Source organism: Methylobacterium sp. CB376 (assembly GCF_029714205.1).
Classification (GTDB): domain Bacteria; phylum Pseudomonadota; class Alphaproteobacteria; order Rhizobiales; family Beijerinckiaceae; genus Methylobacterium.
Window position 1 is genome coordinate 1,587,395 of the sequence record NZ_CP121648.1, and the last position, 115,343, is coordinate 1,702,737.

Below are 115,343 nucleotides of genomic sequence, written 5' to 3' on the forward strand. Positions count from 1 at the left end.
CCCGCCCGCCGGGCCGCGGCGGCTCAGGCCGCGCCGCGCAGGGCCGCGTCGAGATCCGCGAACAGGTCCTCGGGGTCCTCGATGCCGGTCGAGAGGCGCAGCAGGTCGGCGGGGCAGGGGGTCCCGGGCCCCTCCACCGAGGCGCGGTGCTCGATCAGGCTCTCGACCCCGCCGAGGGAGGTGGCGCGCTTCCACAGGGAGACGCGGGCGGCGGTGGCGATCGCCGCCGCCTCGCCGCCGGCGACGCGGATCGACAGCATCGTGCCGAAGCCGCCCTCCATCTGCCGCGCCGCGACCGCGTGGCCGGGATGATCGGCCAGGCCGGGATAGAGCACGGCATGGACCCGCGGGTGGGCCGTGAAGCGATCGGCCAGCGCGGCGGCGCCCCTCATCTGCGCGGCGATGCGCAGGTGCAGGGTGCGCAGGCCGCGCAGCAGCAGGAAGGCCTCGAAGGGGCCGAGGATGGCGCCCTGGCTCGCGCGGATGCCCTTGATCCGGCCCCAGAACGCGTCCTCCCGCGCCCCCGCCAGCACGCCCGCGATCACGTCCGAGTGGCCGTTCAGCACCTTGGTGGCCGAGTGCATGACCACGTCGGCCCCGAGCGCGAGCGGGCGGGTGACCACCGGCGAGGCGGCGGTGGAATCGACGGCCAGCCGCGCGCCGGCCGCGTGCGCGATCTCGGCCGCGGCCGCGATGTCGGTGATGGTCCAGAGCGGGTTCGAGGGCGTCTCGAGCCAGACCAGCTTCGTGCGGCCCGGCACCACCGCCGCCCGCAGGGCGTCGAGGTCGTCGGTGGCGACGAGGTCGACCTTGAGGCCCCAGCGGGTCGCCTCCTGCAGCAGCCAGCGGCGCAGGGCCCAGTACATCACGCTCGGCGCCACCACGTGGTCGCCGGGATCGAGCGCCCCGAACACCGCCGTCGCCGCCGCCATGCCGGAGCCGAACAGCAGCGCGCCCGCCGGCGCCTCCTCCAGCATGGCGAGGACGGCCTCGGCCTCGCGCACCGTGGCATTGTCCGGCCGGCCGTAGCAGTAGCCGGAACTGTACTGGTTGTCGGGGTCGCGCAGATAGGTCGAGGTGAGGTGGATGGGCGGCACCACCGCCTTGGTCACCGGATCGACGTGGCCCATCGCCTGAACGGCGAGGCTGCGCTTGGACCAGGGGGAGGGGGTTTCGCGGCTCATCTGCAACTCCTGCGGCACCGCTTCGCCCTTGCAGAACGGGGGCCCGAGCGCAAGTCAGGGCAGTCATCCCCTGGAACTGCCATGACGCTCGCCGCCACCCGCCTCGCCGTCCCGTCCCCCGCCCTGCGCCTCGCCCTCGCCGTGCTGCCGGTGCTCGCCACGGCGCTCACCGGCCCGCTCTTCACCACGCCCAACATCCCGACCTGGTACGCGGGCCTCGCCAAGCCGGGTTTCACGCCGCCGAACTGGATGTTCCCGGTCGCGTGGTCGATGCTCTACGCGATGATCGCGCTCGCCTGCTGGCGCGTCCTCGGCACGGCCCCGGCGAGCGCGGACCTGCGCCGGGGCCGGAGCGTGGCGCTCGCCGCCTACGCGGTCCAGCTCGCCCTCAACGCGATCTGGACGCCGGTCTTCTTCGCCGCCCATTCCCTGCTCGGCGGGCTGGTGGTGATCGTCGCGCTCCTCGTGATGATCCTCTGGACGATCCGGCTGTTCTGGCCCCTCGACCGCGCCGCGGCCCTGCTGCTGGTGCCCTATGCGGGCTGGGTCGCCTACGCGACCGCCGTGAACGCGGCGGTGTGGCGGATGAACTGATCGGCCGGCGCCTCGGCCGGCCCCGCGGGTCTCGCCCCGCCCCGCCGGGGGGACCGGAACCGGCCGGGTGCGGCGGGTCCCCGCGCAAACTGTCACATCCCGGCCGCAGAATGGGCCGGGCCCGCCCGTTCCCGGCGGGCCGGACGGAGACGCGCGATGGAAGACGATCTGAAGGCCGCCCGGGTCGAGGCCGTGCGCGAGGAGGTGGCGGACAGCCTCGACGAGGAGATGGAACTCGAACTCGACGAGGCGTTCCTCGAACGCGTCGCCGACGGCGTCGAGCCCCCGAACCGCGCCCCGACCCTGCCGCGGGCGGTGTATTTCCGCGAATTGCTGCGCCTGCAGCAGGAACTGGTGCGGCTGCAGGATTACGTGCAGGTCCACAGGAAGCGGGTCGTGGTGCTCTTCGAGGGGCGCGACGCGGCCGGCAAGGGCGGGGTGATCAAGCGCATCACCCAGCGGCTGAACCCGCGCGTCTGCCGCATCGCCGCGCTGCCGGCCCCGAGCGAGCGCGAGCGCACGCAATGGTACTTCCAGCGCTACGTCGCCCACCTGCCGGCCGGCGGCGAGATCGTGCTGTTCGACCGCTCCTGGTACAACCGCGCCGGCGTCGAGCGCGTGATGGGCTTCTGCACCGACGACGAGTACGAGGAGTTCTTCCGCTCGGTGCCGGAATTCGAGCGGATGCTGGTGCGCTCGGGCATCATCCTGGTGAAGTACTGGTTCTCGATCACCGACGAGGAGCAGGAATTCCGCTTCCGGATGCGGATCAACGACCCGCTCAAGCAGTGGAAGCTGAGCCCGATGGACGTGCAGTCGCGGGCCCGCTGGGAACTCTACACGAGGGCCAAGGAGACGATGCTGGAGCGCACCCACATCCCCGAAGCGCCCTGGTGGGTGGTCGAGGCGGTCGACAAGAAGCGGGCGCGCCTCAACTGCATCGCTCACCTCCTGGAGCAGGTGCCCTACGGCGCCGTCGAGCGCCCCCCCGTGGACCTGCCCGAGCGGGTGCGCCACCCGGATTACGAGCGCCACCCGGTTCCCGCCGAGATGCACGTCCCGGCCCGCTACTGAGCGGGTGCCCGCTCCTCGCAGCCCCGGCGAGCCAGCGCCGCCGCGGAGGCGGCGCCGATCCCCGGCGAGGCGCCGGTGACGAGCGCCGTGCCGCGCTGCGACTCCATCGGCTCCTCCTCATGCGCCGGAGAGCCTGACGTTGGAGAGCGGCAGCGCGCGGACGCGCTGGCCGGTGAGCGCCGCCACCGCGTTGGCGACCGCGGGCGGCACGCCGGGCAGGCCCGGCTCGCCGACCCCACCCATCGGGGCGCCGCTCTCGACGATGCGCACGTGGACCGCCGGCATGTGCTCGCGCCGCAGGATCGGATAGGCGTCGAAGTTGCGCGCCTGCCGCTGCCCGTCCCGATAGAGCATCTGCTCGACGAGCGTCGCCGAGAGGCCGAGCGCCGCGGCCGATTCGACCTGGGCCTTCACGATCGCCGGGTTGACCACGCTGCCCGGGTCGAACGCGATCCAGAGCGTGTGCACCCGCGCCTCGCCGCCCTCGACCGAGACTTCCGCCACGGTCGCGGTCTCGGAGCCGAAGGGCGAGGCCATGGCGAGGCCGCGGGCGCGCCGCCCGCCCTCGGCCTCGTAGGGGCCCCGCTTCCAGCCGCCGGAGAGGTCCGCGACCTCCTCCAGCAGCCGCCGGTGGCGCGGGCTGCCCGCCACCAGCGCCATCCGCAGGGCGAAGGGGTCCTGCCCGCCCGCCTGCGCGATCTCGTCGAGGAAGCTCTCGTAGAAATAGTCGTTCATCGAGTGCCCGACCGAGCGCCAGAACGCGATCGTGACCGGGTGCGCCCGCTTCACGAAGGTCATGCGGCGGTTCGGGATGGCGTAGGGCTTCCGGACCAGCCCCTCGACGGCGGAAGGGTCGACCGGCCCCTGGACCATCGCCCCGAACCAGCGGCCGATCGGCCCCTCGCCGACCGTGCGCACCTCGAGCGCGATCGGCCGGCCCGCCGCGTCGAGGGCGGCGCGGAAGCGGCTCGCCGAGAGGGGCCGCAGGGCGTCGCTGCCGAACTCCTCCTCCCGCGACCACAGCACCCGCACGGGCCGGCCCGTCGCCCTGGCGAGCAGGATCGCCTGCGGGTAGGGGTTCGCCGGCCCATAGGCGAAGTGGCGCCCGAAGAAGCCGCCGAGCATCGGCGAGTGGATGCGCACCCTGTCCGGGGCGAGGCCCGCCGCCTGCGCGGAGAGGGCCTGGAACAGCTCCGGCATCTGGTTGGGCGTCCAGACGTCGAGCGTGCCGTCCGGGTTGAAGCGGGCGATGGCGGAGGGCGGCTCCAGCTGGGCGTGGGCGAGGTAGGGCGCCTCGTAGGCGGCCTCGATCACCCTGGCGGCGCTCGCGAAGGCGCCGCCCGCGTCGCCCTCCGCCTCCGCCACCTGCGCCTCCCCCACCTGAGCCTCTCCGGGCGCGTCCGCGAGCGCGGCCCGCATCGCCTCCGACGAGAAGGTCGCCGAGACGGTCGCGATGCCCTCCGGCTCGGGCGCCGACCAGCGCACGCGGAGCGCCTCCACGGCCTTGCGGGCGCGCCACCAGCTGTCCGCCGCCACCGCGACGGCGCCGGGGAGTCGGTGGACCGAGTGGACGCCCGGCATCCGCCGGACCTCGTCCTCGTTGGCGAGGGACAGGGGCTCGGTGCCGAGATGCGGCGCGTGCTGGACCGCCGCGTGGAGCATCCCCTCGACCGTCTGGTCGATCGCGTAGACCGCCCGGCCCGTCGCCTTGTCCCGCACGTCGAGGCGGGGCACCGGCCGGCGGATGTAGCGGAACGAGGCCGGGTCGCGCAGGGGCACGCCGTCGCGGGGCTTGAGGGCGAGCGCCTCCCCGGCGAGGTCGCCGTACGGGAGGGTGCGGCCGGAGGCGGGGTGCACCACGGCGCCGTCGCGGGTGGCGAGGCTTCCCGCCTCCACCTTGAGCCGGGCGGCGGCGGCGCGGATCAGCATGTCGCGGGCGGTGGCGCCGAGCTGGCGCATCAGCGCGTAGCTGGAGCGGGTGGAGAAGCTGCCGCCGGTCATCCGCAGGCCGTTGACCACGGCGTAGTCCGGGCCGGGCGGGGCGCACTCGACCAGGAAGCGGGCGGGATCGACGTCGAGTTCCTCGCCGACGATCTGGGCCATGCCGGTGGCGATGCCCTGGCCGCCCTCCACGAAGGGGCTGAGCAGGCGGACGCGCCCGTCCGGGCGGATCTCCAGGAAGGCCGGAACGCGGGTGCCGGGCTGGGGCGCGATGGCGCCGGCGCCCTCGGCCGGGCCCTGCGCCTCGGCGCGGCCCCGGGCCGGGAGCGCGATGCCGAGCACCAGCGCGCCCGCGGCGCGGCCGAGGAAGCGGCGGCGGGAGAGGTTGGCGACGCCCTCCGGCGCGACGGCCGGCAGGGAGGGGAGGGGGGACCGCGCGGGCCGCGTCATCGCCACCTCCCTCAGGCCGCGGCCTGCCGCACGGCGGCGGCGATGCGGTTGTAGGTGCCGCAGCGGCACAGGTTGGTCATCGCGGCGGCGATGTCCTCGTCGGTGGGCTTCGGGTTCTGCGTGAGGAGGGCGGTGGCCGCCATGACCTGCCCGGACTGGCAGTAGCCGCATTGCGGCACCTGCTCGGCCACCCAGGCCTCCACGACCCTGCGGCCGACCGGATCCTGCTCGATCGCCTCGATGGTCCGGACGCGGGCGGCGCCGACGCTCTCGATCGGCACCTGGCAGGAGCGCGTGGCCTGCCCGTCGATCAGCACCGTGCAGGCGCCGCACTGGGCGATGCCGCAGCCGTACTTCGTGCCCGTCATGCCGAGCGTGTCGCGCAGGACGAAGAGGAGCGGGGTGTCGGGCTCGACCTCGACCTGATGGTCGCGGCCGTTGATCGTGAGGTGGAACATCGCGGGTCCTCGGGGGGCGGACGCTGAGCCAGGACCCTATGACCGCCATGCTTCCCGAGAAATGTCGTAAATCCGACTTTTTCGGACATCGGCTCCGCGCGATCGATCAGGTCTCGCCCGCAAAGCGGCGCAGGGCGTTGCGCGATTGCTGATCGATCTGGGACGGGGGCATCACGGAGGCAGCGGGGGCCATCACCTCCGGCCGCACGGGCCGCACCGCGAGGCGGGACCGAGCCGGGCCGGTCGGTCGCGGATGGCGCGCGTCCCGGATTCCGCCCCGGCCACGCGGATCCCCGCTCAGCGATCGACCCAGCGCCGCACCGCGTAGGGGAAGCAGCGCCCGTGCACGTCGGTCAGGTCGCCGTCCGAGCCGGCGCACCACACCACCTCGTCGGCGGCGGCCGGGAAGGCGGTCAGCGTCAGGCCCCGCACCACCCGCACCTCGCCCGGATCGATCTCGGCGCAGCCGACGCAGGCCTCCTCCTCGATCACCCGGTCGATGTCGGCCCCGTCGGGCAGGCAGGCGTAGAGCACGTCGGCGAAGGCGAGCGTGTAGGTGCGCATGAATCCCCTCCCGTCATCGATGCGGTGAGGGGCAGGAACGCCCCGAGGTGCCGGCCGGTTGCGGATTCAGCCGAACGTCTCCGGGTCGGGGCCGATGCGCCCGTCCGCCGCGTCGAGCGCGGCGATCGCCGCCTGGTCCTCGGGATCGAGCGCGAAGCCGAAGATGTCGGCATTCTCGCGGATGCGCGCCGGCGTCTCCGATTTCGGGATGACCGCGCTGCCGCTCTCGATGTGCCAGCGCAGGATCACCTGGGCGGGGGTGCGCCCGTGCTTCTCGGCGATGCCCCGGATCACCGGATCCGCCAGGGCCGCGCCCCGGCCGAGCGGGCTCCAGGCCTGCGTGACGATCCCGGCCCGCGCGTGGAAGTCCCGCAGCGCCCGCTGCTGGAAGCGCGGATGCAGCTCGATCTGGTTGACCGAGGGCGTCGAGCCGGTCTCGTCGATGACCCGCTTCAGCTGCGCGACCGTGAAGTTCGACACGCCGATCGAGCGCGCCCGTCCGTCCTCGCGCAGGCGCATCATCGCCCGCCAGGTCTGCACGTAGAGGTCGCGCTGCGGCAGCGGCCAGTGCACGAGGTAGAGGTCGACGTGGTCGAGGCCGAGCCGCTCCAGGGAGGCGTCGCAGGCCCGCAGCACCTCGTCGCTGCCGTGGGAATCGTTCCAGAGCTTCGTGGTGACGAAGATCTCCTCGCGCGCGAGGCCCGAGGCCGCGATGGCCCGGCCGACCCCGGCCTCGTTGCCGTAGACCGCCGCCGTGTCGATCGCCCGGTAGCCGGCCTCGAGGGCGAGGCCGACGATCTCGGGCGCCTTCTCGTCGGCGAGCTTCCAGACGCCGAAGCCGAGCTGCGGCACGCGCTTCCCGTCGTTGAGCGTCAGGGTCGGCTGCGTCATGGAAGGCTCCTCCGCGGGGGCGGTGCCGGGGCGGCACCCTCCTCGAAGTGGAGCCCGCGCGCCGTCTGTCGAGGCGGCGCCTACTTCGCGAGCGGGCAGCCGCCCTCGCTCATGGGCCGGAAGGCCTTGTCGCCCGGCACCGTCGCGAGGAGCTTGTAGTAGTCGTACGGCCCCTTCGACTCGGCGGGGGTCTTGACCTCGAACAGGAAGAGGTCGTGGACCGCCCGCCCGTCCTGCCGGATCGTGACCGGGCCGAAGAGCGGGTCGTCGATCGGCGTCTCGCGCAGGGCCGCCAGCACCTTCTCGCCCTCGACGGTGGCGGCGGCGCGCACGCCGCGCAGGTAGGCCAGCGTCGCCGAGTAGACCCCGGCGTGGTTCTCGGTCGGCATGCGGCCGTTCATGCGCTCGGCGAAGCGCTTGGCGAAGGCGCGGGTGCCGTCCGTGCGGTCCCAGTAGAAGGCGCTGGCGAATTGCAGGCCCTGGGCCGCCTTGAGGCCGAGCGCGTGGACGTCCGAGATCTGGATGAACAGGGCCGCAACCCGCATGTCGGGCATCAGGCCGAATTCCGCCGCCTGCTTGACCACGTTGATCATGTCGGCGCCGGTATTGGCGAGCGCCAGCACCTGTGCGCCCGAGCCCTGGGCGGCCAGCAGCGGCGAGGCGAAGTCGCCGGCATTGAGCGGGTGCTTGGTCGAGCCCTTGACGCTGCCGCCCATGCCCTTGAGGGCCGCCGTGGCGTCGCGCTCCAGCGCTTGGCCGAGGGCGTAATCGACCGTGAGGAAGTACCAGGACTTGAAGCCGCGCTCGGCGATGGCGCGCGCGGTGGCGGAGCCCTGCGCCCAGGTGTCGGAGACCCACTGCACGGTGGTCGGCGCGCAGGCCTTGCCGGTGAGGTCGGAGGTCATCGCGCTCGACGCCAGGGCGACGCGGTGGCGCTCGCGCATCAGGTTGGCGACGGCGAGCGCCACGGCGGAGTTCGGCAGGTCGACGATGGTCGAGACGCTCTCCTGGTCGAGCCACTTGCGGGCGATGGCAAGGCCGATATCGGGCTTGTTCTGGTGGTCGGCCGAGACGACCTCGACCCTGATGTCGGGGGTCTCCTTGGCGAAATCCTCGGCCGCGAGCTGGGCGGCGACGACCGAGCCGGTGCCGGCCTGATCCGCGAAGGGGCCGCTCATGTCGCTGAGCACGCCGACCTTCACGGGGGGAACCGCCTCCTGCGCGGCGGCCGAGACGGAGAGCAGGGCTGCGAAACCGGCCGCGAGGACCTGGCGCAACGAACGGGGCGACATCGCGAAACTCCAGAGGCGGAACCGCGCGGGGCGGTGGTGCACCGTATGTCAGGATGGCGGGGCCGAGTCGATGGATGCGCGCGGTCGCGCGCCGATCCGGCCACCCCGCGCCGGGCCCGCGCGCCGGGGCGGCCCGCCGGCGCCGCTACGGGCTCCCTCTCCGGGTCGGCTCGGCGTTCGGCACCTTCGCCGGCTCGTCCGCGGCGCGTGGCTTCAGCCGGTCGACCAGTTCCCGCACCCTGAAATCCCCGACAGGCTGCAGAGCGGCGATGATCTCATTGAAATTTCCGCGAAGATTGTGCTTCGCGACAAGGTTCTTCGGGAGGTCGTTGCTGGCGATCAGGCCCTGCAAGGTCAGAAGCGATTTCTCGAGCGCGCCCACCACCGCACCGAAATCCTGCTGTGCCGGCGCGGCTTCCGTGCGGGAATCCGGCAGGTCCTGGCGGTCGCGCGGCGCGTCGGGAGGACCGAATTGCCGGGCGGCCGGATCCGCGCTCGATCGCAGGGGAGGGCTCCCCGAGGCCGGCCGGCCGGGGGAGGAGGTGAGGGCCGGCGGAGGCGACGACGCGATCCCCCACCACGACACGGCGCCCAGGCCGATCGCGCTCGCGCCCGCGAGGGCGAGCAGGCCGGCCTGATTGCGCCGGGTGGCGAGCCGCAGCGCGGCGTCGAGCGCGTCGATCCGCCTCTCCACGGCGCCGAACTGACGCTGCCAGGCCTGCTGCACCTCCGCGAGGCCGCTCGGCGCACGCCCGGCCTCCGCGCGCGGCGAGGGCAGGGCCTGCGGCGGGGGCAGCCTGGCGAGGTCCGGCGACGGGGCGGACGGGCTTCGCCAGCCGGACCAGATCGAGCCGCGCTCGCGCTCCTCGCCGGCGGCCCCGCGGGCGCGCGCGTCGAGGCGCGGTCCCGGTGCCCGGACGCCGCGCATGGCGGCGGCGTCGCGCGCGATCAGGACCTTGGCGTAGGGCTCGAAGAGGCCGTCCCGCTGGGCCCGCGTCAGCGCGTCGGGCAGCGCCGCGGAATCCGCCTCCCGCGAGAGGTCGATGACGGCGGGCGTGCCCAGGAGGGTGAAGGAGAGCCCCTGCCGTGGCCGGTTGCTCCGCTGCGCCCGCTCGGCGTCGTGGAGCTTGGAGACGTCGCCCTCGAGATCCTCCAGGCGCAACGCGCCCGTGTCCCTGATCAGCCCCGAGGACAGCAGGGACTCGATCCTGCCGATGATCGCTTCCAGCAGCGCGACCGCCTCGCCGCCGTCCAGGTGCGTCCCGAACAGCCAGAGGCCGCAGCCGAAATACCCGCCGGAACGCCCGACGACGCCCTGCGGCAGCGGCTTGTAGCAACCGATCCAGGTGGCCTCGATCTCCGGGTTGCGCCGGGCGACGACATAGTACCCGGCCGTGTCGTGACGCATGATCGCGTCGTCGTTCGACAGGACCATGATCGCCTGAAGCGCGTCGACGTGGTGGCTGACCTCACCTTTCACGTCGATGTAATGCGCCGAGAAGCCCCCGATCGTGTCGAACACCGCCACGGCAGCCAGCATGTCAGCGCTCTCGGAACAGCTTCGAGAAGACCGAGAGGATCATCACCCTCGTCAGCGTCTCGTAGGGCCCGGCCTCCTCGACCGGGCTCGGGACGACGTCCGCGTACAGGATCTCCCGCGCGCCGCCGCCATGCGGCAGAGCGGCCGTCGCGTTGCCGTAGAGCCAGTTCCACAGCGTCCGATTGAATCTCCTGAACACCGGCGCGTAGATCGGACTGTGGGTGATGCGCCGATCCGGCTGCACCCAGGCCGCGCTGTACGGCATCAGCGCCTTGGAATGCGCGGGAAACCCGGTCATCGCGGCGAATTTCGGCCAAGCGACCCGCCATCTCGCGATCCTGTCGAGCACGGTCGACGCCGTCGCGTCCGAGAAGCCGCTGCCGTTCACGCCCGGAGGGCAGCACGCGTCCCACTTCGAGATCAGGAGGAGCAGGTTGTCGCGGTTCTTGTTGCCCCGCAGCCGGTCGACCTGATGCATGGCGTTGCTCAGGCACTCGTGCGAGCTCGCGGCCGATTCCCCATCCGGCCCCGCGACCGTCGGAGCGACGAAGATGAGCGACATGCCGAGTTCGTAGTGCTGCAGGATCTCCTTGAGGAGGTTCCTGAATGGCAGGAAGGGCGGCATCCGCGAGGCGTCGGCGGCCTGGCCGGCCGCCGGTTTCTGCTGCTCGAACCATTCTCCCATGCCCTCCAGGAAGGCGAACTTCACAGTTCGTCTTTCGTGAACGATGTTGACCGGGATGAAGTACGGCGTTTCTCTCTGCGTCCGCGGCGCCGCGTAGCCTCGCCCGAAGGCCGCCACCTGGTTCTCGAAGAAGGCGCGCGCCGCCTCCTCGATGGGCGCGAAGTACCCGTGCCGACGCGGCCAGATCGGCGCCCTGAGCTGGACATCGACGACGGCGTCATCTGACGATTTGATATAGTCGATCAGCGAGAGAAGCATCATGGTTTTCCCGGATGAATTCGTACCGAAAATCATGACCGGGTGAATGTCGTTGTTTCTCAGATGACTCATGATCTCGCGAGCCAGCAGAGGCGACTCGAAATCCGCGTGCTCGATGTCGTCGTCGTCGAAAGCCTGATCGCTGGAGAAATTGTGCCCGTTCGCATCGTTCATAATGCTGAGCCCCACTTTCCTTGACGTCTCGCCTTCCGGGACGAGGGCCGGCTCCGGTCGTCGCCTCAGCCCAACTCGATGGGAGACCAGATGTAGGTGACGCCGCTTTCCCGGAGCGTGCGGTCCCTGTTCAGGCGCCGCCGCCTCGCCTCGCGCTCCCGATCCACCCGCACCGCGTTGACGACCAGGAACACCGCCAGGAAATCGATCGCGAATGGAACCATGATGTAGATGTAAGTCGTCGGCCTGTTCGATCGTTCGATCAAAACGTTAACGAGCTGCACCAGGGAGGTGACGGACTCGTAGGCATTGTTTGCGAGATAGCTTTTCAACTTGAATTTCTCAAGATTTGAAAAACCCGACAATTTGTTGTAAAGCTTGATGTACTCGGCATTCGCCTGAGTGATGGTCGGGACGATCGCTTCGAAGAGAGTTTGGTCAAAAAGGAAATTGTTAACGCCAATCAGCGCTTTCTCCTTCTCGTTGAGCCGCGCGACCTCCTGGTCGACGGTCAGCCTGATCTCGCGGCTCAGGGATGCCCTCTCGGCCATCTGTCGCGAGGGCTGCGCGAGGTACTCGCCGAGGGCCTTGTCGATCATGCTGCCGTAGGCCCTCGCCACCGCCTCGACCGTCGCGCGATCCTTGCAGTCGAGACCCCGTCCGGTTCCGGTGAGGATCTCGACGCCGGGCAGGACGGCCTTGATCCCGTCGATGGCCCTGCGCGCGCCCGGCCCGATCCCGCACGCGACGGGGTTCCTGATCTCGGTGTCGAGGTTCTTCGCGAGGCTTCTCACCCGCGAGGCGAGGGCGTCGACCTCGGGGCGTGCCAGGATCGTCGCCGATTCCGCCTGGATCCGAAGCAGGGCCTCCCGCGTGGTCGCGATGCTCTCGCGCAGGATCGTCGGCCCTTCCAGCAGGAGCATGCAGGCGGCCAACACCCCGTACCCGCTCGTGAGGACGAGGATCAGGAGGGACCCGCCCTTCAGGAGCCGTCGCCGCCACGGGCTCGCCCCGGAGACCTCGACCAGGGCGCGCCCCGCGATCACCAAGAAGCCGTAGATCAGCAACGCGACGACGGCGACGATCCCTCTGATCTGCCAGACCCCCCAATCCGGGTAGGAGGTTTTGAAGCTGAAATAATAGCCCTGACCAACATAAAACATGAATGCGACGATCAACGGCGGAAACAAGAAATAGATCACTATCTTCCAAAAATGGAAAAATGGCGACATTGCTATCTCCGCAGATTCGAAGGCAGCATACATGTTAATGGAACCTTAACAAGTGATTTCTTGAAGAATTTTCGACGACATCAATCGGACGACGCCTCGGCGCGCCACATCATCTCGTGCGTATTTGATGAACTTCGGTTCGAGCAATCATGGCCACCCGCGGCCGCATCGATCATGCCGCAGAGACATCGACAGGATGTCGACGGCCCACTTATGCTGAAGGATTTCTAAGTTGAGCGTCGCTTCCGGCCCGGGCGCAGGCCGGTCCTCGTGGTTTTGCGGCATTGTCCGCCGCGCTCATCCGCATGTTTCCGCGAGGGCGCCGCGAAGCCCTCGCGCCCGCGGGCTTCCTTCCGCGGGAGGGAAGCCGTTCGGACCGCCCGGATTCAGCCCGCCCCCGCGCCGGGCCGCATCCGGCGCATCGTCAGGGGCGGGGCGCCCCGTCCGACATCCGGCCGATCATCCGGCGCCCGGGCCGCGCGCCGGGAGACCGGATCATACCAAATCCGCTTGATCCCTTCGGGATGGCGGATTTGGGCTTCGCTCAGGCGCCGCGCAGGCTCGCGATCCAGGATCCGCTTCGATCAAGCGGATCCCGTCTCACTCCTTCGGCTCGAAGCTCAGCGCGGCGCCGTTCATGCAGAAGCGCAGGCCGGTCGGGGCCGGGCCGTCCTCGAAGACGTGGCCGAGATGGCCCTTGCAGCGCTGGCAATGCACCTCGGTGCGGGTCATGAAGAAGGAGCGGTCGACCTGCGTCTCCACCGCGCCCTCGATCGGCGCGAAGAAGCTCGGCCAGCCGGAGCCCGATTCGTACTTGGTGTCGCTCTCGAAGAGCGGCTGGCCGCAGCCGGCGCACTGGAAGGTGCCGGCCCGCTTCTCGTGGTTGAGGGGACTGGTGCCCGCCCGCTCGGTGCCGTGGCCGCGCATCACCCGGTACTGCTCCGGCGTCAGGCGCTGGCGCCACTCCTCCTCGCTGAGAGCCGCCTCGTCGCGCACCCCGTCGACCACGCCCATCGGTTCCTCCCTCGGCCGTCCCGTCATCCGGCCCCTAGATAGGGGCCGGCGCGGGGCGCGGGGAGGGCGTCACGCCGGCGCGCCCACCGTGTCGGCCATGCGGGCGCGGCGGGTGCCGAGCGGGGCGGGCGCGCCCTCGGTCGTGTCGCGGATCGTCTGGTGCTCCAGTTCGGCGTTGATCTCGCCGCCGAGCAGCACGATCGTCGCCGAGATCCAGATCCAGGTCATGAAGCCGACGGCGGCCCCGAGCGACCCGTACGTCTCGTTGTAGCTGCCGAAATGGGCGACGTACCAGGAGAAGGCGATCGAGCCGATGATCCAGACCACTCCGGCGATCAGGCTGCCGGGCGTCACCCAGCGCCATTGCGGCTTGTCCCGGCTCGGGCCGTAGCGGTAGAGCACCGCCAGCGCCAGGAGCAGCACCGCGAGCAGGATCGGCCAGCGCAGCAGCGCGATGTACCACGCCTTCGGGCTGATCGAGATGCCGAACGTCCCCACGAAGTTCAGGATCACCGGCAGCACCACGATCCCGGTCAGGGCGAACACCACGAAGAGCAGGCCGCCCAGGGTGAAGGCCAGCGATTGCAGGTTCAGCCGGATGAAGCTGCGCTTCTCCTCCTCCTCGTAGACGATGTTGAGCGCGTCGAAGATCGCCTTGACGCCCGCATTCGCGCTCCAGAGCGAGATCGCGAGGCTGGTGAAGAAGGTGAGTCCGAGGGTAGTGCCGCCCTTGGCGGTGATGCGCTTGACCTGGTCGCCGATGATGTCGAGGGCCCCCGAGGGCAGCACGCCCTGCAGCAGCGACAGGTGGTCGTTGATCGTCGCCGGATCGGTGAACAGGCCGTAGAGGGAGACCAGCGCCGCGATGGCCGGGAATATCGCCAGCAGCGTGTAGAAGGTCACGCCCGCCGCGACCGACAGCACCCGGTCCTTCTGGAATTCGACGTAGACCCGGTAGAGAATGTCCTTCCAGCCCTTGGCCGGGATCTCGGTCGGGGTCTCGGCGTGGCGGCCGCGATCCGGCTCGGTGTCGGCCACCCGCTGGGCGGGGCGGCCCGAATAGGATTTCGCGCCCGGGCCGAGATGCCGGGTCGGGTCGGAGGGCTCGGCGATGTCGGGCGCGCGCCGGGCCGTCACGAGGCGCACCAGCGCGAGGCCGAGGAAGACGGTCCAGAGGGTCGAGGTCACGCCGCCGGGCGAGGCGGGACCGGGTTCGGGATTCGGCGTCATCGGGCGACCGTTCGCGAGCAGAAACCCGCCGGGGCGGGCAGTTCCGTCACAACGTGACGCCGCGGCCGGGTGTTCCGCCACGCCTCGGGGTGAGCTTGGATCATCGCGCGCTCTACGCGCGATTCATTGGCCGCCCGCCGCCGCTCCACTTGCGGGCCCGGACGGTGCGCCTCGCGGCGTTCCCCCGCCCGTCAGGTGACCCTGCCCGTCACTTGACCCTGCCGCTGCGCCGGGCGGCCACGCGGGCGAGGGCGGCGAGGTCCTTGTCGCCGTCGCCGTGCGCGATCGCCTCGATCAGCCCGTCGCGCAGGAGGCTCGCGAGCGGCATCGGCACGCGCGCGGCCTCCCCGGCGGCGAGGGCGAGGCGGATGTCCTTGGCGCCCAGCGACAGGCCGAAGCCCGGCGGCTCGTAGCGGCCCGCCGCGATCGAGGCGCCGTAACCCTTGTAGACCGGGCTCGCGAAGATCGTGTTCGTCATCAGGTCGAGGAGGTCGGCGCCCGGCACCCCGTGGGCCTCCACCAGCGCCGCCGCCTCGCCCATCGCCGCGACCGCATTGACGAGGAGGAAGTTGCCGGCGAGCTTGACCGCGTTGGCGCGGGCCGGCTCCGTCCCGAAGGGCCACGTCCTCGCCCCCATCGCGTCGAGCAGCGGTTGCGCGCGGGCGATCGCCTCCTCCGGCCCCGCCGCCACGATGGTGAGCTTGCCCGCCTCCGCCACGTCCGGCCGGCCGAAGACCGGGGCGGACAGGTAGGCGACCCCCGCCCGCGCGTGCAGGGCGGCGAGGTCGCGGGCGAGCGCGACCGAGATCGTGCTCATGCCGACGTGGATGGCGGGCCGCTGGCCCTGGTCGAGCACGCCACCCTCGACGATGACGCTGCGCAGGGCCGCGTCGTCGGCCAGCATGGTGACGGCGACGTCGCCCCGGAACGCCTCGGCCGGGCTCTCCACCGGCTCGGCGCCCGCCTCGCGCAGCGAGGTCGCGGCCTCGCGGGTGCGGTTCCAGACCCGGACCCGGTGCCCGGCCCGGACGAGGTTGAGCGCCATCGGCCGGCCCATCCGGCCGAGCCCGAGAAATCCCACATCCATGGCCGGCGGCTCCCGCATCGCCGGGGCTCGCGCGGCCCCGGCCCGCCTCCACCTATGGCGCGGGCCCGCCCCGCCCAGAGGAGCGGCGAGGGAGCGGCTCAGGCGGAGAGGAGCGCCGCCTTGTCGACGCCGAGCGCCTCGGCGACCTCGTCCAGCACCTTGTGCTCCAGTTCGCTGATCCCGCCCTGATCGGCGACGTCGGCGGCGATCAGGAAGACGTCCTGGCGCTGGTCGAGGGGCCGGTCGGCGATGGCCGAGAGGAAGCGCAGGTTCTCGATCCGGCCGGCCCGGCTCTTCGCGCGGGCGATCGCCTCGTGCAGTTCCTGCTCCAGCTTCAGGACGCCGTAGGATTTCTGCAGGATCGGGTTGGCGGCGAGATTCGTGAGGGCGGTCTCGATCTCCTCCTCGTCGATCTCCCGGTCGGCCAGGATGACGTTGGCCGCGCCCGAAGCCGCCGCGTGCAGGAAGGCGGTATCGCCCGCATACGACATGACCACCCGGCCGATCCGGGTGAAAGCATCCTGAAACAGCCCCATCGTCTCATCCTCGGCGCGGCCATCGGCGGCGCGGGTCAACCCGCTTGTTCGCCAGCCTGCGCGAATCGATGCACAGCCTTGCGCGTACAGGCAAGCACATCCGCACCACAGCGGCGTGCCGAACGCACGCGCATCGCCGCGATGCCAGTGTGCATCGCCGCGATGCGGGCGCGCATCGCCGCGATCACACCGCCTCGACCGGGAAGACCCGGCTCGGCGCCACGAACTCGTCCTGCGCGGCCACGGTCAGGATCTCGCGCGCGCCCTCCTCGGCGGTGCGCCGCAGGAGGCCGAAGACCGAGGCCGCCATGGCGCCGAGCGCCTCGGCCGCCGAGCCGGAGCGGGCGTAGTGGACGAAGAACAGGGCGGCGCTCGCGTCCCCGGCCCCGTTGACCGAGATGGCGAGCTTCGGGGTGCGCAGGCGCCAGACCTCCCCGGCCTCGCCGGCCAGCAGGTCGATCGAATCCTCGGGCGTCTCGGCGGTGTGCAGCGAGGTGACGAGGACGACCCGCGGGCCGCGCGCCTGCACGGCCGCCACCGCGCGCTTGGCCTCGGCCAGGGTGCGGCTCGGCAGGCCCGAGAGGTGATCGAGTTCGAACTGGTTCGGCGTGACGATGTCGGCGGCCGGCACCGCGTGGTCGCGCATGAAGTCGGGCACGCCCGGGCGCACGAAGACGCCGCGGCCGACATCGCCAATCACCGGGTCGCAGCAATAGAGCGCTCTCGGATTGGCGGCCCGCACCCGCGCCACGGCCCCGAGGATCGCCTCGCCGATCTCGGCCGAGCCCATGTAGCCGGAGAGCACCCCGTCGCAGGCGCCGAGCACCCCGCGCTCGGCGATGCCCTCGACGAGCTCGCCGATCGAGGGCCCGTCGTAGACCCGGCCCCGCCACGCCCCGTAGCCGGTGTGGTTGGAGAACTGCACCGTGTGGATCGGCCAGACCTCGACCCCGAGCCGCTGCATCGGGAAGACCGCCGAGGCGTTGCCGACATGCCCGTAGGCGACGTGGGACTGGATCGACAGGATGTTCATGCAGGACCCTCGGGCCTCGAACCCCGGTGGTAGCCCGCCGCTCGGGGCGGCTCAACACGCGCGATCGCCCCGGATTGCATTCCGGCGGGGAAGCCCCACCATCGCCCCGGGCAGAGACGGTCAAGGTTCATGGATTTCGAGACGATCCGCATCGCCACGCTCGACTTCGTGCGCGCGCACCATGCCTGGGCGCCGCTCATCGCCGGCCTCGTCGCCTTCTGCGAGTCGCTCGCGGTGCTCTCGCTGCTGGTGCCCGCCACCGTGATCCTGCTCGGCATGGGGGCCCTGCTCGGGGCGGGCGGCATCCCGTTCCTGCCGGTGATGGTCGGGGCCGGGATCGGGGCGATCCTGGGCGATTGGGCCTCCTACGAGTTCGGCCGCTACTACAAGGAGGGGGCGAAGCGGATCTGGCCGCTCACCCGCTATCCCGAGATGATGGAGACGGGCGAGACCTTCTGCCGGCGCTGGGGCGCCTGGGGAATCTTCCTCGGCCGCTTCGTCGGGCCGGCGCGGGCGGTGGTGCCGCTCATCGCCGGGATCTTCGTGGTCGGGCGCATCCCGTTCCAGATCGCCAACGTCACCTCGGGCTTCGTCTGGGCCTTCGTCTGGCTCGCGCCGGGGGCGGGGCTGTTCGGCTGGATGGAGGGGTGAGGGGCAGGCCGATCCCCCGGCTCCCCCGAAACCGCCTTGCGCGAGGCAGGCCTGCTTCGCCGCCGAACCGGTGATCCGGGATCCGCTCGATCGAAGCCGATCCCGTATCCCAAGCCCGTGCGGCGCCTGAGCGACGCCGCCATCCGCATGGCCGACATGGGAGATGGCGACGCCATCAACCGGATGGCGGATGACCCCTCCGGCGAAGGACGCTCAGCCCATCGCCTTGCGGATGAAGCGGTCCTCCAGCGTCGCCGCGAGGTCGATCTTGGCGCCCTGCAGCTCCGGATCGAGGGTGCGCACGAGGTCGAGCACGCTCGCCATGCCTTCCTGCGAGGGGATGCCGGTGCGGGAATAGCTCTCGAGCGAGTTCTTCACCGCCTGCACGTAGAGCGGCCGGTCGCCGAAATGGTAGGCGGGCGGCACCGTGTCGGCGACCTCCTCGGGAGTGGCGGCGGCGAGCCACTTCAGCGATTTCGCGAAGGCGTTGACCACCTTCTGGGTCGCGGCGGCGTGGCGCTCGATCCACTCCTGCTTGGTGTAGACCACCGCCGCCGGGTTCGGCCCGCCGAACAGCGCCCGGGTCCCGGCCTCCGTGCGGGTGTCGATCATCACGGCGATGTCGCCGTCCGCCTCCAGCTTGGCGATGACCGGGTCGAGGTGGGAGATCGCGTCGATCTCGCCCTTCTTCATCGCCGCGATGGCGCCCGCCCCGCCGCCGACGCCGATGAGCGGCGCGTCCGTGGCCTTCAGCCCCGCCTTGATCATCGCGTACTGCACCGCGAGCGCCGTCGAGGAGCCGGGCGCCGTCACGCCGATCTTGCGGCCCTTGAGATCGCCCGGGCCCCGCACCGTCCCGGCGAGGTCCTTGCGCACCGCGATCACGATCGCCGGGTAGCGGCCGAGTTCGCACACCGCCCGCACGTCCTGTCCCTTGGCCTGCATGCGGATCGTGTGCTCGTAGGCCCCCGTCACCACGTCGACCGAGCCGCCGATCAGCGCCTGGAGCGAGCGGGCGCCGCCGCCGAAATCGTTGATCTCGGCCTCCACCCCCTCCTCGACGAAGTAGCCCTTCTTCTCCGCGATGGTGAGCGGCAGGTAGTACAGGAGCGGCTTGCCGCCGACGCCGATGCGGACCTTGACGGTCTCGGCGCGGGCGGGCGCGGCGAGGCCGAGCGCGGTGGCGCCGGCCAGGAAGCTGCGGCGGTCCATGAGATGTCCTCCGGTGAGATCAGGCCCGAGCATCATGCGCCGAAGAGGTCCCCGGTTCGGCGGCACACATGATGCGGCACCAGGAATCCAAGCAGACGTGCGTGGGGCAGTTCCGCTTGAGGTATTGTCCGACGATGCGGATGCCGGTTCGTCGAGGACGATGCGGCACCATCCAAGGCCGGGAGCAGCGTCCGACCGCCCCATGATCGGGCGCCGCTCTAGCCGCCGGCCGGGCCGGGGCGCCAGACCAGCAGCCGCCGCTCGATCAGCGTGACGGCGGCGTCGATGACGATGACGAAGACGGTCAGGATCAGCATCCCGGCGAAGACGCCGGTGACGTCGAACACGCTCTCGGCCTCGTGGATCTTGTAGCCGAGCCCGGCCGAGGAGCCGAGATACTCCCCCACCACCGCGCCGACGAGCGCGAAGCCCACCGCCGTGTGCAGCGAGGAGAACATCCAGGTCAAGGCCGAGGGCCAGTAGACGTGCCGCAGCAGGCCGCGCTCGTTGAGACCGAGCATGCGGGCGTTGGCGAGCACGACCGGGCTGACCTCACGCACGCCCTGGTAGACGTTGAAGAACACGATGAAGAACACGAGGGTGAAGCCGAGCGCCACCTTCGACCAGATGCCGAGCCCGAACCAGAGGGCGAAGATCGGCGCCAGCACCACGCGCGGCAGCGCGTTCGCGGCCTTGATGTAGGGGTCGAAGACCGCGGCCAGGAGCGCGTTGCGGGCGAACAGGAAGCCGAAGGCGATGCCCCCCAGCGCCCCGAAGGCGAAGGCCAGCACCGTCTCCTGCAGGGTGATCCAGAGATGGCCCCAGATCTCGGGATTGCTCATCTCCGCCCAGGTCCGCTTCAGCACGTCGACCGGCGTCGAGAAGAAGAACTGCAGCTGCCTGGGCTGGCCCAGCAGCGGATACACCGTGAGCACGTGCCAGACCGCCAGGATGGCGAGGCCGACGAGGATCTGGAGGGCGAGGAGGCCGAGACGGTTCACGGGGCGGAGGCTCCGGGGCGAATGGCGAAAGGTTCTGGCGGGTCCCGGCGGCGTCAAACCGCTCTCCGTGCCGGCCTCATGCCGGCCCGCCCGCATAGGCGCGCGAGACCTCGACCCGCAGCCGCGCCCAGATCTCCTTGTAGAGGGCGTGGAATTGCGGTTCGAGGCGGATCTCGCTGGTGTCGCGCGGCCGCGGCAGGGCGACGGGGAAGTCGCCGACGATGCGGGCGGCGGGGCCGGCCGAGAGCACCACGACCCGGTCCGAGAGGGCGATCGCCTCCTCCAGGTCGTGGGTGACGAAGATCACGGCCTTGCGGTTGGCGGCCCAGAGGTCGAGCAGGAGGTTGCCCATGATCTGCCGGGTCTGCGCGTCGAGCGGCCCGAACGGCTCGTCCATCAGCAGGATCTCGGGGTCGCGGATCAGCATCTGGGCGAGCGCCACGCGCTTGCGCTGGCCGCCCGAGAGCATGTGCGGGTAGCGGTCCGTGAAGCCGGCGAGGCCCACCCGCCCGAGCCAGTCGCGCGCCCGCGCGAGCGCCTCGGCCCGCGGCACCTTCTGCGGCTCCAGCGCCACCGCGACGTTGTCGAGGGCGGTCTTCCAGGGCATCAGGGCATCGGCCTGGAAGAGGTAGCCGGCCCGGGCGTTGAGGCCGGTGAGCGGGCCGTCGAAGATGCTGACGAGGCCGGCCACCGGCTTGAGCAGGCCCGCCGCGGCGTTGAGGAGGGTCGACTTGCCCGATCCGGTCGGGCCGACCACCGCCACGAACTCGCCGGGGGAGACGGTGAGGTCGATCCCGTCCACGGCCACGTAGCGCTTGCCGCCCTTCAGCGTGAAGGCGATCGAGACGGCGTCGAGGCGCACCGCGCTGGCGCTGCGGGCGACCGCCGTGCCGCCCACCAGCCGCACGCCCGCCCGGCCGCTCCGTCGTCCCTCGGCCACGCCGTTCTGGCTCATGCCGTTCCCTCCCGCGGCGATGCCTCCCGCCGTCGCGGGCGACATTCGGCGAGCGGCGGCGCGAGATCAACCGCTTCGTGCACGCCCGAGCGCCCGCGCGCCATGCCACAGGATCAGGACGAGCGGCAGGGACAGGCCGAGCCAGGCCAGGACCGGGCCGATCTCCTCGATCAGCAGCGCGCCGAGGAGTCCCGCGGCCGAGGCCCCGCCGACGAGGAGCGGGATGCGGAAGACCGGGCGGGGCGGCCTCACGCGCGGCCGCTCCGGGCCGGGACGGGGGCGGGAGGCGGAGCCGCCCCGCCCGCGCGCCGCTTGGCGAGCCACAGGGCGAGCCCGCTGCCCAGGACCGCGACGCTGACGAGGTCGAGCAGCGCCCAGATCAGCTTCAGCGGCAGGCCGCCGTAATCGCCGAAATGCAGCGGCTGCGAGACCAGGAGGGCGGTCAGGTACCAGGGCAGCCGCCGCGTCGCGGCCACCGCGCCGGTCTCGGCGTCGAGGAGCACCGGCCGCAGCAGCCGCGAGGTCAGGACCGTGTCGCCGCGCAGGAACACGCCGAAGTGCCGGCCGGTGCTGAAGGCCGTGCCGGGAAACGCGATGAAGGAGGGCGTCATGCCCGGCGCCGCCGCGACCGCCCGCGCCACCACCGCGTCGAGCGACAGGCGCGGCGTCGCCGGGGCTCCGCCCCGGCCCGCATGCATGGCGGCGAGGTCCGTCGCCTTCCAGCGGCCGATCATCGGTTCGGACAGGGTGTTGATCACGCCGGTCGCCCCCACGGTCGTCAGCCACGCCACCGTGACGATGCCCATCAGGTTGTGCAGGTCGAGCCAGAGAATGCGCCGCGCCCGCCCGGCCCGGATCGTCCCGAAGGCCATGCGCCGCATGAGCGGGCCGTAGAGCACGACCCCCGAGACGATCGCCGCCACCAGGAGCGCGCCCATCGCCCCGAGGAAGAGCTTGCCCGGCAGCCCCGCGTAGAGGTCGACGTGGAGCCGCAGCATCACCTGCATGAAGGCGCTGCGCGGCGGGCCGAGGCGGGCGCCCGTCGCCGCGTCGTAGAGCGTCGTCACGGACGCGTTCGGATGGGCGTCGGCCGCCTTGTTCAGGATCGCGAAGACCGCCCGCGGCGCGTCCTCGTCGTGGCCGAGATATTGCAGCACCTGCCCCGGATGGTCGGCGAGGGCGATCTGCGCCACGCGGTCGAGGGAGAGCGGCGCCTGCCCGCTGGCGAGCGGCGCCGGCCCCGCGCCGAACCAGCCGTCGATCTCCCGGTGGAAGATCAGCGGCAATCCGGTCAGGCAGAGGAGCAGCAGGAACAGGGTGGCGATCAGGCTCGTCCAGGTGTGGACGCGCCGCCACGCGCGCAGCCGCGCCGCGTTCATGGCGGACCTCCTCACCAGCGGTAGCTGACGCTGGCGACGATCCGGCGCTGCTCGCCGTAGAAGCAGGCGGTCGCGCTGGAGCAGGAGGAGACGAAGCGCCGGTCGGCGGCGTTCTGGATGTTCACGGCGGCCCGCCAGCCGTCGCGCTCGTAGTGGATTGCGGCGTCGAGGAGCACGGAATCCGGCACCCGCAGGGTGTTGGCCACGTCCGCGTAGGAGCGCCCGACGGAGCGCAGGCCGCCGCCGAACCCGAAGCCCTTCCAGTCGCCCGAGGGGATCGTGTAGTCGAGCCAGAGCGACCCGAAGGTCTCCGGGATGCCGACCGGCACCCTGCCGAGGTCGAGCACGGTGCCCTTGACCGTGCGCAGGTCGTAGGTCGTGAAGGCGCCGACGAGGTTCAGGCCCTCGGCGAGGCTCGCCACCACCGAGGCCTCGATGCCGCGCGAGCGCACCGCACCGATCTGCAGGTTGTTGAAGGGATTGCTCGGGTCCGGCGTCAGCACGTTGGCGCGCTGGAGGTCGAAGGCCGCCAGCGTGAACAGGGTGTTCCAGCCCGGCGGCTCGAACTTGGCGCCGACCTCGATCTGGTCGCCGCGGTCCGGCCGGTAGGGCGCACCGGTCTGGCCGTTGGCGCCCGGCGTCGGATTGAAGGATGTGCCCCAGGTCACGTAGGGCGCGAAGCCGTTGTCGAAATTGTAGATCAGGCCGAGCCGGCCGGTGAAGGCCCGGTCGTCGCCGCGCACCGAGGCGGAGGGCGTGAGCCGGTTCGTCAGGTCGCTCGTCACGACGTCCTGCCGCCCGCCGACCAGGAAGGTCAGGCGCTCGGTGAGCCGGATCTGGTCCTGCGCGTAGAGGCCGACCTGCTGCAGCAGCTGGTTCGCGACCAGGTAGGGCACCGGCTGGCCGGCGAGCTGGCCGTAGCGCGGCGCCAGGATGGCGAGCGTGGGCGCCGGGAAGGCGGAGGCCTGGTAATCATTGAGGTCGTAGCGCTTGTAGTCGATGCCGAGCAGCAGGTCGTGGGCGAAGAGCCCGTCCGCGAAACGGGCCTCGGCCTGCGTATCCACCGTGACGAGGCCGGCCTTCGGCGTCGTCAGGAAGCCGTAGCGGGACAGCTGCGTCTGCGTGGCGTCGCCGGCCTCGTAGCCGTTGCCGACGTAGCGCTGGTCGCGGACGTCGGTGAGCGAGTAGCGGAAATTCTGCCGCACGGTCCAGACGTCGTCGATCCGGTGCTCGAACAGGTAGCCGAGATTGGCCTGATTGCGGGTGTAGCCGTCGATCAGCGGGTCGCTGACATTGAGCGGGCGGGGGATGCGCAGGCCCAGAGCCTGGGGGCGCACGGTGCCCAGATAGGGCAGGAACTGGCCCGCCCCGCCGGTCACGTCGCGCTGGACGCTCGTCAGCAGCGTGAAGGTCGTGGCCCCGTCCGGTTTGTAGGTGAGGGCGGGCGCGAGGAAGACCCGGTCCTCCGGCGCGAAGCGGACGGGCGCGTCGCTGTTCTGCAGGCGCCCGGTGAGCCGGTAGAACCAGTGCCCCTCCGCATCGGCCGGCCCGCCGAGGTCGAAGGCCGCGTAGGCCTGGTTGAAGGAGCCCCCGCCGAATTCGAGTGAGTGCAGCGGGTCGAGCGGCGGGCGCTTCGACACGACGTTGATGAGGCCGCCCACCGGACTGCCGCCGAACAGGGTCGCGGCCGGCCCGCGCAGCACCTCGATCCGCTCGGCGCCGAAGGGGTCGATGCGGTAATTGGCGAAGGAGGTCTGGAAGAGCTGGAGCCCGTCGCGGAACAGGCCGCTCTCGGTGGCCGAGAAGCCCCGCAGGATGAACCAGTCGAGGCGGGTATCCGGCCCGAACGGGTTGGCGAAGACGCCCGGCGCGTAGCGCACGGCCTCCGACAGGGTCTGGGCCTTCTGGGCCTGGAGCTGCGCGGCGCCGATCACCGAGATCGATTGCGGCGTGCGGATGAGCGGCGTGTCCGTCTTGGTGGCGGTGGCGCTGCGGGTCGCCACGTAGCCCTCGACCGGGCCGGTGGCGGTCTCGGGCCGGCGCGCCCCCGGGAGGCCCGCCCCGGCCGCCCCCTGTCCCTCCACGCTGATCGTGTCGAGCGCGATCGTGCCCTCCTGCGCCCGCGCCGCCCCGGCGAGCAGGAGCGTCGAGGCCCCTGCCAGGACCGTCGAGGCCCCTGCCAGGACCATCGAGGCCCCTGCCAGGACCATCGGGCCCGCCAGGACCACCTTGCCGATCAGACTCGCGCCCACGCTCCGCCGCATCACCCGGACCCTCTCACGCGCGCAGCACGACGGGCTCGCCGAAGCGGCGAGTCGCGCGGGGCGGCGCTGTTTTGAATTGTAATAAAATACTGATTTTTCAGAGTTTTTCCATGCGGCGGTGCTACCCGCTGAGCAACCTGCTGGCAAGCTCGCCGGCAACGACACCTTGAGCGTGTGGCTCGCGCGTCACCGGGCGTGATCCGCGCCGCGCCACGGCGGCGCCGCGCGGGGGAGCTGCGACACAGGCGGCGGTGACAACCAGCGCGCGACCTGCTGGGATGCGTCCTCCGATTCGCCAGGATCCCGGTTCCCCTCGTGTCCGCCGCCCTCTCGCTCCCCGTCGACCGCCGCCAGTCGCCGATCGCGCTGGAGGTGCGGCGCGGGGTGCGCCGGCTCTTCGCCGAACTCGGCCACGTCACGATCCCGGAATTCACCCTGGCGAACGGCCGGCGGGCGGACCTGATCGCGCTCGGGCCGTCGGGCCAGCTCACCATCATCGAGATCAAGTCGGGCCTGCCCGACTTCCGCGCCGACCGGAAATGGCCGGACTACCGGGATTTCTGCGACCGCTTCTACTTCGCGGTGCCGGAGGAGATGCCGATTGCCGTGCTGCCGGAGGAGACCGGCCTCATCGTGGCGGATGCGTTCGGGGCCGCGATCCTGCGCGAGCCGCCCGACCATCCCCTGGCGGGCGCCCGCCGGAAGGCCGTGACCCTGCGCTTCGCCCGCGCGGCGGCGGGCCTGCTCCACGCGCTCGCCGATCCGGGCGCGGTGCGCGAGGGGAGCCTCTGAAGGAGCGCATCCCGGCGCAACCCTGGCCGGCGCCGGCGGCGTTGGACAGCCGCGCCAGCCCCGCCCCATGATCCGGCCCGACCGACGCGCCGCGCAGCGCGTCCGGCAGGGAGGATCGAGCATGAGGCTTCGGGGCAAGGTCGCGATCGTCACGGGCGCGGGCGGCGGGTTCGGCGAGGGCATCGCCCGGCGCTTCGCGCAGGAGGGTGCGCGGGTCGCGGTGGTCGACCTGCGCGGGGAGGAGGCCGAGCGGGTCGCCGCCGCGATCGGCCGGGACGCGATCGCGGTCACGGCCGATGTCGGGGCGAAGGAGGACGTGGCGCGCGCCGTGGCCCGCACCGCCGAGGCCTTCGGCACGCCCCACATCCTCGTCAACAATGCCGGCATGACCCACCGCAACCAGCCGCTGATGGAGGTCGACGAGGACACGTTCGACCGCGTGTTCCGGGTCAACGTGAAGTCGATCTTCCACTTCGTGCGGGCGGTGGCGCCGGCCATGCGCGACAACGGCGGCGGGGTGATCCTCAACGTCGGCTCGACGGCGGGGATCCGGCCGCGGCCGGGCCTGACCTGGTACAACGCCTCGAAGGGCGCCGTGAACCTGATGTCGAAGTCGCTGGCGGTCGAACTCGCGCCCTGGAAGATCCGGGTCAACGCGCTCTGCCCGGTGATGGGCGAGACCGGGCTGCTCGAAGCCTTCATGGGCGTGCCGGACACGCCCGAGAACCGCGCCAAGTTCATCGCCACCATCCCCCTCGGCCGCCTGTCGCGCCCGGAGGACATCGCCGCCACCGCGCTGTTCCTCGCCTCCGACGAGGCGGAATTCCTGACCGGGATCGAGATGCCGATCGACGGCGGGCGGACCGTCTAGCTTTCGGACGGCTCCTCGGCGGCCAGGGCCGCCTCGACGAACAGCTCCGGATCGTCGCAGAACTCGCGGTAGAGGCGGAAATGCGCCGTGTCCCCGAGCCGCACCGGCGCGAGGCCGGCGCGCGTGACCGCCATCAGGGCGGCGCCCGGATAGGCCATCAGGATCGGCGAGTGGGTCGCGATGATGACCTGGGCGGCCCGCATCCGCTCCATCTCCCGCAGCAGCGCCAGGAAGGTGACCTGGCGCCGCGGCGACAGGGCCGCCTCCGGCTCGTCGAACAGGAAGACGCCCTGGCGCAGGCAGCGCTCGCGGAAGACCCGCAGGACGCCCTCGCCGTGGGACCGCGACAGGTAATCGGGCGCCTGCGCGCCGTTCACCGCGTCGAGGGAGCGCGCCACCGAGAAGACGCTCTCGGCCCGGAAGAACCAGCCGCCCGCGACCTTCGGCAGCCAGGCGGCCCGCAGGGCGGGCGCGAGCGCGTCGCCGTCCGTGGCGAGCGCCTCCGCGTGGTCGAGCGGGCGGTGGTCGCGGCTGCCGCCCGCCACGTCGAAGCCGCACAGGGCCGCGATCCCTTCGAGCAGGGTCGATTTGCCCGCACCGTTCTCGCCGACGACGATCGTGATCGGCCGCTCGAACAGGATCTCGAAATCCCCGCCCCGGAAGACGGGCAGGCAGAACGGATAGGCCTCCGGCCGCGCGACCCTGGCGGGGTCGAGCCAGACCCGCTTGAGGAAGGGCGGCGGCAGGCGCGTCGTGAGGCTGCGTCGGGCCATGCGGTCGCCTTCCCTCGCGGTTCTCTTCCCTTGCGGCATGCCATCCTGCCCCGAGCCGCCCCGCAGGTCACGCCACCATTCTCGGCGGAGCGGTCCTGCGCTACACCGGCGGGCCTGCTGCGCCGCAGCGGGGTTTGGGAGAATGCCGCGATGACCGCACGCCGCTTCGTGACCCTCGACGTCTTCACCGAGCGGCCGTTCGCCGGCAACCCGCTCGCGGTGGTGCTCGACGCGGAGGGGCTCGACGGCGCCGCCATGCAGGCCATCGCCCGCGAGTTCAACCTCTCCGAGACGGTGTTCGTGCTGCCGCCCGAGGAGGCCCGCCACCGCGCGCGGCTGCGCATCTTCACGCCCGTCCACGAACTGCCCTTCGCCGGTCACCCGACCGTGGGCACCGCCGTGCTCCTCGGCCTGCAGGACCGCCGCGCCGGCCGCGCCGACGCGCTCGCCTTCGGGCTGGAGGAGACGGTCGGGGTGGTGCCCTGCGTGGTCGAGCCGGGGGAGGGGAGGGGCCGCGCGCGCTTCCGGCTGCCGAAGCTCCCGGAGATCTGGGGCGAGGCCGAGGGGCTCGGGCCCGACGCCGCGACCGTGGCGGCCGGCCTCGGCCTCGCCGCCCAGGACATCGGCTTCGCCCGCCACCGGCCGAGCCGGCACGGCGCCGGCACGCCCTTCGAGCTGGTGCCCCTGCGCTCCCTCGACGCGCTCGGCCGCGCCCGACCGAGCGCCGAGGCGCTGGAGCGGGCCTTCGGCCCCGGCGCCAAGGTCTTCCTCTACACGGCCGAGACCGAGGATCCCGCCCACCGCTTCCGGGCCCGGATGTTCGCCCCGGGCCTCGGCATCGCGGAGGATCCGGCGACCGGCGCCGCCGTCGCCGCCTTCGCGGGCGCGCTGATGCAGTTCGAGCCCCTCGGCGAGGGCACGCACGACATTCCGATCGGGCAGGGCTACGAGATGGGCCGCCCGAGCGAGATCGCCCTGCAGCTGGTGATCGAGGCGGGCGCGCTGCGCGCGGCCGAGATCGGCGGCAGCGCCGTCGTGGTCAGCGAGGGCACCCTGCGGGCATGAGTGCGAAGGCGAGCCTGTCGCGCGCCGCGCACCTGACCGCGGCCCTCGCCCCCTACGATTGGGCCTGGGCGCGGGAGAACGCCGCCGGGATCGCGGCGCATTGGCGGCGGCGCCTCGCCGAGCGCCCGGCGCTGTTCAACGGCCGCGTGCTGCTGGCGAACCACGTCGAGATCCGTGGCCGGACCGTCGCGATGCGGCTGTTCGAGACCGATTTCGCGACCTTCACGGCCTTCCGCGATCTCGGCTTCCCGGATCCCGCCGTCGTCAACGTCTTCGCCGCGGTGGCACCGCTGAGCCGCGACGGGGCCTACCTGCTCGGCCGCATGAACGCGCACACGGCCAGCGCCGGTCAGGTCTACTTCGCCTGCGGCACGCCCGACCCCTCCGACGTGCGCCCGGACGGCAGCGTCGACCTCGCGGCCAGCGCCGTGCGCGAGCTCGCGGAGGAGACCGGGCTCGCGCCGCCGGAGGGCGCCGCGGAGGAGTGGGTGCTCGTGCGGCACGGCGGCCACCTCGCGCTCCTGCGGCCGGTCGCGATGGGCGAGCCGGCCGCGGACCTGCTGGCGCGCGCCGAGGCCCACCTCGCCGCCGAGGAGGTGCCGGAACTCGCCGGCCTCGTGGTGGTGCGCGGCCCGGGGGACATCGACCCGTCCGTCATGCCGGCCTTCGTGCAGGCCTTCCTGCACGACGCCTTTCTGTTGGCCTGACGGCCAAGGGCCGGCCCCACCGCCAAGGTCCGGCCCCACCGCCAAGGGCCGGCCCGACGGCCGCCTCAGATCTCGTAGATCAGGCCGGTCTCGGCGGGGCGGCGCGCGAACAGGTCGGGCCGGTGGGCGGGCCCGGACGGGCAGCGGACGCAACGCCGGGTCATGCGCGCGTGCAGGCGGGCCACGGTGCGGCTCGCCGTGGTGGTGAAGAGGAACGGCAGCCCCGCATGCACGAAGGCCGCCAGCGCCGCGCCGAGGAGCGGCACCGCGTAGCTGAGCGAGGCGCGCATATGCTGCGCGTAGGTCTCGCCGAGGGAGGCGGGATGGGCCGTGAAGGGGTTCTGCAGGCGCATGGCGACCACTCCGGATCGGGCGGGCGGAGACCGCCGGGGGCGCCGGCCGGTCGGCCGGGCCAGCTTATCAAGAGTCGGGCCAGCAGGGTTAACGGATCGTGAAGGCCGCACCCTCACGGATAGCCGTAGCGGGCGCGGGCGGCGGCGTGGAGGCGCAGCGCCTCGGCCTCGTGGCCGGCCGCGCAGGCCTCGGCGGCCCGGCCGAGATCGGCCGAGAAGCGCTTGCCGACCGGCTCGTTGAGGTTGCCGGTGGCGACGTCGCTGTTCACGATGGTCTGGGTGCGGGCGATGGCCGGGCCGCAGCCGGAGCCGCCGGGCGGGATCGCCGGGGCGGCGACCGGTGCCGCCGCGACCGCGGGGGGCGGCACGCTCGGCTTGCAGGCGGCGAGGCCGAGGGCGGCGAGCAGGGCGGCGGCGAGGCCGGAACGAGGCAGCATGGACGCTCTCCTGGCGGATCGACTCCCGGGGGAGGATCTGCGGCCGAGCTTGTGGCAAGGGCGGTCGGGCGGGTCAATCCGGCGCGCGGCCCCCAGGCGCGTGGCCCCCAGGCACCCGGTCCATCGGGGCGGCGCGCCCCGTCAGGGCCGCCGGCTTGTCATCGCGGCCCGCCGCCGGTAGAGAGGGCGACGTCAGGCGTTCCGCCTTGAGGAGACCCGAGCCGTGGCGCATGCCGGCTCCCTGCCGCTGACGACCCGGACCGCCCTGCGGGCGGCGCGGTCGCGCGCGCTCCTCCTTCCCGGCCTTCTCCTTAGCCGCCCCTGAGGGCCGTCCGGGCGCGCGCCTGGGCCTTCAGGGGAGCGCGACCATCCTCGTCCCAGCTCGCGATCGCGATCCGCGCCGCCCCGAGCGCCGCGCCGGGCGATCTCCCAGAACGGATTTTCCCATGACCCAAGCTGCTTCCTCCGCCGAGCGCGTCCTGATCTTCGACACTACCCTGCGCGACGGCGAGCAATGCCCCGGCGCCACCATGACCTTCGAGGAGAAGCTCGCGGTGGCCGAGATGCTCGACGGGATGGGCGTCGACATCATCGAGGCGGGTTTCCCGATCGCCTCGAACGGCGATTTCGAGGCGGTGACCGAGATCGCGCGGCGCACCAAGCGCGCCGTGGTGGCGGGCCTCGCCCGGGCGATCCCCGCCGACATCGCGCGGGCCGGGGAGGCGGTGCGGCCCGCCGCGCGCGGGCGCATCCACACCTTCGTGTCGACGTCGCCGATCCACCTCGCCCACCAGATGCGCAAGAGCGAGGAGGAGGTGCTGGAGATCATCCAGCGGACGGTGGCCCAGGCCCGCGACCTCGTCGAGGACGTGGAATGGTCGGCCATGGACGCGACGCGCACGCCGCTCGACTACCTGTGCCGCTGCGTCGAGACGGCGATCCGGATGGGGGCGACCACGATCAACCTGCCGGACACGGTCGGCTACGCGACGCCCGACGAGTACCGGGCGATGTTCCGCGCGGTGCGCGAGCGGGTGCCCAACGCCGACAAGGCGGTCTTCTCGGTGCATTGCCACAACGACCTGGGACTGGCGATCGCGAACTCCCTCGCGGGCGTGGAGGGCGGCGCGCGCCAGATCGAGTGCACGATCAACGGCATCGGCGAGCGGGCGGGCAACGCGGCGCTCGAAGAGGTGGTGATGGCGATCCGCACCCGCGGCGACGTGCTGCCCTACGCCACCGGCATCGACACGACGCAGATCATGCGGGCCTCGAAGCTGGTGGCGGCCGCGACGCATTTCCCGGTCCAGTACAACAAGGCGATCGTCGGCCGGAACGCCTTCGCGCATGAGAGCGGCATCCACCAGGACGGGATGCTCAAGAACCAGTCCACCTACGAGATCATGACCCCGGAATCGGTCGGGGTTCAGAAGACCTCGCTGGTAATGGGCAAGCACTCGGGCCGCGCGGCCTTCCGCTCGAAGCTGGAGGAGATGGGCTACCGCCTGTCGGACAACCAGTTCCAGGACGCGTTCGAGCGGTTCAAGGCGCTCGCCGACCGCAAGAAGAACGTCTACGACGAGGACATCGAGGCGCTGGTCGACGAGAACCTCGCGACCGCGCACGACCGCATCCGGCTGGTGTCGCTGACGGTGATCGCGGGCACGCGCGGCCCCCAGCGGGCGACGATGCGCCTCGACATCGAGGGGCGCCTCGCGACGGAGGAGGCGGACGGCAACGGACCGGTCGACGCGGTCTTCAACGCGATCCACGCCCTGGTGCCGCACGAGGCGAAGCTCGAGCTCTACGACGTCCACGCGGTGACGGAGGGCACGGACGCGCAGGCCGAGGTGTCGGTGCGCCTGCGCCAGGGCGAGCGCAGCGTGACGGCGCGCGGCGCCGACCCGGACACGCTGGTCGCCTCCGCGAAGGCCTACCTGGCGGCGCTGAACAAGCTGCTGGCGGGCGCCAACCGCCTGCATGCCCAGCATGCGGCGGCCGAATAGCCGCCGAAAAAGCGCGAGGCGGGTCGGATTCGGGACTGGACAGCCCGGATCCGACCCGCTACATCCCGCCTCGCGATCGGGACGGTTGGTGGCCGCCCGGTCTCGCTCCCTGAGAGCGACGGGTGCATAGCTCAGTTGGTAGAGCAGCTGACTCTTAATCAGCGGGTCCTAGGTTCGAGCCCTAGTGCACCCACCAATCAAATCAGAGACTTAGCTGAGACGGCGCTGCATCCGGGGGCGTTCTAGGGAACGCCTCAGGTCACAAACTGCCGTGTGATGGGCTTGATGGACGCGCCGCCGTGGAGGCCGACGCTCCGCAGATGTCCGCCGTGTCGCGCAGGCTGGCCGCCTTATCGTCGGTCTCGGTCACGAGCCGGTACTCGAAGCTGAACCGCTCCGATTTTCTCGGAGGCTGTTTGGCTTGGGTCAGGCGGCCAGGGCTGGCTTCTGCACCTGGGCATCGTAGCGCGCCTCGGCCTCGGCGGGAGGCACGTTGCCGATCGGCTCCAGCAGCCGGTGGTGGTTGATCCAGCCGACCCCTTCGAGGGTGGCGAACTCCACGGCCTCGTAGCTGCGCCACGGACCGCGCCGATGGATCGCCTCGGCCTTGAACAGGCCGTTGATCGTCTCGGCCAGAGCATGGTCGTACGAGTCCCCGACGCTGTCGACCGAAGGCTGGACCCCAGCCGCCGCCAGCCGGTCCTTGTACTGCAGAGCGAGGTATTGGGTGGATTCAAGTGGTCGTCGCAACGGCTTGGCGGAGGGCGGTTGTGATGGCAGGTCGGCGGCGTTCGGATCGGGCACTTCGCGAGAAGCTGCGGTCACCGGGTCGTCCCGGGGTCGGTCTGCGCGAGACGCGGCGGGGGTTCTGGGCGTTCCTCGCGCAGGGTCTCTCCAGCGAGGTCGCAGCGATGAAGCTCGGGATCTCGCCACCGGTCGGCTCGCGGTGGTTCCGGACAGCAGGCGGAATGGCACCTTCCCACCTGTCACCATCATCCAAGTCGCCTTCTGCGCGCTACCTGTCGTTGGCTGAGCGGGAGGAGATCGCGATCCTACAAGCGCAAGGTCACGGGGTCCGGGACGTCGCTCGGCGTCTGGGACGGGCGGCGTCGACCATCTCGCGGGAATTGCGCCGCAATGCGGCGACCCGCAGTGGCGGCCTGGACTATCGCGCCACGACCGCGCAGTGGCACGCTGAACGCGCGGCACGCCGGCCCAAGCCAGCAAAACTGGCGGGGAACGCAGCGCTGCGGACGTACGTGCAGGAGCGGCTCGCCGGAACTGTCGCGACACCGGGCGGGAGCGCTCTGCCTGGCCCTAGCGTTGCCTGGAAGGGACGGCGGCACGGGCGACGCCAGAGCCGGCGATGGGGTCGATCCTGGAGTCCGCAGCAGATCGCCGAGCGCCTACGGCTCGACTTTCCGGGCGATACGACGATGCGCATCAGTCACGAGGCGATCTATCAGGCGCTCTACATCCAGGGCCGGGGCGCGCTGAAGCGTGAGCTGACCGCGTGTCTTCGCACAGGACGGGCTTTGCGTGTGCCGCGGGCCCGCAGCCTGGGCCGAGGCAGGTCGTTCGTCACCCCCGAGGTGCTCATCAGCGAGCGTCCGCCCGAGGTGGAGGACCGCGCGGTGCCGGGGCACTGGGAAGGAGATCTGATCCTGGGTCTGAAGAGTTCGGCGATCGGGACCCTGGTCGAGCGCACGACGCGCTTTACGATGCTGCTGCATCTTCCGCCGATGGACGGCCATGGGGTGACACCGCGTGCGAAGAACGGCCCGGCGCTGGCGGGGCACGGGGCCCAGGCGGTGCGCGAGGCGATCGCCGGCACGATCGCGCGCTTGCCCGAGCAGCTGCGGCGCTCGTTGACCTGGGACCAGGGTACCGAGATGGCCGAGCACGCGCGCTTGCGGATCGACGCGGGTCTGCAGGTCTACTTCTGCGATCCACGCTCACCCTGGCAGCGGGGGACGAACGAGAATACGAACGGGTTACTGCGACAGTACTTCCCGAAAGGAACGGATCTGAGCGCCCACAGCGCGAACGATCTTGCTGCTGTGGCCGCAGCCCTCAACAGCAGACCGCGCAAGACGCTGAACTGGAAGACGCCGGCAGAGGCGCTCGACGCTGTGCTGGCTGCCGTGCAAGATGGTGTTGCGACGACCGCTTGAACCCAAGTTGCGACCCGCGATCCGAGTGATGCACGAGCCCGCCCCGTGAGCAGGGCGGCGCTTGTGCAGCGCCTGCTCCAGCGCGTCCAGCACGAAGCTGGCCTGCGCAGTGCGCGACACCCGCCTCGCGCACGCGCCGGATCTCGCGCATCCGCGTCGTGTCACTCCGCGCCCGGGCCGGCATTCTGCCGGGATCAGCGCGGCGTGTGGCATGAGCGTAGTCCGGGGCGGTTCATCCCTCGCGGAACGCGCGCTCCACTCTCCCGAAGCAAGTCCACCCATGCGGTGCGTCAGGCCGCCGCAGAGTGGGTGTCGAGGCGCGAGACGGACAGCCAGTTCGCACTCCCCCTCTCATCGGCCTGTTACCGGTGGCGTCTGACGGCAGCACTGGAATGTGACACATCGAAAAATCCAGTTGCCCTCGGCTGTCAGAGGCTCGCGGCTATTATCAACGCAGGTTCCCTCGAACGCCTTAGCTATTCAAGCTGGGCGGTCCACAAAAGCAGCCGGTCGGCTCACTGTAGAGGGAAAAACTGATAATTGACAATATCGGTTCGCTCATCCAGTTTAGGTATATGCGTAAGCGCGTGATCTCACCTCTATGGGGTACATGCTCGGTTGGACGTGGCGGTTGTTACAATCTAAGATTGCTAAATCCTGAGATGCAATCTTAAGTTCCAGCGATCCCGGCGATCGGTTGTTGTGGCGCCGAGTTGAATACGAACCAGCTTGCGGATTCTTGCGCGTTGCGGCTTCGGGATATGACTTTAAATGGCTAATATTGAATCAACAAGTGAAAATCTCGGAATTCGAACCTCGAGGGAGGACGATTATGCCGATGACTAGGTGCTTGCTGCTTTTAAGCGCGTGCCCAACACGGGCGCTTGCTGGCAATCGTGAGTTTGAGCTTATCCTGCCGCCCCCGAGCGACGATACGGCGTTTGCTCGGGTGGTCACGGCCGTGGCACTCTGCCTCGCGCCTGCGCTGGGCGTGATCGCTCAAGGGATCATCCTGGACCACCAGGGGCCTGTCCTGTTCCGCCGGACCCGCACAGGGCTGAATGGCCAACCGTTCCAAGTCTGGAAACATCGAACATTGCCCGTGCAGAAAACCGGGCCCGTAACGTTGGCCGGTCCGCGCGCCGCTGCATGTTCCGTATCTGCAGCGCATTCGAGCTTCGCATTCACGAACATTCCAAAGATGTTCGTTCGCGCACTGCAAATAACCAGCTGTTCTCAATACTATTCTCGTTGCTGATTCTGTAAGAATTATCTATAGCCAAAATTATTCCCTAAATGGCAGTCGCAGCTGTTTCATCTCTGGCGAAATCGCCGCGGCGGCATCAGCACCGGGGAAGTACGGGGGACATGTGAACTCCTGGGTTGTAGAGGATGTGCGTCATGACAGTACCTGAACGCAATGTTTTCCTATCTGCCCTCGGTGAGGAGGATTTTGAGGCATTATTGCCCAAAATGAAGGATCTCGACGTCAGACAGGGGCAGATTCTCTGCGAGGCTGGCCACGAGATCGAGTTCGTTTACTTTCCAAAAACCTGTGCCATCTCAGTGGTTGCTCTCCTCGAAGATGGAACGCCAGAAATGGCGAACTTTGGCCCCGAAGGCGTTGCGGGCGCACTCGCTCTTCTCGGACATCGGAAGGCCTTCGGTCGCTACCTGGTGCAAATGTCCGGGCGGGCCTCACGCATTCGCCTCGACCATCTCGAAACAGTGCTCGCACAACGTCCTCATCTGCGAGCGACTATGAACTTGTATCTGCAATGGATTCTAAATCAGGTCATGCAGACCGCCGCTTGCAATGCTGCACATCATGTTGAGGCTCGCTGCTGCCGCTGGATCCTCACCTTGCACGAGCGGCTTCACTGCAAAGAACTAGATATAACGCACGATATCTTAGCTTCAGCGATTGGTGTACAGCGGCCTACTGTGAGCGTAATAGCGCGTCGCCTGCAGAACGCGGGCCTCATTCAGCAGCGCCGCGGAGCTATCGCCGTCGTTGATGCGCATGGATTGGAGAATTCAGCCTGTGAGTGTTATCACACGCTTCAGCAGCGCTTCGAACAGATATTGCGGTCTGCAGAGAGCATCAGGCGGGCCCGGCGAGAGCGGGACTGTCGCGTTATCGATCCAGCTCGCAAGTTTGGACTCTCGAACTCGGCAGAACCGGTCAATCAGAGAGACTAACGGGTGACCGATCCGCGTGGACCGCTACGCGGGCGGGCGCCCCGGGCTGACCGCAGCGTGAGGCGGGCATGCGGCCGGTCCCGATCCTCGGTGGCGGCCAAGTCGGCCGTGCGCTTCAGGGCGTCACCCGGCCACGGGACGTCGCGCCGCGTGCGTGATCGCGCGAGGTCGTCGACATGACTGGGGAAGGCTCCGCAACGAGCGCCGCCGTGGAGCGTCCTCGTGTGCCGGCGATCGCCGCGGCGGCGCGTGCGGCGGTGGACCGGGTCAGCCGCGAGGCTGGGGCAGCCTGGCAGCTCGACGCCCTGCCGCCCGTCCTCCCCGACGTCGCGACCGCGCGGGCGGGGATCGCTGGTCCAGTTCTCGACCGACTGCGTGTGCGATGGTCGCGGGACCGGGCGCCTGGCGGCCGACGCGCGGGCGGACCTGACAAGCGGCTGCGGGGCCAGCGGCGAGACGAGCGAGACGGCGGTGCGCACGGCCCGCCGGCGCCGCGCGGAAGTGCGCCCGACACGGGCGGCCAACCCGCACCAGGGCCCTTCCGCCGAGGCGGTGCGACGGCCGGTCGGCGAGCGCTCCGGGCCCGACGTGACGGCCGACCAGCGCGGCTGCCCGACTCTCGCTGCCAACCTCGCGGCAATCCTGGCCAGGATCGCGCCGCCCCAACCACCTCACCTAGCGTGAACGCGGGTGTGGTGACGTCGTGTCGCTGCGCCGAGGCGATCTCCACCCGGATGAAGGCGCACGGCGCCCGCAGCGTGCCGGTCGAGCCGATCACGACCTCGTCCTACCCGACGCCGGCGCGGCGCCCGGCCAATAGCGAACTCTCGACCGCGACGCTGAGCCGGGATTTCGGGATCGTGCCGCGGCCCTGGGAGGCGGCGCTCGCCGACATCCTGGACCGGCTGATCGGCCCGGTGACGCCGGCCTGAAGGAGGCCATGATGAAGGGCATCGTGCTCGCCGGCGGCTCCGGCACCCGACTCCACCCGGCGACGCTCGCGATCAACAAGCAGCTGCTGCCGGTCTACGACAAGCCGATGATCTACTATCCGGTCTCGGTGCTGATGCTGGCCGGGATCCGCGAGATCCTGATCATCTCGAGCCCCGAGCACCTGGACAATTACAAGCGGCTGTTCGGGACGGGCGAGCAGTTCGGGGTGACCTTCTCGTACGCGCTGCAGCCGCGGCCGGAGGGGCTGGCGCAGGCCTTCCTGATCGGGCGGGACTTCGTCGGCGCGGACCCAGTCTCGCTGATCCTGGGCGACAACCTGTTCTTCGGGGCGGGCCTGCGGGCCCTGCTGCAGCGGGCGCGGGCGCGGGCGCGGGGAGCGACGGTGTTCGCCTACCACGTCGACCACCCGGAGGCCTACGGGGTGGTGAACCTCGACGGCTCGGGCCGCCCGACCAAGCTGGTCGAGAAGCCGAAACTGCCGGAATCGACCTGGGCGGTGACCGGCCTGTACTTCTACGACAACCAAGTGCTCGACATCGCGGCGGCCGTGAAACCCTCGCCGCGGGGCGAGCTGGAGATCACGGACGTGAACCAGGCCTACCTGGAGCGCGGGCAGCTCGAGGTGGAATGCATGTCGCGCGGCTACGCGTGGCTGGACACGGGAACGCATGACAGCCTGCTGGAGGCGGGGGAGTTCGTGCGGGTGATCCAGAGCCGGCAGGGGATGCAGGTGGCCTGCCTGGAGGAGATCGCCTACCTGCAGGGCTGGATCTCCCGCGAGCAGGTGGCGGCGCGCGGCGAGTTGTCCGCGAAAACCAGCTACGGTCAGTATCTCATCTGGCTCGCTCGCGGCAGCGACCTGATCAGCCCCCACGCGGTGGGCCGGTTGGAGCGTTTGAGCGCCTAACAGAACGGGCATGAACCGCCTGGGCGGATGTTGGTGTGTATGGCTCGACCGCTTCAACCGATGATCTCTGGCGCGAGATCGCCCCGCTTCTGCTGCCGCCCCGGTTGCGCCCTGGGCTCGCGCCAGACCTACGGCTCGCCGCGCGTCCAGGCGGAGCGGCGCGACCAGGGCGACGCCCGCCGTCGCAAGCGGATCGCCCGGCCGATGCGCGGGGCCGGTCTCGTCGGGGCGTGTCATCGCCGCAGCGGGCCGATCACGACGCGGCGCGATCAGGAGGCCCGGCCGGCTCCGGACTTGGTCGAGCGCAGCTTCGCGGCCGACGAACCCGACCGGCCGTGGGTCGCGGACATCACCTCCGTCCCGACCAGCGCAGATTTCCTGTACCTGGCCATTGTGCTCGACGCGTTCAGCCGCCGGAGCGCCGGCTGGTGGGGCTCCCATCGCGGCCCGCCGCGACGGCCGATCATCTTCGCACTGATGCGGGATCCGCTTGACCAAAGCGGATCCCGGATCGCGAGCCCGCGCGGCGCCTGAGCGAAGCCGACATCCGCATGGCCGAAATCGGAGATGGCGAAGCCATCAACCGGATGTCGGATGAGTTGGTGCTGGACGCGCTTGCGATGGCCGCCAGCCAGAGAAAACCGGGACACGTGATCCACCGCTCGGATCAGGGCTCGCCCTAGACTTCGCTGGCCATCGGCGGCCGCTGCCGCGAGGCGGGCGTGCGGCCCTCGATGGGCTCGGTCGGAGATGCTCACGACAATCTATGGACGCCTCCCGCGGCAAGGTATTCCTCAGCGACGACCACGACCTTGGGTGCGTGAATCTATCCGGCCTGTCGGTGGAGCGATCACGCCCCTGGCCTCGATGGGGTCCGCTTCTTCCGTCCTCATAACGCTAGCGGCCTCGAAGGCCGTGTCGTAGGTCAGGATCGGAAGCGGCGGCCCACGCCGTGTCGCCATCGTCGGTCACCTCGCACGCATCGCCGCTCGCGCGACGATCTCGGTCGCCCGCGTCAGGCGCGGGCGTAATCCTCCTCGCGCCTCAGCATCGCCCAGGCTATCCGCGCGGTCTTGTTGGCCATCGCCACGATCCCCTTGTTGAACCCGCGCCGGTCGATCACCGCCTGGAACCAGCGTGAGCGCGGATCGGTCTTCGTGGCCAGGCGCAAGGCGACCGCGCGGGCGCCGTGCACGAGTTGGCGCCGCAGATAGTGGTTGGCCCGGCGTCCGACGCCCCCGAGGTGCGGCTTGCCGCCGGTGGAGTACTGTCGCGGCACCAAGCCGATCCAGGCCGCGAGTTCGCGCCCTGAGCGGAACTGGCGGGCATCGCCGACGCTGGCCTTGAGGGCGGTGGCGACGACCGGGCCCACGCCAGGCAACGTCATCAGGCGGCGGCAGACGACGTCTTCGCGGCAGATCGCCCGAAGTTGATCGTCGAGCCGCTCAAGCCGCGTCTCCAGGGTCTCCAACTCGTCGAGCAGGGCCGCGAAGGTGGCTCGCGCCATCGGCGACAGTCCCGCCTCGGAAAGTTCCGCCCGCACACGCGCTGGAAAGCGGGCCGCACCCTTCGGGTAGATGAGGCCGTACTCAGCCAGGAGCCCACGGGTATGATTGATCAGGTTCGTGCGTTGCGAGACCAGCCGATCGCGGACGCGATGAAGCGACTGCAGGTCTTGCTGCTCGGTCGACTTCACAGGCACAAACCGCATCGTGGGACGTGAGGCGGCGTCGAAGATCGCCTCGGCGTCGACGGCATCGTTCTTCGAGCCGCGCACGAACGGCTTGACGAAGCGCGGGTTGATCAGCCGAACCTCATGCCCGGCCGCGAGGAAAGCTCGCGCCCAATGATGGGCCGTGGCGCAAGCCTCCATGGCGATCACCTTCGGGGCGAGGCTGGCCACCAGCGCCGGAAGTTTGGTGCGCCCGACGCGCCGGGAGATCACCTGACCATCGGCATCGACGCCGTGAACGTGAAACGACTGCTTGGCCAGATCGATCGCGAGCATCTGCATGGCTCTTCTCCCTCTCGGTCTCGCCCAACCTGGGCGCGGAGCGGGAGGCGTCCATCCCATAACGCCATGGCCGAAAGCGTCTTCTCGAGCTTGGAATGCGAACTGCTCGCCCGCCGGCGCTCCCGCTCCCGGCCAGAGGCCCGCATGGCCCCTTTCAGCGACCTGGAGGGCTTCGCCAACCCGGTGCGGCGCCACTCCGCCCTGGGCGACCGCTCACCCAGAGTCTGCGACCAGCAGCATCGTCCCGAGCCTGCAACCGGGACCCTGGTCAGCCAAGCCCAGTGACCGTCCACACAAAACCGGGCAATCCCAAATCCCCGAATAGACAAGAAGTTTCCCCGGGCGGCCTCCTGCAGGATCAGCTTGCCGAGTGTGAGGTCCGCGATCGCCTTGCGCAGCCGCTGGTTCTCGGTCTCCAGCTCCTTCATCCGGCGCACCTGGTCGGACTTGAGCCCACCGTACCCGCGGCCCCAACGATAGGAGGTGACCTCGGTCACGCCGATGGCGCGGCTCGCGTCCGCCACGCACTGCCCCCGCGAGACCAGCACGTCGACCTGCCGCAGATTGGCCATCCCTCTTCCGGCTTGCGCTTCTTCGCTCCCATTGCGTCCGTCCTCCGTCGGCTCAAAGCCACACTTCAGGGCGGACCACTCTCACACGGGCTGACCATACCGAGGCTCGACTGTATCTCCCCGTGCACCACGCACCTGCGTAATCATTCGCACCGAAAATTGGTAATCTCGCGAACATAAAACTCACTCCGGTTCAGGATAATCACGAGCGAAGCGGTTGTCGGAACATAGTCTTACAATTTCGCTTGCTCTCTGCCAGACCCGGTGATTAGTATATCCGATCTGAGTGCCTCCGCCCGAGTCAGCGGGACGGAAAAAGCGCACTCTCGCCCTGCACTGGCCCAGAGGGCTACAAGATGCCAGTCAGCTTTTTCAACCTTTTACCCGTTCAACATAAAGAGCCAGCTGCCTCGATACAAACCGCTGCCCATGGCCGGAACCGGCCGGCTTTACTCATACTTGGCACGCGCGGCATCCCGGCGGCGCATGGCGGGTTCGAGACTTTCGCCGAACGTCTCGCGCTCTATATGGCGGCGCGCGGCTGGGACGTTACGGTATTCTGCCAGCAAGACGTTGCTCCGAGCTCCGGTCTGCATGGTCAGATCGCTCACGACATTTGGCGCGGCGTGCGACGCTTGATCATATCAGTCGAACGAACTGGCCCAGCAGGTACGATTTATTTTGACTGGCGCTCCATGATTGAAGCGCGCCGGCTTCCAGGAATACCATTGGTTTTAGGGTACAATACCGCCTGCTTTCTCCCAATGCTGCGCGCTCAACGTCGTCCTGTCTTGGTCAACATGGATGGTATTGAGTGGAAACGCGAAAAATGGTCAAATTTAGCGAAATTATGGTTCATTATAAACGAGAGAATTGCCTGCCAACTTGGATCTCGATTGATTGCTGATCATCCACAAATCAAAGACCATCTTCTAGCACGAGCAGATGCAAACAAAATAACAATGATACCGTACGGAGCCGACGAAATCGTCAATGCTCCTCCTGAGCTCCTCTCTCCTTACAATCTCCAACCAGACAAATACCTGCTCCTGATCGCAAGAATTGAGCCCGAAAATTCGATTCTCGAGATTGTCCGCGCGTTTTCCCGGCGCCCTCGCCGAGTGCCACTGGTCTGCATCGGCAATATTGATCCAAGCCGCTCTCCATATCATCAGCTCATTTGCGCGGAAGCGTCGCCGCAAGTGCATTTCCCCGGCGCCGTATACGATAAGCCCACGGTTTCAGCTCTCCGGCGGCATGCGCTGGCTTACCTCCACGGGCACACCGTCGGCGGAACGAACCCATCGCTCGTTGAGGCTTTGGGTGCCGGGAGTGCGATCATCGCCAAGCGCAACATCTTTAACACTTGGACCGCCGGACCTGAGCAGTTCTACTTTTCTGACGAGGATCAGTGCGACGCCCAGATCGAACGGGCGTTCGACGACCAGACCGCACTCAAGAACGCCCGTCGGGCCGCGAAGCGGCGACATCGCGCTACGTTCCTCTGGGACGATGTGCTCGCCAAATACGAAGATCTCTGCCTGGACACGTGGCAGCACGTAATGCGTGCAGCCCTCGCGGTGCTCGCCCTGGCCACGAGCCCCTTCTGCCCGAACGCCCGAGCTGACTATCTGCTTGGGCCGGGCGATAAGCTGCAAATAACAGTATCACTGACGACCGCCTGGCGTACAACGGTCAACGCCGACGGGGCGATCGCGATGCCGCAGATCGGCACGGTTCCGCTTGCAGGCATATCCGTCCAAGCGGCCCAGGCTCGCCTCCGAGAAGAATACCGCGCGAAGCGAATTTTTCAAGATGCCGACGTTCAGGTGGAAGTCACGGAGTATCGTCCGTTTTACATCGACGGCGACGTTGCGAAACCCGGCTCCTATCCGTACCAGCCACGCATGACGGTCCGTCAGGCAATAGCCTCGGCGGGAGGACTCGACATGGTGCGGTTTCGCATCGGCGAGAACCCTTTCGTGAGGGCCGCCGACCTCCGCAGTGAATATGAATCGATCGCCATTGAACGCGCACGTCTACTTCTTCGAAAGAACCGCATCAACGCCGAACTTGAGGGCACACAAGAACTGCGAATTGATGATCTTGCAAACCCCGGTATTCCGCCTTCGCAAATCAGGCAGTTGGCGGCGCTGGAACTTGCGCAGCTGCGACACAACAAAATCGCCCAAGAAGCGGAGATTGCGGCGCTCACAAACGTCATAAATGAGTCGCAGGAGAACCTGAATTCGCTGAACGCGGAATTGTCCGTCGAAAGCCAAGCGACGCGAGACGAAGAGGCGGCAGTCGCCTCCACACGGTCGTACGTCACCCGGGGTACCTCCCCGGAAACACGACTCGCTGAGGTCCGCCGCGACTTGGCCAGCGCAAAAAGTCGCTATCACGCCACGCAAGCCCAGGTGTGGGCGGCAGCGCGGGCCCTCTCCGAGCATCGACGCCAGCTGGCGCGCGTCGTTGAGGTCCGCCGAGGCGCTCGGCTGGCAGAAGCACAAGAAACAGATATTGCTCTACAGAAGCTTGAGGCTCAGACCAAAGCTCTTGCCGAGAAATTCGCCGTTATCGGAGGAATTAGAGCAGCTCTTTACACAAGCGCCGGTAACGACCTCGAAGTGACTGTCTACCGTCAGAATGCCGCAGGCTCCGAACGCCTCACGGCATCGAGCGACTCGAAGATCGAGCCGGACGACGTGGTGTCCGTGAATGTGCGACCGGGTCGCCTTCTTGGTATGGCGGCGACTGCGGAACCTAGTCCGGTGATCACGTCGACCGCAACTAACCGCCGGTGAGCAAATCGGAGCGTCATGTCATGCGCATCCTCTGTGTTCATCAGGGTTTCGAGTTGTATGGATCCGATCGTTGCTTTCTAGATTCCGTGCGCGTGATACGGGCGTCATTTCCACATGCCCACGTCGCCGCCGTCATACCGCGCCCGGGTCCCATCACTGCGCCGCTATCAAGCCTCGTTGATCACGTGACGTTCGGAAAAATCTGGGTACTTCGCAAGCATGGACTTTGGAAATCTTTGCTGCACGGCCCAATTTCACTTCCAGTGGCCGTCGCACGGGCGGTTACGGCCTTTCGAAGCGCCGACCTCGTGTACATCAACACGGTGACCGTGTTAGATTATTTGCTGGCGGCGGCTTTTTTTCGCAGCAAAGCGCTCCTGCACATTCACGAAGCTCCGGGGGGATTGGCGGGGGTTGGATTCGGTGCCCTCGTGCGCAGCCTCAGGGCTGCAACGATTTTCAATTCGGAAGCGACGCGCTCCGCCTATCGTCCGTCACGAAAAGCACCGTCGTACGTCCTCTACAATGGCGTCGACGCGCCGGACGTCGCCGATCCTTGCCGCTACGACGGCTCGCGGCGATTGCGCATCTTGATGATCGGGCGAATCAGTCGCGGGAAGGCGCAGGATCTCCTTCTTGATGCATGTGAGCGGCTGCCTGCCTCCGTCATATCAAAGATCGAAGTGAAAATCGTCGGCAGCTCTTTCGGGAGACGACGACAGTTGGAACAGCTTCTCATCGCACGTGCGAGGAAGATTGTGCCTCCAGATGTTTTCTCGTTCGAGCCTTTCACCGCAGATCCGGCGAAGCTATACGAGTGGTGCGACCTCGTGATCGTTCCATCTCGGGTCCGCGAAGGCTTCGGACGCGTCGCAACCGAGGCAATGGCACACGGACGAGCGGTCATCGCGGCCAACCATGGCGGCCTCACCGAGATCGTCGAGCATGAAAAGACGGGTTGGCTATTCACGCCGAACGACCCAGCCGCCTTGGCTGAGGTTATCCAGGTCGCGGCAGCGTCGCCCGACCAGCTGCGGCAGTTCGGCCGGGCCGCGCGACGGCGTTTCGACACCCATTTCGCAGCTCCCCTCATCGATTCGCAGCTGCGTAAAATCCTACGCGAGCGGTGCCCGTGACGGTCGATCAAACCCGGAGCACGCGGATGTCGCTACAAGCCAGCCGCCTGACCACGCAGCTGCCGATATTGCGAGATCGCGGAGTTAATCTCCGCGAAATACTGAGCGTGTTGAAACGCCGTCGGGCTATTTTCCTGGTTGTTACCTCGATCGTTCTATTTTCCGTGATAGCCTACCTGTTCATCGCACGTCCTACGTTTACCGCAACAGCGCAGATCCTTCTCGACCAGCAGCAGAGAATCGCCGACGATGTTCCCAGGGAGCAGCTACCGTCAGAAACTGTAAGCGCGATCGTCGAGAGCCAAGTTCAGACAGTGGCGTCCCACGAAATTGTGAGGCGTCTTATCGCAAGCGAGCATCTAACCAGCGATCCGGAATTTGCTTCGCGGGGACTTGTATTGCAAATATTGCATTCCGCTTTGGGCATGATCGGCACAGCGGCGTACGAGGAAGGAGATCCAGAAGCGCGCGTACACCAAAATGTTCGCAACGCGATCTCAGCACGAAGGCTTGATAAAACTTTTGTTCTCGAGATCAGCTTTGAATCGCATGATCGGCAAAAATCTGCGCGGCTCGCGAACGCCACCGCGCGCGCCTTTATCGCCGACCAGGTTGAGGCGAAAGTGGCCGCGAATCGCCGTCTTGCGGCGTCGTATGAGGCGCGTCTACCGGAGTTGCGAGGGGAATTGCAACGAGCCGAACAGGCGATTGAGACTTACAAGTTTCAGCACAGTACGGTCGTTCCCTCCGGCGGCCCGGCCACGCTCGGCGGAAATGAGGCCCTTGTCGGGCTGAGGGAACTCGAGCGGGAAGCAGAGACGAGTCGCGCCCTGTATGTCTCGCAACTGGCACGTTCGAGGAAGGCGTTCGAACAAGCGAATTTCTACGTTGCTGACGCACGCTTCATTTCCCCCGCAATCCCGCCAGCGCGCCGCAGCTGGCCGCCGACGGGAGTGTTGCTCGTTGCTGGTCTCTTTGGTGGCATGAGCGTGGCCGCGGGCGTCGCGTTGCTGCGCGATCATTTGGACACTCGCCTCTTTACGAAGGAACAAACCGAGTCGGAAACGGAGTTTCCGGTCCTCGCCGACATACCAGAAGCTCGGCCAAATTCACCCGACATCGCGCGTTGCAATCAGGGTGCGTTCCTGCGTATCTTGGACTCTGTACGCGAGCATTCAGAGAGAAAAAGCACCAGAATTATACTTCTTACTTCGTCCGAACTGGGGGAGGGTAAAAGTACAATAGCTATAAACCTGGCGATGATTGCTGATAAACTCGGAGATAGCGTCCTGCTCGTTGACTCGCCGTTCGCCACGACGGCGACGTCGGTGGCGGGGGAGCACATCTGGTTCGTCGACTCGCCCTTCATCGTGCGAGCGGCGCTCTTGCCGTCGAGTGCCGGGATCAAGGCCACGAGTCAGAACGGAGAGGCGGCGCATCGTCAGGCGGCGCATCACCCACTCGTGCTACAAGGCGACTCCGCACGAAGAACCAGCCTACGAGACCAAATCGAATTTTTGCTGAATTCGTCGACGCGAAAATTCGATCTCATCATCTTGGAGCGAAGCGCGGCCAACGACGACTGCGTTCTCCGTGACATGAGCCACATCGCACACTCGATCATCATTGTGGCGAAAGCCGGTCGAACTCGGGTCGGCGACATTGCTTCGATCTCCGAAACACTTGGATTGGGACGCAAGCGAATCGCTGGTGTGGTACTTAACCGCACTCGGCGGAAGTCGAGGTTGCTGCCGTGACCTCAACACCCTCGCCCGCGGCGCTGATGAACCATCGCGCGCGGTCCGACCGCGCCTCGCTGGATCCAGGCGGGCCCCTCTTCCTCCTCACGGTCGGCGTACTTTTCGCCGTTCCAGGAGGACTCCTGTGGGAGCTTGGACTCAATTACGACGGCATCACCGGCTCGATAATGTCGAAAATTCATCCCTCGTCCTACTTGGCTGCCGTTAATGTCGTAATTGTCATGGCGCTGAAGCCGAGTTCAGCGTCACCGTGCCGCCGCCTGCTTGAGAAGTATGGAGGTTCCGTTCTGCTCTTTACTTTTACGATTGCAGCTTTAGGTTTTGCGGCGATCAGCAGGCGACCAGGCCTTGCGGGTTTGGTCGATACATTTTGCGTTCCCGCACTGCTCGCCATCACGGTGGAGGAGGTGTCGGAAGCAACACGCAGACGTGGAGAGTATCTTTTGCATTGCATTCTTACGTGCAACGCGATATTGACTATCTACGAGGCCGTAACAAATCACCACATTTTTCCCTATCGGTACGAGGGGCAGATCCCCGTCGAGCTGCGGCCGGCAGGACTACAGAATCACGCTTTGTCCAATGCGGTCGTTATAGGAACATACATCACGATACTCGCGTATGGAGCCCCGTTGCGCTTGCGGACCGGTGTGCGTGCGACGTTCATCGTACTTCAGCTGGCCGCTCTCATTTTGACCGGCGGCCGTGCAGCAACTGTGATCATTTCATGCTTCCTGCTCCTGCGCGGCTTGCAAGGGTGCGCGCGCGTTCTTGCCGGACGGCGTTTCTCGAGGGCTGAAGCAGCGCTCCATTTGACAGTTATTCCTCTTGTCCTGCTCTTGGTCGTCGTACTCGTACATCAAGGTGTATTCGGAATCTTGCTTGATAGATTTAATGAGGACAGCGGCAGTGCGATGACACGCGCGAAGATGTTCCGCATGTTCACATATATTCCCTTTGAACAGATCATGTTGGGACCCGATTTGCAAACCGTCGACTACGTTCGGCGCCGCGAGGGGCTTGAACTCGGGATTGAAAATCCTGTTGTCCGATTTATCTTGTACCAAGGAGCGGTTGTTACGATGATGATGATCGTCGGTGTCGCGTGTTTTCTGGTCCAGATTGCACGTTCAACTGGCCATATCCATGTGGCTCCGCTAATTTATTTCTTAGCGGTAATATCGACTTTCGAAAGTATCGGCACGAAAGGAAGCTTACTTGCTAAATACGCCGTAATGACCGCTGTTCTAACGAATTTGAGGCCTATTATGTACGGCCGCCGATGACCAGTCCGGCGTGCAGCGCGAAGCGACGCTTCACGGCGCAGATCAGAAAAGGGTACGATCATGTGCAACGAGGAAGACGCCTGCCGGATCACAGGCGCATCTCCCCGCCGCCCCGCGGTCGGAGCCCGCTGTGGTTGCCGTATTGCTGCGTGATCTCGTCGGTGGTGGAGGAGGTGAAGTTGCTCGTCGCCGTTCGAGTTCCCGAATCCTCAGACAGAAGCTGGCACTGCGATCTCCTCAAGAGGATAAACGCCGTTCCCATGGTCACGGCGCAGGTCATCTGGGGGGCGAGGCAGAAACCGCTTCCCTTCGCTCTCAGGTGTGTTTTCGATCCGAGCCGCGAAAGATCGACCTACGAAGCAGCCGCCTCGGAACGTTCAAGTATGGTCGAGCAAGCGAGTTCGTCCGAAGCGGATTCGCCCAAGCCCGACATTCTACTGGATCTATGTGGCGGCGTTGCGGAGGGCTATTGTCCGACATGGTCGCTGATGGCTGATGGCGAGGACGTTGAAAGCGGCGTACTGAGCTCCATAGTGCGGGGACGCGCACCAGTCATCTACATTTTCGACAGATCGGCCGGCGATGTGATTGCGTCGGCTCGGCCGCACACGGAAGCGAATGGTAAAATTTATCAGGTATTCGAAGAATACATGCAAGTTGCTCAGCGGCTGGTCTGTGGGGCGGTCGCGGGCTGTCGGACATCGGTCGGTGACCGGCCGCCGAGAGTGGCAGACGAGCTAGGCTTGGGAGATCTGGCCCGTTACGCGCGATCGCGCCTAACCCATGACGTCGTGAAGGGTGCCTACCGTACTCTCTGCTACGCACCACATTGGCGGGTTGGCTGGCGGATCGTGGACGGTGCGGACATCGTGGACCTTAAGGAAATGCCCTGTACTGCCTGGAACGAGTTACCGGACGATGGCTTTCACTTCTATGCGGATCCGTTTCCAATTGAGGTGAATGGCAGAATCGTGCTTTTCGTCGAGGATTTTGACCACCGGGTCGGCCGCGGAGTGATATCGGCTGTGGAGTTCAACTCTTCAGGTCCGGTGAGCAGACCGGTTCCGGTTTTGTCGTCCTCTGCTCATTTCTCATACCCGTTCGTCTTCCAGCACGATGGGGAGATCTGGATGGTTCCAGAGAGTGCGTCGGCGCGGCGAGTGGAGCTCTACAGGGCGAAGAGATTTCCTGATGTTTGGGAGCACGAGGCGGTGCTTCTGAACGATGTCGAGGCAAGCGATGCGACACTCATCCGGGTGGATGGGCGATGGTGGATGATGGCGACCGTACGCTTTGAGGGCGGCTCTTATTCGGACGCCCTATGCCTCTGGTCAGCAGAGAAAATCACGGGGCCTTGGATTGCGCATCGGAAGAACCCTGTACTGGTCGATGCGGCAGCTGCGCGACCGGCCGGCCGCGTAGTGTCGCGCGGGGGCAGCCTCATACGGCCGGTCCAAGATTGCCGCCTCGGATATGGAGCTGCACTCGCTCTGGCGAAGATCACGCGGCTCGACGAGGCGGCCTTCGAACAGTCGGTTGTCGCATCGATCAAGCCTGGCCCCTCCTGGCGAGGCACTCGGCTTCACACTCTTAACCGCGCTGGTAAGCTTGAGTTCATCGATGGATCGTCCAGATCGTACAAGGCCGGAGCGTATCTCAGACGTTGGACGGGGCGTCGACTGCGCGAGGGCTCGTCTGGGGAAGCGGAGTGTCAAAGCGTTCTTGCGGGAAGCAGGTGCGGCTGGCCGATGAGGTCGTCCGCCGCGGAAGCGCCTGCTGGCTGGTGTAGCAGATGAGTGAGCGCACTCGCGGCAGTGATCCCGTGCACGACGCTGAGTTCCGTCAAAGAACTTCGGCCCGCACGAGACTGTCATCGCGCGCGGGACGCGCAGCATCGCTTCGGCGGAACGTGAGATATGCGATCGCGGCGTCATAGAATTCGGGTGCTACGATGTTCGTCGGTTCGGCTCTCGTTGTACTTGGTCAGCTTAATGGGCTCGGCGTTGTCCGCAGTCTGGGTGAAGCTGGGGTCAAGAGCTGCGTTGTCGATCGCAGCCGAATGGCGCCTGCACTTTGGTCGCGTCATGCACTGCCTATTGTGAGCGGCAACATGTCGGGCGAAGGTTTTGTCGAGACCCTTCTTGGCCTCGGGAAAAGCTTCAGCGAGCCGCCAGTGCTTTTTAACACGGACGAGATGTCTGTTCTGCCGATCTCGCGCAGCCGCGACAGGCTTGCCAGCGCATTCAAGTTCCGGTTACCTGATCACGAGATCCTATGCACGCTCCAGGATAAGGCGCGCTTCCACGAATTCGCGGTGTCGCAACGGCTTCCTGTCCCTGGCACGGCACTGATTCGACGCGAGGCCGAGATCCGAGAACTGGGACGCCTCCGCTATCCGGTTGTCGTCAAGGCTGCAAACAAAGGCGCAGTCCATGCAGGCAAAATGCCCGGCCTGATTGGCTGCGCCTGCGAAGCAGAAGCTGCGTCCGTATGCGGCAGATATTTGGAAGACTCGGAGGGCTTGGTAGTTCAGGAATGGATCGATGGCGCGGTAGACGAGATATTCTTTTGCCTTTTTTATTGCGGTAGCCCTGGCGATGCGACTGCTATGTTTACGGGGCGGAAACTCGCCAGTACTCCCCGTTTCGGGTTGACGGCGTATTGCCAAGCGGCTCCAGAAGCGGCTGGGCTCTTGGAGCCATTAACGCGAAATTTCATCGAATGCGCGAAGTATGTGGGGTTAGGTAGCGTTGAGTACAAATGGGACAGGTCAAGGAGCAAATTTCTCATCGTTGAGCCGACTGTCGGTCGTACCGACATGCAGGAAGAAATCGCGACGCTAAGTGGCGTTAACATTCCTCTGATCGCATATAGGTATGAGCGTGGGGAAGCTGCACACGTTCGCGGAGCAGTTAGTTCGGGCGTTGTCTGGAGGTCGTCATGGTTGGAGCCGCTTAGAGGAGTAAAAGCCAAAATACCCCATCAGGCGGTGGTGTATGACGGGTTTTGGCGTCGTGACGATCCGCTCCCTGGTTTCGCGAGATACGGATTTAATCTATGCAGCAGCTTGCTTAAAAAAGCTCGGAACGTTCGCATGCTCACGAGAAATAGCTGAGCTTGTGTTGATTGGATCCGATGGTTTGATAAGCTTGCGCGCTGTTGACCTGAGGGCCTCGGCCTTGGCTCAAGCAGTCTGCCCGTCAAGCTTGTTCACGGTCGAATTGCATCGGTCTGGTTAGAGGCTGCAGTCGGCCGAATATCGTCTCGCCATCGGGATGTGTGCGGGCGAACCGACGGCTGAGGTTGGGTCGGGAGAAGTGAAAGGGAGCCACTTCGCCTGAACCTTGGCGGTCCAGCTTGTCAGCGCGGAGGCACCTGCTAGGTTTTGTCCTCCGGCCGGCTGCAGCACGTCAGCTCGCACCTCTCCGAAGGAATTCAAAGCGAACGGCAGGTTGATCATCGCGTTGACCGTGGAGCACACACCATGGCTCACGACTCCGATGCCACCGGCAGACTTCGGCTCAATCGATTGCGGACCCGTGCACGACGGATCGGGATCAGCATTTCAAAGGGCCGCGGCCTCAAGCGAGACGCCTTCATGCTTTACTACACCGACTTGGACCTGCCTCTGTGCGGATGGGATGAGCACGGCCTGACGCTCAATCAAGCCGAGCACATCATCGCGATTGCCGAGCAGGCCAGAGGCACCGGATCTGCGCGCAACCTCGCGCGCAAGGAGCTGGCTGCGGTTCCCCTCGGAGCTTCAGTTGGTCCAGGCAATCTGGAGTCCTCGGTCGAGCGGGGCACGGCGTCGGTCTGACCAGGGGCTCGACGAGGCGGCCGCACATGCACCGCGGCAGGACCGCCGCGGCGGAGCTCCGCGCCCTCACGTCGGTGGAGTGTCGGTAGCCGGGAACACGCGGGGGGCTGCGCATGGACCGCGCGACTGATCCTCCCTCGGTTTGACGGCTCTCCCGCGCATTGCGTGGAACGGCCGCCGTGACGTGGGTGGCCCTGGCTGATTCGCGGACGGGATGGTCCTCCGCTCATCCCTGCCGGGCTGCGCCATCGAGAGCGTCACTCGGAGCGCCGATCAACTCGTCATCCTCGCCCATGTGCGCCGCGCTCATGCTCGATGCCCGGCCGGCGGCACGCCCAGTTCCGCCGTTCTGCGAGCGAAGATCCGCGACGAGGGCTTCGTGCGCAACAAGGCGGTCCACCTCGCACTCGGGGTGCGGGCCGACGGAGGCAGGGAGATCCTCGGGCCGTGGATCGAGACCAACGAGGGCGTCAAGTACTGGCCGCGCGTGATGACGGAGCTGCGCAACCGCGGGGTCGAGGACATCCCGCCGGCGGTGGTCGATGGCCTGAAGGGCTTCCTGAAGGCGGTCCTCTCGGCCTTTCCGGACGCCGCAGTTCAGACCTGCATCGTGCATCTGCTGCGCCACACTCCGGACTTCACCTCCTACAAGGACCGCGAGTCCGTCGCGGCGGCGCTCCAAGGCGGTCTGCCAGGCCAGCGATGCCACAGCCGCGGGGAGGGCGCCGACGGCGTGCGGGGAGAGCGACCGGGGCCGCAAGTACGGCGCCATCGGTCAGAGCTGGCGGCGGGTGTGGGGCGAGGTCATCCCGTTCTATGCCTTCCCGGCCGAGGGGCGCCGAATGGTCTACACGCCGAACGCCATCGAGGCTTTGAACGCCAAGCTGCGCCGGGCGGTGCGGGCCAGAGGTCGTTTTCCCTCGGACGAGGCCGCGCTGAAGCTGCTGTTCCCGGTCTTGAACCGCTCCGAAGGAGTGGAGGATGGTGCCGCGCGAGTGGGCCATGGCCGAGGCGGGGCTCGCTATTCTGGTCGGCGAGCGCTTCACACGGGCCATGGCCTGAGCAGGTGTCAACGGGCTTCGAACCTTCCGCAATTTCGGGCGCGCAATTTTCCTCAGATCGGCGGGCTCGGCGGTCAGGCGATGCCGAGGTGAGCACCTCCATTCTTGGGCGGGCGTCCGCGCCGACGCGGAGGCGGGGCGAGCGGCGGAGCCTGCAGGGCTGCCTTCGAGCGGATGTGCTCGGGCATGAGCGCGGTGTGCTGGCGCAGCCGGTAGCTTGAGCCCTCGATCTGCACCACCACGGCGTGGTGAAGCAACCGGTCCAGCAGCGCGGTCGCCACCACCGGATCGCCGAACACCTCCCCCCACTCTGCAAAGCCGCGGTTCGAGGTCAGGACCATCGCGCCCCGCTCGTAGCGCGCGTTGACGAGCTGGAAGAACAGGTTGCCCCCGCCCGGCACCACCGGCAGGTAGCCGATCTCGTCCACGATCAGCAGCGCCGGCCGGCAGAAGTAGCGGATCTTCTCGCGCAACGTTCCTTCCCGCTCGGCCCGCGCCAGCGTTCCCACAAGGTCGGCCAGGGTGGTGAAGTACACGCTGCGGCCCGCCTTCACCGCCTCGACCCCGAGGGCCACCGCCAAGTGGCTCTTGCCGGTGCCGGGCGGGCCGAGGAAGTGCAGCACCTCGCAGCGGTCCACGAAGCCCAGCTCGGCCAGGGCCAGGATGCGGGTGCGGTCGAGCGAGGGCTGGAAGGCGAAGTCGAAGCCCGACAGCGTCTTGACCGTCGAGAGCCGCGCCATCACCAGCGCGGTCTTCACCCGCCGGCTCTCGCGTAGGCTCAGCTCCTCGCTCAGCAGGGCATCGACCGCCTCCAGCGCGCTGAGTTCGCCGCGCTCCAGCCGCCGCACGGTGGTGTCGACGATCTCCAGGGCGCGCGGCATCTTCAGCCCTACCAGCGTGGCCTTGATCCGCTCGACCAGTGGGGGGATCAGCTCGCCAGTTCCGCTCATGCCGCGTCTCCCCGGTCGGTCCTGGGCACGCCGGCTCCCGCGAGTTGGCGGGCTACGGCGTCGTAGATGGCCAGCGGGCGACGCGCGACCTGGTCGCCGGCGCGCCTGACGACCACCGGCTCGGCAGGGTCTCGTGGCTCGGGCGGGGGAGATCGCGGCCGCCGATGGGCTGGATCGACCTGCGTCAGCCCACGCCCTTCCAGGGGCAGGTGGCAGGCAACGAGCTCACCCGCCTCGTAGATGCGGATCTGATCGGCCAGCACGTGCACCTCCAGGGCGCGGCGGCGGGTGGTGTCGGGCACGCTGTAGAGATTGCCCGCCACCGAGACGAAGCCCTCGTGGGTGACGCGCCGCTCCAGGCTGAGCACGGCTTCGTAGGGCACGGGCGGCAGCGCCCGCAGCTGGCTGCGCTCCTCCGCGAAGGCGTCGGCGACGATCCGCTTGGTCGTGGCGTGCCGGCGGGCGTTGGCCACGGTGTCGAGCCAGTGCCGCAGCTGGTCGTTCAGGTCGTCGAGGTTGCGGAACGAGCGGGCGAGGAAGAAGTCCTCGCGCAGGTAGCGGAACGGGCGCTCGACCTTGCCCTTGGTCTTGGCCCGGTAGGGACGGCAGGCGCGCGGCAGGAACCCGTAGTGGCGCGCGAGATCGAGAAGGCTGCGGTTATAGATGACCAAGCCGTCGGGATCCTCGCCGATCACGGCGGTCTTCATGCGGTCGTAGAGGATCTCGCGCGGGGCGCCTCCAAGGGCCTGGAAGGCGGCGATGTGGCAGCGCAGGACCGTCTGCAGATCCTGGTGGACGACGAAGCGGGCCCAGAGATAGCGCGAGTGGCCCAGCACCATCGCGAACAGCCAGACGATGCGGGTCACGCCCGGCTCGTCGGCGAAGACGACCTCGAAGCGGGCGAGGTCGACCTGGGCCTGCTCGCCCGGCGGGGTCTCGAAGCGGCGCTCGATAGGCAGAGGAGCTGAGGGGCGAAGCAGGGCCACGGCTCGCTTCACGGCGGTGTAGGCCCCTGCGAAGCCGCGCTCCTTCAACTCGCGCCAGAGACGGACGGCCGTAAGCTGCGGGTAGGCGGCCAGGCGCTCGCGCAGGTAGGGCAGGAAGGCGTCGGTGGCCCGCGCGCGGGGGGATCGCGGTCCGTAGACGGGCGGCTCGAGGCCGCGGGCGATGTACTTGGCGACGGTCTTGCGGTCGAGGCCGAGCTGGCGGGCGATGGCGGTGACCGAGAGGCCCTGCCGGTGGAGGTCCAGGATCGTCATGAGTTCCCCGAGGCTGACCACCGCGCCGCTCCCTCCCGCCACGGGGACCAGCTTCGGTGAGACGGCCGCCGCGCGGGCATCCCGCCTCAAACAGGAGGCTCAGGGGCGGCCGGGAGGGTGGGGAAAATTGCAGGCCCACAAGTGAGGAGGATCCAACGCCCGCTCACACGAATACGCTCGGCGGGCCGGCGTCGAAGGCACGATTGCCCAGGGTGTGCGGTCATCTCGGCTCCGACGGACGCCGTACTTTGGGCACGCGAAGACGCACCTTGCCCACCTGATGACGGCAGCCGCGATGAACTTGGCACGCCTGCTGCGGTGGCTGGCGGACGAACCAAAGGCGCGAACACGGCACTCAGCCTTTGCGCGGCTGCATCAACTCGCGGCCTGACTGAGCTGAGCCGAATTCGCCACCAATATCAGAGTGACGAAGAACCAGGATCCAACGCCCGCTCACAGCCGCGCGCGTGGACGGCAGCAGCGAGCACGTCGAGATCGTGTGCGACTGGGCCGGTGGCGCGCAGACCCGCCACGCGCTGGTCCGGCCCGTCCGGCGGTTCGAGCAGCTGCGCGGGTGCGAGCAGGTGCTGGCCACGATCCGCGACCTGCGTGGGCAGGGCTGCTCGGCCGCGGCCATCGCCGAGCGGCTGAACGCCACCGGCTGGCGGCCGCCCAGGCGGGAGGCGTTCGACGCGTCCATGATCCAGCGCCTGGTGTTCCGCCACGGGCTGGGCAGCGGGCGGCCGATCTGGAGCGGCAACGTCCCGCGCGAGCCCGGCGCCGAATGGACGCTGCACGAGGCGGCCAAACGGCTCGGCGTGCACCGACACACCGCCTACCGCTGGCTGCAAGAGGGGCGACTGCGGGGGCGTATGGCGGCCCGCGGGACGCAGCGCATCTGGCTCGTGCAGATGAGCGGCGACGAGCTGGACCACGTTAGAGCGGCGGCGCTGTCGCCAGGCAACAGGAACCGGACATAGAGAGGCAGCATGGAAACGCAGTGGAGCAGGTGTTCGCGAAGCTCAAGGCGCTGTTGCGCAGTGCGGCCGCCCGCACGATCCCGGATCTCTGGGCGGCAATCCGGCAGGCCTTCACCTGCTTTACTCCGCAGGAATGCCGCAACTACCTCTACCTCACCTCTGCCGGATACGAAAACGACTTAGCCGTCGCGATCTGACCGGGAATAGCTCTAAATATCTCGACCCAGATGGACCAGAGCCTCCTTTCCTGAAGCCCGCAGGCTGTCTCAGATCATCCGGCGACGGACAAGAAACGCGGCAAACAAAAAAGTTGTTGACGTTATCTTGTTCTCAGCCTAAAGTTGTCAATTGCGGCTGATAGAGGACGGGTGTGGCTCATTTTTTTGTACAGTTTTTACGTACAAAGGGAGTGAGGCATGGAAGATGTTCTCCGCATTCGATTCAGGCCATATGAAGAGGCAACGAGTATAGAAGACTATCTTGCCGATCTGCTAATAAAATACCATGCTAGCTATCACGAGCCTGACAGTAAATACGGCTCGATGTTTAGTCGTCAATACTTATTCGCACATACATCTTTGCCAGATTATTTGCTAGTTGTTCCAAGCAAGTGTTTTGATTGTAGTATATTTTACATAGTCAGGCATGCAGACTCGGACAATCCTGAAATAATCGGATCAAATCGTGTCAAAAATCTCAGTTTCTATTTACATAGAAACACGATGTATCGCGGCGCCCGAATGATTTCTACAGTTGTAGACGGCGAATGGCTCGGGTACGTATTTAATGGTAAAGAATATTGCGCGAGCACACCTTCTATTGTGAATGAGAGTTTCAATCAAAGTTTGTCTGCGGAACAAGCAGTTCCGAACCCATGGAACGCAGATTACCCGGCGGAAATTTTCGCACAACCAGAGTTCGAATTGACAGGCTTGGACCCTTCGCCGGGAGGATTATCCGACCAAGCACTTCTTGTGCCCGGCAAAACCTTGGAGGGGGCTGCGAAAATGTTTTCAGAGAAATGTAGTGGAGGAGACGAATATACAAATAATTGTGCTCACTTTCTTTCCAACGCTTTTATCAAAGCCGGCTTCACTGAGTTACGCGATATAAGAACTAATAAGTGCATTAAGGCAAGATGTGGAACAAGTGCTAGTCGGCCGATTCGCGCGCGGAACATGTGGTGCTGGTTTCAAGCAAAAGCTAGACGCCACGAGCGCATGGTCGAGCCAAATACGGGATTTTGGGCAGTATTCCAACATATAGAGGGCGGATACTGGGGAGGACATGTGGTTATTATCGATACAAACCGATGGAAGTATTACGGAACAGGATGGTATTCTGAATGGGATCAGTATGCGTTCCAGTGGTAAGATGCCTAATATCTCCAAGATATAGTCGCTAATTCTTGTTCCTGGTTCTCTGGTAGGCCTGACAGCACAATGGTATTAGCTCATTCATTTTTGTATATATGCGCTAACCTCATGAAGAGCCGCTACAACGAGCTAAACGGAGTTCCTAAAAATGGAGCAAGACTCGCCTGTGCTGTCTCCAGCCGAATCTAAAACTATCTACCTCTCCCTCGGCATCATCTTAGATGAAAACCTTGTGTTGGTGGCAAGGAATCCCCTTCCCGAGCGTCTCCGCTACTCGTGGCCGCCGGTGAAGGCATATCTAGCATCTAATTGTTCGCCTCCAACTAACGACTGTCCAGACAATGTCTTTTCTTTAGATTGTACACACTTCGTGGCCCACGCGCTAAATAAATCCGGCGTCTTTGTAAAAGTACCGTCGGCGGATTGCGCATCAGGCCTATGCATCAGAGTGAATGATCTAGCAGCAGCATTTCATAACTCTGTCGAGGAATATCTTAACGTAACCCAGATTAGAAGCCACCAGGAGACCAGAGAGGGCGATTTCTGCTTCATACCTAGTTGGTTTGGCCTCAGCAAAGAGCACGCTATGGTTCTACACAGTCCAGCGACACCACGAGGTGCAAGAGTTTATGCGCACACAAATTCAAGATGCGGCGATTATGTGAGCTTTGAAGGCCAGTCGTGTGTTTATTACAGAATTTCCGCGGCGGCATCCTGACGTGAATTAACGTTGTGCCTCCGCGTCGTAGTAAGTTCAAAAGTTACCAATAGCCGAGTACGCGTGCGCTAATCACGCTGCCCAGGCGGGCCCGCACTGCCCCATATTTGCCGCCGTTTGAGACGTAGCGGTACCTCTTCGGTTCTATGTCGGTCAGACTGCAGCGAACTACTGCTGGAGAACGGTGAGAAGCGAGGCACCAGATGACAGATGATCGCGACCTACGTGGGGATGGTAGCGCAAAGTGCGACTCGCGAAATTCTACTACTCGTGATCTACACGTCGCGGTGGGAAGCGGCGGGCTGGTGACCCGTCGAGACGTTCTAGTCGGCACTGGAGCTTCGTTTGTGGCCGCACCGCTCGCCTCTGCCGAAGCGATGAGGCCATACTTGGATGTCACCTACGAAGACCAAACACGGCGCGGGTTGAGCGTCGCCTGGGTGGAAAAATCTGGGAAGGATGAAAAGCGACATCAATGGATTTTACGTACTTCCACCTTCGCAGACCCGGATCTGCCCAATTGGCTGGGCCGGTTCGTTCTGCGCCGCACGCATGAGGGCTGGAGCGCCGAGATTGCCCGATGTGCATTGACGGCTGATTACCAGTTCGGCCTAAGCATTAGCATCAACTGGACCCCAGCCTACGATCCACACAAAAACTCTTCGTCTTCCAATCGCGAGCCGGCGCTGATCCTGACACTTCGCCGCGGCCAGAGCATCAATCTGAGAACAGACCGACTTGTCTCTTTCCTGAAGCAGGAAGAGGGAGCGGGCGAGATATCAGGATCTCTGACGAAAGAGCAGGCTTCCGCGTTCGTCCAAGGACTGTTTGGCGGGAGCTTCGACGCGACACAGGCGCGCGACGTTCGACTTATTTTCCACCACGCCGGCTATTGGATTCTTCGCGCCGGCAAGCAGCTGGAGACGCGTGAGGCGGAGAGGGCTGCTGCAAGAGAGAACTTCTTCCGAGCCTTGCCAGATGAGGGCGTATCGCTGCGATTCCGGGAGACATTTTTCACTATCTTCTCTGGCAGCGCGGGTGGCGACGCAGCCGAGCCGTTCCTTCTCAATCGCTCCGAAAGAGGGCGTGACACGGAGCGGGAGGACGTTCGTGCGCTGTTTGCGGGCGACGGCGCGCCACCGGCGCCCGAGAGCATTCTGTCTTCAGCGCCGGAGGAAAATAAGCCAGCACCACACTCGCCGCTGGCGAAGGAGCAGCTACTCGCTCCAAGAATCCTCTACGCCCTTGTGCGGCACGATATAGAGACGGCTCGGGCCCGTCCCGAACATGCATGGAGCGGGACGGTCGATCTCGGCCGTGCAAGCACTGGAGAGAGCGGCGTCCTCTCACTCCGCGATGGGACGGAGTCCTCATTTCTCGGCTGGCGGAATTCGGGGGACGGCAATCCAGTCTTCGCCTTGCGCATCCGCATGACGCTGTCATTGCAGCGCCCAACCGGTAGAACCGAAACCATTTTCGATAATCTCAAGGGAGCACTCTGGCGTGCAAAAGGAGAGGGTGGCGGACTGCGCATCGTTGCCTCGCTCACGCCCACTAGCAGGAAAATGCGGATCGACACGCGCTTCGGTCGTTTCATGGCCGCCCCGCTGCCAGCGATCGCGCCAAGGCCTGGCGTCTCCGCCCGGGTGCCCGTGATCCGAATCGGCGGCACGGGACTGCGTACCGGCCGGATGCTCAACCATTTCGCGGCGCCGCTCGCCTTGCAGGATGCGGCGATTCCGGTCGCTAGCGAACGGATGTCCGGCGAAAGAGAGTTGGATCCCGCGGTCTCTAAAGGGGCGGCCGGGCGTCGCGCCGCACGCCTGTTCAGCCAGCTCATCTTCCACGAAGCCGAATGTCTTTTTTACATCGCCGGACTGCCGCTGCGACACGTCTGGAGCGGCCGGCCGGCGCCCTCGACCGAGCCGCCGCAAGCCGAATGCCTGGTTCATGTCGGCGCGACAGGCAGGATTAGCCTGCCCGCGCGCCTGTCGCTGAGCCGCGCAGCGCTTCTGGTGCGCCGGCCGGCCGATCTCCTTGCCCTGAAATACCGGTTCCAAGATCTCGTCTTGGAATACGAGGAAAACGTTGGATGGCGGATTGTGCCCGACCGGCGCCTCGCTGCTTTCATCCCGAACGGCGAGCCGCGGCCCAATCCGGATGTTTCGCTGATATGCGGTGACAGGCAGCCCGCCGCGATCGAGCCTGGCCGATACCAGTCACGGCCGGACCCGCGGCCACTGATAGTGGTGGAGTTCCCGCCGCAGCATATCGCCGAGCGCGCCTTCTTTCGCCAGTGGCCGGCGGAGCCGCCTTTGCCTGCGCCTCCGGCCGGGACGGAGGTCACGCCGCAAGATGCGGAGCTTCTTCGCAACGAAAAGGCGTTGAGCAAGAGAGTTCAGAAGAGAATCGAAATCTCCGACAAGCAAATCGCACAAGCAGATCAAGATTACGTGGCGTTTTTTAATACATTCGCCGAAGTCGTAGGGGACGAAAACAGAAATCGAGCTCACATCCCGGACGACCAGAAAATCTATGTCGGACCAGCATTTCTCGACATTGAGGCGGCACGGGTCGCGCGCCGCGTCGCACGGAGGCTTGCGCAAAGTGCGCAGATCGGCGGCGGTACCAGCAGTGAGAACCCATTCCAGGAGCCTGAGGAACCGTTTGTTATTCCGGCGGAGGCGCGTATCTCCGGTCCTTCTCGCTTAGTCTTCCGCGTTCCCGCCGACGATTTCGAAGGAGGACGGCCGGACAATCGGGACGGAGAGCCCGCTGGCGCATTTCCGTTCACAATCGAGGCGCTGACGAATTGGGGTGCATTTGACCTTGCCGTGGTCCGACGCGCTGAAAAAGTTTTCGAGCCGTTGCCCGGCTGGACAAAGAGCGGTGAAGATATTCCCAATGGCCGATTGCCGCCGCGCTGGGCGCGGCAGGAAACGCGAGACGAAGCGGCGAAGCTGCTGCATCAGGGCCTTACGCGCGGCGACGCGTGGGCCGTACGGCACGATGAAGGGCGCGCTCTGGAAAAGTTCAGCGACTGTCCGACGCCGCTGGCGCGCCTCGGAACAATCACCGGACCGCAGCGCATGGCGGAAATCGCGGCTGGCATGAAGGTGCCGACCCCGTTCGAGACTTCAATCGAGATTCCATTCCGTCTCATTCTATCACCGGCGCAAGACGCCGCCTGGCGCACACCGCTAGGCCTGCCGCGCAGAGTGCCTTTCAGGGCCGCTAGTGATACCGCACGCAGCGGCCCCGTCCCGCTTTGGTTCGCGCAGCTCGACGACCTGCCTGGGTCTTCAAGCCTGCGGGCGGTGTGGTCGCCGGATTTCCGGCCCGAGGCGCTGCTCGATGCGACGCTGGGAGGACCCCAAGGAGGAGGGTGGGCGCCCTGGGCTATGCCCCGCGAGGTGAGCGAGCGCGATCAATACAAGCCGAAGGAGCCAACCTATCCCAAGCCGGGCCAACAACCCGGAGAAAAAGACCCCGAACGGTTTCGCGCCGGGCTTGACGCAAATGACCGACACCAGCTGGTGGCGCTAACTTCACTGCATGGCCTGCCCGTCCGCGGACGAGTCAACAAGGACGGAACGATCGCGCCTAACGGAAGCCAATTCGCCCCGCCGCCCGGCTTCCGGGTTCGCGACGCCATAAAAGAGTCGCTTGAAGAGGGAGGCCCCGCAGAAGACCGTTCTGCCATTTACCGTTCGCAGCCGATCGGGGTCGGCGAGCTCACCCTCACTGCCCTTGGCGGCAGTTTCGATTCTGACACAGCGTTTGTACCGCCGGCTTCCGCCAGAATTAAGCTTCGCGGCGGCGGCTCCGAAGGCCAGGACCTGTTCAAGGCATTCTCGATCGAACGCTGGCGCCAAGACACCCGTCTTGGCCGTGACATCCACGTCGATGTCGTCGCGAAGGGGTTCTGGTTCCCCTGCGGGCATCGCGTCTCCTTCATCACCGTGACAGAACGGCGGTTCGTGGCCCGCGGGCCCGACCGTATCTTTGATGGCCCAGTCGCGTTTCTGGTGCAGCGCCAGTTCCTACGCTGTGGTCCTCCGGCCAAAGGCTATCCTGCACTGGCGCAGCCCGAGGGTGGCCGCCGCTGGCCGGTCGAGCAACTGGAGATCCTGACACGCGACACCCCTGACATTCTCAACCCGAGAGATGACCAGCAGCCTTCAACTGGGATCGAGGGAAAGAACGGCCGCCTTTTCCTCGGCCAAGGCGATCAGTTGGTTTTCTGGCCACGCGTGCGTCAGGGGCGCGGCGGCGAAGTCAAGCTCGAGATGCAGATCGATTCGCGTGGGGGGCGCACGCGCATGCCACTGATCTTCGTCCAGTATGATGCGGCAAACAATCAAGAAACAATGCGGGCTCTGACCGAATATTACAACGCACTGAAATCCGGCGATGAACCTGACCCGCGGCGAGTACTGTGGCTCGGCGGCGGTAAGCGGCGCTACGCACCTGAAACGGAGCCTGACGGCACGAGCTTTGAGACCGAACGATGGGAGATTGGCGCCGAAGGTCGACAGAATGCTGCGCCGACGCTCAGGGATGATGGCGGCTTCACCTTTCATAACATCAATTTTGACTTCGGTCCTCTGCTGCAGGGTGTCGATCAGCCGCCTTTTTACCCGACCATGTCGAAAGGCAGCGTGCGCATCGCACAAGTCGACCGGCTCGTCGGTCGTCAGACCGACCTGATCCAGGTTTTCTTTGACAGCCGTTACCTCGCCTATGGCTTTCCGAAGGACGAGGAGAGCGCGTCGAAAAAGAGTCTGGGCGTCGAACAGACCGGCCAAGATCTGGGGGCGAAGACCGACGTCTATCTCGACTTTCTTAAGGCTGTTTCGCTCGATCCCGGCTCGGCCGGTGATAGGACCGGTGGCGCGACGCGGCCCAAGACCAACCTCGTCGCGATCTCGCGCAGCCGCGGGCCTGTCGGTAACAACTCCTATGCCGAAAGCCTGCTCAATAGGTTGCAAGAGGCGATCCCCAGCCCCGAGGACTTGCCGCCTGCCTCTTTCGAACTGGAGAAAAAAGCCGACCCGAAGAATTTTTTCGACAGTGACGCCAAAATCCTAGGTGTCATCAATCTGAGAGACGCAATCAAGTTTCTCTCAGAGGCCTTGTCGGGCGCTCCGCAATTCAAAGAGGTCACTCAGTATACGTCGGCGCTGCTGGCGGACGCCCAAGCCGCTTCCGCCAGCGAAGCGGGCGCTGCAGTCGCCAAAGTGCGCGACCGGATGCTGATCCCGATGCGGGTTGCGCTTCGCACATTAGCGCTCCAATTTTTCGAAGCGGTCAAGAAAGCTGACGTGGTCTTTGACGAAGAACAAGCGCTCTCGCGAATTGAACTGCTCTATCCGGATGTCGGCCGCGCCTACCGGGAACTGGCGAAAGCGCTCGATGAGGCGATCTCCTCAAGCAAAGCGGTGCGCGATATTGAAGCCTTATTTGCCGCATTTGCAGCCATTTACGGGACCGGTCGTCGCTTTATAGCTGCGATCGAGCGCATAGCGAACGATCCGCTGGCGCCCGTCCACGAGGCGATCCGAGAGGCTTTCACAACAGAGATTCAAGAACTGATCGAAGCAGCGAGAGCGATCGTTGGCACCGTCGAGGGCAGACTTAAGACCGAATTACTGAGCCTGACGGAGGCTCTTCACGCCCAACTCCTGAACCTTTTTTCGGCTGCTGAATTCAGACCGTGGCGCCGGTTGGTCTTCGCCCTGCCCGGCGCGCATGCAATCCCCGATCTCAGCCAGGCTGAAGCCCTAGACCGAGTAGTGGAAGGAGTTCTCGCTGAGGCGGCGGCGAACAACCCTGACTTCTTCACGATCCTGGTCCAGGTTGGTCGGGACGAGGCGGCGAATGAACTCGAAAGCCGGTTCGACGAGAAGATGCAGATAGCGATCGGTCGTGCAACTGGCACCCTCAAGGCGGCGCTGAATGATGCCTATCGCGATTGGCTCGACGCAGCGGAAAAAGGCCAGCGCATCAAAGGCTTAGCATATGAGCAGGCGCTCGATGCCATCACCGCTCTCTTAAACGCGGCGGATAAGATCGTTGATCGGGTGGAAAGAGATCAATCCTCGATCAGCGGATTACTCAGCCTTTTCCAGATTCTCACTCGAAACACGTTCGAGCTTGTCTGGCCGCTGATCGACGACAGTCTAGACCAAGCCAAGATTCTCTGCGGCAAGTTCGTAGATATGATACTGACGGCGGTAAGAGAGTTCGCGCCGCAGAAGGTCGGCGATCTGAACCAGGTCTGGGAGGCGACAGAGGACGCTTTCGACACAGCGAGACCCGCTCTGGTACAGGTGGGTCTCGCCGACAAATTTGATGCGATTAGAGATGGGCTCAAAGGTAGCTTTGACATCTTCTCCAAAATCGCAGCGGTGCGGGATCGTTCAACTGCATCGCTCCTCAGCCTCAGGGCCGATCTTTGCGAGACGCCCGAGTCAGACCGGTTGCCGCGCGACGCGCTCGCCGCGCTCGCGCGTTTGCGCAGCACGTATTTGCTTAATTTGAATGATTTTCTGATCTCGCTCGGCAGTAGCCACCAACTTGCTGCAGGAAATGCCTTCCAGGACCTCCTTGCACAGATTGGCAACGCAACGCCCGAGGAAAAGACCGCGCGCAGCGAGTTGATCAGGACGGCGAGAGAGAGCGCGAGAGCAAGCCTGCAGCTAGGGAATGCCGCTATCTCTGCAACGGCACTTGGGAAAGTCGGCTCGGGCGAGGTTTTCGCTGAGACTAAGGCAGCTCTTGCGAAGCTGCAGACCGATTTCCCTAAAGCTGCCGGTCGGATCGCAGGAGTGATTGCGGTCATCACCGATGCGGAGGCCACCGCGCGGCTGCTGAAGGACAAGGTAGATGGTTTGATTGCAGCACTTCAAAACGCAGTCAGCGACGCAACGAGCGTAGAGGAAGAGTACCTCCGCAAGCTGCTCGCGGCTGTCGCCAATCTGTCCAAAGGTGTCGAGGAGGTCCGCAACCAGATCGTCAACGGCATTGAGCAGAAAATACTAGGCGACCTGGCGTCTTTCCTGATATCTGGCGCGCCTTACCTCGAAAAAATGGTCTCAATCGTGCCCACTGCTTTGGCATCCATCATAAATTTCTTTAGCCAGGGCCAAAGCACACTAGTTCAGGCACGCAGCGCGGCATGGGGAAAACTGGGCGGCGGGGCGACAGGCAAGGCGTCGGAAGGAGACATCGGCGATGAACTCGCCGATCTTACAATTGAAAAGGTCCGTAATCTGCTTATCGTCCCATGTCCTCACCCAACAAGGATAAATTTTAGTTGCATTCTCGACGAGCAAAACCCTCTCGATTCCGACTATTTAGCGTCCGAGAAAAATCAGCTGAGGAGTCTTGAAAATAGATTAAAGACTCCAGAGCGGCTCGGGCCGGATGATCTTGGCGCAATGAGCGGCCTTTTCGTCGCCTGGACGCTCAACAATGGTTCTGCCCAGGTTCTCGCAAGGCGACTTGCGGATGCCGCGGCCGCCGTGCTGAGTGGTGACCTTAAGCGGATTGTCGATCTTGAAGGCGCGCGGCGCCGGATCGAGGAAAAAATAAAAGAGCTTGTTCCGGCCAGAGTTGTCCTCAATTACGACTTGAGTGGTGAACTCGTCGAACTGCCTCCAATTTTTCTCCCACGGCCGGGTAGCCAGATCACGCTTTCCGCGGGCGCGGTTTACAATTTGCTCGAGATTAGCGTGCCGCCACGGTTCACGGCGACGTGCAGGCTGGACCCGTTCGACATCAATCTCTTCGGGATTGTGGCACTACTCTTCGACGGCGCTCAGTTCGTTACCGAAAGCGACAAAGGATCCGACTTCAACATTATGTACAAGGACTTCGAACTCGGACCCAGCGCTGCCTTTCTAAAGCCTCTAGAAGCATTGATCAATCCGGGTGGCAGTGGGCCCTATGTCAGGCCAAGCCGCGGGACGCCGGGGATTGAGGCCGGCTACAGCCTCGACCTCGGCATCATTTCCATCGGCACGCTCTCCTTCGTCAATGTTTCCCTCAATGCTGCCTGCTTCCTACCATTCAACAACGACAAAGCAAGTTTCGTTGCGTCAATCGGGCGCGAGGACCGCCCGGTCCTCGTTTCAGTCGCGCCCTATATCGGGGGCGGATTCCTCACGCTCCATGCAGACGCGCAGCGAATCTTGTCGTTCGCGGCGTCATTCGAATTCGGCGGTGGCGGCGCGTTCAAATTCGGTCCGCTAAGCGGGCACGGACGCCTCTCCTCAGGCATTTACCTGCGCACGTTCAACACCGATCGCGGTCAGGGCTGCATCATCGAAGGCTTCTTTTTTGCAGGTGGCGAGGCGCATATCGCGTGTTTCGCCATCAGTGCCACGCTTGTTGTGCGCTTGTCACACCAGTTGGGCGGCAGCATGCAAGGTTCGGCCGTCTTCGCCTTCTCGTTTTCGATCGGCTTCGCAAAATTCCGGTATCAAGTTGGTGTTCAAAGGAGCATGGGGCAGGGCTTTTCCGGAGCGCGCACCCGGGTAGCGCTTTTTGCCGCAGAGGACAGTGGCGAAACTGGCGCCATCGTGAGGGCCCTCGCCCGCTCGCAGCAGGAAGACTGGCTCGCCTACCAGACCTACTTCGACCGAGAGATTGACGGATTTCCAGCATGACAGAGAAAATTCCCGTAAGTGTCGCTGCGCAGGTGGTCGCAGCGGGGATTTTTGGGGACAGGGCGCGCTTCACGCTCGTCCTGATTCCGATCTATGATAAGGAGAGCGGCCAATACGATCTGGCCGAATGGCCCGCCGAAATCGAAAACAAGCTGCTAAGATTCCACAGCGGGTTTGAGATCATCTCGCTCGGTGAACATCAGAGCTGGCGCACGAAGGAAATTTTCGAAGGCTCCACTACGAAAATCACGTACGAGGAAAGGCTGAGGCGGATCGGGTCTCCTGACAACCTCGATAAGCTGATGCTTTATTGGCGCGACGTGATGGGTGGTGAGGAAGGCCTCAAGGCGCTCGGCGCCGCTCTCGATCCGAAAACTCGATCGGAGTTAAAGGATCCGCTCGACGCCGCTTGGCGGCCGAAAGAAGGGTCGCACGGCCAGACGATAACGCCCGACGTTCACGGGACCGGGCGCGACAAGATCGCTAAGGAACTGACCCTTGAGCGCGCGGCCCACACGGCCGCGCGTTTGAAAAAGAGGTTGGTGCGGACGCGGCCCGAGGCCGAAGCTTCGGGCTCGGTCAGCGCTCGCCTTGAAGAATGGACGAAGAACCGCGTTGGTCCGTGGCCACGCAGCCAGCCGCCTTTGAAAATAGAACAGATTGTGAAATTAGCGGAGGAGGTTGAAGACTGGAACAAGCTCGAGCAGAGTCGTGGCCGAGCAGACAACTTGGCGGCAGCGCGAGCAGAATATCAGAACGCAACCTCATCAAAGGAAGCCGTCTGTGCACTTGTGAAAGCTCACGAACAGCTTCTCTCTCGAACACCTCTGGACGTTGCGGCTCATTTCAGTGACAACAATCCAAGCACGGATGTACCGGATCCAGATCCCAAGAAAGAGGCGATTGCGGCCTACCGGCTCGCCTCAACGACGCCGGACTTCCATGGCGGTCCGGCGGAACCGCCGAAGGACGACGAAACAGTCGCCTTCGCGCGGCGTCGTCTTTTTACCTTGCAGGCCAATCCTTCTCTCGGTCGCCTGTTTCGGTTCGTGGTCGATTTCGAATGTCCAGTTGATGTACTCAGAGAAAAAACGGATGCTGCACACAGTTATGAGGAAACTGTTTTAGACAGAAATCCGCAAAATTCAGACGAATTGCCCGAGCCGGTCAGACAATACGCGCGTTTCCTTCTCCTTAGATTTGCAACAGTCGAAGATTCCGGGATGAAGAAAGGCTCGCAACTTTGGAGTACTGCCAAGCTCCGTCTTCCGCAAAGCAAGGATGCAGCGGCCGGGCATTTCCTTCCATGCGCGCGCGAGGAGATCGACACTCATGCCAGGAACTTGGACGAGGATATCTGCGGCCAAAAGTGCGCAAATCCGAACTCGGCGGCATGTCAACAGTGCAACGAATGCGAAAAGCTGGCTTTCCGTGAACTCGCGATTGCAGATCAGATCGACGGCATTATCGATCTTGGCCAGCACTGGAAAACCGAGCCGCGCTATCAAGTTGTCGACCTTGATCCAATTACGGCGATTGCGAGTGAAGACCAAAAGCAGAAGCGTGACGCTGAAAAGATGCTCCTTCTAGCACAAGAAGCGGATTTGCTGCCCCTCTCGGTCGTCGCAGATCTCCAGGAAGATCGTAATGGCACGCAGCGCGGCGGCGGCCTCGCCCTTATCGACCGGTGGCGCCAGCGGCATGGGATCGACCGGTTCATGGATTCCCACACGCAACAGAGCCGGTACAAGAGCGCTCAGGATAACGGGACACCGCAAAACGTTGTACTCGACGCCTCCGACCTGACGGCCGGATATAAGCTGGACGTCGGCGTGCGTGACACCGGCTCGAAGGTGGGCAGCAAGGACACTAAGCGTAAGCGATGGCACACGCTAATGCATCGGACGGTCGCTTATTACCCGACAAAAGGCGCTGATCGCAACGTACCGTCGCGCGACCTGAACGGCTTAATTACAAGTCTTTACCCCGATTCGGCGGCGCGGCGTGACGCTGACGACGCACATTTACAGGCACCGGCGGCGCTGCGCGACTGGAGTCTGCCAAAAATCCGCGCCAGCGTTGCTGAAGAACACCGCACCTGGACCACCGTTTTTATGGAAGAAGTGATCGGCGTGTGGCGTGGCGATCCGCTGGGCCTCCATTGCGGAGTCGAGACATACCCTCTCGACCATCACGATCTTCTTATCGACATTACCTACAACTTGCCGACGGAGCACGCCCTAACGCCACCGCCGCTCCGATTTGGCTGGCGCTACCATTTCGGCCTGCGTGCCGTTTTTAGCGGGGGCGTGTCCATGCCACTCAACCGGGCGCTCGGGCACTATGAGAAGAGTTACGGAGGCGGGCTGATAGCGTCCGGAATTCAGTTTCGCCGCCATGAGCGGATCGAGGCACCCACGATCGCTGTCCCGGACTGGATGTTCGGGACTCTCGTGGGTGAGAAGACCCACAGCAAAGTGCTTCTCAAGGGCCGTTTCCCGGTTCCGCAGGCGGGCCGGATGATTGTGCGCAGCCTCAACGATGACGGTAACCGGCGTATTGCCGGACTGCAGGATCGGAGTAAAGACGAAACTCTTCCAGGAATTGGGTTCGACCGCCGCATCGTTATGGCGCCCTCAGTATCGCTTGATTTTGCCGCCCTACATGACGCCTTCCGCGGCAAGACGGGCAGGGACATCGAGCGGGACATCAGAATGGTCGAGCCGCGTGTGCTGCGGGATCCTCATGACGATCGCGATTACGATACCCACAAGGTCCACGGCGAAACAGAGCAGGTCGAGTACGTTCCTGTGAGCGAGCCTGATCCGGATGGCGCGCCGAGGCCCGTCTGGGGCGCCGTCCGTGTCGCGTGGCGTCAGCGAGTCGTGACGTCGCGTCCGCGTGGCGGCCTGCGCGGGATTGATTACCGGGCTGCCTGGGGTGGCTTTCCAGTTTACCGGGCGAGGACCTCGGTCGGTAATGTCCTGCCCGAGCTTAAGCGTCCGGTGCTCAAACCTGCACCGATGACAGACGAAGGTGAGATACTGCATCAGATCAAGGGCGTGGGTCCACGCGTTTTTGGCCAGGAACTCCGATGGAGCGCCGTGGGATTCTTCAAGGAAGACGAATCGCAGACAGACCGCTCGGGAGCGGCTGTCTTCAGGCCGCTGCCGCGCGATCGCGAGACAGAGGTCGAGCGCCAGCCGTATTATCCCGATCCGGCCGCTGTGACTCTGGTTATTGAAGTGTCGGTGCGCGGCGAGAATCTAGCGTCGGAACCACGCCGCCGCGATGTGAAATCACTACCGCTTTATGCGCGCAATTTCAATGGGCCAGCACCACCCGACTACCCAGACGCGATTCCGGTCGTGCTCGACCTTGTGCGTGGGACAGGCTTCGGGCCGCTGATCCAGGTCGAGAACAGAACGGATTACGGCCGCATTCCACATACCCCTGCCCCCGGCCGATTGATTCCCATTGCCCATGTAAAGGTGACTTTGGGGCCGGGCGAGGAGGCCTTGATCCGGTGCTGGTGCGCGCCGACACAGCAATTTCTCCAACATATGTTTGCGCTAGGTGGAACGTTGCCTGCCCTAGCAGTAGCGCGGGGTCTGGGGAATGCGAAAAAAACCAGCGGCACTGCGATGAAGGCCAACTCGTCCCTGGACATCGATCGCGCATTCACGACTGGAATCGAAGAGCTAACAGCTATTCAGCTGCCGCCCATAAGCGATGTGCGCACTGAGGACGCCACAGAAGGACAGAGTATCTGGGGGCTTCCGTTTCCTGGACCGGCGCGAATAGCACAACTGGCGGATGCGATTCGAACGCGGATGCTTGAAAGCCCGGTCCCGGAAATCTCGGCTTATACCGAAATCGAGGCTGTGCATGCCGTCGACCTGCCTCAGCGCGCCCCTGAGGCTCCTGCGGATCGCCCTTGGCGGATGTTGCGCGTCGCCACAGGCGCGATCGACGCGATTCTGATGAACGAAAACGACTGCTTAAAACAAGACCTGCCCAACAACGCTGTTTGCTCGGTCGAGAACTGGGACGAAGAGCGCGCAATGCCGGGCGCCGTCGACGTTCTGATCGACGGTTCTCTGATAATCCACGGTCCGAGTACCAAAGCTGTCGAGATATGGGCGAGTGGAGCCGCCGCGGCGCGCGGGTGGTTCGATGATCCGGAGCGCGGTCGCTCACGAGAAGATCGGGCGCGCGGTTTGTGGCCGAAGCCAGACTCTCAGACCTTTATGAGTCCCAAGCACCTCTTCGGCTTCGATCCCGCCGATGATGGATCAGTCCAGTTCGAGCTGGAATTCGTCACACTCCTGCGGATCGAGGGCTTCACTCCCGGAAACGGGCCCGTGCTTCGGCTCGACCTGCTCGATGTGCAACGCAAAGCGTGGGCGCTGGAAAAGAAGGCGAAGCCGGAGGCTGGCGATCCACCCTTGCGGGCCTTGCGGCCAAAATCCTTCATCGATGCCCAGGCGCGCTATATCCGGCTCTTCGCACTAGCCGTGTCGCGCCATGCTGGCTCTTTGCGGACGCGCTATGACGAGCTTCCGGAAGCGCTCACGAAACCAAAAGCTATAACGGCCGACCCGAGAGGTAAAGAGCCGCAGGACAACAGCCCCGTGAATGGCGCTGTCCTGCACGCGTGCTGGCTTCCGGCGACCGTTCGCCCGGCGCGGGTTGCTTCGCTGAGCCCGATTCCTTCTTTTTACTGGAGTGACAATACTCCCGCGCCGGCTCACGCCATGGTGTCTCCGGTTTCTGTTTCGCGGTCGATGTGCGCTCGTGTGCGCGCCAAGCGGCCCTGGTTCTCTTCCGGCGAGGGCGAGCGGCTAGGGATTGTGATCTGGCCGCCGAATCTCTTTGAGAACAACGTAGGCAACGTTCGCTATGACCAAGTCAGGACACCTCCCGGTGACCGCGCACCGATCGACTTGCGGAATTTGCCGCGCGACGGAAGCGAGATCTTAGAGCTGCAGGACGCGGACCTTGGTCCCGGTGGCCCTTGGGTAACCCGGTGGGGCGCCGATCCAGTCCGAGCACAGGGTGGGGTTCAGGGATGGCTCCTCTCAAAGGACAACTTTCCGCATGTCATTATGGACGCGGCTAGTCTACGCGGCCCGAGCGAGTCGCATATCAAGGACGCCCTTCTGATCAGGGACGTCTTGATGCCCGTTCCAACAGACCGTGAAGTCGCTGAATCGCGAGCGGCGCAGCCACCTGGCGGCTTCATGGCGGTGTCGCTGATCACCTATGCACCTCGTTTTGATCCAGATCAGGAAATCTGGTATGCTGATATCGAACTCAATCCCTGCGGAGCGGTCTATCCTTTTGTGCGCTTAGGTCTCGTGCGGTACCAGCCTCATGCGCCACGGGCGGTGCAGGTGTCCGAACCGATCACCGAGTGGGTGCAGATCATGCCGGCCCGCGTCCTAAAGGCAATGGCTTACCTCGATGCAGCTGAGAATGCAGTCGTCATCACGGCGACCGTTGAAGGGTCGTCTTCTCCTCCTGGAGACAACAACGGGCATCCCGAATCGTCGTCGGCGCAAGCGCCGCGGGTTTATTTCACCCTTATCAGGCGCAGACGCGAACAGGGCGATGAGGTGCCAGGTTCCGAGTTGATTTGCCAGGGGCCGAAACCGACAGATCCGGACTGCGGATCGCAATGCGCCACTTGGACAGCGAGGTTCAGCGTCGGGGAGGACGAATATCGGGCGCATCTCTGGTCAATTTTCGCCGAAGAAGTCGATCGCCTACGACCTGCGAGCTATCCTGACGAACCGCGTTACTGTACGCTCAAGGACATGGATTTCGTCGATACCGGCCCGCGATTCGTTGCTCGTGTGTCGCTGGACCAACTGCGGATAACATAGCTTATCCCTGTGCTCGCTTAAGGCCCTACTGAGGACGGATATGGAGAAGCCCCATGAAACAGATCTGCGCGATGTGCGGCCTGGTTTTTGGAGTTATGCTGATTAGCACCGAGAACTCTCAGGCTGTTGATTGGATGCTCAGAGTCGAAACGAGCAATCGGGCTTGCCACGTGCAACTCAAGACGGCGGCGCCGATCGGCGAGGATTTCAAAGGACCGTTCTCGTCTCGTAAACGAGCCTGCCAGGAAGCTGCGAGTCAGTATGATAGAACATTATCCGATCAGTCGAAGTGCTGGACTTACGGTCGAGGAACTGTATCCGGATGTGGCGATGAAGAGATTACATTGCCTCCGAGAGGCTGAGCCAAGCGATATCGGCCAAGCGATACGGTCAAGACCAGTTAGGGTGGAGCCTAAATACACCCTATGATTAGACCCAATAGAGGTGCGTTGGCGGCATTTCCGGCGTAAGGAAGTGTTTTCAGGCTTCGGCGCTGAGGGCTTGCGTGGTCGGACAGGTCGAGGGCAGCAGTATTATCGGTACGGCTGTTCAAGTGAAGTTTGACGAGGCGCGTGGTGACGTCAGCCATGTGCGCCTGCGGCTCGACGCCATTCAGCTTATGATAACGACGCGCCAAGATGCTGACGCATCGGGCTGCTGATCGATCTCAATTGTCGCCAAGCCTTTGGCTTGGCGAAAATTTGAAAGCGGAACCAACGGTCATTTGCAACGCCCGTTGGCATGAGACCTCACATGAGGAGACCTCTGTCTTTCGGCCTCGTGGCCGGGCTTCGCCTGCTCACGCTGCTCCTTGCGATTGGTCGAGGGCGGCTCGGAGGTAATCGTCGTCTTGGAGGCACCTTTCGGCCGCTCGGCTGAGCGTGGGATACGGAGCGGGTGGGGAGCTCCGTCCTATGTCGATGTCAGGGCGTATGGCTATGTCGGAGCCGGTGCGGCGCCTGGAGCTGTTCACCGGGACCGGACGGCGGCGGACGTGGTCAGAGGCGGAGAAGGCCGCCATCGTCGCTGAGAGTGAGGCGTCCCACACCTCAATCAGCGCCGTGGCACGCCGGCATGGATTGAGCGCCTCGCAGCTGTTCACGTGGCGGCGCTTGGCGCGTCAGGCGATGACGGCCGAGCTGCAGTTCGTGCCGGCCGTGCTGGTGCCGGACCGGCCGGCACTGGCGCACGTCGAGGCGAGCGTCCGTCCACCTCGATGCGCCGCCTTCGCGGGGATCGAGATCGCGGTGGCGGGCGCGACGGTGCGGGTCGGGCCGGAGGCGAGCGAGGCTCAGATCGCGGCAGTGATCCGGGCGCTGAAGGCCCCGGCATGATCGGGCCCTCCGGCGTGGTCCGCATCATGCTGGCGACGCGGCCGGTGGACTTCCGCAAGGGCGCTGATGGGCTAGCCGTGCTGGTGCGCGACGCCTTGGGCACCGATCCGTTCTCCGGCACCGTTTACGTGTTCCGCTTGAAACGAGCGGACAGGGTCAAGCTTCTGTTCTGGGATGGGAGTGGCGTGGTCCTCGTGGCCAAGCGTCTGGAGGCCGGCCAGTTCTGCTGGCCCAGGATCGAGGACGGCGTCGTGCGGCTCACGGCGGCCCAGCTCTCCGCGCTCCTGGAAGGGCTGAACTGGAAGCGCGTGCACGAGGCCCATAAGGTGACCGTGCCGAGGGTGGCAGGGTAAACAAAAAGAGCTGGGAGCGCAGGTCCGCCACGCTGGTAAGTAGCTGATGGATCTGCTCTAATCGGCTTCGTGGCTGCCTCTGCTTCACCCTCGCCCGACGATCCCGAGACGCTCAAGGCGCTGCTGGCCGAGGAGCGGGCCGAGAACGAGCGGTTGCGCCAGATCATCAAGGCCATGCAGCGTCACCGCTTCGGGCGCCGCGCCGAGAGCCTGCCCGAGGACCAACTCCTGCTCGGTCTGGAGGAGGCCGAGCAGGTCGAGGCCGCTGGCCACGCCCGTTCCTCGATGATGCTTGGCGCAGGCCCAAACCTGACGCCGTTGACTTCAATCACCAACATTCTGAGGGACGACCACCCGACCTCAAGCGGTCAGGTGTTCAGCGCGCCCGTTACATCATCTAGGTTCCGCTAAAGCGCGTAATTGCTGAACATTAAGATTAGTGTCGTTTTGGTCTATCCGGGCCGTCTTCGGCAAGCTGTCAAGAACCGTACAACAGCCCCCCGCGCGCCGCGAACGCCCCAGGTTGTAGGTCGCTCAACAGATCCGCTCAATTGGATGGGCGACCCTGTGCGTAAAACGATGAACACTGGGTCTCTGCTTTTGACTCTTGTCACAAGCTCCGTTCCAAGCGTCATTTCGTAATCGATACTTCTCTCGGACACTCCTCGTAGGCGAGCCACGTGGTGCCCGCTCTTCATACGAAGTCTAACATTTTCACCCTTTCCATTGCCGACCTGCTCCGCAGCTCCAACTCTTAAATCTATCTTGTCCAAGTTCCGACAGCGCGCTCTAAAGCTGGCATCGCTCTCGGGCTCGTCTGAGCGAGCCTCCAATTGGGGGTAGCGGCCTGGTGGAGTGGTCCATCTCAAAGCTGCACTCGCATTAAGCGGCCAGCATGATGCGATAGCTAGAACTGCGAGCAGCAGCCTATTTTCTAGTTTGAATTTTGCGGACGAGGATGCCATGTGTCATCTCCCTGGATTGCCCGATCCGACCCGTCGCCCTTATCCTGAATCGGACGTGCAGATTGCTAGCGTCCTATAACTAATTCGTTCATTTTGATAATTCGTAGGCTTATTCATCCATTCCCGTTAATTTCTTATACTTGCTCATCGGCCGGGCACGTTGATGTACCGCGTGTAATTACGCATTATCATTGATTAAATTCCGCCTCGGATGAGCACACCTCAACCCGCTTTCCCCTGGCGTCATTGGGCCGGTCATGGTCGAAAGTATCACCCAGATCCTAATGAGGTGTCGTTGCTCCGGTCGTGGGCTCGGATCGTTCAACGTTCGGGTCTGCGGCCTCAGCCCTGGAAGTTACCTCGACCATGCAGGCGGCAAGCGAGTTTTAAGCATCAAGCCTACGAGGAAAATCAAGAGAGACGCCAGCCCACATGCACGCAGCCAAGTTTATTATGTTCGCGGATATTTTCGAGTAATGCTGCTCATGATTTGTCTTACGGGCTGGGGCCCCATGTCAAGGGGGGAACGAGCCAAGCGATGCAGACCGCCTATATAAGAGCCTCTATCCAAGCCGTCCTCTCCCCTGCGATCTCAATTGGTTAGCAGGCGCGAAGGGCAGTTGTGTTAGGAGCTCTAATACCGCCGCGCTTCGCCGGTGACTCGAACGTGAGTTGGTTGTGAGGCGCGTCCGTGCTGGCCTGCTGCGCGTGCACCAGGAGGCCGCCATGGCACGACCGGGCCTAACGATCGGCACCGACCTTGCGAGCCCCGCCGAGTTGCGTCGCTTGGCTCGGCGCGAGCCCCGCCGACGCACGATGCAGCGCCTCCTGGCCGTGGCCAACGCGCTGGAAGGCATGAGCCGCGCCGACGCGGCCCGGGCGGCCGGGATGGAGCGGCAGGCCCTGCGCGACGCAGTGATCCGGTTCAATGCCGCGGGGCTGGCCGGGCTGGTGGATCGTCCGCACGGCCACAGGCGAGAGATCCTCAGCGAGGGCGAGCAGGCGGTGCTGGTGCATCGGATCCTGGTCGGGCCCGATCCCGAGCGAGGGGAGCCGTCGAGCTGGACTCTGCCAGACCTCTGCCGCTTCATCGAGGAGCGGTTCGACAAGACCATGTGCCCGCAATCCATGTCGCGGGTCGTGCGTCGGCTCGGCCTGTCGAAGCAGAAGGCCAGGCCCGTTCACCCCAAGCGGGACGCCCGCGCCGCGGCCGCCTTCGCCAAAGGGGGCTTCGCACCGCCCTAGCGGCGGCAGCCGCAGCCCATCCGGACCAGACACTGGCACTCTGGTTCATGGACGAGGCCCGTGTCGGTCAGAAAGGCCGGACCGGTCATCGCTGGTGGATCCGTGGCCAGCGCCCGCCCGGGCTGTGCGACAAGCGCTTCGCTTCGGCCTACATCTTCGCGGCCGTGCGGCCCGCCACCGGTGAGGACTTCGCCCTCGTGCTGCCGCGCGTCTGCACTCAAGCCATGGACCGCTTCCTGGCTGACTTCGCCGCCGCCCTTCCGTCCGACACCCACGCTGTCCTGGTGCTGGATGGCGCGGGCTGGCACGACCCGCGCGCGGTCACGCTCCCGCCTAACCTCACCCTCGTTGCCGATGCCCTTCGGCGCTTGATCCGGCGGTCCCCACCCCGCCTGATTAGCGGTGGAGGCTCGGAGCCCGTGAGGGGCCTGGCATGTCCGGCGATACGGCGTGATCAGGTCGTCAGCAGAATGGCTGTGCGAGAGGAGAAACTCGGAAACGAACTGCGGGGTATTCCGCGTGTCACACAGGCGTGCTACACACGACGTATTCAGGGACTCGCTAAAGCCTTGATCTGATTGACATTATCCGGAGAGACGTCCAGTCCTCTCCTGGGCACCAACCACTCGCTAAGTGGTTGAGCCTCCCCAAGCATTGTAATCTGAATGGGTTAGCTGGCATCTGACTGTTCAACAGATGCGTTCAACATGCCCCTTCAGATGGCCCGCCCAATGAGGCGTTCAGGCTCCTCCTTCCACCAGCTGGTTCAGCGCATCCCGGCGGACGTAGCCGCGAAGGTGCGCGGTATGAGGCTCTCCATCCCGATAGGGGAGGGGGAGGCGCACCTCGTCATCTCGGACAAGGCCACGGACGTTCGCACGTCACTGCGCACCCGTGACCCGGCGGTTGCGAAGGCGCGGCAGGCTGTCGCTGTGGCGTACTTGGAGAAGGTCTGGCGTTCGGTCCGTGAAGGGCCACAGAGACTCACACAGAGGCAAACGGTGGCTCTGGCTGGTGAGGCTTACACCGCATTGAAAACGGCTCTGGAGGACGATCCTGGGGCACCTGAGCGGTGGCTTCGTGTTGAGGTCGATAATCTACGGGCAGAGTCCGGTCAGTATGGCCGCTCGGCGCTGATGATTGGCTCTGCCGAGGAGAAGCAGGCGAGAAGCATTGAGGAGCGAGTTGGTGGCTTCTCAGACATGGTTCTCGCTAAGCATGCGCTGAACATCGACGCAGACAGCAGAGCGAGACTCAATCAAGAGCTCCTAGCGGCGCTTCGTCAGGCTGGGCTTGTGTTGATGAGACATGCCCAAGGCGACTACAGGCCAGACCCTGACGTGAGTCGCTTTCCTGATTTCCAGACATCATCAAGTAAGGCCACGGCCGTCAGCCTTCTAGACCTATTTGATGGGTGGGCGAAGGAGCGGAAACCTTCTCAGAGCACGGTCGATCAGTGGCGCAAGCACTGTGAGGCATTCCTAGCCTTCATCGGCAAGGACGATGCTGGGCGAGTAACGAAGGCTGACGTCGTGGCCTGGAAGGATACGCTCGTGGCAGCGGGAGGCGCACCGAAGACGATCAACGACAGTAAGCTCGCAGCCCTGCGTGTTGCCTTCACCTGGGGCGTTGAGAACGTTCGTGTCAGGTCCAACCCTGCGACAGGCGTGGCTGTGCGTCAGAAGATGCAGGCCGGCGAGCAGATGCTTGGCTTCGATGATGGCGAGGCTGCTGCGATCCTACAGGCCGCCGCGAAGGAGACGCGGCCCTACATTCGTTGGCTTCCGCTCCTTTGTGCGGCTTCAGGGGCTCGCGTGGGGGAGATGGCACAGCTTCGTGCAGAGGACGTGATAGTTCAGGATGGCATTCCTGCCCTATGCATCACGGCGGAGGCTGGGTCGCTGAAGAACCTGAACTCGGAACGCGTCATCCCCCTCCACCCTGGCGTGATCGATGCTGGGTTCTTGGAGTTCGTGAAGGGCAAGAAGGGGCCTCTGTTCTACAACCCAGTGAGGCGCAGGACAGACGCGAAGAAGCCTTCACACAAGATTGTCGCCAAGAACGTAGCAACGTGGGTGCAGGGGCTTGGCTTGCAGGTTGGGCGGCAGCACCGCAAAGACCCGTCACACGCCTGGAGGCACCGCTTCAAGACACTCGCGCGGGCTGCCAGGATTGAGGACAGTGTGGCCGATGCCATTGTTGGACACGCACCCGGGAGCGTAGCCAAGGCTTACGGCACGGTGACGCTGGCGACCATGCACGAAGCTGTGTCCCGCATCCCTATTCCGAAGTGTTAGGGCGTGAACTCAGCAAGCTTGACGTTCGCAAGGACCGCTTCCGACTCTGAAGAGCCACCCGATATGCTCTCGACGAAGGGACGCTGACAGCGGCATAGCGGACCTTCGGAGGGTCTCTGCCGCGAGTACGGGCAGCGCGGATTGATTTGTCTTAATGCAGAGGCATGGATGCCCGGCTAGAATGTTCGGTCCTCACGGGGTACTCTGCCTTACCTTTCAGACCAATCGTACACTCGAACCAGCCGTGCCCCGCCACGTTGAGTCTGATGATGCCCACAGAGGAATGATGAACAATCAAGCTTGGTTCACAGTCGAACAGGCCCGCCAGACTGAAGCGTGCGGTGTCTGGCTCGACTGTATGAAATGTGGCCACAGCATCTCCATGCCGCTCGACCGGTGGCCTGCGACTATGCCTGTGAGGGACGTCGCCCGGCACCTACGATGCAAAGCGTGCGGTAGCGCGAACGTCGAGACTTGGCCGGACTGGAGTGGACCTCGGCCACAATACGACGCCTAGGTCGGGCGCCCTGATGGCGTGCGCAGCCAACCCATTCGCAATGTCTCAGGATGCGACGACAAGAACCCACCCGCCCTAGCAGGACCGGCTGATGTAGGCGGAGTCCCATCGGGTCAAGTGGAGCATCCCGCAGCATGACACGGTGTGGATGCTCCTCCGCGTCGCGACCGCAGCGCGGCAGGACTCTTCGGGGGTTCCCCCAACCCCATCCTCAACTTCAGGCCGCTCCTCAAGGGCGGCCTCCTTTCACCCTGCTGGTCCTCATGCGCGAGGCGTCCCGTTCGCATAAGCCTCCACGTAACGAGAGAAGGATGGCTACCGAGGGAAGCGAGGGGCTCAGGAAGTCCTTCAGGGTCCGCTCAGTGGCCGCTCAGGGCCACCTCTGGCTGGTCGAACAGGACGCTGGCAGGCTATCGGCTGGCACCCTGACACAGCTCGGCATCGCCGCCAGGAAGCCCTCAGCGAAGACGCTTGGGGCTACAGCTTCATTCCTACCGGTAAGGGCGGCCACCTGATGATGACTGTCGTGGAGCGGGAGGCCCTGAGCGAGCTGCTGAAGGGCGCCAGGGAGCGGCAGGCCAAGGTGCTCAAGCAATGGCTGGACAGTATCTCTCCAGAAGCTTGACCGGACCTTACTGTTAAATCTGTTGTTGAACCAGAGTGGCTATCCACCATATCTAAGCCGGCTCGCATTGCGGGCCTGGGTCGAAGTTTTAAGTAGCGCAATCAACATCAAGATGCATCTCAGCCCGTCTAAACTCACGCATCTGGCTCATCGACTCATAGATTTGATGTCCATCTATTGGGACATGCTGCATGAGGAAGGGCCTGTAGATGCTGCTGTCAAGGAAGCTATCAACCGAGAGATAGCTCGGGCTGAAGTGATAGCCGACATGGCTGACACTATGTCCCTCCCAGCGTCTCCCGAGGAACTGGCCGAAATCAGGCGCTTAGTCGATGAGATTAAGTCATCTGAGTTGATGAGAGCTATAGAAGAGCATCTAATGGGGGAGGGTAGTCACCCCCACCACTAGATGGCCTTTAAAGTCGTCAGGATTGACCGTAGACGGCCGTTCAGAGGTCCAGGCTGCCGCCCCCCAAGCAAGCGAGCGGGGAAGTTAGAGGGTCCAAATGTTCTTGGCAGATACCTGAAACGGCATCGACAGACGAGCGTTGGCCTGAAGTCCCCCGTGGCCCCCCCTCGCGCGATACCGTGTGGGTGCACCCCCTTGTTGCGCAAGGCGGCCTTTCAGCCGGTCGGGATGCATTCGAGCAGGTGCATCAGTGGGAGCGTGCAAGGCGGCGTCACTCACTCGATCAACTCACTGGCACGGGCGACGAGCGCGGGAGCGACATCAATGCCGAGAGCGCGCGCCGTTCGCATATTGATGATGAACTCGAAGCTTGTCGGTTGCTCAATCGGCATAGTCTCGGGCGCTGCTCCCTTGAGGATACGATCCACGTAGAAGGCTGCCCGTCGCAACTGGTCGGCGAAGTTCGTTGCGTAGGAACTGAGACCGCCCTGCTCAGGGTAGCTTCGTTCACTCGCCAAAGTCGGCAGGCGCAATCGTGTCGCCACATCAGCGATAGGGACATAGAAGCCGACAGTAAGCCCCGATCCCACAAGCGCCGCCTCTGCCCCGCTCGCTCTCGCTTCTTCCAGAACCCGCTTCGCCTCATCAGCGTCTCCGAAGGAGAGCACTTTGAGTTGGAGGCCCGAAGTTACCTCCCCTGACATGAGCAACCGTGCACTCGCTACGTTCGAGATGTCCTCACGATGATAGACGAACGCAGCGTACCGTAAACCGGGAACCAACTCCTTGAGGAGGTCAACTCGCTTCGCCACCAGGTCAGTGTTCTGCGATGTAAGGCCGGTAGACCTTTGCCCAAGCCGAGGGCGGATGTCGGACAATCCTAGGAGTTTGGGAGTCGAAACAGCGGCAAAGACGAGAGCGACTGTAGAGCTTGCCTCGCGAACGGCCAGGGCCGCTGTAGTTCCGGAGGCGACGATTACGTCGGGCTGCCAAGTCAATAGCTCAGCGACGAGGGCCGGCATCTTGTCAGGTTGGTTCTCCGCGAAGCGAGCTTCCAACAGCAGGTTCTCGCCCTCGACATAGCCTGCTTCTGCAAGGCCACGCCGTAGAGCGGCCAGAAGATAGGTGCGGCGGGACGAAGAGGCCGTTAGAAAAGCAACCCTGGCGGGCTTGCTGCGGCTAACTTGGGCGACTACTCGCGACGGCAGGATTAATGACGGTGCACTTGCTGCGACGCCACGCAGGACATCTCGTCGCCTCATGAGCCTTACTGGGCCGTACAACATCGTTGGCTCTTATTCGATGGGTCAGCATCATATCGGCTCGCGAGCGCACTGGCTATCCACTTGCCTTCGACCTTGACGCACAGCCAAGGAGTCTATATCAATATAGTCAACGCTCGTTGACTGGAGTGTGAGGGTGTGATGGCTCAGGGTGGCTTCGTGGCCTACTACCGCGTCAGCACGGCTCGGCAGGGCGCCTCTGGGCTTGGGCTGGAGGCGCAGAAGGAAGCTGTCAGGCGCTACCTCAATGGCGGTGACTGGACAATCAAGGCCGAGTTCGTCGAGGTGGAGAGTGGCCGCAGGAGTGACCGCCCTGAACTGGAGCGTGCTCTTGCCACTGCTCGCCTCCACCGCATCCCCTTGATTGTTGCCAATGTCTCGCGCCTCACTCGTTCATCTGCCTTCCTTCATCGTCTGCTGGAGGCTGGTGTTGAAGTGAGGTTCTGTGACCTTCCTGAGATTGAAGGCCCCACGGGACGCTTCCTACTTCAGCAGATGGCTGCTGTAGCTGAGTTGGAGGCCGGCATGATTGCGAGTCGCACCAAGGCCGCGCTGCAAGCCGCCAAGGCCCGCGGGACGAAGCTCGGAGGAGACCGCGGTGTGGTCATGCCTGACGCCACACGGGCTGCTGGGAGGGCAGCCAGGACGCTTAAGGCCAATGGTCGGGCGGCTGACCTCGCTCCCATGATTGCTGAACTCAAGGCAGCCGGCGTCACATCGCTTGGAGCAATTGCCAGGGCTCTGAACGAGCGCGGGATACCGACTGCACGAGGCGGTGAGTGGTCATCGATGCAAGTGTCTCGGGCTTTGGAGAAGATTAAGACTCTCAATGCGGTGCAATAGGTATAAGTAGGCTACGCGAGCGTCTATCCGCCATAACTCTGCCCGCATCTGCTCATATAATTGCCTTACTGTCTCTCATGGGACGGTCACTAATCTCAGGAGTATGAATGTCGAGAGTGTGTCGCGCACCGGGTTGTTCATCCCCGGCTGCGTCACGGTTTAGCCTTTACTGTAAGGCCCACAAGGCGCGCCTACGCAGGCATGGGGCGATTGACCAGGTCGGAGTCACGGAGGCCGTCCTGGGCTCGTACAGGCGCCTCGTGAGGGGTCGGGTCGAGAAGAACAAGGAGAGCCCCCTGTGGGGGCAGTTGGAGGCACGCTGGGCCACCATCGTCAGCCACGCTCAGCGTATCGTGGACGGCTACCATCGGGGACAGGTGGGCTACGCATTCGAGCGACGTGCTGCGCAGGAGGTGCTGAAGCTGGCGGCCGATGTGGAGCCCAAGGCGGTCGTTGAGACTGCACTGGCCATGTTCCTCCTGCTGGAGGCGGAGCCTAGACGGTTCCGGTCTGACGCTGGCTTCCGGGCGCAGCTTGTCAGGAGGGCTCGAGGCCTCACGGACATGAACGTTGGGACCTACTGGGACGACGAGAGCGGGTCGGTGAAGCGCGTCTACAAGGAGGTGCCGCCACGGGCCATCGTCGTGATGGGGCAGTGGCTCGCAGAGGCATTCGGGGGCGCAGGGACGCACATGGCGAGGCTTGAGGAGAAGGACAGGCAGGAGCGAGAGAACGCTCGCCAGGACTTCCATAAGGCCCTGGAGGAGCTGCGGTGATGAGTGAGTTAATGGCAGAGCACGCTACTGTGAGCCCGTCTGAACCTGTTCAGGAGCTTGAAGCTGTCACCATTCTGAAGAAGTTGAAGGAGAAGGCTGCTGCTGAGGTGCTGCCTAGGGCGATGCCATCAGAACTTCCGCTGGATGGCATCAAGCTAGAGCCTAACCTCTTTCAACAGCGTGGCACCAGTGAGAAGCACATCAGCGATTTGGTACGGGCTATCAAAGCGTTCGACGTGCTTGAGCCTCTGACAGTCATCCGTGTCGGAGGTGACATATACCTCATCGATGGTCACCACCGTTATGAGGCATATAGGACTGCTGAGAAGACAGCAGGTATCCCAGTAAGGTACTTCGGTGGCACCCTGGATGAGGCTGTCCTTGAGAGCGGCAAGGCCAACTCAAAGGCCAAACTATCCATGAACTCTCAAGAGCGTCAGAACTATGCATGGCGTCTTGTTCTGATGGGTCTTTACAGCAAGGCCGATACAGCAGCAGCCGCTGGTGTGGCATCCTCCCAAGTCGCGACCATGCGGAGGGTCAAGAGGCAGTTGGGTGCAGATGTGGTCAATCATCCTCGCTGGTGGCAAGCGTTCAACGCTGCCAAAGGCAATTCATCGTCTATGCCGCAAGACGATATTGACCAATGGAAGCAGGCTCAGGCGGACCAATATGCTGACCGGCTACAAAAGGCGTTCGGGAACAAGCTATCCACGAACCCTGAGATTGCTGCGATGGCACTCGCAGCGTACTTCGGAAGGAAGCTGAACGATTTGCATCAGGAGCTTGCTGGCTTCGTTGGTGACCCTGATGATGAGAACCCCGACTTCTGACCTGCCTGTATACTCCCTAGGGTGTGCAGAATGTACAGGCATCAGCGGTTCGTGGTGATTTGATATACGTTGTCGTTGGGCAGCCTATAAAGCGAGGGTCATATGCAGAAGCTATTCCATATATCTGCTCGGGGTGCGGCTTCGGTCTTATTTAGACGTGATGAGTGTCTGACTGTAAATTATTCGCTTGATGGCACGCCAATCGTAATGATGTTCGCAACGCGCTACAGCGAACGAGGCTTTGCGGCTGCAGTTCCGGGCGAGATGTGTTTGGACGTTATCGGACCAGCGCCAGAACTTAAAGAAGCTGCATCGGGCTTTACAAATGCTGGCCGTGACATCGCTAATCTCATAAGCTTTCTCTTCAATGCATTTGTATCCTATATTGAGCCAGAAGTCGTCTATGAAGTTACGCCAGGAGTCTCCGAAAGAGATTACTTCCAAAGATTGCTGCCTCCAGACCAGGTCTGTTTGTGTTCTCGATTTGTAAATGTTGGTTTGGCGACTGCATTTATTGAAGCTCATCATAGGCATGTTGAAAAAGACCGTCTATCGCGGGCTATTTTGCAATATTGTGAAGCTTTAAAGGACTGGAAGCAAGGGCATGAACTTCTCGCAATGTCTCATTTGTTTATGGGCGCCGAAGCTTTAAAGACTGCCAGCTGGAGGCATTACGCCTCGGTGAACAATATGCGCCCCGAAGATTTGGGCTTGCAGTGGGGTTATGAGCAGGGCGGCCGATTAAGCCTAGAAAAGTACCTTGATGATACTGCACGAGTAAAATTAGTGTTTAACGACGACAAAGATTGCCATCGTGCCGCCAAGAATGTGAGTGACCAATTTGAGCATGGTTTCGCTAATGCTGGTAAGTTGCATGAACCAGCAGGAAAAAACCTTATTAAGACTGCCGCGCACTTGCGCTCAGCTGTGCTGTCGATGATAGACCTTGATGAGGAGTGGCGCGCGCTTCTGCAAAGCCCAAAGTACAATACGCCCAAGGGACCTTTAGGCAACGAACATTATCTTTGGGGTAAACTGATAGGTGTGGGTGATAATCTTGCTGCACCAGGAACAAACCATCCCATCTGTGGCCTTGAGGTGGTGTTGGAGGAGGTGCTTTTCGATACGGAGACCGAGACATATGAAACACGTTCGAAGTTCAGTGCTACTGGAAGCTTTGCTGCGGGCATCAGCCTCGTTCCCGGGCCTTATGAGATATGGGACCGCTCTGCCTTTTCTCCGACATTGCTATCCCCGAAGCGTCCGCTTTCAGCGGGCGAAAGCGAGACCGTCATAGAGCAGGACCGTGAAGCCTCCCCACCTTTGATTTCGGGCGAGGGTCGGTAAACCGTCACCACGGGCTACCAGCGGGCCCATGCGAACCTGACGTCTATTGCTGGCGGGCACTCATAGCGAAGGAGGCTTGCATCCAGCTCAGCATTGAGTTCAACGTGGGTGTTCAACAACTGCAACGGCCAGAGCCAAAAAACCCTTGTAAATCAATGCTGCGGAGGCTTGAGCGTATAGTCCTCTCCTGGGCACCAACCACTCCCCAAGTGGTTGAGCCTCCAAAAGCTTCAAGCAGATCATGTGGTTAGGCGAGCCCGCGTGCTACACAGCGGTGCTACACATGGTCCTCCCGATGTCCCGGCCTCAGCTCCATCCCCGCTCCGGTGTCTACTGGCTGCGCAAGCGCGTACCGGCCGACCTCGTGGCCGCCGTAGGCAAGCGGGAGGTGACCCTCAGCCTGCAGACGAAGGATCCGGCGGAGGCCAGGAAGCGGTGCGCCGAGGAGCTCCTGAAGCTGGAGCAGCAGTGGGCTGGCCTCCGGTCGGGACCACGCAGCCTGACCGAGGTCGAGGCGCATGGGCTGGCCTGCAAGGTCCACGATTGGTGGTTGGAGACCCACCGCGCGAACCCGAGCGAGCAAAGCTTCTGGCCTGTCGGCCTCGCCGACAAGCTCTGGGCGCCGCCTGCCCCGGTTGGAGCGCAGACGCTACTTGGCGAGCTTGTGAATGGCCGGATCAATCCGGATCAATGGCGCGTCCGGGAGTTGGAAACCTGGTGCGTGCAGACGGCCGGGACGGTGCTGGGGAAGCATGGGCTGACCGTCGACGATATCAGCCGAGAGAGGCTTGCGAAGGCTGTGGCCGCGGCAGTTCAGCGGGCCAGTCTCACGCTGGCCCGACATGCCCGAGGCGAGTTCAATGGAGTGCGGCTGAGTGATGTCGTAACCGCACCGATCTCTCCCCTGCATGTGGCTGCTGCTCGACCGCCGGTCAGTTTTGGCGAACTTGTGAAGGGATGGGCGGCGGAGAAGCGTCCAGCGGAGAAGACGCTCTACGAATGGACGCGCGTCATGACGCAGTTCGTCTCCTTCCTCGACCACGAGGACGCGGGACGGGTAACGCCTGACGACGTGCAACGCTGGAAGGAGGCGCTGATCGCGAAGGGCCTGGCGCCGAAAACGATCAGCGATGGCAAGCTGGTGGTGCTGCGCGCCATCTTCCAGTGGGCTGCAGACAACCGGCGGCTGGCGAGCAACCCGGCCGAGCGGATCAGCATGGACGTGAAGCGGAAGGCGTCAGAGACGATCCGCAGCTTCACGGACGAGGAGGCTGCGATCGTCCTCAGAGCGGCACTGACACAAAGGGATCCCGCTCTGCGATGGGTCCCGTGGCTGTGCGCCTACTCCGGCGCGCGGGTCTCGGAGGTAAGCCAGCTTCGGGTCCAGGACGTGTGTCAGATCGAGGACGTCTGGTGCATGAGGTTCGATCCTGAGGCAGGTCCGTTGAAGACGGCCAGCTCGGAGCGAGCGGTGCCTTTGCATCAAGCTGTACTAGAGAGCGGCTTTCTTGAGTACGTCCTGAGCGTCGGCTCGGGACCACTTTTTCCTAAGCTGAAGCCGGATAAGTTTGGCAAGCGAGGCGGCACAGGCACGAAGGTGCTGGGCCGGTGGGTTCGCAGCCTTGGTCTGACGGATGAACGCCTTGCTCCGAACCACTCCTGGCGGCACCGGTTGAAGACGCTTGGACGGCGGCATGGGTTGGCACCGGATATCGTGAACGCGATCACGGGCCACGGCAGTCGTACGGTCGCGGATCGGTACGGCGAGTTCGAGATGTCGGCAATGCGGCGCGAGCTGATGAAGATTCCGGCAATCTACCTTGATGTTTAGCCGGGCGAGCAAGAGTAGATGCTTGTAACACCATGCCCGATATTCAAGATCCGCAGAGCATCAGGTTCGGGATTTATTCCTGGTGAGAGGATGTCAGATTTGGCTGGAGCGCTTCTAGGCAGATTGGATTCCTTTTGGACGCAAGGGAGCACGACACATCAAGAACTCGAGAGCCGTGATCGTTGCAACCGAAACGATCACGACGTTATACCGGCGCGCCTTTGCCCTGATCCGTCAGCAGGAACCATGCTGCGCCGAGGTCTGGCCTGCGTTGAGAACGCGTCAACGCGGACGCGCGGCGGTATTAGTTAGCCTATGCACCGGAAACCGGCACTACCCCCCGGCCAAGAACCGAAAATAAGCTTCCATAATTCGATTGGCGGCGTCGGCTCGACGTTTCCATTCCGGTCGCTCTCCTCCGGATTCAGAATTGGACATTGGTCGCGCAGCTGCTCCAGCAGCTTTGCGCCCAACGCCAGACATTCATGTGCACCCTTACAGTCGAGAGCTGTCATTTATTTACACGGCGTGCCGAAGTGCACATGCAGCCCAAGCGAAATATACACGAACCGCGTACGGCCGGATTCTGGTTCCAGCTCCGATCCGATCAATGGCTTGGATACCGAGCGTCCGGCTTTGGTGCATGGAAGGCGCGCGAGTGTTTAGAAAATATAAACCATTCCGACATACCGAGGCACCGTGAAACCGACCTGCATCGACCTTTTCGCCGGTTGTGGCGGACTCTCTCTGGGGCTGGGTGCCGCGGGGTTTTCAATCTTGTTCAGCGTCGAGGCGCATCCCGATGCGTTTGCTACATATCGGCACAACCTGCTGGACGCTCGACCAGACCAGCATGTGTGGCCCTCCTGGCTTGAGAAGCGGGCCTGGAGAGCTGAAGAATTATTTACGACGCACCGAGCGGAACTCGTCGGGCTGCGCGGAAAAGTCGACTTGCTGGCCGGCGGCCCCCCTTGCCAAGGCTTCAGCACCAACGGGCTGAGGCATCCGGACGACCCACGCAGCGCTATGGTCGACGTGTACCTGCAGTACGTCGCAGCCGTCCAACCCAGGTTGGTGTTGCTTGAGAACGTCGTTGGCTTTCGGTCGATGAAGCACCGGACCGGCGGCTCGTACAGCGATTACGTGACGAGAGAGCTGGATCGGCTAGGTTATCAGGCATGGTCGGACGTGCTCAGGGCGGCAGACTGGGGGGTGCCCCAGCGCAGGCCGCGATTCGTGCTACTAGCGGCGCCCAAGGGCACCTTGCCCGGCGTGGACCCGCTTCAACGGTTGCGCGTGGCAAGAAAGAGCTTTCTGGTTTCTAGAAAACTCGGGCCCAAGAGCACCGGAGCCGAAGCCGCCATCTCGGATCTGGTCGAAGTTGACGACGATCTGGAACTCGATGACGAGTGGGGCAAATTTGGGTTCAGAAAACTCCGAAGGGCCGAGAGCATCAGCAGTGCATATCAAGAGCTGATGAGACTGGGATGCCATAACCAGCCCAGTGACATGCGCCTGCCCCGTCACAGCGCCGCATCAACTCGCCGTATGCAGGACATCCTCGACACTTGCGAACGAGGCGTATGCCTGCGGCCCGGTGACAGGCTCCGGCTCGGTATAGCGAAGCGTTCAACGACACCGCTCGACGCCGGTGCGCCTGCGCCGACGATCAGCACGCTCCCAGACGACTTCGTCCACTACGCGCGCCCCCGATCGATGACCGTCCGCGAACATGCACGCCTGCAGTCATTTCCGGACTGGTTCGAGTTTCGCGGGCCCTACACTACGGGTGGCCCGCAGCGGAAAGGTGCCTGCCCGAAGTTTACTCAGGTCGGCAATGCGGTCCCGCCGCTGCTGGCCGAAGCGCTCGGAGAGACGCTGCGTGCACTACCGATCTCGTGGGGCGACCAGACTCCCGATCTCCCGAAACGCATCGATATAACCCGCGAACACTTGACGGATGCGAGGAAAGTCCCCCACTCTTATGCCGACGCTTCCCTCTAGAACCCAGCCGTTCTCCCCTTCGACCTCTCTCGCGTGCCCGAGGTCGTTGCGCTTCCTGAGAACGTCGGCGTCGAATTGCGCGCTCGCCCGGCGGAGTTCGCGCAGGCGGTCTATCTGATCGCTGTCAAGCCCAAAGGCGGCCTGATTCGCAGCTGCCAACTTAGTCAGGCGGCGAAAGTGCTTGAACAGCTTTGCGCTGTCCACGGCAAACGTATCGAGGCGCGCCTCGAGATCGACCCGGCTCGCCTCCTCGTACCGCTCCTTGATCAGTCCGAGGTGCGCGATAACATCACCATCTAGCTCGCTGAGTTTCTCTTCGCACATTGGCGCGCGCGCGGACATGGCCCGGACCGCATCCTTCATGAGTGCGTCGCACTCTGCGACGACCCGCATGGCGAGCCCCCTCATGCCAGAAAGGCGGTCGAGCGCTCTCGCCGTCTGTTCGATGAGCGCGCCTGTGCGTTCGATGAACCGCTGCCGATGGCTGCAGTAGACGCCCTCGACCCTCTTCGCGGCAATCTTGCTCCTTAGGCCGTCCTCGTCATCATTGCCCGAATAAAACAGTATGGTGGTCGATGGGAATAGCTGCCGCACCCGCGGCGCGAGGTCGTCACCGTCGGCGTTCCTCAACTTGTAGTCGAGGAGAATCAGGTCGAAGCAGTGAAAGAGGGCGTGCCTGCGTCCCAAGTCCTCGATTCCGTTGCCGTTCGGGATTACCTCGATGCGGGCAATAAAGCCCGCGTCCTGTATACGACGCCTAAGACTTGCCTCCTCCTCAGCGCTATAGGAGTCCTCGATCCAGAGGATGCCGAAGTCGAGGTTCATTCCCCTTCCCCGGGTATTACGATCTCGAAGTCGGCGCGGCTGCCGTCCCCCATCAGATCAATCGAGCCGCCCATCTCCTGCAGAATTTGGCGGGCGCTGTAGAGGCCTAGCCCGGTCCCATTAGACGAACCCGTGTAGCCGCGCTCGAAGATTTTCGCGGGATCAATCCGGTCCACGTTGATACCGACCCCGTCGTCAGACACCCTGATCACCACTCTATTGGCACCCTTCCTCGCAGCCACGAACTCGATTCGGGACGCTCGGTGCTTGCGGGCGTTGTCCTGCAGGTTGTCGATGAGAACGGCAATGTCGACGGGCGAGAACTCGCGGAACAGCGACAATCCGGGATTTCGGAAGACAGCCTCGGGCATGCCGGGGACGCCAGCCAGCCGGACTGTGAAGTACTCGGCGAGGAACTGAAGCAGGTCGCCCTCCACTTTGTCAGTTTTTAGGTCGATCCGAATGTTGGGCGCGAAGGAGAGCACTGCACCCAGGCGGTCGCCCGAGAGTGTGGCACCCGCAATGGAGGCGGAGACCCGGCGGGCCGACTGCCGGATCGACGCGAGCAAGTCCTCGATCTCTTCCGGATCGTCCAGCTCGCCCTGCGTCGCTGCCAGCGACAGCACGTTCCTGATCTCGTAGGCAGCGTTCGCCACCGCGGAGCGAACGTGTCCCGCGTGGATGGTGGCTTGGTGCATCAGGAGTTGGACTCGCTCAATGTCCAGATCCCGGCTGCTGCCGAGGAACGCCGCCTGCTGTTCCAATCGTGCGATGCGGGCGTCAGCCCGGTTCCGTTCCTGAATCGCGCGCTGCGCGACCTCGCGCGCTTCCTGCCGTTGCGCCCTGAGCTCGGCGATCCTGCGCCGGGCCGCTTCGACCTGCTCCAGCAGCTTCGCATCACCGCGACTCTCCGCGACGTCCGACATCGCCCTGAGCGCGTTATCGGTGACCTGATCGGGATCCTCGGATACCCTGACTAGATCTTCGTCAAAATAGAGGATCTCGATGTCTCTCGTCCGCGCCAGACTTCCCACGATCGTGAGAATGCGCTCACGGGCGTGGTCAGTCTCCAGCCCTTCCGGCGTGTCGCGATTTTGGTCGGACTTGTCCGCCCAGTTCACACCCACGACGTAGCGTTCGAGCTTGAACACCATGTGCCGGCGGATAGCCTCAAACAGCGCACGGCGGTTCGCGTCGTCCACGAGCCCAGCGTCCCGGCTCGAAACCTCGCGAAACATCTTGGGCGGGGCGGTCACGTCTACACGGCCGATGATGTCGCGGGTGCCCAGATAACGGGCCTGTCCCTGTTGCTTCCGTCGGTTCAAGCCAAACGTGTCGTCGAACTCCTCACCAATGGGAAGGATGCGGAAGCCATTCAAGAAGAGGAAGACACTCCCGAACTCGATAGGCCTTACTCCCATGCGGAGCGTGAATGTGTGCTTGGCCGACCGATTGAGGAAGAACACCTGCCCCTCTATCCGGCATGCCGCGAGTTCCGGATAGAGGGAAGGCTCGCGGATCGCGTAGATTTTCCGGCCGCGATCGTAGAGCGTAGTGTCAATAAAGCCGTCGACGATCACAACCTCGATCCGGCTGGTCTTGTCCCGCAGGAGTTCCGCGATCTCGTTGCCCACGGGCCCGTCGACGCCCTCGATTTCCTCCCCGGAGCCGTCGGCGAACCATGTCGACAACGTCACCTCGCTCGTCGTCCCGAAGGGATCGATTAGCTTGGCGAGGTCCCGCCGGAGGCGACGTATGCTGTCCTCGTCCCAATCCTGCCGTGTTTCCTTGATCAAGAGCACCGTTCCGCTGTTCTCGGGCGGGGAGGGATTCATCAGAGGCGGAAACGACTGCGAACATCCAAGTGATACGCTTACTTCCTGAAACTCGTTGGTGCTCTCGCCTTCGAAGTCGCGCCAATCGATTTCGAGCTTAGAAATTGCGCTGCTACCCTGCACGCGGCTGTACAGGTCCAATTTTCTGCCAAGTGTATCGCAAGCAAAGCGGCCTATTCCCTTGCTCCCGGCAAATTGGCCTGCGGGGCGAATTTTGTTGCGATAGTCATTACGACCGACGAGTGCCTTCTCGGAGTAGGCTACGAACAGCCATTTATCGCGCACATCCGACTCAGACATGCCGCGCCCGTTGTCAACTACAGCGATCGACCGCTTGTTCGGATCGAACTCGATGTCAACGGAGGTTGCGCCTGCATCGAACGAGTTTTTTACCAATTCGAATAGTGCCACGAACTCGTTCGTCACGAGGTCACGGCCGATGATGTCCTTCAAGTGGGAGCTGATTCGAAATGTTTCCTGCGCCATGTCTGGATCCTAGCTCCACCAGTTCACGGCGTGAGGCAAGCTGGGAAGGGCCTGCACCACCGTTCGCTCACGTCAATGGACAGGGCATCGAGGCTCATTATCCTCTTATTCCGTCAAGAAAAGGGACGAGCAGTGGCCGACTTCCTCGATCCTGCGGGCCGCTCGAAGCGAATGTCCCGCATCCGATCACGGGACACCAAGCCCGAACTTCTGCTCCGGCGATCGCTGCACGCACTGGGCCTTCGGTACAGGCTGGGCGGTGCTGGCCTTCCTGGGAAGCCGGATCTGGTATTCCCCCGCTATAGGACAGTCATCTTCGTGCATGGATGCTTCTGGCATAGACATTCGGGATGTAGAGTGGCAACGACCCCGAAATCGAACACGGCGTTCTGGACGCACAAGTTCGAGCGGAATGTCGCGCGTGACGCCGAGGCAGCACGCCGCCTCGCTGCGTTGGGCTGGCAGGTCCTCGTCGCCTGGGAATGCGAGATCGTCACCAAGTCGCGCTTGGGCGCGACTGCTCAGCGATTGGCCCATAAAATTTGGCACGGCACCAGATCGTCCTAGAGCTTCTTGCACGAAGCTACGAACTCGAAAAACGGCAACCCTCGGACCACCTCGCCAGGGACGTCGAAAGACTTATAGAGACACTGGTGGTTTTTCAAGGACTTCACTCGCTCGGCAAGCTCCGCGAGTGAGCCTGTCATGCCCAGGGTGGAAAGCTCAGCGGGCGTGACGTTCGGGACTTTGTGGATGAACCAGGTGAGCAGCGGGTCGCGGTAGTCGGTAGCGTTCACCTTGAAGTGCCGAAGGTATTGAGACGCCAAGATGACGCCCGCTCCGAACTCCCGCCCTTGCAGCAGCAACTTGCGCAGCACATCGAATTCGTAGCGCATGATGTTGTCAGCTTCGTCGACGAGTAGGTATGAGTCGATCGCGCGAAGCTGCGGGTCAGATCCCAGGAACGGTCTCTTGGGTGTTTTTAGCATGTTCTCGTAGAACAAGTTGAGCATGACCGCGACCAGCATGTTCTTGCTCCGGTCGTCCTGCCCGAGCGCGTCGAGCGATATCACCAACACGCCGTTGAAAAAATCATCGAAGGGGACCGTTTTGCGAGGGTCTGCTTCGAAGACTTCCAGATCGGTTAGGTCGCCGATAATGGAGGAAACGGAATCAGGCTTACCATCGATGATCCCGTCGTAGGACTCGGCGACGTTGTAGAGAGTCGGCTGCTCGCCCGGCAGGCCCGTGTCGTAGGCGTGCCGGATGGCTCGCTTCAGCCTGTCTCGCTGTACGGGGCCGATGCCCGAATAGATCTTGTCTAGTACGTCGCTGAAGAAGAGGTAGCGTTGCAACCATGGCGCGGCCGCTTCCTCCATTGTCCGGGTGTCGAACAGGTTGATCGGTAGCTTGTGTGGCTTGACGACCCGGGCACCAGTGGCCCGAGCGAAATCCTCGCTGCTGTAATCCCGCTTGTAGTCAAAGATCAGAAAACGGGGGCGCAGACCGCGGTTTGCGGTGGATGCTTCGGTGATCTGTAGGATGATCGACTTGAGGAGTTGAGTCTTGCCTGTCCCAAGGTCCCCAACGACACCCATATTCAGGTGGTTCAAGCGGGTGTCTGAGACGTTGAGCGTCACCGGTCGCGTCTCGAAGCCGCCAATGGAGGAGCCGACACGAAGATTTATGCCCATGCTGGTACGGGACGGCGCGACGGTGGGAGGATCGGCAACCACAGTCTGCTGCAGAACCGGATCGGACACTGATGCTGCAGGTACCACGACACCCGAGGCCTCGCCCTCCTCAACAGCCGTCGAGGCGGGCGTTGCTGGGAGGCCACTATCTCCCTCCATTGGGAACAGCTGCCAGTTGCCTACCTTCGCTCGCACGCTGTCGTAGAACGACGCCGGGTCTCCGCCTACGATCCTGCCTGCATCGTCCAGCCCGATGATTATAGTCTCGTCGAAACCATCGCTGTCTTGATCCCTCACCGAGCTCCTCGGGCTGGCGTCGATGATGATCAGGCGCCCTCGCCCATCGACCTGAATGTCCGCTTCACTCGCAAGGATGGCACCGGCGATCCTTTGGTGGAACAGGGACCACTTCTCTTGATCCACGACATCCGGGTGCTGACTGTACACCCGCATGCCGAAGCCGACGAGTGAGAGCACGATGTGCTGGAACGCGAGGGTCCATGCTCTGGGCTGCCCCTCGCCCGCATGCATGGCCTGGATAAGCCTCGAGAGCGTCTTGGCCTGCTCGAGCGCATCTCCTACTTCGGCGCTGGGAAAGATAGAGCTCGGCCGACACTTTACCTCGACCGGCGTCAGGCGAAGGCTGACGCCGGCCGGCGTGATCCTTATCCCAACCGTTAGGAGGTCGGGCCGGGCGAGGGAGGCGTCCTTCCGCTCAGAAGGCATGCTCCGTGCCAAATCCGACATGTAGCCGCGGAAAGGGTCCACGGGCACTATCACCGCGAGGTGGGCGTCGTCTTCGCTCCCGCCGATTACAGGAAGTAAACTTGCCGTGTCGGCGCCGATCCGGAACCTGTCCTGAAGCAGCCGGACTGCGAGGAATAGCCCGAGGTTCCCGGTCGCGCCTGCGTCGTCGCCGGCCAGACCCTTGACGGTCGGGATTCCTCTACGGGCGATCTCAAGAAGGACGTTCCGGACGTAGTCCTTGTCCAGGGCTGCGCAGCCGGGAAGCTTGGACAGGGCCTTAGCTAGCACCTCCCGATCCGCATCCTTAACGGACGACAACAGATAATAGCCGTTCGTGTCCCCAGCCCGGTTGGAGTAAGATGGCAAGTCGTAGTCCCAAAGGTAGGCTCCTTCCAGCCATCCGCCGAGAAAGCAGGCGGGATCGATGGCGGAGGACGATACGGCAACGTAGTCGGTGCGCCGGCGCCCCAGCATGTCTTGGATGGCATTGACATTGGGCGCGAAGCTAAGGCCGCAGCGTTGATCGCCCAGATTCTCAAGGGCGGCGACGCAGGCGCCGACCTTATCCGCAAGGCTATCACCCGAGAAGGGTGCGGGCAGCGCCTGGCGTGACTCACTCAGAAAGGCATTGGGCAGCTGCCGGCGTATGCGATGCCTGATCAGGGCCGCCGGGGCTATTGGGGTTTGCGTCGGGACGCTGGTGACGCTCGGCTCCGACATGTCGAGCTGAGCAATAATGCCTAGGTCAGGCACGGCGCTTACAGGCTGGCGATCAAACCATCTGACGGCGTTGGCTGTGTCCTCTGAGAGGTTGGCGATCGTCGCGTCCTCTGGCCGTGAGGCGGCGTCTCGATCATCGTAGATGTCGACACTTCGCGAACCGACAGACTGGCGGATGGGCCGCCGGTCGTCTTGTCGGTACTGGCGCGTGCACCACTCGATCAGGCCCTGATTGCAGGCATCAGTGGCTCCTCCGGCACTCGCAACGGCGACGCTCACCAGCGGCTTCGCGGCGACAAGGTCGAAGACGTCCTCCAGAGCCCGGCCCACCTGGGCTGCGCTGAAGCCCGCAGAAATCCCCCCGACCGAAATGCCGAAGCCTGTTCCGAAGGGCGCCAGACGCGACCGGTCCGCGAGTCCCCTGAGCTGCCTGCCATTCCACAGCACCGACCAGTAGTCGGTGCCATTCTCCACCGCGACAAAGTTCACTCGCTCCACGCCGACGGCCGACCTCAGCGCAATGCTAAGAACGTCGGGCACGCAGTCTGGGTCGAGCACGCTGACGGCGGGACAGGGACGCTCCGCCTCATCGGCTTCCAGCAGCACGCCCTGCGCAACGGTGTGCCAGGCGATGCGGATGGGATGGAGGGGAGAGAGCAAGACGGCGTCCGGAATCCGGGAGAGTGTGCGCCCGTCGGACTCGAGGGTTGTGACGGCGGCCACGTCCACCCAGCACGCCACATCCGGGTCCGCGGCTAGCCAGGCCTGGTAGGCGGACAAGTACTGCTCGACGATTTCGCAGAATGCTGGGTCGGAGGCCGCCCACTTTCCTAATTGCGCGGACTCCACGAGTCCGGTCTCATCGCCGCCGCCGCGGATCCAACGACCAATCTCCGCCCTTGCCTCGACGAACCCCGCTGGGGGAACGAACTCGGACGGGTCGGGCCGTGGGTCCTTCAGGAACCGGCCGGACGAGAAGACCGGGCCGGCCGGTTCCGTCCACGTCGGCTGGACCCATGCGTCCACGTAGTCATTCGCGATAACGATCGGCTGGTAGGATCTCTCGATCAGGTCGGCCGAGAGCATCCAATCCTGCAGACTCGACGCACGGGCGTTGCGGTCCGGCTGCACGATGGAGCGAGCGTCCGAGGGTTGGAGGCGCCGCCGATTGGCCCTGATTAACCGCTCAAACTCGCTCTTACAGCCGTCTTGCTGCCCCTCCTCGATCGCGAGGGACACGCGGCAGACAACCCTCTCCATCCTTCCATCGGCAATGGGGCGCCTGAAGCTGACGTCAAGCTGATAGTTGCCGTCGACCTCAACCTCCACCTGAAAGTGGCCCTGGCGAATGGCGCGTACCGGCAGGCCGACGGGCGCGTCGCCGCGTTCTGCCGCGTCCTCGGTGTTGCCACTGGCCTGACCATCAATCTCTACGCCTGGCGAGGCGAATACGAGGAGGTCATAGCGGCCCGCGCCAGGCAGCAGCAGTTGAGACTCAAGCTCCGGCCCCCCCCTGCTCTTCCGGCGCTTCGGCGGGCTCAACTTTCTCGCCAAGCGGCAGGCCACGTAGATGCCGGGTGCCCACGTGGCGAGAGAGACAACCTTGATCGCGCCCGGCTTGAAGCGGTCCGCAGATGCGACGTAGCGCATGGGCGAGCGATGTGAGGGCGGGGTCCAGTCGACGAAGACTCGCTCGCTGCTGGCCCGGACTTGACCGATAACCTTGCCGCCAGCCCCGGCCGGAGTTCGCTCGATGGTAACCACGGCGTCGCTCGTCGCCGGCCCCACCGTCTCGAACTCCAGATCGACCTCACTCATCACCAATACTGGCATGCCACGCGCAAACGGCATGATGCCGTTGGTGCACACCATCCGTATGTCACCGGTGGCGGCCGCTTCCTCGATGAGGAGCTCCGACCACTTCTCGACCGTCAGGTCGTTCCACCATCTCGGCCGAGCGTCCAGATTTAAGCCGTCGAACGGCCCGTAAAAGGCCGCAGCCGAGCGCTCAAATGCAGTGGGGCGGTCACAAACGGACCGCAGGTGGTCCAAGAACTCGGCAAGGCCCGCCGCATCCTCCTCGCTTGCCCCTTCCTGCGCGCGCGAGATGCCGACACCAAAGCCATCGGACAGCGCATCGGCGATCTTCTCCAGGGTAGCTACCTGTTCCCGCAGGGAGAGGTTGCGCTCCTTAGTTCTAGGCAGGCCGCAAGCCAGACTAAGGAGTTCGCTTTCGTTGAGCTGCGAGCCGCCGGGGTATGGCGCACAGACCCTAGAGATCACCCGCCAGGCACGGCCCCTCTGTGTTCGGTCGACATCGACCTCGTCCGCAGCTGCCGCGGCATACTCGATAAGTGCCCTGGCCTGCTCCCAGTCGGCCTCCCTGATCTTTGCCTCCGACAAGGCCGCGCCAACAACGTCCTGCAGGAACTCGTCCGACCACCAAGCCTCGAATGGAACGTTGCCGGCGTTGTTGGATGCCGCCATGCCGAATTCGTGGGTCGTTGTGGACACAGACCTGTTACTATGCTGTCCAGGCGGGATCAGCGCCACGAATGTTGGCTTGGCAGGTGAATTTCGAAGGTTAAGAAGGTGGGTGTCGTCGCACCAGCCCGAGGAGCCTACCGCAGGATTGGCTTGCCCAGGCTCGAGCTGAGCCACCTGAAGCAGGACGGGCACCGTGACACTATCAGCCATCAGGCAGGCGAAGGCGTCAGCGAGGATCTCCAAAGGCGGCCCATGGAATATGAGCCTAACCTCCACCCCGTCCTCGGCTGCAGTTTGGTCGATCTTGGCGCGGACGAAGCCGGCGAGGATCTTCGCGAGTCGGTTCAAGCGGCGGCCTCCACAAAAGGAGGCACGAGCAGCATCCCGCTCTCTGCGTCCGGGCTATCGAGAACAAGGCCAAGCATCCGCAGCTGGTGGCCAAGATCATTCTGCGCGATGTCGCGGTGGTCGACGCTTATTCCGTACCCCCGGAGGTGTTGCGCCAGTCGCCGCACAGATCTTGGGCCCGATGTCTTTGATAGCGCGCAGTGGACGAGGGCCAGTACCGCGACCGGTCCCAGCGCGACGATCCAGGGGCTTGAGTTGCGCGTCCCGCGCTTCCTAAGGGCGTAGCCCTGATCATAGCCCCGGAGCACGGCGTTCGCCGCCTGCCGCTGGCCAAGCACGTGCCGGGCGAACTCCGTGATGTTGGACCCGATCCCCTTCCGGCAGATGATGGTGTGGTTCTCCCTCTCCTGTAGCTCGGAGACGAGCTCCGCCAGCCCTAGCCGGTCGAGCGTTGCGCGATCCGCCCGCACACCCTCGCAAAGCGCGAGCACGCCGGCAGCCGACCACAGGTTTCCGGGAACATCCTTCCCGCCCTCGGCCAGTGACCAGAGCGTAGCGTTCAGCCCGAGGCGCGCCATAAGGAAAGCCGAGGTCTGGTCCTTCACCATGGCGAGCGCCCGGTCGCCATAGGACAGCATCGCGAGGCTGCGGGGGAGCATCGCTTCCCTCGCCTCCTCAAGTGTCGTCGGCCCGCCGCCCGATAAGGCACTCCGGACACAGCGCCACGTGCGGTCGTGGATCTCGCACAGCCACAGCACATGGGACACCACGCCGATGCGTAGGATCGCCTCCAGCAAGCTGGTCCACTGGCGGCGCGTGAGTGAGCTCTTGGCGTCGATGATGGCTTCGATGTCCTCGGCAAACTGCCGGGCCGGATATCGCAGCCCGTCCTGATCAGCGAGGTCGAGCATGGGCATCGGGATCGAGGGCGCCCTTGTCCAGACCGACCCAGAGGCCCATGCCGCGAGCTCGCGCTGCAGGAAGCGCGCAAAAATATCATCGTCGTTCGCGACGGAAAGAGCATCAAATAGGTTAGCCCAGAGCTTTTCGGCCGCAGCTGCGCTGGACGCACCGAGCCAGACCATGCGCCGGACGAGCACGCCCGGCGACCAAGGGTTCCCGGCAAGCCGGGCCGAGCCCGAGAACGCGGCTGTCTGCGGGACGATTGGCATTACCTGCAGGAACCGCTTCGACGCCTTGCTGGGAAGCTTGGGACTCTCCAATGCCGAGTGAAGCATCATGTTGAAGGAGTCTGCGTCCAGCGCCGCGCCCTCACGTGATCGCTTCCGGTTGCGGTACTTCCGGATCTCCCGATCCAGATCGCGCCCGGCTTGCGGCACAGACCCCTCTGAGAGGCCTTGGAACCCGGCAGCACGATAGAGCGAGGAGAGGATCACCTCGGAGCTCGCGTACTCGGGCGCAGGCGTCATCGCCAAGGCTGACTGCGAGTACATGGGATGGGACGTCTGCCAGGGCTCGTCCCTGAACTTGGCCAACGTCATCGCGCCACGCTCTCCCTGCGGGCGACGAAGCCATGTCGCCGTTCCTCCACGACCACCCCATCGGTGCCGATGCGCAGACCCGCCCGATCGAGGATTTCCGGATCACGGACGATCGGGCCTGAGAGCCGGGCGCGGGTCGTGTCAAGAAGCGCGAGCACCGTCCGCGGCAGCGACGCCACCGACATGCCTTCACGAAGCTCCTTCACCGCTTTGAACAGGTCGAATGTCAAGGCAATTGGTTGGCCCGATTTCCCGCTTCCGACCCGCAGGTAGGCTATAGGCCGCGCGGGTCGGTCTGGGGCGTCCTCTTCCAGCGGCCGCACCGGCCGTGCTGGAACCACCAGCGTCGCCCTCTGCGCGGTTGGCGGAAGCGGTTGGCCGAATGTTGTCGTCAGTGAGATCTCAAAGTTCTGTCGAGAGTTCAGCAGCCGCTCTACCTCGAGTGCGACCTCGTAGAGCTCATTGCCGCCCGGATACTCAGTAACCTTCTGGAACTCGGAGAGAATGGCGGCGTCGAGTACCGCTCCGCTTCGGGCGCCGAGGGTGCGGCGCACAGTCCGGCAGGCAAAGTCCCGCACCAGTCGCTGCACTCTGGTCGCGGTGGCGGGGCGACTTCTGCGTGCGGCGTCCTGAGAAAGATCGGAGTCCAGCACGGCGAGCCGCTCCAGTAAGTCGACCTCGACCCGCATCAGTATCTGGCTGCGGCGGACATAGTCCAGGCCTTCCCTTACAGACCGACTAAATCTAATGTCGAGTTCCCTATAGGAATAAGCCGTCCTTTGGCTGACGCGGACCTCGGTCTCGGGCGCCGCAAGGGCGGGATCTGTCGTCCGAACGAGGCCGTCCAGCGACGCGCCGATGGTCGTCGGCAGGTACTGGCCTCGCCTGGACACAAGGAACCAGTGCAACCCCATGGCCGTGTTGTCGTCCTCAAGGCCAAGGTCGCGGATGTCGCGCAGGAGCGACGCCCCTGCGTCACGATCCCAGCAGTGAAAGAGTGCATGCTGGTATTGGGCGCTTACGAGCTGGAAGATCGCCGTCGAGGTATCCTTAGACGGCTTCCCCTTGCGCCGAGCCAGCTCGTCTGCCTGGACCAGCGAAGCTGCCCAACGGCACGGGTCGAGGCGGGCGTCCTTGGCACCAGGTCGGTGACCAGCGAGGAGATAGGACACCAGCGAGAAGAGATCGCGGAAGCTCCAGCGCTTGCCGCTCGCCACCTCGTACCAACGGAGGAGGTCGAGTAGCGCGCCTTGCTCGCGGTCACGCGAGAGAACCTGGCGGCTCCCGCAGAAGGGACAACCAGATCCAGCAGCACAGCTGCCGGCCGCCGGCCATTTCGCCTCGTTGAGCGCCAGATTGAGCAACGCCCTCGCCGGCGATTCGCCGCCGGCGTCCGTCGGCAGCAGCAAGGACTCGACATCCATCGGCCAAACGGCGACTTCGGGAAAGTCCTTCAAGGGCCAGCACGGCGGGGCGTCTGGAAAGAGACTGACCGCGCGCGCGATCGCCTCGAGGAGCCGCTGGCTGTCATCGTCTCTCGAATCGATGGCCTCGACCAGAGCATCGTCAAGAATGCCGCGGTTCACACAACAGAGGTACGTCTCGCGCCGGCCGGCCTCGACCGCACGCTTCAACTCGTCTCGCAGAAGCTGAGCCGCTGTCCGGGTCTCCCCGCCAGTGACGGCGGACGCATCTTGGACGATGGCCAAGGTCCCGAGTCCCTCGCAAGCCATGACCTGATCAAGGTCCACGCATACAAGCCGCGGCGCGATTCCGTCTGGCGGCGCGAACGCGTTCCGAAGCAATGCGACGAGTGCGCCATTGGCGCCAACACCTTCGTCGAGCCACCGGATTGTCGACTCGATCGCCTCGGTCTTGCCATTACCGGGCCCACCGACAAGCAAGAGGATTCGCGGCGCCCCGGGCGCCCGCTTCGAGAAGGTGCGAGCCCATTCACCCAGCCGGTCGAGGAGGTTCGTTCTCAGGACGGTCTCGCCCGGCCGGCCGCTCGCGTCATCGAAGAGGCGGCGCACCCCTCCCGAGCGATTGCCGGCCCAGTTCTGGAGCTCAACCGGAAAGGTGCAGTCCGCGACGTCGGTCATGCAGCTAGTCTTCCGCGGCCGACCCTATGCCGCACCAGGGCGTAGCCGAGCAGGACTTCACCCCACATCTCCGCGATCAGGGGCGGAACAGCGTTTGCTACTTGCGTGAAGCGCGGGACTTCATGGCGGCGCAGGCCGCCGCCTGTCGTATACTTACCCTTGAAAACAAACCAATCCGGGAACGTCTGGAGCCGGGCGTTCTCTCGTACTGTGAGCGTGCGAGGCTCCGAGTAGTGGAGCAAGTCGTCCGGCATGCTGGTGATGGTAGGCGCCACATTGTCCGGATCAAGAACACGGGTCGCTATCTTGTTCATACCGTGTCGCTCTCGCATTTCGCGGTTTAGCTGGACGCCCAGCCGTCCTGCCTCTCGGCATTCCTGAATTATCCTGCTGAAGCGCTCAATGATATGCGGCCGGTGCTGGGCGAGCCGCGTGTCCGATATCTCTCCCTCGAAGCCGTCGCGCAGGAGCCGCTGGAAGTCGGTGCGGGGTGGCTTGGTGCGTATGCTCAGGTATCCCTTCGAGTCCAGGCACGGTCCGGTGCCGGCGTGGCTACGCTCCAGGTCCGAGATCGCCTCCTTGCAGGTCATGCGCGAGCACAGGCCCCTCTTGGCCAGGAACTTGACCTTGGAGGCCTGCAGCTTAGCAAAGGGATCTTCGGCTCGTGACGGCTCCCATCCCTCGAACTTGAGAAGGCCGACTAAGAAGAAGCGCGGCCGCTGTTGGGGGACACCATACTCTGAGCACCGGATGGTGTCGGCATACACGTGGTAGTTCTCGCCCAGCCGGCACATGATGTCGTTGGCGAAGTTGCGCCTGCCCTCGGCCTCATTGCCGCCAGCGAAGTCGTAGGTGATTCCTCTCACGTTCTCGATCAGCACCATCTTAGGGCGGATGGCGTCGACGAACTCGAGATACCGCTCCACAAGCTGGTTGCGGGGATCGCCCGGGTGCCGTCTACCGGCGCTTGAAAAGCCCTGGCATGGTGGCCCTCCAGCGAGAAGATCGATCTTGCCCCTGAGGTTTACCAGTTCGTCCGGGTGGGCCTCCATCAGCGCCTCGATGGTCCAAGGCTTCTTCTCGAGCCATTCGGGCCAGACGAAGCGGTAGCGGTCACCATCATCGATCAGGTTATGCTTGAGCGTGTCGAATGCAAACGCGTCTTTCTCGATCGCGAAAAGGCCCTTCCACCCGGCTTTAAGGAGGCCGAGACTCAGTCCGCCGCAGCCTGCGAATACATCAATGAACAGTGGCTCGTCGTGATCCACACTTGCCCCCAACTCGCCTCCACGCCGACGCGAACCGGGTTGGAGGCTGGCCAATTGCTCGCGCCTCGAAACCCCCGTTTCCGCCCGGGGAGGTTCGGCCACGCATTGAACCAGCGAGAACAAAAGGTGTCCATCCCCGAAGCAGCGAAGCTTGGCATTTCCGGCCGCAGGATGCTTAGCTATAGCAAGCGGCTCTGGGCGCCAAGCGGCTCGGAGGATCGTCAAACCGCTTTCGTAAATAATTTCCGCAGGGCGGGTTGAGGAACGGAGACGGCAGGCTCAGAAGCGGAATGACTCCCACGTGGTGAGCGGGTAGGCCCTTGACTAGAAACTGCTTTTTCTGAAATTGGAGGCCGGCAGGCTGTGGACTGCGTGCTTCGAGTTCGGATCAGGGGATCCCTGGCCGGCGGAGCAAGGACGGGTGCTCATGTCGGCAGGTGCCGTCCGGCATGACCGGACAGGCGTCCGTGGCAGTGGCAATCCGGCCGATCAGGTAGCTGGCGAGGGTGATGAAACCGGGCGTCGGGACAGTGGGCGTGGCCAGGGCAGGCACGTGATGAGATCGTGCGTCCCATGCGGGACGATCTCATCGTTCGGGTCGGTCTATAGTGCCGGGACTCCTCCCGGGGCGCCATACAGTGATCCTCTTGGCGGCTTGAGCTTCAGTGCCGTAGGCGGAGAGCGGACGGTCGGCGCGGAAGTTGAGGCCGCGCCCACTCGTGCTCTCTGGCAGGTGGGGTGGAACCGGCTATGGCCGGACGGGATCTAGTGCACTGACGCCGACGTAAACACCATGTTCTAGTCCATTAACGACCTGCAAATAGAGGAGAGATCGCGCTGAGCTATGTACGTTTTGATGGCGTCAATGCACTAGATGGAGTATGGGCATTAGTTCGGCCGGGGAGTTTGTTCTACGCCGCGAAACGCTCACGCCCATGAGGCCTGCGCGCTTCGCGTCCGAGGACGATGTCTAACGGCTCCTCGGCACATTTCCAGCGCCGCTCGTAGGCGAACAGATTGCTGCCGTAGCGCCCCGGCAGTTTGTACTCATCTCACGCGAGCAGGCGGTAGCTTCGGAGGAGGGATCTGCAGGTTAAATAATACAACGGAATAATCGAAATGAAGACGCAGAAGGTAGACATTCGGATTGCACATGAAAGCTGATCTCATCGCGCTCGATCTCGAGATGCGAGCCTGCGTGCGTTGTGCCCAGGTGCTGCAGAAGCATCCGGTAAACCCGCCCCGCGATGCATCACCAGTAGTTCCCCGACCCGTGTTCTCGCCGCCTATGCGGGCGCCCTTGATGCTGGTTGGCCAAGCCCCTGGGATCACGGAGTACGGGACGGGCACGCCGTTTTCCGGACAGGCCGGTGGCGGCGCGCGGGCATTATTTGTTGATTGTGGCCTGCGAGAGAGCGAGTTCGACCGTGCAGTCTACCAGACATCAGCGGCGAAGTGTTTCCCAGGCCGCCGCCTGAACGCGGCTAGATGGGAGGATCGCCCGCCTTGCGCCGCAATGCTGCAGAACTGCGGCGGGTTCCTGCGACGTCAAATCGAGATGGTAAGCCCCGTCGTCATCGTCGCAATGGGAGGAGTTGCTATCAAAATGATGGATAGTATGCGCAGTCTGCCTTCCCGTTCTGTAATGAAGGCGGCAGGCACGGCAGAAAAATGGGATAGTAAGCTGTTAGTCCATATTGCTCACACGTCTGGAGGCAATCGATTTCTCAATAAGCCGGAAAATAAGGCACGACAACAACGCGCGAAAGATATTATTAGAGAAGAGATTGTCAGATTGAGAGCAGAAAACCGCTTATAGATACGCGTATATTCCGAACGCAAACACGACAATAGTAGCGGCCATGCACTATTGGTTTGGAGTTGCAGGTTTAACCGTGTCTTGCGACTGAGGATGACGAGCGCCCACGGGCGTTCGGCGGTCAGTGCGACTATCAAGGGGATGCTGGTCGAGGGCGGCAGGTTGAAGTCGAAATCGTTGGCTACGGCGACATGTTCCTCGGACTGCATCCGCGTCGCAGAAGGCGACACGCCCGAACGGATCGAGGTGATATGGCGAGGCCTCTGGCGGAGTAGACACGCCGATGAGGAGCCAGGGGTGGAGGGTTGTGCAGGCCACGCCGGCGCCGCGCCAACAACAGGAGCCGAGCGCCGGTCCGGGGATCGGTGGCGCCGGGTCAGGGTGCCGACGGCGGCGTGCGCCAGATGACGCGCCGGCGTAGATGAGCAGCGCCACGCGGAGATAGTCGTGCAACCTGCGTGTACCGTGCCTTGACCCGGACGATGGCGGCTCCGGCGGCACCGGTAGGGACGAGTGCTGTGACGGGCCTAACTGGAGCTCCGGGGAAGCGGTCGAGTCAGGTTCGGATCGGCCATGAACCCGGGCGAGGGGCCGGTGCGGACTTGCACGGCACAGGATCGACGCCGCGCGCCTGCGGCAAACGCGGTGTCGCCCACGCCCGGGCCGATGCCGTAACCGTCCCGACCGGCAGACACCGGCGGGACGGTCGAGGAACGTCAGCGCGTGGGGCTCATTTATTTCATCACTCTGAGGCTGGACGAGCCCTTGGGTTCAAGCGGTCGTCGCAACACCATCTTGCACGGCAGCCAGCACAGCGTCGAGCGCCTCTGCCGGCGTCTTCCAGTTCAGCGTCTTGCGCGGTCTGCTGTTGAGGGCTGCGGCCACAGCAGCAAGATCGTTCGCGCTGTGGGCGCTCAGATCCGTTCCTTTCGGGAAGTACTGTCGCAGTAACCCGTTCGTATTCTCGTTCGTCCCCCGCTGCCAGGGTGAGCGTGGATCGCAGAAGTAGACCTGCAGACCCGCGTCGATCCGCAAGCGCGCGTGCTCGGCCATCTCGGTACCCTGGTCCCAGGTCAACGAGCGCCGCAGCTGCTCGGGCAAGCGCGCGATCGTGCCGGCGATCGCCTCGCGCACCGCCTGGGCCCCGTGCCCCGCCAGCGCCGGGCCGTTCTTCGCACGCGGTGTCACCCCATGGCCGTCCATCGGCGGAAGATGCAGCAGCATCGTAAAGCGCGTCGTGCGCTCGACCAGGGTCCCGATCGCCGAACTCTTCAGACCCAGGATCAGATCTCCTTCCCAGTGCCCCGGCACCGCGCGGTCCTCCACCTCGGGCGGACGCTCGCTGATGAGCACCTCGGGGGTGACGAACGACCTGCCTCGGCCCAGGCTGCGGGCCCGCGGCACACGCAAAGCCCGTCCTGTGCGAAGACACGCGGTCAGCTCACGCTTCAGCGCGCCCCGGCCCTGGATGTAGAGCGCCTGATAGATCGCCTCGTGACTGATGCGCATCGTCGTATCGCCCGGAAAGTCGAGCCGTAGGCGCTCGGCGATCTGCTGCGGACTCCAGGATCGACCCCATCGCCGGCTCTGGCGTCGCCCGTGCCGCCGTCCCTTCCAGGCAACGCTAGGGCCAGGCAGAGCGCTCCCGCCCGGTGTCGCGACAGTTCCGGCGAGCCGCTCCTGCACGTACGTCCGCAGCGCTGCGTTCCCCGCCAGTTTTGCTGGCTTGGGCCGGCGTGCCGCGCGTTCAGCGTGCCACTGCGCGGTCGTGGCGCGATAGTCCAGGCCGCCACTGCGGGTCGCCGCATTGCGGCGCAATTCCCGCGAGATGGTCGACGCCGCCCGTCCCAGACGCCGAGCGACGTCCCGGACCCCGTGACCTTGCGCTTGTAGGATCGCGATCTCCTCCCGCTCAGCCAACGACAGGTAGCGCGCAGAAGGCGACTTGGATGATGGTGACAGGTGGGAAGGTGCCATTCCGCCTGCTGTCCGGAACCACCGCGAGCCGACCGGTGGCGAGATCCCGAGCTTCATCGCTGCGACCTCGCTGGAGAGACCCTGCGCGAGGAACGCCCAGAACCCCCGCCGCGTCTCGCGCAGACCGACCCCGGGACGACCCGGTGACCGCAGCTTCTCGCGAAGTGCCCGATCCGAACGCCGCCGACCTGCCATCACAACCGCCCTCCGCCAAGCCGTTGCGACGACCACTTGAATCCACCGCCTGTCGTCAGGTGGGCCGCCGCGCACACGGAGCCGGCCCAGGTACCGAACGCAGCCGTGTAGCTATGCAGTTCCTCGAGCAGACCGCAAAGCCACCGAGTGCGCCGTTCTGTCGAAGGTCCGCTGGCCCAAAGGGCCCCACGTCGTGCTTCCAACTTCGCAATGGTCGCTAAGGACTTGTATAGTGCTCCGCGGCGCGGTTGATCGTGTCAACAGATCTATCGCCGACCTACTCCTCTGCCGACGGCGCCGTGGGCGTCTGTTCCACATAATGTTTCTGTCTGACACCGACGAACTTAAGCAGGCTGGGTTATATTTGAATGCGGTAACTCGCACCGCGCAGCCCAACGCAGGTGGGCGAGGCGCGTCTGGATCCAACCTGCCACCGTGACGCTGTCCGGGGCATTCGGCGCTAGCTGTGCCAACCGCGCCTCCAACCGCGCGATCATGGCCTCCCGGAGTGCCGCGGGAGAGGCGTCGGTTGTACCCTCACTCCCGGAAAGCGACGACGGCTCCTTCGACACGTCAGACGTGGCGGCATCGATAGTGCGCGTGACTCGACTCACCAGATCTTGAATAGCCTGGACGGCCTCATAGGCCGCGCCGGGCTGACCGCTGCGCACCGCGTCCGCCAAGTCCCGGCAGGCGGCCGTGAGCGGGATGGCATTCAGGTCGCGATCGCAGGCGAGGAAGGCGGCGAGGGCAGCCTGCAGGGCCGCCGCGTAGCGGGCCTCAGCCGCGCCCTGCTCGTCCGGTGCTTCCGTGCTCTCGTCGCTTGGCAGCAGCGACGCGAGAGCGTCAGCCAGCTTCGTCGCAACCCCGCTGCCGAGGGGACCGCCTGCGTAGGGTTCGTGTTCGGCGAGCGCGCTCATCAAGTCGTACCGGACGCAGGTGGGGTCCATTCGGGCGAGGTAGGCCGCGTAGACGGCAAGCGTGTTGAAGGCGGCGTCTGTGTCGTCAGGGGCGTCCGCGCTGGGCGGTGATGCCGCGGCTGACTTCGCCGGGCGCAGGCTGGCCAGCGCTTGCTGAAGCCAAGCGTTGGCTGCGTCGGGATCATGATGCGGAATGCTGTCGGGAGCGATGGCGGGAGTCGTGGTCATGGGGAGGGCTCCGAGGTGGATCAAGGGCGCGGCTGGGACGGCGGCAGGGCGGCGTCGGCCTGAACGGTGCGGTGTCTGGGACACGCCGCCCGTAAGCTGCTCGATGTTCTGGGTGGCTGGGTCGCCCGGGGCGGCACCGTTCCACACGAGGTTATACGTCTTGCGCGGAGTACCGGCGCTGTGGTTCGAACCCCGCGGGCAGGGCATTGGGGCCGGTCGTGCGCCAGGAATCACGCTCGTGGTGCAACTGCGCCAGACGATCCTCCAGCCACAGTTCGCGCTCGGCGTCCCAGTCTCCGCAGCCCCGCAGTGTCCCGCGGCGGGGCTCGAGTTCCGCAATCTTCTCGTCGTACCCGCCGCAGCCGCACTCTTGCGGCAGGCAGGCGAGATAGCGGCGCAACGAGAAGTAAGGCCAGAGGGCGGCGTCCGGGGCTCGCGGATGGGCCGCCTCGTAGGGGACAACGCCAAGAAGGATTCGGAGGCGGTCGACGGCCGCGAACGCGCGCGCTGGGTCGCCGAGGTGGAAGGCCGTCTCGAACCGCCCGCAGACGTTCTCGAATGGCTCGAAGTGGATGTCGGGCTCGACGGCGAGGAAGCGCAGCAGGCCGAGATCGATGACCGCGCCCAACTGACGGTTCAGTGCGCCGTTGAAGGGCAGGCCCAGTTCGCGTTGAGCGATGAGGACCGGGAGGAGGAACGCGTCGGGGGCGAACCAGAGGGTTTCGTGGGTGACCTTGTCGACGCAGGCGTTGTTGATGAAGGTGAGGGTAACCAAGTCGAACTCGGAGAACGCCTCGTACGGGCTGAGGGAGGCAGCGTAGCCGGCACTGACCCGCAGCACGTCGAGCGCGGCCGCGCAGACGACGGGGTAAGGCGTAGCGGGGTCGTCCGCCGCGGCTGCGAATGCGGCGAGCAGGGGCGGCAGCGTGGCGCGGCCTAGGGAGCGTTCGTCATCGAGGGCTCGGGCCGGCAGATCGGTTGCAGGAGTCAGTATGTCGGTCATGCGTGGCTCCGGGTTCATGGACAGGGTTGGGCAGGGTGGGAAACGGGTACGGCCTCAGGGCGAGAGGTTGGGCTTTGGCATCGGCGGCCCGCGGGGTTGCGGTCCCGTGCACCCGACTGTCCCGGTAGCCGCCCGATGGCGCGCGGTACCACCGACACGGCAGCCATCAGCGTGATGCGCGCTCATTGCTGATCGCACACCGGTGAGCGCGTCGTGGGCGGGGGCAGCGTTCGACTCTCGGCCTTGCTCGATGAGGGAGCGGCCAGGAACACGGGGGTGTCGTGACCCCGAGCGAGGAGGACGCCGGCCGACCCACCGCGCCGTAGGCCGATCAGCAAACGGTCGCCGCTCTCAGCCGCTGTGAGGACCCACCGTAGGGTGTCGGCCGACAGGTGGACGGAGGACGAATGCAAACGGCGCGCGGATCTAGCCGGTGGTCGTGCGGGCGAGCCGATTGCCACCCGCGGTTCGCCGCCCCAGGCCGGGTCGACGGCCAGCATCTCCGAGGCCGCGCTGTGCCAGGACAAGGCGACGGTGACACCGTGGTCGGGGATGCCGCCGCTCGCGCGCAGGCAGGCGAACAGGGCAGGACAACCGATCTCGACGTACACGCGGTAGGCATCGTCGGTCTGGTCGTGGTCCGAGCGTACCTCGTCGAGTGATACGGATGGATCGAAGGTCACATGCAGTTCGGAGGTGTCGAGCCGCAGGCGCGGGTTGGGCGGCCGCGGCCGGGCGAGAAGGTCGCCGGGATGCGCGAGGACACGGGTGAGGGCGCCGAGCGGGAGGTCGGGGACCATGAGCGAGGCCGGCCAGCGGGCGCCGCGGCTGACGAGTACGGTGGGCACATGCCCGGGATGGGCGCCGACAGCGGGGGTGGCAGCGCCAGGCGGATCATGTTGCGGCGTCAGACTGAAGAAGGCACTGCGCAGGCGGACATCGAGCCGGGGCGGCTCGTCGGCTCGCGGCGGGGTCTCGAACGCAGCCTGCATCACCGCGGTTTTGCCCCCGGCTGTGATCGCGATGCGGCCAGCGGTAGGCTCGAGGACAAAGTCGAGGCGCCGCGCGTTTGCCGCTGGAAGGCTCCCTCCGAGGTGGTCATCCCGTCCAACGAGGCGGAGGACCTCGCTCACCGTGAGGGTGAAGCCGCGCGTCGGCAGGTCGTTGCGAGTGCGGCGCAGGCCCACGGCTGAGGTGAATTGTGTACCGGCCCAAGTGGTGCTGAGCGTGAGTTGGTGCGGGTGGAAGCACAGCCGGGTCGGCACCGGCTCGGCATCGTAGGGAACTTGGATGGCCGTGTAGGCCTGTTCGAGAACGCTGCGGTCGAGGGTGACGCGATAGACCAGCGGGGCGTGGGCGGACGGCTCAGAGCTGGCAGCCTCTTTGCGAGCGCCCCCAATGTCGGCGGCGAGGTCGGGATGGTGATCCAAGGCGTCTGGACCAACCGGCGGGAAATCTCTGGGCATGCTGACGCGACCTTGAAATATACCAGTACAGTCAGATTGGATTCGGCTGTATTAATTTATAACAGGTCTATATATTGAGTTGATATAGTATTTTTCTGGTAGAGCTATAGAGTTTCACGTCCATTGTTGTGCGATACGTTTCTCGACGTTCGCGATGCGTATGCCGCCCGTGCCTGCGAAAACGGATATGCGCGGGCCAGTTGCCCGGTCCGCGGCGTAGGGGCGTAGGTTCAGATGACGCCGAGGCGCAGGAGCCAGGAGGGGTGGCCGTGTCGGCAGATGCCGTCCGGCTCGACGAGGCAGCCGTCCGTGGTCTCGGCGACGGCCTCGAACAGGAACTGAGCGAGGGTGACGAACCCCGGCTCCGGGGTGGTGGGCTCGGGCCAGGGCAGACCGGTGACGGGATCACGTGTGACGTGCGGGACCAGCGCATCTTCGGGATCGTCGGTGGCGAGGCAGGGGGATAGCTGGATCTGGTTCATACGGTGATCCTCCCCATGGTGCGGGCCGCGGCGGGGTAGGCCGAGAGCGGGCGGTCGGCGATGAAGTAGAGGTCACGCTCGACGGGTAGACGAAGGCGGCCCCGGAGGGCCGCGAGTTCGAGCAGGCAGACGTAGCCGAGTTCGGGCGAGCCAAGGCCGGCGTCGCAGAGGCCGATGGCACGGGTCGGCTCGGCCGGATCGAGTTCGATGAGGAGCCAGGTGGCGGGGCCGTCTGGCATGAACAGCTTCACCACGGGAGGTGGGTCGATCTCCTCGCCACGAGCGGTGCGGCTGCCGTTGGCGAGGAGCTGCTGACGAAGGGAAGCGGTGAGGAGCGGTCGGACCATTAGCGCACCTCCGGGGCCGGGCGGCGGGGCGCCGGGGAACGGGCTGACGTGCGGAGCGCGCCAACGGGTGCCTTGTCCTTGGGCCTGCGCGCCAGGCGAACAGCTGCTGTGCTTGATGAAGGTGCTGTCACGGATTCAGTGGGTCGCCGTCGTGGCCGGCGGGCAGGGCGAGCTTGGCCGCGCGATGAAGTGGCCACAGGGGCGGCGACTGCGTCCGCAACCGGTGTTGCTGACGAAGGGGGTGGCAGCAGCGCGACCGGTGCCCCGGCCGGCGGCGGATCGCGGTCGGGCGTGGAGGGCTCAGCTAGGACGAGGTCGAGGACAGGTCGCAGGTCGAGATACCGGTGCCAGAGGTAACCCGCCTCCGCGCCGCCGCCCGCCTGCGCCAGCGCGGAGACGAAGGACTCGAGCGTGAGGGCGGAGAAGCCGGTCGTGGCTGGCGATGAACCGCCGGGATCGGTGAGCTGGGTGGTGTAGATGCTGGTGGCGGCCGACACGCGCCGGTTCAGCTGTGGGGCGAGGACGAGGAGGTGCGCCCGCGGGGTTACGCCGTGACGAACAGCGAGCTGTGCGAGGAGGTGCAGGCGCCAGAACTGCTCCAGCAGGGTGGAGCGGAGCGCCGGACTGTCGGGATCATGATGAAGGGCAGCCTCGCGGCTGGCCTCGTCGTAGCGGGGGCGGTGCGTGGCGGCCGCCCCGGTGCAGCCTTCGCCGTATTTGACCTCGATGAAGACGGTGGCCCTCTCCCCTTCCGGCGTGATCACCGTCAGCGCAGCGTCGAAGGCGGTGCCGTCGTTCAAGTAGCGGGGATCGTGCCGGCCCGGCGAGGTTTCGAAGCGGATGCCGGTGACGCGGGTGACGAAGGCCGGCAGGAGCTGCCGGAAGACAGCCGTCGCCAGGTCGAGGTCGAGGGCCAGCGGGGCGAACAGGTTGTACGTGAGCGCCTCGGAGCTGAGCAGGTTCCGATGAAGGCGGTCGTAGTGGACGAGAGCGCCCTCCTCGCGCAGGACGAGGCTGCGGCGCACAAACTGATGCACCGTTGAGCTGATGAAGTTGAGGCCGTTGGCGGCGTCGGCTGGCCGGAGCGTGGAGCCGAGGAGGGCAGGAACAACGGCACGGCTGCCGCCCGTGCAATGAAGGCCAGCCGGTAAGCCTAGCACCGATTCTCGCCAGAGGGACTGGCGCAGGCGGGCGGCGGCGCGGAAGCGGGTGTCTGTGAGGATGAAGCAGGCGTGCTGACGAAGGAGCGCCTCAGGGATGAGGGGTGCGCGGGTGAGCGGCCGGACGAACGCCGACTCCGGTGCGGCATCTTCGGATGAAAAGCGGTGGTCCATGAAGCTGGCCTCGGGCTACGAGGAGAGACAGCCGGAGGTTCAGCGCTGCAGAACAGATCTTGCGAGCGCCGGCGGAAAGGCCGCCGGGAGCGAAGGTTGAGAGGTATGTTAGCTGGTGAAGCATAGGGGAGTGCCGAGGGCGCAGGGATGGCGAGCTGTACTTCCCTGTAGCCCGCTTGGCTGCGGAAACAGGCACGTAGCCGTCACCCTCCGCTGGATCTCCTCACTTGCCGGGGTTACAGGGGTTATGAAAGTATGTAGCCCGCGGGCCAGCGGGAACGCAGGCTGTTATAGGCCCACACACCCAGCGTTTTACAGAGACGCCGAAGCATCGAGCTTTATGGGCGGTGCGGAGATGCACTAGGAGTTGACACTCGGCTTGCGCGTTTGGGATGGCTGCTCACAACCCCTTTCAGGCTTTCGGAAGGTCTGCTGGCCGGCACCCTGCCGAACCTGCCGCCTCGAAACACGACGCAGGCGCGGACATCGTCAGCCTGAAACGATGCAGCGTCATCAGGGAGGCGCGTTCGCGGGTCCTATCGAGGAAGCAGCCCCGATGAGACCTGCGGTCTTGAGCATGGATGGGCGAACATGAATTCGTTTAAGTCGGTGATCGGCAGCGGACTGCTTGTGGCCGGTTTGCTGATAACAGCTGGGCCGGCTGTGGCGGCCGGGAGTGATGACGGTTTCGCAGCGTTCTGGACGCAATTCAAAGCTGCCGTGGGCAAGAGCGATCAGAAGGCGGTATCGCAGATGATCAAATTCCCGGTGTTTTACAACGATCTACGGCAAGCCGCTGATTTCCCCGTGATCTGGAAGGGTGCTTTCAACCCAGCGCAGCGGAGGTGTCTTGCCAAGGAGAAGACCGGCAAGGAAACCCAAGAGGGCAAGGTCGTTTATTCGGCTTTCTGCGACGACATCATCTACTACTTCAGCAAGGAAGACGCCGGCTGGAGATTAACAAATTTTGGCGTAAACGATTGATCAGCCTGGTCTCGGCCGGTGCACGAATAGCTGCGCTGGACGCTTTGCCGAACGGCCGCTTTCTGGTGTCTGGCCAATGGCCGACACCCACCCCGAGCAGACCTTCGTTGGTGGCGTTGGTGGCGTCTAAAATTTCCGCTCGGGGTCAGCCGCTGCCCCTTTAGGGATTCATGAGAAGCTGATTCGTGGCCTCATAAATCTCGCTGCGCCAGGCAAGTTGATGAAGCCAGCGCTTCGGGATAGCGGAGGCGCCGGAAAGAGCGCCAGCGAGCTGGCCGGTGACGGCGCCGATAGTGGCAGCGTCCTCACCAGGGACAGAGACCCGTCTTCGGCGCTGCTCAGTCGACCGCTGTCAGATTCCTGAGGCGGTGGAGGAGGTCCCGAAGCTTCTTTGACGGGGGCCCGTGACTGACGATCGAGACATCAAGGTCGGCCGCGATCATCAAGCGACACGCGCGCAAGATGGCATCATCGATCCAGGCATCCTCGTTCCCGAAGGCACCTCCGCCTAAACGGGTCAGGAGAACGCGGTTTGTGCCACCGCGTGCAGAGTTCAGGAGGCTGGCTAGCAGCGTCGCTTCATAGGCGGCTTCAAGAACAAGGCGTGCAAACGGTTCCCAAGCCGATGAAGCGATGTTCGAATAGGCCACGGGAAGGGCAGAGCAGAAGGCCTGGGTGACGAGTGGTCCCGGACCACGCGCGTCGGTCGCCTCGACATCCCAGTGCACCCCGATCCGAAGCAGCCCGCGCAAGGCATCGAGGGTCGCGGCGTCAGCGACCCTCAGATGCATGCTGATCGCAGACAAGCCAGCTTCCTTCGCGAGCGCGTAGCCATTCTGCATGCGCCAGAGTGCGGACATGCTCGTCCCGAGACGCCGAGCAAGTTCGAGGCCGAGGTCTGCCAGCGCGTCGAGCTGCCGATCGGCTGTCTGACCGGCTTCATCGGCGATGGGGACGAGGTAGTTGCGGTAGATGGTGGCCGCACCGGCTGCCATGGCACAGGCGGGGCCCTGCGTGCCGTCGTGCGCGTAGCCTGTGACGCCATCTTCGGGCGTCACGTCCGGCCCGACCATCTCCAGCAGGTTGAACTGCGAGGCGACCTGGAACAGAGCACCGCGGTTGTCCGGCATTTGGTGCAGTGCCCGCACGTCGCCCTCCACAATCGACAGCCGCAGGCGTCCCTGCCGACCGATGGCTTGGGCACGGGTACGCAGCTCGGACAAGGCGGGTAGTTCGAGCACTCCGACGGCGTAGCTCCGCTGCTTAGCATCCGAGCGGAGCCGTCCATCAACGACGGACAACCGCCGCTTCGTCTCCTCGTAGGTGGTCTCTTGGAAGCCGGTGAGCCGCTCGAACCAATCCATGAGTGCCTCGCTGAGCTCGTGGGGAGAGATGAACGGCAAAGGCTGGGCTTGGGAGCGCCCATGCAGGTTTGGATTTCCACGGAGATCCCGTTGCGGGTGGTTCAAGGTACGGGAGTTCCTGTGCACCGACGTGCCGTAGAAGGCGACGTAGCCGATCTCTCATCCGACGGGGCGGCTGCCTTGGTCATAGAGGAAGACTGTGACAGCAAAGGACCATTCCCGCTCGGCACGCAGGACAGCTTCGCGCACGGTCGTGTTGTAGGCCTCCAGCACGTGGAAGGCATTCGGTGCGTGCTCGAGCTCCGCCAT

General features: G+C 64.6%; 85 protein-coding genes, 1 tRNA gene and 7 pseudogenes (1 of these 93 cut by a window edge). 48 read left to right on the forward strand and 45 right to left on the reverse strand.

Annotation, left to right across the window (positions count from 1 at the left end; translation table 11 throughout):
- Positions 1–23: 23 nt before the first annotated feature.
- Positions 24–1,184, reverse strand: a complete 1,161-nt coding sequence (locus QA634_RS07175; protein WP_012331347.1) for a trans-sulfuration enzyme family protein — start codon at positions 1,182–1,184, stop codon at positions 24–26.
- A gap of 81 nt (positions 1,185–1,265) precedes the next feature.
- On the opposite strand from QA634_RS07175, the gene QA634_RS07180 reads away from it, so the two are divergent.
- Together QA634_RS07180 and ppk2 are read left to right on the forward strand one after the other, a co-directional pair.
- Entirely contained in the window at positions 1,266–1,778 is a 513-nt protein-coding gene (locus QA634_RS07180) for a TspO/MBR family protein (RefSeq protein WP_012331348.1), read from the forward strand.
- 156 nt (positions 1,779–1,934) lie between these two features.
- On the forward strand, positions 1,935–2,852 hold the full coding sequence (ppk2, locus tag QA634_RS07185; RefSeq protein WP_012331349.1) for a polyphosphate kinase 2: 918 nt from the start codon (positions 1,935–1,937) through the stop codon (positions 2,850–2,852).
- A 117-nt stretch (positions 2,853–2,969) separates the two neighbouring features.
- On the opposite strand, the gene QA634_RS07190 is transcribed toward ppk2, so the two are convergent.
- The 13 genes from QA634_RS07190 to pdxY form a co-directional block, all read right to left on the reverse strand.
- The gene (locus tag QA634_RS07190) at positions 2,970–5,306 is read right to left on the reverse strand and encodes a xanthine dehydrogenase family protein molybdopterin-binding subunit (protein WP_415926912.1); all 2,337 of its coding nucleotides are present in this window, start codon (positions 5,304–5,306) and stop codon (positions 2,970–2,972) included.
- On the reverse strand, positions 5,255–5,701 hold the full coding sequence (locus tag QA634_RS07195; RefSeq protein ID WP_012331351.1) for a (2Fe-2S)-binding protein: 447 nt from the start codon (positions 5,699–5,701) through the stop codon (positions 5,255–5,257). The genes QA634_RS07190 and QA634_RS07195 overlap by 52 nt, the downstream gene beginning before the upstream one ends.
- Before the next feature lie 297 nt (positions 5,702–5,998).
- Positions 5,999–6,265, reverse strand: a complete 267-nt coding sequence (locus QA634_RS07200) for a hypothetical protein (protein ID WP_012331352.1) — start codon at positions 6,263–6,265, stop codon at positions 5,999–6,001.
- 66 nt (positions 6,266–6,331) lie between these two features.
- The gene (locus QA634_RS07205; protein ID WP_012331353.1) at positions 6,332–7,156 is read right to left on the reverse strand and encodes an aldo/keto reductase; all 825 of its coding nucleotides are present in this window, start codon (positions 7,154–7,156) and stop codon (positions 6,332–6,334) included.
- Between the two features lie 80 nt (positions 7,157–7,236).
- Entirely contained in the window at positions 7,237–8,448 is a 1,212-nt protein-coding gene (locus QA634_RS07210; protein WP_012331354.1) for an ABC transporter substrate-binding protein, read from the reverse strand.
- Between the two features lie 145 nt (positions 8,449–8,593).
- The gene (locus QA634_RS07215; protein WP_012331355.1) at positions 8,594–9,988 is read right to left on the reverse strand and encodes a hypothetical protein; all 1,395 of its coding nucleotides are present in this window, start codon (positions 9,986–9,988) and stop codon (positions 8,594–8,596) included.
- A 1-nt stretch (position 9,989) separates the two neighbouring features.
- The gene (locus QA634_RS07220; protein WP_012331356.1) at positions 9,990–11,105 is read right to left on the reverse strand and encodes a hypothetical protein; all 1,116 of its coding nucleotides are present in this window, start codon (positions 11,103–11,105) and stop codon (positions 9,990–9,992) included.
- Between the two features lie 65 nt (positions 11,106–11,170).
- A complete protein-coding gene (locus tag QA634_RS07225) occupies positions 11,171–12,370 on the reverse strand; it encodes a hypothetical protein (protein ID WP_265576552.1) in 1,200 nt (399 codons plus the stop codon).
- A gap of 567 nt (positions 12,371–12,937) precedes the next feature.
- A complete protein-coding gene (gene msrB, locus QA634_RS07230) occupies positions 12,938–13,351 on the reverse strand; it encodes a peptide-methionine (R)-S-oxide reductase MsrB (protein ID WP_012331358.1) in 414 nt (137 codons plus the stop codon).
- Positions 13,352–13,420: 69 nt separating this feature from the next.
- Complete coding sequence (locus QA634_RS07235; protein WP_012331359.1) at positions 13,421–14,581, reverse strand: YihY/virulence factor BrkB family protein; 1,161 nt, start codon at positions 14,579–14,581, stop codon at positions 13,421–13,423.
- Between the two features lie 208 nt (positions 14,582–14,789).
- Entirely contained in the window at positions 14,790–15,668 is an 879-nt protein-coding gene (locus QA634_RS07240; protein WP_012331360.1) for an NAD(P)-dependent oxidoreductase, read from the reverse strand.
- Between the two features lie 98 nt (positions 15,669–15,766).
- A complete protein-coding gene (locus QA634_RS07245; RefSeq protein WP_012331361.1) occupies positions 15,767–16,204 on the reverse strand; it encodes a TerB family tellurite resistance protein in 438 nt (145 codons plus the stop codon).
- A 184-nt stretch (positions 16,205–16,388) separates the two neighbouring features.
- Positions 16,389–17,237, reverse strand: coding sequence for a pyridoxal kinase PdxY (gene pdxY / locus QA634_RS07250; protein WP_012331362.1), 849 nt, complete (start codon positions 17,235–17,237; stop codon positions 16,389–16,391).
- 129 nt (positions 17,238–17,366) lie between these two features.
- Here pdxY and QA634_RS07255 point away from each other — a divergent pair, with 129 nt between their 5' ends.
- Positions 17,367–17,888, forward strand: a complete 522-nt coding sequence (locus QA634_RS07255; RefSeq protein WP_012331363.1) for a DedA family protein — start codon at positions 17,367–17,369, stop codon at positions 17,886–17,888.
- A 213-nt stretch (positions 17,889–18,101) separates the two neighbouring features.
- Here the strand turns inward: QA634_RS07255 and QA634_RS07260 are convergent, their stop codons facing one another.
- The 6 genes from QA634_RS07260 to QA634_RS07285 form a co-directional block, all read right to left on the reverse strand.
- A complete protein-coding gene (locus tag QA634_RS07260; RefSeq protein ID WP_012331364.1) occupies positions 18,102–19,100 on the reverse strand; it encodes an ABC transporter substrate-binding protein in 999 nt (332 codons plus the stop codon).
- 218 nt (positions 19,101–19,318) lie between these two features.
- Positions 19,319–20,101, reverse strand: a complete 783-nt coding sequence (locus tag QA634_RS07265) for an ABC transporter permease (protein ID WP_012331365.1) — start codon at positions 20,099–20,101, stop codon at positions 19,319–19,321.
- Positions 20,102–20,177: 76 nt separating this feature from the next.
- Complete coding sequence (locus tag QA634_RS07270; protein WP_012331366.1) at positions 20,178–21,056, reverse strand: ABC transporter ATP-binding protein; 879 nt, start codon at positions 21,054–21,056, stop codon at positions 20,178–20,180.
- A 66-nt stretch (positions 21,057–21,122) separates the two neighbouring features.
- Positions 21,123–21,308 (reverse strand): hypothetical protein, encoded by a 186-nt coding sequence (locus tag QA634_RS07275; protein ID WP_012331367.1) that lies wholly within the window; start codon positions 21,306–21,308, stop codon positions 21,123–21,125.
- A complete protein-coding gene (locus tag QA634_RS07280; protein ID WP_012331368.1) occupies positions 21,305–22,435 on the reverse strand; it encodes a PepSY-associated TM helix domain-containing protein in 1,131 nt (376 codons plus the stop codon). The genes QA634_RS07275 and QA634_RS07280 overlap by 4 nt, the downstream gene beginning before the upstream one ends.
- An 11-nt stretch (positions 22,436–22,446) precedes the next feature.
- On the reverse strand, positions 22,447–24,699 hold the full coding sequence (locus QA634_RS07285) for a TonB-dependent siderophore receptor (RefSeq protein ID WP_012331369.1): 2,253 nt from the start codon (positions 24,697–24,699) through the stop codon (positions 22,447–22,449).
- A 315-nt stretch (positions 24,700–25,014) separates the two neighbouring features.
- Between QA634_RS07285 and QA634_RS07290 the strand changes: the two genes are divergently transcribed.
- Both QA634_RS07290 and QA634_RS07295 read left to right on the forward strand, forming a co-directional pair.
- A complete protein-coding gene (locus tag QA634_RS07290; protein ID WP_012331370.1) occupies positions 25,015–25,491 on the forward strand; it encodes an MmcB family DNA repair protein in 477 nt (158 codons plus the stop codon).
- Positions 25,492–25,612: 121 nt separating this feature from the next.
- Positions 25,613–26,362: an SDR family oxidoreductase gene (locus QA634_RS07295; protein WP_012331371.1), complete on the forward strand. Its 750-nt coding sequence runs from the start codon at positions 25,613–25,615 to the stop codon at positions 26,360–26,362.
- On the opposite strand, the gene QA634_RS07300 is transcribed toward QA634_RS07295, so the two are convergent.
- On the reverse strand, positions 26,359–27,135 hold the full coding sequence (locus tag QA634_RS07300) for an AAA family ATPase (RefSeq protein ID WP_012331372.1): 777 nt from the start codon (positions 27,133–27,135) through the stop codon (positions 26,359–26,361). The two genes, QA634_RS07295 and QA634_RS07300, sit on opposite strands and share 4 nt — an antisense overlap.
- 150 nt (positions 27,136–27,285) lie before the next feature.
- On the opposite strand from QA634_RS07300, the gene QA634_RS07305 reads away from it, so the two are divergent.
- A complete protein-coding gene (locus QA634_RS07305; protein WP_012331373.1) occupies positions 27,286–28,200 on the forward strand; it encodes a PhzF family phenazine biosynthesis protein in 915 nt (304 codons plus the stop codon).
- Positions 28,197–28,907 (forward strand): NUDIX hydrolase, encoded by a 711-nt coding sequence (locus QA634_RS07310; protein WP_012331374.1) that lies wholly within the window; start codon positions 28,197–28,199, stop codon positions 28,905–28,907. Before QA634_RS07305 ends, QA634_RS07310 begins: the two co-directional genes overlap by 4 nt.
- A gap of 65 nt (positions 28,908–28,972) precedes the next feature.
- Here QA634_RS07310 and QA634_RS07315 read toward each other — a convergent pair whose 3' ends face one another.
- Together QA634_RS07315 and QA634_RS07320 are read right to left on the reverse strand one after the other, a co-directional pair.
- A complete protein-coding gene (locus QA634_RS07315; RefSeq protein WP_012331375.1) occupies positions 28,973–29,260 on the reverse strand; it encodes a DUF6356 family protein in 288 nt (95 codons plus the stop codon).
- Positions 29,261–29,373: 113 nt separating this feature from the next.
- Complete coding sequence (locus tag QA634_RS07320) at positions 29,374–29,697, reverse strand: hypothetical protein (protein WP_012331376.1); 324 nt, start codon at positions 29,695–29,697, stop codon at positions 29,374–29,376.
- A 446-nt stretch (positions 29,698–30,143) separates the two neighbouring features.
- Here QA634_RS07320 and QA634_RS07325 point away from each other — a divergent pair, with 446 nt between their 5' ends.
- Together QA634_RS07325 and QA634_RS07330 are read left to right on the forward strand one after the other, a co-directional pair.
- On the forward strand, positions 30,144–31,703 hold the full coding sequence (locus QA634_RS07325) for a 2-isopropylmalate synthase (RefSeq protein WP_012331377.1): 1,560 nt from the start codon (positions 30,144–30,146) through the stop codon (positions 31,701–31,703).
- A gap of 120 nt (positions 31,704–31,823) precedes the next feature.
- A tRNA-Lys gene (locus QA634_RS07330) sits at positions 31,824–31,899 on the forward strand.
- 230 nt (positions 31,900–32,129) lie between these two features.
- On the opposite strand, the pseudogene QA634_RS07335 reads toward QA634_RS07330, so the two are convergent.
- A pseudogene (locus QA634_RS07335) lies at positions 32,130–32,429 on the reverse strand (IS3 family transposase); the annotation flags it as partial.
- A 47-nt stretch (positions 32,430–32,476) separates the two neighbouring features.
- Between QA634_RS07335 and QA634_RS07340 the strand changes: the two are divergent.
- The 8 genes from QA634_RS07340 (at position 32,477) to QA634_RS35790 (ending at position 38,623) form a co-directional block, all read left to right on the forward strand.
- Entirely contained in the window at positions 32,477–33,877 is a 1,401-nt protein-coding gene (locus tag QA634_RS07340; protein WP_012330561.1) for an IS30-like element ISMtsp4 family transposase, read from the forward strand.
- Between the two features lie 838 nt (positions 33,878–34,715).
- Positions 34,716–35,135 (forward strand): sugar transferase, encoded by a 420-nt coding sequence (locus QA634_RS35785; RefSeq protein WP_415926913.1) that lies wholly within the window; start codon positions 34,716–34,718, stop codon positions 35,133–35,135.
- Between the two features lie 143 nt (positions 35,136–35,278).
- A complete protein-coding gene (locus QA634_RS07345) occupies positions 35,279–36,079 on the forward strand; it encodes a Crp/Fnr family transcriptional regulator (RefSeq protein ID WP_168169138.1) in 801 nt (266 codons plus the stop codon).
- A 375-nt stretch (positions 36,080–36,454) separates the two neighbouring features.
- On the forward strand, positions 36,455–36,763 hold the full coding sequence (locus QA634_RS07350; protein ID WP_265576553.1) for a hypothetical protein: 309 nt from the start codon (positions 36,455–36,457) through the stop codon (positions 36,761–36,763).
- 11 nt (positions 36,764–36,774) lie between these two features.
- On the forward strand, positions 36,775–37,011 hold the full coding sequence (locus QA634_RS07355) for a sugar nucleotide-binding protein (protein ID WP_445928381.1): 237 nt from the start codon (positions 36,775–36,777) through the stop codon (positions 37,009–37,011).
- Between the two features lie 11 nt (positions 37,012–37,022).
- Positions 37,023–37,940, forward strand: a complete 918-nt coding sequence (gene rfbA / locus QA634_RS07360) for a glucose-1-phosphate thymidylyltransferase RfbA (RefSeq protein ID WP_198293065.1) — start codon at positions 37,023–37,025, stop codon at positions 37,938–37,940.
- A gap of 39 nt (positions 37,941–37,979) precedes the next feature.
- Positions 37,980–38,474 (forward strand): IS3 family transposase, encoded by a 495-nt coding sequence (locus QA634_RS07365; RefSeq protein WP_168169139.1) that lies wholly within the window; start codon positions 37,980–37,982, stop codon positions 38,472–38,474.
- A gap of 17 nt (positions 38,475–38,491) precedes the next feature.
- Positions 38,492–38,623 (forward strand): hypothetical protein, encoded by a 132-nt coding sequence (locus QA634_RS35790; RefSeq protein ID WP_415926902.1) that lies wholly within the window; start codon positions 38,492–38,494, stop codon positions 38,621–38,623.
- Positions 38,624–38,955: 332 nt separating this feature from the next.
- On the opposite strand, the gene QA634_RS07375 is transcribed toward QA634_RS35790, so the two are convergent.
- Positions 38,956–39,954 (reverse strand): IS110-like element ISMtsp7 family transposase, encoded by a 999-nt coding sequence (locus QA634_RS07375; RefSeq protein WP_012331380.1) that lies wholly within the window; start codon positions 39,952–39,954, stop codon positions 38,956–38,958.
- 60 nt (positions 39,955–40,014) lie between these two features.
- Between QA634_RS07375 and QA634_RS07380 the strand changes: the two are divergent.
- Positions 40,015–40,239, forward strand: a pseudogene (locus QA634_RS07380) (IS3-like element ISAav4 family transposase); the annotation flags it as partial.
- 38 nt (positions 40,240–40,277) lie between these two features.
- On the opposite strand, the pseudogene QA634_RS07385 reads toward QA634_RS07380, so the two are convergent.
- A pseudogene (locus QA634_RS07385) lies at positions 40,278–40,558 on the reverse strand (transposase); the annotation flags it as partial.
- Between the two features lie 324 nt (positions 40,559–40,882).
- Between QA634_RS07385 and QA634_RS07390 the strand changes: the two are divergent.
- The 8 genes and pseudogenes from QA634_RS07390 to QA634_RS07425 form a co-directional block, all read left to right on the forward strand.
- Positions 40,883–43,333, forward strand: a complete 2,451-nt coding sequence (locus tag QA634_RS07390) for a polysaccharide biosynthesis/export family protein (RefSeq protein ID WP_012331381.1) — start codon at positions 40,883–40,885, stop codon at positions 43,331–43,333.
- 20 nt (positions 43,334–43,353) lie between these two features.
- Positions 43,354–44,469 (forward strand): glycosyltransferase family 4 protein, encoded by a 1,116-nt coding sequence (locus QA634_RS07395; protein WP_012331382.1) that lies wholly within the window; start codon positions 43,354–43,356, stop codon positions 44,467–44,469.
- Positions 44,466–46,226: a GumC family protein gene (locus tag QA634_RS07400; RefSeq protein WP_150108597.1), complete on the forward strand. Its 1,761-nt coding sequence runs from the start codon at positions 44,466–44,468 to the stop codon at positions 46,224–46,226. The genes QA634_RS07395 and QA634_RS07400 overlap by 4 nt, the downstream gene beginning before the upstream one ends.
- Entirely contained in the window at positions 46,223–47,515 is a 1,293-nt protein-coding gene (locus tag QA634_RS07405; protein WP_012331384.1) for a VpsF family polysaccharide biosynthesis protein, read from the forward strand. Before QA634_RS07400 ends, QA634_RS07405 begins: the two co-directional genes overlap by 4 nt.
- A gap of 161 nt (positions 47,516–47,676) precedes the next feature.
- A complete protein-coding gene (locus QA634_RS07410) occupies positions 47,677–49,311 on the forward strand; it encodes a glucosamine inositolphosphorylceramide transferase family protein (protein ID WP_150108598.1) in 1,635 nt (544 codons plus the stop codon).
- Between the two features lie 155 nt (positions 49,312–49,466).
- Positions 49,467–50,630, forward strand: a complete 1,164-nt coding sequence (locus tag QA634_RS07415; RefSeq protein ID WP_012331386.1) for a carboxylate--amine ligase — start codon at positions 49,467–49,469, stop codon at positions 50,628–50,630.
- A 369-nt stretch (positions 50,631–50,999) separates the two neighbouring features.
- Entirely contained in the window at positions 51,000–51,335 is a 336-nt protein-coding gene (locus QA634_RS07420) for a hypothetical protein (protein WP_265576555.1), read from the forward strand.
- Positions 51,336–51,684: 349 nt separating this feature from the next.
- Positions 51,685–52,397 (forward strand): annotated as a pseudogene (locus QA634_RS07425) (IS256 family transposase); the annotation flags it as partial.
- A gap of 73 nt (positions 52,398–52,470) precedes the next feature.
- Here QA634_RS07425 and istB read toward each other — a convergent pair.
- The gene (gene istB / locus QA634_RS07430) at positions 52,471–53,346 is read right to left on the reverse strand and encodes an IS21-like element ISMtsp8 family helper ATPase IstB (protein WP_012290057.1); all 876 of its coding nucleotides are present in this window, start codon (positions 53,344–53,346) and stop codon (positions 52,471–52,473) included.
- Complete coding sequence (gene istA, locus QA634_RS07435; RefSeq protein WP_012290058.1) at positions 53,343–54,626, reverse strand: IS21-like element ISMtsp8 family transposase; 1,284 nt, start codon at positions 54,624–54,626, stop codon at positions 53,343–53,345. The genes istB and istA overlap by 4 nt, the downstream gene beginning before the upstream one ends.
- 148 nt (positions 54,627–54,774) lie before the next feature.
- Between istA and QA634_RS07440 the strand changes: the two are divergent.
- The 13 genes and pseudogenes from QA634_RS07440 to QA634_RS07505 all read left to right on the forward strand — a co-directional run.
- Positions 54,775–54,996 (forward strand): annotated as a pseudogene (locus tag QA634_RS07440) (transposase); the annotation flags it as partial.
- Positions 54,997–55,072: 76 nt separating this feature from the next.
- On the forward strand, positions 55,073–55,585 hold the full coding sequence (locus QA634_RS07445; RefSeq protein WP_043700930.1) for an excisionase family DNA-binding protein: 513 nt from the start codon (positions 55,073–55,075) through the stop codon (positions 55,583–55,585).
- A gap of 14 nt (positions 55,586–55,599) precedes the next feature.
- Positions 55,600–55,782: pseudogene (locus tag QA634_RS07450) on the forward strand (IS630 family transposase); the annotation flags it as partial.
- A 219-nt stretch (positions 55,783–56,001) separates the two neighbouring features.
- Entirely contained in the window at positions 56,002–56,958 is a 957-nt protein-coding gene (locus QA634_RS07455; RefSeq protein WP_012331388.1) for a hypothetical protein, read from the forward strand.
- Positions 56,959–58,068: 1,110 nt separating this feature from the next.
- Positions 58,069–66,351 (forward strand): hypothetical protein, encoded by an 8,283-nt coding sequence (locus tag QA634_RS07460; protein ID WP_150108599.1) that lies wholly within the window; start codon positions 58,069–58,071, stop codon positions 66,349–66,351.
- Entirely contained in the window at positions 66,348–72,239 is a 5,892-nt protein-coding gene (locus tag QA634_RS07465) for a hypothetical protein (RefSeq protein ID WP_012331391.1), read from the forward strand. The genes QA634_RS07460 and QA634_RS07465 overlap by 4 nt, the downstream gene beginning before the upstream one ends.
- Positions 72,240–72,744: 505 nt before the next feature.
- Positions 72,745–72,900: a hypothetical protein gene (locus QA634_RS07470; protein ID WP_168169140.1), complete on the forward strand. Its 156-nt coding sequence runs from the start codon at positions 72,745–72,747 to the stop codon at positions 72,898–72,900.
- A 277-nt stretch (positions 72,901–73,177) separates the two neighbouring features.
- Entirely contained in the window at positions 73,178–73,573 is a 396-nt protein-coding gene (tnpA, locus tag QA634_RS35795; protein ID WP_415926914.1) for an IS66-like element accessory protein TnpA, read from the forward strand.
- Positions 73,570–73,926: an IS66 family insertion sequence element accessory protein TnpB gene (gene tnpB, locus QA634_RS07485; protein WP_012331393.1), complete on the forward strand. Its 357-nt coding sequence runs from the start codon at positions 73,570–73,572 to the stop codon at positions 73,924–73,926. Before tnpA ends, tnpB begins: the two co-directional genes overlap by 4 nt.
- 69 nt (positions 73,927–73,995) lie before the next feature.
- Positions 73,996–74,202: pseudogene (locus QA634_RS07490) on the forward strand (transposase domain-containing protein); the annotation flags it as partial.
- A gap of 1,415 nt (positions 74,203–75,617) precedes the next feature.
- A complete protein-coding gene (locus QA634_RS07495) occupies positions 75,618–76,136 on the forward strand; it encodes a winged helix-turn-helix domain-containing protein (RefSeq protein ID WP_012331395.1) in 519 nt (172 codons plus the stop codon).
- 47 nt (positions 76,137–76,183) lie between these two features.
- Positions 76,184–76,714 (forward strand): transposase, encoded by a 531-nt coding sequence (locus QA634_RS07500; RefSeq protein WP_012331396.1) that lies wholly within the window; start codon positions 76,184–76,186, stop codon positions 76,712–76,714.
- 129 nt (positions 76,715–76,843) lie between these two features.
- Entirely contained in the window at positions 76,844–78,433 is a 1,590-nt protein-coding gene (locus QA634_RS07505) for a tyrosine-type recombinase/integrase (protein ID WP_012331397.1), read from the forward strand.
- 1,826 nt (positions 78,434–80,259) lie between these two features.
- On the opposite strand, the gene QA634_RS07510 is transcribed toward QA634_RS07505, so the two are convergent.
- The gene (locus QA634_RS07510) at positions 80,260–81,042 is read right to left on the reverse strand and encodes an ABC transporter substrate-binding protein (protein WP_445928382.1); all 783 of its coding nucleotides are present in this window, start codon (positions 81,040–81,042) and stop codon (positions 80,260–80,262) included.
- A gap of 366 nt (positions 81,043–81,408) precedes the next feature.
- Here QA634_RS07510 and QA634_RS07515 point away from each other — a divergent pair, with 366 nt between their 5' ends.
- The 6 genes from QA634_RS07515 (at position 81,409) to QA634_RS07540 (ending at position 88,901) form a co-directional block, all read left to right on the forward strand.
- Positions 81,409–82,110: a recombinase family protein gene (locus QA634_RS07515; protein ID WP_012331401.1), complete on the forward strand. Its 702-nt coding sequence runs from the start codon at positions 81,409–81,411 to the stop codon at positions 82,108–82,110.
- Between the two features lie 260 nt (positions 82,111–82,370).
- Positions 82,371–82,886, forward strand: a complete 516-nt coding sequence (locus tag QA634_RS07520) for a hypothetical protein (RefSeq protein WP_265576556.1) — start codon at positions 82,371–82,373, stop codon at positions 82,884–82,886.
- An 11-nt stretch (positions 82,887–82,897) separates the two neighbouring features.
- On the forward strand, positions 82,898–83,719 hold the full coding sequence (locus QA634_RS07525) for a ParB/RepB/Spo0J family partition protein (RefSeq protein ID WP_265576557.1): 822 nt from the start codon (positions 82,898–82,900) through the stop codon (positions 83,717–83,719).
- A 102-nt stretch (positions 83,720–83,821) separates the two neighbouring features.
- Entirely contained in the window at positions 83,822–85,066 is a 1,245-nt protein-coding gene (locus QA634_RS07530; protein WP_012331404.1) for a hypothetical protein, read from the forward strand.
- Positions 85,067–85,349: 283 nt separating this feature from the next.
- Positions 85,350–86,897 (forward strand): DUF6538 domain-containing protein, encoded by a 1,548-nt coding sequence (locus tag QA634_RS07535; RefSeq protein WP_012331405.1) that lies wholly within the window; start codon positions 85,350–85,352, stop codon positions 86,895–86,897.
- A gap of 699 nt (positions 86,898–87,596) precedes the next feature.
- Positions 87,597–88,901, forward strand: a complete 1,305-nt coding sequence (locus tag QA634_RS07540; protein WP_012331406.1) for a DNA cytosine methyltransferase — start codon at positions 87,597–87,599, stop codon at positions 88,899–88,901.
- Here the strand turns inward: QA634_RS07540 and QA634_RS07545 are convergent.
- Together QA634_RS07545 and QA634_RS07550 are read right to left on the reverse strand one after the other, a co-directional pair.
- Positions 88,785–89,726 carry a response regulator gene (locus QA634_RS07545; protein WP_012331407.1) on the reverse strand — a complete coding sequence of 314 codons (942 nt, stop codon included), beginning with the start codon at positions 89,724–89,726 and terminating at the stop codon, positions 88,785–88,787. The two genes, QA634_RS07540 and QA634_RS07545, sit on opposite strands and share 117 nt — an antisense overlap.
- The gene (locus QA634_RS07550) at positions 89,723–92,047 is read right to left on the reverse strand and encodes a sensor histidine kinase (protein ID WP_012331408.1); all 2,325 of its coding nucleotides are present in this window, start codon (positions 92,045–92,047) and stop codon (positions 89,723–89,725) included. Before QA634_RS07550 ends, QA634_RS07545 begins: the two co-directional genes overlap by 4 nt.
- A 171-nt stretch (positions 92,048–92,218) precedes the next feature.
- On the opposite strand from QA634_RS07550, the gene QA634_RS07555 reads away from it, so the two are divergent.
- Positions 92,219–92,614: a very short patch repair endonuclease gene (locus tag QA634_RS07555; RefSeq protein ID WP_445928387.1), complete on the forward strand. Its 396-nt coding sequence runs from the start codon at positions 92,219–92,221 to the stop codon at positions 92,612–92,614.
- Here QA634_RS07555 and QA634_RS07560 read toward each other — a convergent pair.
- Genes QA634_RS07560 through QA634_RS07575 form a run of 4 tightly spaced genes read right to left on the reverse strand, consistent with a single transcriptional unit; the run spans position 92,611 to position 102,915 of the window.
- On the reverse strand, positions 92,611–98,043 hold the full coding sequence (locus QA634_RS07560) for a hypothetical protein (protein WP_012331410.1): 5,433 nt from the start codon (positions 98,041–98,043) through the stop codon (positions 92,611–92,613). The two genes, QA634_RS07555 and QA634_RS07560, sit on opposite strands and share 4 nt — an antisense overlap.
- Positions 98,040–99,545, reverse strand: coding sequence for a hypothetical protein (locus QA634_RS07565; protein ID WP_012331411.1), 1,506 nt, complete (start codon positions 99,543–99,545; stop codon positions 98,040–98,042). Before QA634_RS07565 ends, QA634_RS07560 begins: the two co-directional genes overlap by 4 nt.
- The gene (locus QA634_RS07570) at positions 99,542–101,647 is read right to left on the reverse strand and encodes an ATP-binding protein (RefSeq protein ID WP_012331412.1); all 2,106 of its coding nucleotides are present in this window, start codon (positions 101,645–101,647) and stop codon (positions 99,542–99,544) included. Before QA634_RS07570 ends, QA634_RS07565 begins: the two co-directional genes overlap by 4 nt.
- Positions 101,644–102,915, reverse strand: a complete 1,272-nt coding sequence (locus QA634_RS07575; protein ID WP_012331413.1) for a DNA cytosine methyltransferase — start codon at positions 102,913–102,915, stop codon at positions 101,644–101,646. The genes QA634_RS07570 and QA634_RS07575 overlap by 4 nt, the downstream gene beginning before the upstream one ends.
- A 1,153-nt stretch (positions 102,916–104,068) precedes the next feature.
- On the opposite strand from QA634_RS07575, the gene QA634_RS07580 reads away from it, so the two are divergent.
- On the forward strand, positions 104,069–104,734 hold the full coding sequence (locus QA634_RS07580; RefSeq protein WP_012331414.1) for a uracil-DNA glycosylase family protein: 666 nt from the start codon (positions 104,069–104,071) through the stop codon (positions 104,732–104,734).
- A 771-nt stretch (positions 104,735–105,505) separates the two neighbouring features.
- Here the strand turns inward: QA634_RS07580 and QA634_RS07585 are convergent.
- The 7 genes from QA634_RS07585 to QA634_RS07615 all read right to left on the reverse strand — a co-directional run bounded on the left by QA634_RS07585 (position 105,506) and on the right by QA634_RS07615 (position 112,686).
- A complete protein-coding gene (locus tag QA634_RS07585) occupies positions 105,506–106,906 on the reverse strand; it encodes an IS30-like element ISMtsp4 family transposase (RefSeq protein ID WP_012330561.1) in 1,401 nt (466 codons plus the stop codon).
- Positions 106,907–107,250: 344 nt separating this feature from the next.
- Positions 107,251–108,054, reverse strand: a complete 804-nt coding sequence (locus QA634_RS07590) for a hypothetical protein (RefSeq protein WP_012331415.1) — start codon at positions 108,052–108,054, stop codon at positions 107,251–107,253.
- A 151-nt stretch (positions 108,055–108,205) separates the two neighbouring features.
- Entirely contained in the window at positions 108,206–109,057 is an 852-nt protein-coding gene (locus tag QA634_RS07595) for a hypothetical protein (protein ID WP_012331416.1), read from the reverse strand.
- Between the two features lie 182 nt (positions 109,058–109,239).
- On the reverse strand, positions 109,240–110,523 hold the full coding sequence (locus QA634_RS07600) for a hypothetical protein (RefSeq protein ID WP_012331417.1): 1,284 nt from the start codon (positions 110,521–110,523) through the stop codon (positions 109,240–109,242).
- 230 nt (positions 110,524–110,753) lie between these two features.
- Positions 110,754–111,005, reverse strand: a complete 252-nt coding sequence (locus tag QA634_RS07605) for a hypothetical protein (protein ID WP_012331418.1) — start codon at positions 111,003–111,005, stop codon at positions 110,754–110,756.
- Entirely contained in the window at positions 111,002–111,352 is a 351-nt protein-coding gene (locus QA634_RS07610) for a DUF2958 domain-containing protein (protein WP_012331419.1), read from the reverse strand. The genes QA634_RS07605 and QA634_RS07610 overlap by 4 nt, the downstream gene beginning before the upstream one ends.
- A complete protein-coding gene (locus QA634_RS07615) occupies positions 111,352–112,686 on the reverse strand; it encodes a PGN_0703 family putative restriction endonuclease (protein WP_012331420.1) in 1,335 nt (444 codons plus the stop codon). The genes QA634_RS07610 and QA634_RS07615 overlap by 1 nt, the downstream gene beginning before the upstream one ends.
- 591 nt (positions 112,687–113,277) lie before the next feature.
- Between QA634_RS07615 and QA634_RS07620 the strand changes: the two genes are divergently transcribed.
- Positions 113,278–113,670 (forward strand): hypothetical protein, encoded by a 393-nt coding sequence (locus tag QA634_RS07620; protein WP_012331421.1) that lies wholly within the window; start codon positions 113,278–113,280, stop codon positions 113,668–113,670.
- A gap of 160 nt (positions 113,671–113,830) precedes the next feature.
- On the opposite strand, the gene QA634_RS07625 is transcribed toward QA634_RS07620, so the two are convergent.
- From QA634_RS07625 to QA634_RS07635, 3 genes are all read right to left on the reverse strand, one after another.
- Complete coding sequence (locus QA634_RS07625; protein WP_150108811.1) at positions 113,831–113,962, reverse strand: hypothetical protein; 132 nt, start codon at positions 113,960–113,962, stop codon at positions 113,831–113,833.
- Positions 113,963–114,008: 46 nt separating this feature from the next.
- On the reverse strand, positions 114,009–115,034 hold the full coding sequence (locus tag QA634_RS07630) for a hypothetical protein (RefSeq protein ID WP_012331422.1): 1,026 nt from the start codon (positions 115,032–115,034) through the stop codon (positions 114,009–114,011).
- Between the two features lie 159 nt (positions 115,035–115,193).
- Positions 115,194–115,343, reverse strand: partial view of a hypothetical protein gene (locus tag QA634_RS07635; RefSeq protein ID WP_012331423.1) — the 3' portion only. The gene runs 117 nt beyond the window's last position; only the last 150 of its 267 coding nucleotides appear in the window; the start codon falls outside the window, past its right edge; it ends in the stop codon at positions 115,194–115,196.

Bases quoted from the DNA above. Each gene is read 5' to 3' on its own strand.
- QA634_RS07600 (WP_012331417.1), bottom strand. From the start codon at position 110,523: ATGCCCAGAGATTTCCCGCCGGTTGGTCCAGACGCCTTGGATCACCAT.
- QA634_RS07420 (WP_265576555.1), top strand. From the start codon at position 51,000: ATGGCTCACGACTCCGATGCCACCGGCAGACTTCGGCTCAATCGATTG.
- QA634_RS07455 (WP_012331388.1), top strand. From the start codon at position 56,002: ATGGAAGATGTTCTCCGCATTCGATTCAGGCCATATGAAGAGGCAACG.
- QA634_RS07395 (WP_012331382.1), top strand. From the start codon at position 43,354: ATGCGCATCCTCTGTGTTCATCAGGGTTTCGAGTTGTATGGATCCGAT.
- QA634_RS07555 (WP_445928387.1), top strand. From the start codon at position 92,219: ATGTCCCGCATCCGATCACGGGACACCAAGCCCGAACTTCTGCTCCGG.
- QA634_RS07565 (WP_012331411.1), bottom strand. From the start codon at position 99,545: ATGACGTTGGCCAAGTTCAGGGACGAGCCCTGGCAGACGTCCCATCCC.
- QA634_RS07595 (WP_012331416.1), bottom strand. From the start codon at position 109,057: ATGACCGACATACTGACTCCTGCAACCGATCTGCCGGCCCGAGCCCTC.
- QA634_RS07345 (WP_168169138.1), top strand. From the start codon at position 35,279: ATGACAGTACCTGAACGCAATGTTTTCCTATCTGCCCTCGGTGAGGAG.
- rfbA (WP_198293065.1), top strand. From the start codon at position 37,023: ATGAAGGGCATCGTGCTCGCCGGCGGCTCCGGCACCCGACTCCACCCG.
- QA634_RS07315 (WP_012331375.1), bottom strand. From the start codon at position 29,260: ATGCGCCTGCAGAACCCCTTCACGGCCCATCCCGCCTCCCTCGGCGAG.
- QA634_RS07180 (WP_012331348.1), top strand. From the start codon at position 1,266: ATGACGCTCGCCGCCACCCGCCTCGCCGTCCCGTCCCCCGCCCTGCGC.
- QA634_RS07295 (WP_012331371.1), top strand. From the start codon at position 25,613: ATGAGGCTTCGGGGCAAGGTCGCGATCGTCACGGGCGCGGGCGGCGGG.
- QA634_RS07495 (WP_012331395.1), top strand. From the start codon at position 75,618: ATGGCACGACCGGGCCTAACGATCGGCACCGACCTTGCGAGCCCCGCC.
- QA634_RS07525 (WP_265576557.1), top strand. From the start codon at position 82,898: ATGGCAGAGCACGCTACTGTGAGCCCGTCTGAACCTGTTCAGGAGCTT.
- QA634_RS07325 (WP_012331377.1), top strand. From the start codon at position 30,144: ATGACCCAAGCTGCTTCCTCCGCCGAGCGCGTCCTGATCTTCGACACT.
- msrB (WP_012331358.1), bottom strand. From the start codon at position 13,351: ATGGGCGTGGTCGACGGGGTGCGCGACGAGGCGGCTCTCAGCGAGGAG.
- QA634_RS07550 (WP_012331408.1), bottom strand. From the start codon at position 92,047: ATGGCGCAGGAAACATTTCGAATCAGCTCCCACTTGAAGGACATCATC.
- QA634_RS07175 (WP_012331347.1), bottom strand. From the start codon at position 1,184: ATGAGCCGCGAAACCCCCTCCCCCTGGTCCAAGCGCAGCCTCGCCGTT.
- QA634_RS07585 (WP_012330561.1), bottom strand. From the start codon at position 106,906: ATGGCAGGTCGGCGGCGTTCGGATCGGGCACTTCGCGAGAAGCTGCGG.
- QA634_RS07340 (WP_012330561.1), top strand. From the start codon at position 32,477: ATGGCAGGTCGGCGGCGTTCGGATCGGGCACTTCGCGAGAAGCTGCGG.
- QA634_RS07240 (WP_012331360.1), bottom strand. From the start codon at position 15,668: ATGGATGTGGGATTTCTCGGGCTCGGCCGGATGGGCCGGCCGATGGCG.
- QA634_RS07605 (WP_012331418.1), bottom strand. From the start codon at position 111,005: ATGAACCAGATCCAGCTATCCCCCTGCCTCGCCACCGACGATCCCGAA.
- QA634_RS07365 (WP_168169139.1), top strand. From the start codon at position 37,980: ATGGCTCGACCGCTTCAACCGATGATCTCTGGCGCGAGATCGCCCCGC.
- QA634_RS07215 (WP_012331355.1), bottom strand. From the start codon at position 9,988: ATGCTGGCTGCCGTGGCGGTGTTCGACACGATCGGGGGCTTCTCGGCG.
- QA634_RS35790 (WP_415926902.1), top strand. From the start codon at position 38,492: ATGGCCGAAATCGGAGATGGCGAAGCCATCAACCGGATGTCGGATGAG.
- QA634_RS07620 (WP_012331421.1), top strand. From the start codon at position 113,278: ATGAATTCGTTTAAGTCGGTGATCGGCAGCGGACTGCTTGTGGCCGGT.
- QA634_RS07235 (WP_012331359.1), bottom strand. From the start codon at position 14,581: ATGACGCCGAATCCCGAACCCGGTCCCGCCTCGCCCGGCGGCGTGACC.
- QA634_RS07500 (WP_012331396.1), top strand. From the start codon at position 76,184: ATGGACGAGGCCCGTGTCGGTCAGAAAGGCCGGACCGGTCATCGCTGG.
- QA634_RS07610 (WP_012331419.1), bottom strand. From the start codon at position 111,352: ATGGTCCGACCGCTCCTCACCGCTTCCCTTCGTCAGCAGCTCCTCGCC.
- QA634_RS35785 (WP_415926913.1), top strand. From the start codon at position 34,716: ATGACTAGGTGCTTGCTGCTTTTAAGCGCGTGCCCAACACGGGCGCTT.
- tnpA (WP_415926914.1), top strand. From the start codon at position 73,178: ATGTCGGAGCCGGTGCGGCGCCTGGAGCTGTTCACCGGGACCGGACGG.
- QA634_RS07260 (WP_012331364.1), bottom strand. From the start codon at position 19,100: ATGGACCGCCGCAGCTTCCTGGCCGGCGCCACCGCGCTCGGCCTCGCC.
- QA634_RS07210 (WP_012331354.1), bottom strand. From the start codon at position 8,448: ATGTCGCCCCGTTCGTTGCGCCAGGTCCTCGCGGCCGGTTTCGCAGCC.
- QA634_RS07310 (WP_012331374.1), top strand. From the start codon at position 28,197: ATGAGTGCGAAGGCGAGCCTGTCGCGCGCCGCGCACCTGACCGCGGCC.
- QA634_RS07320 (WP_012331376.1), bottom strand. From the start codon at position 29,697: ATGCTGCCTCGTTCCGGCCTCGCCGCCGCCCTGCTCGCCGCCCTCGGC.
- QA634_RS07305 (WP_012331373.1), top strand. From the start codon at position 27,286: ATGACCGCACGCCGCTTCGTGACCCTCGACGTCTTCACCGAGCGGCCG.
- QA634_RS07415 (WP_012331386.1), top strand. From the start codon at position 49,467: ATGTTCGTCGGTTCGGCTCTCGTTGTACTTGGTCAGCTTAATGGGCTC.
- QA634_RS07220 (WP_012331356.1), bottom strand. From the start codon at position 11,105: ATGAACGATGCGAACGGGCACAATTTCTCCAGCGATCAGGCTTTCGAC.
- QA634_RS07270 (WP_012331366.1), bottom strand. From the start codon at position 21,056: ATGAGCCAGAACGGCGTGGCCGAGGGACGACGGAGCGGCCGGGCGGGC.
- QA634_RS07245 (WP_012331361.1), bottom strand. From the start codon at position 16,204: ATGGGGCTGTTTCAGGATGCTTTCACCCGGATCGGCCGGGTGGTCATG.
- QA634_RS07285 (WP_012331369.1), bottom strand. From the start codon at position 24,699: ATGCGGCGGAGCGTGGGCGCGAGTCTGATCGGCAAGGTGGTCCTGGCG.
- QA634_RS07615 (WP_012331420.1), bottom strand. From the start codon at position 112,686: ATGGACCACCGCTTTTCATCCGAAGATGCCGCACCGGAGTCGGCGTTC.
- QA634_RS07390 (WP_012331381.1), top strand. From the start codon at position 40,883: ATGCCAGTCAGCTTTTTCAACCTTTTACCCGTTCAACATAAAGAGCCA.
- QA634_RS07280 (WP_012331368.1), bottom strand. From the start codon at position 22,435: ATGAACGCGGCGCGGCTGCGCGCGTGGCGGCGCGTCCACACCTGGACG.
- QA634_RS07530 (WP_012331404.1), top strand. From the start codon at position 83,822: ATGCAGAAGCTATTCCATATATCTGCTCGGGGTGCGGCTTCGGTCTTA.
- QA634_RS07535 (WP_012331405.1), top strand. From the start codon at position 85,350: ATGGTCCTCCCGATGTCCCGGCCTCAGCTCCATCCCCGCTCCGGTGTC.
- tnpB (WP_012331393.1), top strand. From the start codon at position 73,570: ATGATCGGGCCCTCCGGCGTGGTCCGCATCATGCTGGCGACGCGGCCG.
- QA634_RS07195 (WP_012331351.1), bottom strand. From the start codon at position 5,701: ATGTTCCACCTCACGATCAACGGCCGCGACCATCAGGTCGAGGTCGAG.
- QA634_RS07580 (WP_012331414.1), top strand. From the start codon at position 104,069: ATGAAAGCTGATCTCATCGCGCTCGATCTCGAGATGCGAGCCTGCGTG.
- QA634_RS07570 (WP_012331412.1), bottom strand. From the start codon at position 101,647: ATGACCGACGTCGCGGACTGCACCTTTCCGGTTGAGCTCCAGAACTGG.
- QA634_RS07515 (WP_012331401.1), top strand. From the start codon at position 81,409: ATGGCTCAGGGTGGCTTCGTGGCCTACTACCGCGTCAGCACGGCTCGG.
- QA634_RS07255 (WP_012331363.1), top strand. From the start codon at position 17,367: ATGGATTTCGAGACGATCCGCATCGCCACGCTCGACTTCGTGCGCGCG.
- QA634_RS07300 (WP_012331372.1), bottom strand. From the start codon at position 27,135: ATGGCCCGACGCAGCCTCACGACGCGCCTGCCGCCGCCCTTCCTCAAG.
- QA634_RS07225 (WP_265576552.1), bottom strand. From the start codon at position 12,370: ATGTATGCTGCCTTCGAATCTGCGGAGATAGCAATGTCGCCATTTTTC.
- QA634_RS07200 (WP_012331352.1), bottom strand. From the start codon at position 6,265: ATGCGCACCTACACGCTCGCCTTCGCCGACGTGCTCTACGCCTGCCTG.
- istB (WP_012290057.1), bottom strand. From the start codon at position 53,346: ATGAGCGGAACTGGCGAGCTGATCCCCCCACTGGTCGAGCGGATCAAG.
- pdxY (WP_012331362.1), bottom strand. From the start codon at position 17,237: ATGAACATCCTGTCGATCCAGTCCCACGTCGCCTACGGGCATGTCGGC.
- QA634_RS07205 (WP_012331353.1), bottom strand. From the start codon at position 7,156: ATGACGCAGCCGACCCTGACGCTCAACGACGGGAAGCGCGTGCCGCAG.
- QA634_RS07545 (WP_012331407.1), bottom strand. From the start codon at position 89,726: ATGAACCTCGACTTCGGCATCCTCTGGATCGAGGACTCCTATAGCGCT.
- QA634_RS07505 (WP_012331397.1), top strand. From the start codon at position 76,844: ATGCCCCTTCAGATGGCCCGCCCAATGAGGCGTTCAGGCTCCTCCTTC.
- ppk2 (WP_012331349.1), top strand. From the start codon at position 1,935: ATGGAAGACGATCTGAAGGCCGCCCGGGTCGAGGCCGTGCGCGAGGAG.
- QA634_RS07375 (WP_012331380.1), bottom strand. From the start codon at position 39,954: ATGCAGATGCTCGCGATCGATCTGGCCAAGCAGTCGTTTCACGTTCAC.
- QA634_RS07630 (WP_012331422.1), bottom strand. From the start codon at position 115,034: ATGGATTGGTTCGAGCGGCTCACCGGCTTCCAAGAGACCACCTACGAG.
- QA634_RS07590 (WP_012331415.1), bottom strand. From the start codon at position 108,054: ATGACCACGACTCCCGCCATCGCTCCCGACAGCATTCCGCATCATGAT.
- QA634_RS07465 (WP_012331391.1), top strand. From the start codon at position 66,348: ATGACAGAGAAAATTCCCGTAAGTGTCGCTGCGCAGGTGGTCGCAGCG.